Source organism: Serratia sp. NPDC078593, from assembly GCF_050268245.1.
Lineage (GTDB): Bacteria > Pseudomonadota > Gammaproteobacteria > Enterobacterales > Enterobacteriaceae > JBNNGK01.
Map to the genome: position 1 here is coordinate 1 of NZ_JBNNGK010000010.1, position 115343 is coordinate 115343.

Sequence of the window (115343 nt, forward strand, 5' to 3'; positions counted from 1 at the left end):
ACCCCATGCCGAACTCAGAAGTGAAACGCCGTAGCGCCGATGGTAGTGTGGGGTCTCCCCATGCGAGAGTAGGACACTGCCAGGCATCAAATAAACGTTATCAGGGTGACATCTGGTAATAGCATAGCCTAAGGGCTTTGCTGGCTTCGTAAGAAGCGACGTAACAGAATCGGTGGAGCGGTAGTTCAGTTGGTTAGAATACCTGCCTGTCACGCAGGGGGTCGCGGGTTCGAGCCCCGTCCGTTCCGCCACTTATTTAGATTATGCCTGCTAAAACTAGCAGGCATAATGTTAAGCGTGATATAGGGGCGTAGCTCAGTTGGTAGAGCACCGGTCTCCAAAACCGGGTGTCGCGAGTTCGAGTCTCTCCGCCCCTGCCATATATTGAAAAGCCCTTTGCGAAAGCGAAGGGCTTTTTGCTTTATCATTTCTTCTAATTTTATTACATTCTTGAATCCCCGCCTGAAATTTCTACTTTTTACAGAAATCGTTCCCAACTTAGCTATTTCTAGCTGTAATTGTGTACAAATTGATTGTTCTCTTGCGTTGTGACATCACTCATTATTCCTGCGTCGGTTTGGGCTAACCCTAATGGGTTCTGCATTTATTAGTGCGAAACATCATCAGGGTAAACACAATAACGTCATCATCACGACACGATAAAAATAGCGTGTTGTGATAGGAGAACACGATGCATAAGCATTTCATGTTAGCCACTACCGTGGGCTGTATCTTGATAGGATCTGTTCAGGTAGCTCCTCTGGTCGTGATTTTTCCTCAGATTGGTTCAGAGTCGGGCTGGCGTTCGGCAGAAAATAAAGTCTCGAAACAAGAAGCGGAAAAGCGCGGTATCTCACAAAAAATTTCTGATGCGCAGTAAAAACAGGAAAATCAAATCAAGGCGGTGAGATCGTTTTTTGCTCAGAATGTCGATGCCATTTTCATCGCGCCGGTGGTTTGCCACTGGCTGGATGCCCGTTTTACGGGAAGCGCAAGAGGCTAAAATCCCAGTATTTCTGCTAGCTAGATCGCCTGATAGACGTCAACGACTCATCCCTTTATACCGCTGCGGTAGCCTCAGATAGCGTACACGAAGGTATTGTCTTGAAGATCTAAAACCGATGGCGTCATAGGCGCAGCGACGGTGTGCGAAAATATTATTTTGACGCTACAAGCGCAGCGAGGCGGGCTACGGCCTCTTTTATTGCGCGAACAAACGCGTATTGCCGAAAGTTTTGTTCAGTTTTTAGGTATTCGCACCCCGGGGACGGAGCAGCAAATCCAATATCTTTCGGGCGGTAACCAACAGAAAGTGTTGCTTTCACGTTGGCTGGTAACAAAGCCGCGCTTTCTCATTCTTGATGAGCCCACTCGAGGCATTGACGTGGGCGCGCAGGCGGGAATTATTCGGTTAATCGAACGGCTATGTAGTGAAGACTTGGCGTTGGTTATTAGTGCTCTCCTCTGAGCTTAAAGAACTGGCGGGCTATGCGTTGGTGGCCAGCAGGGTGGGGCTGAATACTCTCGCCGCGGTAGTGATTGCTGGCACATTGCTTATGGGAGGCGCTGGCACCATTCTTGGTACGGTATTCGGTGTGTTGATTCAAGGGCTGATCCAACGCTATATCACTTTCGATGGTTCGCTGAGTTCGTGGTGGACCAAAATTGTCATTGGGATTTTTTTGTTTTGTTTTATCGGCCTTCAGAAGGCGTTGAACGCGTTTTGGCTAAAACCCCTTCGTCCATATTTGAAGCCGTTATAGCGCTTTATTCTATGGTATTTAACGGTATTTTTAGCAATTGTCGAATTAGCGGCTGTTGATCGCTGTTTTGTAGCCAGACGGCATACAAGGGGCGAATGAGGGTGGGAATGTCAGGTGTTGCCACCAAGTGCGGGTAATCTGTTTCCCATTGGCTAGGCAAGAAGGCGCAGCCGCCGGTGGTTTCTAACAGTTGTCGCGTCAGATGCGCCGACGTGGTGGTCAGTACCGGCATAGCCTCACCGTCTTGTAGGCGGTTTTCCTGCGGATGAAAGTCTGCCCCCATTCCAACTTGATGTATGGCATGGGGCTTTCGCTATTGCGCAGTGAGGACGAAAATAGCCGTAACGAAAAGTTGCCTAATAGCTGGCTTGCCAACTCGTCCATTTTCGGCGGTTCGGTGGTAATGAGTAAGTCGAGCTGCCGTTCATGTAACTGTTTCACCAGCGACTGACGCAGTGCCACTCGGGCTTCCAACTGTAAAGCCTCATGTTGTTGATAGAGTGATTGTAGCCACGGTGTGAGATACGCTTCCCACAGTGACGCAGTGGCGCCGATTGAAAGTTCGGTATGCTGCAGCGATCGTACCACCTCCTTCTTCGCTATCTGCCAAGTGTTCATCAGGTTTTCCGCATACGGTAACAAACGTTCGCCAGCAGGCGTCAGGCGAATATTATTGCGATGGCGGGTGAATAAATTTGCACCTAATTGATTTTCCAACTGACGGATGCGGAAACTGACCGCAGACTGCGTTAGGTACAGGGATTCTGCGGCTCGGCCAAAGTGACGCGTTCTACTGACCTCCAAAAAGGTTTTCAGTAATTCGGTATCCACACCTATCTCCAAAATTTTTTGTCGTTAAGATTTAAATGTTTTGTTTTACACGATGTCAAGCCTATCTAATACTCCGCGCCATAAACAGCACGGCCATGAGAGAATTAGGAGCGTGTCAGATGGCGGATAGCTTCATCACGACCAATCGTTTTTTTGATAATAAACACTACCCTCGCGGGTTTTCCCGTCACGGCGATTTCACCATTAAAGAAGCGCAATTGCTAGAGCGCTGCGGCCATGCATTCAACGAATTGGATGCAGGGAAGCGTCAGCCAGCCACCGAAGAAGAGCAACTGTTCGTCGCAGTGTGCCGAGGCGAGCGTGAGCCTGTCACTGAGCAGGAAAAAGTATGGTTCAAATATTTGGCGCGTACTCGTCGTCCGAAGAAGTTCCATACCTTATCCGGCGGCAAACCGCAGGCGGATGCAGTGGAAGATTACACCGATAGTGATGACTAAACATCATGGGGCCTTGGCCCCATTTTTACTCTAGGCTACGGTGCAATTGCGTTAATAGGCGATCCATACAGCGGTAGCCGAGTGCTTCGCTTAAATGGCATCGTGCAATGTTGTCTTCACCGGCCAGATCGGCCAGCGTACGTGCTACTTTTAAAATCCGATGCCAGGCGCGAACCGATAATCCTAGTTTAATCAACGTGGCTTCCAGATATTCGGCATCCTCTGCCTGCAGGTGGCAATGCCTATCCACTTGGCGGTTATCCAGCAATGCGTTAATTTTCCCTGCGCGCGTTAACTGACGCGTCCGTGCTAACATTACCCGTTCTCGCACCTGCTCGCTATTTTCTCCCTTGTTGCATTGTTGACTAAGCATTCCGGGCGGTAATAGTGGTACTTCGATCGACAAATCAAATCGATCGAGGAAGGGACCTGAAAGTCGCCCTAAATAGCGTAAAATTTGCTGAGGGGGTGTCCGGTTATGAATGCCTTGATAGTGGCCCGTTGGGCTGGGATTCATGGCAGCGATCAACTGTACCCTAGCTGGGAAACGGACTTTGGCATTAGCACGTGAAATGACAATTTCGCCCGACTCCAATGGCTCACGTAGCGCATCCAATACTCGCCGTTCAAATTCGGGTAATTCATCCAGAAACAGCACACCATTATGCGCCATAGAAATCTCCCCCGGGCGTGGCATTGATCCCCCGCCGACCAGCGCAGCCATCGAGGCACTATGGTGTGGCGCACGAAATGGCCGTTGACGCCACGGCAAGGTCGCGGTGGGGTGGTGTAAGAGGCTTGCGACAGCAACACTCTCCAGCGCTTCTTGATCGGTTAACGGTGGTAAGAGCCCGTTCAATCGACTGGCTAGCATGGTTTTTCCCGTACCTGGGGGGCCCAGTAACAACAGGTTGTGGCCACCGGCCGCAGCAATCTCAAGCGCGCGTTTCGCTTGTTCCTGTCCGATTATTTCCGCTAAATCGTCGTGCTCAGTGCGGGGAGCGGCGGCGGGTGAAATGGCAGTAACGAGATCGGCTTTCCCTTGTAAAAACGCACAAACTTCTTGCAGATGTTCTGCTACTTGGCTGCCGCCTGCGGGAATCAGCCCGACTTCTTTGCTGTTTTCCACCGACAGAATTAAACGGCGACCAGCCTGTTGTGCCGCTATTGCTGCAGGTATGGCGCCATAGACTGCGCGCAGCGCACCGGATAACGCCAGTTCGCCGATAAACTCGTATTTATCCAGCCGATCGAGAGGAACCTGTTCAGACGCCGCGAGAATGGCTAAAGCAATCGGTAAATCGTAGCGGCCGCCTTCTTTGGGCAAATCGGCCGGTGCAAGATTGACGGTGATGCGTTTGGCTGGAAAGGTGAACCCGTTATTCAGTAATGCGCTGCGTACGCGATCACGCGCCTCTTTGACCGTGGTTTCCGGTAGCCCAACCAGTGCCAAACCGGGCAGCCCGTTGCTGATGTGTACTTCAACCGTGACGGAAGGAGCCTGTACGCCGTAGATGGCGCGGGTATAGATAACTGCCAATGACATAGCGCTCTCCTTGCTGAGAGCCATAGCGTGCATGTTATGGCGATACGGCGCATGGTCTGATTGCTTAATTTGCGAAGTTATTTTTATTAAAAATTAATTATTTCAGTCAGATAATTTTCTTTTGCGAAGTGGCTCGCAAGCGATGGCAATACCCATTAACAATTCAATGAAAGGTGCAACAAATTAGCGTGCTAACCAAGTTGCAATCTAAGCACCAATCGGTGTATTTAACAATTAATTAAAACAAAGTTCACTTGGTTAACAATGGGCAGCTGTTGTGCAATCAGACGACGGCTACCGAGTCGCATTCACTTGGTACTCTACGGTAGGGATAACGCTATGCTTGGCTGGACTCCACAACAGCGCAATGCAGCTATTGCGAGCTTTTCCAGTTGGACACTGGATGCTTTTGATTTTTTTGTCTTGGTATTTTTACTCAGTGATATTGCGCAAGCATTTGATGTTGGGATGGAAGAGGTCACGCTGGCAATTTTATTGACGTTAGCGGTGCGGCCGATCGGCGCTTTGTTATTTGGCCGGGCTGCGGAAAAGTACGGGCGTAAGCCGATTTTAATGTTGAATATTGTGTTTTTTTCGCTGTTTGAGTTGCTTTCTGCGGCCGCACCGTCATTGACGGTGTTCTTGTTGTTACGCGTACTGTACGGCGTAGCGATGGGGGGAATTTGGGGGGTAGCCTCCTCGTTAGCGATGGAGAGCATTCCCGACCGTTCGCGCGGGTTGATGTCCGGTATTTTCCAGGCGGGTTATCCATTCGGTTATCTGCTGGCCGCAGTGGTATACGGCTTGTTGTTTGATGTGGTGGGCTGGCGGGGGATGTTCGTCATTGGTGCCATGCCGATTCTATTGCTGCCGTTTATTTACTTTTTTGTGCAGGAGTCGCCGGTGTGGCTGGCGGCTCGCGAACGGAAAGAGAGCACCGCGTTGTTGCCGGTGCTGAAGAGCCATTGGCGGCTGTGTATCTATCTGGTGCTGCTGATGGCCGCGTTTAATTTCTTCTCACATGGTACTCAGGATATGTATCCTGTTTTTTTGAAGGTTCAGCACGGTTTCGATGCTAAAACCATCAGTATCATCGCTATTAGCTACAATATCGCCTCAATTATCGGCGGGATCTTCTTCGGCGTGCTATCTGAAAAAATAGGTCGCAAGAGGGCGATTATTATCGCCGCTCTGTTGGCATTGCCGGTCATCCCGTTATGGGCATTTTCCAGCGGATCGTTGATGTTGGGCATCGGCGCTTTCCTGATGCAGTTCATGGTGCAGGGAGCCTGGGGAGTTGTGCCGACCTACCTGAATGAATTGGTGCCAGCTAATACGCGTGCGGTACTGCCGGGTTTTGTTTACCAATTGGGGAACTTGATTGCTTCGGTGAATGCAACGCTGCAAGCCACTTTAGCTGAAAGCCATGGTCATAATTACGGTATGGCAATGGCAGCGATCGCGGGGACGGTCGCGCTAGTGATTGTGTTGTTGGTGCTCTTCGGTAAAGACACGCGGGGGTAACGCGATCTCGGGTACGTCGGATGCGTCTGGAGTTCACGCTAATGTTTGAAAACGCAGCGGTTTGCGTGAGGTATGACCAGATTGCGTCGAAAAATAACGCAAAAAAAGTATTGTCATGCTACGCATGACTATGGTACCTCTGTAGGTATTAGTTCGAAACGAGAACAGTGAACAACCCTATTATGAAAGCCTTTGCCCAAGTGATTAGCCTAGTCGTGATTAGCGTGGTGGTGATTATTCTACCACCGTGCGGGGCTGCACTTGGACGAAGAAAGGCTTAGAAAACAAGCCGGAATCGCAAGGAAACCCCCGCACCGTCAGGTCCGGGGGTTTTTTATTGGCAAGAGAAAAGTGAAGCAAAGGGGCAGAGAATGAATAATAGAATAAAATCCTGCATTTCCCGCAGTTTGGCGGGGGAATAACTATGAATGGTGCTCAATGGGTGGTTCAAGCGTTGCGTGCGCAGGGGGTTGATACGGTATTCGGCTATCCGGGTGGGGCGATCATGCCGGTTTACGATGCGCTGTATGACGGTGGGGTGGAGCACTTGCTGTGCCGCCATGAGCAAGGTGCTGCCATGGCCGCCATTGGTTATGCGCGTGCGACCGGTAAAACCGGCGTTTGCATCGTCACTTCTGGCCCCGGTGCCACCAATCTGATTACCGGTCTGGCTGATGCGTTATTGGATTCAGTACCGATCGTTGCGATTACCGGCCAAGTAGGCTCCCCGCTGATTGGCACTGATGCGTTTCAAGAGATCGATGTTCTTGGTCTGTCACTGGCCTGCACCAAACACAGCTTCTTGGTGGAGTCCTTGGAGGCGTTGCCGGGGATCATGGCAGAAGCGTTTGCTATTGCCGCCAGCGGTCGCCCAGGCCCGGTATTGATTGATATTCCGAAAGATATCCAACTGGCGCAAGGCGATTTGCCGCCGCATCTGATGCCGGTTGACGATGAGTTAATACACCCGACTGAGGCGCTGGCGCAGGCGGCCACCCTGTTGGCTCAGGCACACAAACCGGTGCTGTACGTTGGCGGAGGGGTGGGCATGGCTCAGGCGGTGCCCGCACTGCGCGCATTTATCGCCGAGACCAATATCCCGGCGGTCGTGACGCTGAAAGGCTTGGGAGCTGCCGACGCCAATCATCCGTATTATCTTGGCATGTTGGGTATGCACGGCACTAAGGCTGCGAACTTGGCGGTGCAGTCCTGTGATTTGTTGGTGGCGGTCGGTGCACGTTTTGACGATCGCGTGACCGGTAAGCTGAATGCCTTTGCCCCACATGCCAAGGTGATCCATATGGATATCGACCCGGCAGAAATGAACAAGCTGCGCCAGGCGCACGTTGCGTTGCCTGGCGATCTGAAGACGTTGCTACCAGCATTGCAGCAACCGTTGAATATTGCTGCTTGGCAGCAACAGGTGACGGAACTGAAACAGGATCACGCCTGGCGTTACGATCATCCCGGGCAGCCAATCTATGCGCCGTTGTTGCTCAAACAATTGTCCGAACGTCTGCCCGCTAACACCGTTGTGACCACCGACGTTGGCCAACATCAAATGTGGACGGCGCAGCATATGACCTTCCATCGCCCAGAAAATTTCATCACCTCGAGCGGGTTGGGCACCATGGGCTTCGGTGTACCCGCCGCCGTTGGTGCGCAGATGGCCCGCCCTGACGACATGGTGATCTGCGTGTCGGGTGATGGCTCTTTCATGATGAACGTGCAGGAATTGGGCACCATAAAGCGAAAACAGCTGCCGCTTAAAATGGTGTTACTGGATAACCAACGCTTGGGTATGGTACGCCAGTGGCAGCAACTGTTTTTTGATGGGCGCTACAGTGAAACCAATCTGTCTGATAATCCCGACTTCCTGATGCTGGCCAGCGCCTTCGGTATTCCCGGCCAACGCATTACCCGCAAAGACCAGGTGGCAGACGCGCTTGACGCCTTGCTTAGCAGCGAAGGGCCTTATCTGTTGCAGGTTTCCATTGATGAACTCGAGAACGTCTGGCCGCTGGTTCCACCGGGTGCAGGCAACGAAACTATGTTGGAGAAAGTCTCATGATGCAGCATCAACTCTCGATCCAAGCGCGTTTTCGCCCAGAAATGTTGGAGCGTGTATTGCGCGTTGTGCGTCACCGCGGCTTTCAGGTTTGTGCTATGAATATGGCTGCCGCTTTGAATAGCGACAATATCAATATTGAATTGACCGTTGCCAGCCAGCGTCCAGTCGATTTACTGTCATCACAGTTACGCAAATTGATGGATGTCTTCTGCGTTGAGATCCAGCAACCCACATCACAACAAATACGCGCCTGAGGCGCAAAAAGGGAAAGAACAATGACGAGCAAAGCCGATTACATTTGGTTCAATGGTGAGATGGTTCCTTGGGCTGACGCCAAAGTGCATGTGATGTCGCACGCGCTGCACTACGGGACGTCGGTGTTTGAAGGGGTGCGTTGCTACGACTCTCACCAAGGCCCGGTCGTGTTTCGTCACCGTGAACACATGCAGCGTTTGCATGATTCGGCAAAAATTTACCGCATGCCGGTATCGCAGAGCGTCGATGAGTTGATGGAGGCCTGCCGCGCCACGCTTCGCAAAAATAAACTGGTTAGCGCGTATATTCGCCCGCTGGTGTTCGTTGGTGACGTGGGCATGGGCGTCAACCCGCCTGCCGGTTATAAAACAGACGTGATTATCGCGGCGTTTCCTTGGGGCGCCTATTTGGGTGAAGAAGCGCTGGATCAAGGCATCGATGCGATGGTTTCCTCTTGGCACCGCGTGGCACCGAATACCATTCCGACGGCGGCTAAAGCGGGGGGGAACTACCTTTCCTCTTTGCTGGTGGGCAGCGAAGCGCGTCGCCACGGTTATCAGGAAGGCATCGCGTTAGACGTGCATGGCTACATCTCTGAGGGGGCGGGCGAAAACCTGTTCGAAGTAAAAGATGGCGTGCTGTTCACTCCCCCTTTCACCTCGTCAGCGCTGCCGGGCATCACACGCGATGCGATCATCAAACTGGCGAAAGATATGGGCTTTGAGGTGCGGGAACAGGTATTGTCGCGTGAGTCGTTGTATTTGGCCGACGAAGTGTTTATGTCTGGTACCGCGGCAGAAATTACCCCAGTGCGCAGCGTTGATGGCATCCAGGTGGGTATCGGCAAGTGCGGCCCCGTTACTAAACAGATTCAACAAGCGTTCTTTGGCTTGTTTACTGGCAAAACCGACGATAAATACGGTTGGTTGGATCCGATCAACGCCTAAATCATCACGACAGACATTACAGAGACGGGTGGTTCGTTCGCTGCTCGTAAAAAAACAGAATACATTTGGAGTGAAAAGAGCATGCCTAAGTTACGTTCCGCCACCACCACCCACGGCCGCAATATGGCGGGTGCCCGCGCATTATGGCGCGCGACCGGGATGACCGATGCCGATTTCGGCAAACCGATCATTGCCGTGGTCAACTCCTTCACCCAGTTTGTACCGGGGCACGTGCATTTGCGCGATCTGGGTAAACTGGTTGCTGAACAAATCGAAGCCTCTGGCGGCGTGGCGAAAGAATTCAACACCATCGCGGTGGATGACGGCATCGCCATGGGGCACGGCGGTATGCTCTATTCGCTGCCCTCGCGTGAACTGATTGCTGACTCGGTGGAGTATATGGTGAATGCCCACTGCGCCGATGCGATGGTGTGTATTTCCAACTGCGACAAAATCACGCCGGGGATGCTGATGGCGTCGCTGCGTTTGAATATTCCGGTGATCTTTGTCTCCGGCGGCCCGATGGAAGCCGGTAAAACCAAACTGTCGGACAAGATCATCAAGCTGGATCTGATCGACGCGATGATTCAAGGCGCTAATCCTAATGTCAGCGATGCCGATAGCGAACAGATCGAACGCTCGGCGTGTCCAACGTGTGGTTCCTGCTCCGGGATGTTCACCGCTAACTCAATGAACTGTTTGACCGAAGCGCTGGGGCTGTCTCAGCCGGGTAACGGCTCGTTGCTGGCGACTCACGCCGATCGTAAAGAGCTGTTTCTTAACGCGGGCAAGCGGATTGTGGAACTGACCAAGCGCTATTACCAGCAAGACGACGAAACGGCGTTGCCGCGTAATATCGCCAACAAAGCCGCGTTTGAAAACGCCATGACGTTAGATATTGCGATGGGCGGTTCAACCAACACCGTGCTGCATCTGTTGGCGGCCGCACAGGAAGGGGAAATCGACTTTACGATGGCGGATATTGATCGCCTGTCACGTCAGGTGCCGCATTTGTGCAAAGTGGCGCCGAGTACCCAGAAATACCATATGGAAGACGTCCACCGTGCAGGCGGAGTGATTGGCATCTTGGGCGAGTTGGATCGTGCGGGCTTGCTGAATCGTGACGTCAATAATGTGTTGGGTCTTAATCTGCCGCAAACGCTGGATGCGTATGACGTTATGTTGACCAACGATGAAAGCGTGAAAAAAATGTACTCGGCTGGCCCGGCGGGTATCCGCACCACACAAGCTTTCTCACAAGATTGCCGTTGGGACTCGTTGGATACCGATCGCCAGGAAGGGTGTATTCGCACGCGTGAGCATGCCTACAGCCAAGACGGCGGATTAGCGGTGCTGTATGGCAACCTGGCGGAAGACGGCTGTATCGTCAAAACCGCGGGCGTGGATAAAGACAGCCTGACATTCCGTGGGCCAGCAAAAGTATATGAAAGCCAAGAAGACGCGGTGGACGCGATTCTCGGCGGTAAAGTGGTGGCGGGCGATGTGGTGGTTATCCGCTATGAAGGGCCGAAAGGCGGGCCAGGGATGCAGGAAATGCTGTACCCGACCACGTATCTGAAATCGATGGGATTGGGTAAATCTTGCGCATTGATCACCGATGGGCGTTTTTCTGGCGGGACGTCTGGTCTGTCGATCGGTCATGCTTCGCCGGAAGCAGCCAGCGGCGGCATAATTGGGTTGGTAGAGGATGGCGATATGATTGATATCGACATTCCGAACCGTGGCATTGTGCTGGATGTGGCAGAACGTGAACTGGCGCAGCGCCGGGAAACGGAGCTGGCGCGCGGTGATGCGGCCTGGACGCCAAAATCACGTGAACGTCAGGTGTCTTATGCGCTGCGTGCCTATGCCACGCTAGCGACCAGCGCCGATAAAGGCGCGGTGCGTGACAAGAGTAAGCTGGGAGGCTAAAACCATGGCGGTATCCCTTCCCCTACCCGACGCCCCTTGTGGCGCGGAATATTTGCGAGCGGTGCTCCGCTCACCGGTTTACGAGGTGGCGCAAGTCACCCCGTTACAGACCATGGATAAAATCTCTTCGCGACTGGGCAATACGGTGTTAGTGAAGCGCGAAGATCGTCAGCCGGTACATAGCTTTAAGCTACGTGGTGCCTACGCGATGATCGCTGGGCTAAGTGGCGAGCAAAAAGCGCGCGGTGTGGTGACGGCCTCTGCGGGTAACCATGCGCAGGGGGTTGCCCTGTCTGGCAGCCGTTTAGGCATCAAAACGCTGATCGTGATGCCCGTGTCGACGGCTGATATCAAAGTCGATGCCGTGCGTGGTTTCGGTGGCGAAGTGTTATTGCACGGTGCTAACTTTGACGAGGCTAAAGCCAAAGCGATCGAGCTGTCATTGCAACAGGGCATGACGTTTGTCCCGCCGTTCGACCATCCGGCGGTGATTGCCGGGCAAGGCACGCTGGCGATGGAACTGTTACAGCAAGATGCCCATCTTGATCGGGTTTTTGTCCCGGTTGGCGGTGGCGGTTTAGCCGCCGGTGTTGCGGTGTTGATCAAACAGCTTATGCCGCAAATTAAGGTGATTGGCGTGGAGGCAGAAGATTCAGCCTGTCTGCGCGCCGCACTGGATGCCGGGCAACCGGTTGATTTAGCGCGCGTCGGGCTGTTTGCCGAAGGGGTGGCGGTAAAACGCATTGGTGACGAAACCTTCCGTCTCTGCCGTGAATACCTTGATGATGTCATTACCGTTGATAGTGATGCCATCTGTGCGGCGGTGAAAGACCTGTTTGAGGACGTACGCGCCATTGCGGAGCCTTCCGGCGCGTTAGCGTTAGCCGGGCTGAAAAAGTACGTGCAGCGGCACAACATTCAGGGTGAACGTTTGGCGCACGTCCTGTCCGGCGCTAATCTTAATTTCCACGGGTTGCGCTACGTCTCTGAGCGCTGCGAATTGGGTGAACAGCGTGAAGCGCTGCTGGCCGTCACCATTCCAGAACAGAAAGGCAGCTTCCTCACTTTCTGCCAACTGCTGGGGGGGCGGGCGGTAACGGAGTTCAATTATCGTTATGCCGATGCGGCCGACGCCTGCATTTTTGTTGGCGTGCGTTTAACCCGTGGTCACGTTGAGCGGCAGGAGATCATCAGTGAACTGACGGTTGGTGGTTATCAAGTGGTCGATCTTTCCGATGACGAGATGGCCAAATTGCACGTGCGCTACATGGTTGGCGGGCGTCCTTCCAAACCATTACGTGAACGGTTGTACAGTTTTGAGTTCCCTGAGTCCCCGGGCGCGCTGCTGAAATTCCTCAACACGCTGGGCACGCACTGGAATATTTCGCTGTTTCATTACCGCAGCCACGGCACAGATTTTGGCCGTGTGTTGGCCGGCTTTGAGCTGTCGCACACGGAGCCTGAGTTTGAACAACACCTCACGGCGTTGGGTTACGATTGCCACGACGAAACCAATAATCCCGCGTTTCGCTTCTTTTTGCAGGGATGAAGAAAACGACGGTGCGGCAGCGGCTGAGTTTGCGGTTGTTGCACCGTTGGCTACCCCTACAACCTAATCTTTCAATAGCCTGTTTTTGCGTCATTCCAGCGGTTTCAGAGCAAGCGCCAGAATGCATCAATGAGCGGATCGCTAAGGCGTTTCTTTTGTACGCACACGCCTAATTCGAACGGTTCAACCATTGAAATGTTGTCTAATTGTGAGATGCGATTGCGCACCGGCTCGGGGCTATTGTCCACCACCACACCGGGGATAAGCGCAATGCCGCAACCCAGCGCGACCATTGACACAATAGCCTCATGGCCGCCGACGGTGGCATAAATCAGCGGATTGCTGAGGCGTTGGCGGCGGAACCACAACTCGATGCGTTTTCGTGATGGGCCATGTTCCGGCAGGATAAACGGAATATTGGCCCAATCTGGCTGTTCGGCTAAAGCCTGCGCCCGCACTGCACATGGCAAGGCCGGCGCAATTAATACCAGCGGAATTTCGCCAATCTGGGTGAACTCTACGCTACCGGGCAGACTTTCCGGCCGCCCCGCAATGCCGAGGTCGGCCTCGCCAGACTGAATTTTATCAACCGCATCGGCGGCATCGCCGGTTGTCAGTTTGATTTCAACTAGCGGATGTTGCGCGCGAAAGCGGTCAAGGATCGGTGGCAGGTGGCTATAGGCGGCGGTCACTGAGCAAAACAGCCGCAACTCGCCGCTGAGTGACGGGCCGTGCTGGCCGAGCGCATGTTTCAATTGTTGGTATTGCAACAGCGTTTGCTGGGCAAACAGTTTCAGTTGTTCACCGGCGTCGGTTAGTTGCACGGTGCGGTTATCGCGCAGGAACAGTGACGTCCCCAATATCTCTTCCAATCGCTGTATTTGGCGGGAGAGTGTCGAGGGGCTAACGTGCATGGCTTTGGCGGTGCGGCCGAAATGACGGCTTTCCGCTAAATGTAAGAACAGCTTTAAATCACGTAAATCCATATCCATAGGCTCGCGCTGAGTGTGTTGCATAAAATGAAATATAACATTGTTAATATATCAATTTAAGCAACACAAATACTGTTATACATTGAGTTTAACGAATCTCCGCACAGACAGGGCGGGGAATGAAAATAACAGCACACTGTCTATTTCGATGTGCAGCGGGTGCGGATAGCCAAGCGGCAGATTGAAAGCGATAGATTTGCAAGACATAACATCTAACTGGAGTACCACCATGGCTAACTATTTCAACACATTGAACCTGCGTCAGCAGTTGGCGCAATTGGGTAAGTGTCGCTTTATGGCGCGTGACGAATTTGCCGATGAAGCCGGTTATCTCAAAGGGAAAAAAGTGGTGATCGTCGGCTGTGGTGCACAGGGGCTCAATCAGGGCTTGAATATGCGCGACTCGGGTTTAGACGTTTCCTATGCCCTGCGCAAAGAAGCCATTGCCGAGAAACGTGCGTCATGGCGTAAAGCCACCGAAAACGGTTTTAACGTTGGCACCTATGAAGAGCTGATCCCGCAGGCGGATCTGGTAGTTAACCTGACGCCAGACAAACAGCACTCCGCCGTGGTACAGGCCGTTCAGCCACTGATGAAAGAGGGCGCGGCGTTGGGTTACTCACACGGCTTCAACATCGTTGAAGTGGGCGAGCAGGTTCGTAAAGACATCACCGTCGTGATGGTTGCGCCGAAGTGTCCGGGAACCGAAGTTCGTGAAGAATATAAGCGGGGCTTCGGCGTACCGACGCTGATCGCGGTTCACCCAGAGAACGATCCGAAAGGCGAAGGGATGGCGATTGCCAAGGCATGGGCAGCCGCAACCGGTGGTCACCGTGCTGGCGTGTTGGAGTCCTCCTTCGTTGCAGAGGTGAAATCTGACTTGATGGGTGAGCAAACCATTCTGTGTGGTATGTTGCAAGCGGGTTCACTGCTGTGCTTCGACAAGCTGGTGGCAGAAGGAACAGACCCTGCCTATGCGGAAAAACTGATTCAGTTCGGCTGGGAAACCATCACGGAAGCCCTGAAGCAGGGCGGTATCACCTTGATGATGGATCGTCTGTCCAACCCGGCTAAGCTGCGTGCTTATGCGTTGTCTGAACAACTGAAAGGCATCATGGCGCCGCTGTTCCAGAAGCACATGGATGACATCATTTCTGGTGCGTTCTCCAGCGGCATGATGGCTGACTGGGCAGAAGACGATGTGAAACTGCTGACTTGGCGTGAAGAAACCGGCAAGACGGCGTTCGAAAATGCGCCGCAATTTGAAGGTAAAATCAGCGAGCAAGAGTACTTTGATCACGGTGTATTGATGGTAGCGATGGTGAAAGCGGGCGTTGAGCTGGCGTTCGAAACCATGGTGGATTCCGGCATCATTGAAGAGTCTGCTTACTACGAATCTCTGCACGAACTGCCGTTGATCGCCAACACGATCGCGCGTAAGCGTTTGTATGAAATGAACGTGGTTATTTCTGATACTGCAGAATACGGTAACTACCTGTTCTCTTACGCAGCGGTACCGTTGTTGAAAGATTTCATGAATACCTTGCAGGCGGGCGATTTGGGTAAATCCGTTGTGGGTACGGCTGTCGACAATGCGCAACTGCGTGATGTGAATGAAGCGGTACGTCACCACCCAATCGAAACGGTTGGTCGCAAACTGCGTGGCTATATGACCGATATGAAGCGTATTGCCGTCGCAGGGTAATGCAGGGAAACAGCAAGGTGGGTTGCCCACCTGACAAAAGAAAAGCCGGTATACATTGCCGGCTGAGCTTGATGACGAAGTCGCCTGATGGCCCGAGATACCCGGGACTAGCGTAGCGAGGGGCGCTCCGGTGGCTTACGCCACTACGACCCCACCGCCACGCTTTCCCTAATAACGGGCTTTGTCACTAAGCCGGTATACATTGCCGGCTTTTTTATGCGTGTTATGCAGACAGTTTTATTGGCGTAGATGAGGTTCTACACGTAGGCGGATTGCCCGTTTTGCGTCTTAGATTACCCCGGCATTGCCGCGCGTGGAATAATTGCCCCGCGATACTGAATGACGGTGCTGGCGGTCAAGTGACCCCGTTGGGCGGCTTGTACGGCGCTGCCGCCGTTCAAACGTACGGCGAGATAACCGGCGCTGAAGGCATCTCCGGCGGCGGTAGTATCGATCACTTTCTCTTTGGGTAACGGCACTGCCGGCACGTCGAGCGGGTTGCCCTTGGCGTTGAACACCAGGCAGGAATCCGCGCCCCGCTTAATCACAATCTCTTCGACGCCAAGACCACGCGTGCGGTTCACCACCTCTTCCAGCGGCTGTTGACCCCACAATAAATCTTCGTCATCCAGCGTCAGGAAAGCCATATCGGTACAAGACAGCATATCGCGGTAAGCACGTTGGGTGTCTTGTTGGCTCTGCCACAGACGGGGACGATAGTTATTGTCGAATATCACCTTGCCACCGTTATTGCGGCACTGGCGCAGCAGGGTAAACAGCGTGTCTCTGCTGGCCGGATTGAGGATCGCCAAGCTGATACCGCTGAGATACAGATAATCAAATTGTGCCAGTTGGGAAATGATTTTTTCGGCTGGTGGGCATGCCAACCAGTAGCGTGCTGCCGCATTGTTGCGCCAATAATGGAAATTGCGCTCTCCGTGCTCATCGGTTTCGATGATGTACAATCCTGGCAGCTTGTTATCCAAACGCGATACCAGTTCTGTTTTGATGTGTTCCTGCCGCCACGCCTGTAGCATTTCGTCGCTAAAGCGGTCGGTGCCCAGCGCGGTAACATAATGCACCTGCAGTGCTGACTGCGGCACCTGGCGGGCAAGATAGACGGCCGTATTCAACGTATCGCCGCCGAAGCCACGATTAAGTTCGTCACCTTTCTGCGATAACTCGATCATGCATTCGCCGATCACGGCGATATTCTTGTGGTTCATGACACTCCCTGCGTTAATCCTGAACACTGATTACTGAACAACATGCTCAGTTTCATGGCAATAACGCAGTGAGTCAATTAAAATAAAACAGCGTTTCATTTAATTTTGATCGAGAAATGGCAATCGCCCGTCGATAATCACATTTTGCATGGCTACTTGGCGGTTGCGCGCAGCTCAGTGACCACCTTGCCGCCGATGCCCCAATTATCGGTGTCTACCTCATCAATGACCACAACCGTGGTGGCCGGGTTTTTGCCCAGCGTATCGACTAACAGCTGAGTGACGCCCGCAATTAACTGTTTCTTTTGCTCTGCGGTGGCACCTTCGCGAGTGATTTTGATATTAACGTAAGGCATAGGTTTTCCTTCAGGTTGGCGTATCGATGACAAAACTGTAGATGGCTTTTCACATGGATTAAAGTTTTTGCGATATTAAGAGGATAAACCGTGATGATGGCAGGGCAGACATCAGATGGAAGAATAAGCAGCCTGAATCAGGATGTTGGGCTTAATACTTGGCAGCGATGATGTTGGGTTTCTTCGATTAACACATCGGTATGTGCGGCCTCAATGAGGTGAGGCCGCAATCGATATTACAGCGCCTTGTGGCGAGTTTCTTTCATCAAGAGCAGGGCGATCAGCGTCAGCGTGGCCATTGCTGCCAGATACATCCCGACGTAAAACAGGCCGTAATTGGCATTCAGCCAGGTGGCGATATAAGGCGCAACTGAGGCTCCGAGAATCGAGGCGACGTTATACGAGAAAGATGCGCCGGTATAACGGACTTCGGTCGGAAACAGTTCGGGCAGCAGTGCGCCCATCGGGCCAAAGGTCAACCCCATAATGCTCAAGCCACACAGCAGGAACGCCATCACCAGTGCCTGATTGCCTGAACCGAGCATCACCGGGAACAGGAAGGAAAAACCGATCATCAGCAGGGTAATCACGATCATCGTCTTACGGCGACCAAACGCATCGGCCAGCAGCCCAGCGATCGGCACCATCACTCCGAAACCAATGACCGCGAGCATCAGCATCCACAGGAAACTTTCACGCGCGTAGCCTAACCCCAACGGTTGTGCTGTGGTGCCGTAGGTCATTGAGTACACGGTCATCAGGTAGAACAGGGTATAGGTCGCCAGCATGATGAACGTACCTAAAATGGTCACCTTCATATGCTTGCTTAACAGCGTACCGAGCGGAATTTTCACCTGCTTGCCCGCTTTGGCGGCTTTGGCGAACACCGGCGTTTCATGCAGCGAAACGCGCACGTATAAGCCTATCAGCACTAAAACGGCGGACAGGATAAACGGCACGCGCCAGCCCCACGTCATGAATTGCTGGTCGGTCAGTAACCAAGAGAGCAGCAGGAAAGTGCCGTTGGCGAAGAAGAAGCCGATGGGAGCGCCAAGCTGTGGGAATGAGCCATACAACGCCCGTTTGCGCGGCGGCGCGTTCTCGGTGGCTAAGAGCGCAGCCCCTCCCCATTCACCACCCAGCCCCAGCCCTTGGCCAAAACGCGCCAGAGCCAGCAGGATGGGGGCGAGAATGCCAATGGTTTCATAACTGGGCAGCAGGCCGATCATCACGGTGGAAATCCCCATCGTCAGCAGCGACGCGACCAGCGTTACCTTACGGCCAACGCGATCGCCGAAGTGGCCAAATAAGGCCGAACCGATTGGGCGTGCGACAAAGGCGACGGCGAAGGTGGCGAGCGATTGCAGCGTGGCCGTGGTCGGATCGCCTTGTGGGAAGAAAATGTGCGGGAAGACCAATACCGCCGCGGTGGCATAGATATAAAAATCAAAGAATTCGATAGCGGTGCCGACCAATGAAGCGACCAGCACTTTTCCCCGGGAATTAATTGGTGTGGACGCATCGTTAGCGTCGATAGATGGTGCGATGGTGGCTTGCATAGTTATTTCTTATAGTTTCATTATGTAAAAAGCCATCTTAGTCACAGCAAAATACCTTTTCAACGGTACAACTTTGTACTCTGCGGCAGGTAAGATGTTAATAAGACTAATGTTTTATTATGTCGCCCATCTGTAGTGTTAAACGTGGAAAATTAGCTATCTGGCAGTGATAATCGCTGGAAAAGCGTTAAATAAAAGTTACGAGGTGGTTTGTTATGCTGGTTTTGCGTGAGGGGACAATAGCTTCTGGTTGGTTATGCTGCTTTTGTGATTATATTTTGAAATAAAAAACCGGCCTTGAGTTTAAGGCCGGTATATTGCGTTGCGATTGGGGAGCGCTATTGCTGTGACGGCAGCGTTTTATCTTCTTTATACTGCGCCGTTGCGATCCATGCGGCGCAAAACAGCGTGAGACGCGCAAAGAAGTAGAAAAACGCCATCAGACCAATGACCGATCCAAATGCGGCGCCGGAAGGTGATTTCGCGACCTGCGGTAGCGTCATCGTCATCACAAACTTAATCACTTCAAAGCCGATGGCCGCCATTAAGGTACCGCGAAACAGCGCTTTTTTCTTCGGCTTATGGCGCGGCAACATCCAAAATATCCATAGGAAAAGAAGATAGTTGGCGAAGATTGAAATAGACAGCGCGATCAGCGTTAGCGCCGGTCGTAACCACTCAATGCCGTCTAAGCCTAACGCACGAACGATGGCGGCTTGCGCAGAGCCGGCAATGGACGTTAGTGAGAGGGTAATAATCAACGCCACCACCAGACCAATCAACGACACAAAGTCGCGCGTGTATTTGAAATATATTTTCTCTTGATCCTGCGGATTACGTTCCCAGACATCGCGTGATTGAGCGCGAATAGCTTCACGCAGGTTGCCCATCCAACAGATACCGGAATACAGCGCCAGTGCTAAACCGGTCAGTCCAACGGTGGTGCGCTGCTGGATGGCCGTATTGACGGTGTTTTTGAGCGTGTTGGCTAACGTGGGATCGCTGATGCTGCTGACCATGCGGTTGATGAGCTCGGCCAATAAATCAGGATTGGAGGCCAATACAAAACCAACGGCAGCGAAAGAGACCATCAGAATTGGGATCAGCGACAAAAATGAGAAATAGGTAATTGCCGCGCCAAACTGGCTGCCAAGACGATCGTTAAAGCGTTCGACGGCGCGCAAAAGATGGGCGATGGTTGGCCAGGCTTTGATGCGCTCAAGGAGACGGGAAAACCCGGAGATGCCCTTATCAATGTGCTGATTGCCGGTTTTGATGCCGTTCTGCGGCTGTGCAGACGTTTCACTGTCGGGCTGACGGGGTTCTTTATCTGATCCTATTGGCATTACGTCACGACTTCCTTAACGATAAAAAGAGTGTACGCCATTGATTATAACTAAATCGCCTGATGATTTGGTCATTGCTGTGGCGAATAGGGGGATTTCTTAGATTAAGCACCTAACTCACTCACACCCATACCCTTAATGTTGAGCATAGGGGTAATAATCCGATTCGATGTATTTATATGGTCGATTTTTTTTACTGGATCATCACCAAATTTTATCTATTTCAAGGCATAGAAAGCGTTTACTCATGGTGTGGCGTGGTGGTTTCTCACATCGACGCCGGACTACAGCCGTAGGGGCTGGTGCGTTTTCATTTGCTATTGATCGTAAAATTGGAAGGTCCTATGACACTACTTAATCACCCAACCTGTCGCCCGTTTACTGAAGCGGGAAACCTGTCGCAGATTTCGGCCTTTTATGAAGAAGGACGCAACATTATGTGGATGTTGCTGCGCGCAGAGCCGCGACCGTGTTTCAATCAGGCGTTAATCGAAGACATTATGGCGTTGGCTCAGGCGGCTAAAGAGTCGTCGTTAACATTTGATTTCTGGGTTACCGGCTCGCTGGTGCCCAACATGTTTAACGTGGGGGGCGATCTCCACTTCTTCGCTGAATCGATCAAAAATCGTAACCGCGCCGCGATGACGGCATATGCGCGCGCCTGCATCGATTGCGTACACGCTGCTGCGCGCGGGTTTGATACCGGAGCAGTGAGTATCGCGATGGTTGAAGGGAGCGCGCTAGGCGGCGGTTTTGAGGCGGCGCTGGCGCATCATTTTGTGTTGGCACAAAACAACGCGCGTATGGGTTTTCCAGAAATTGCCTTTAACCTGTTTCCGGGTATGGGCGGATATTCATTGGTTGCGCGTAAAGCCGGTATGCGGTTGGCGGAAGAGTTGATTTGGCGCGGTGAAGCGCATACGGCGGAATGGTTTGAAAGCCGTGGGCTGGTCGATAGACTGTTTCAACCGGGCGAAGGTTATAGGGCGACGCGTACGTTTATCGATACCATTCGGCCAAAACTGAATGGCATGCGCGCTATGCTGCGCGCGCGTCAGCGCGTATTACAACTGACGCGCTCGGAGCTGATGGATATCACCGAAGATTGGGTGCAGGCGGCATTTACTCTTGAACCAAAGGATCGCGAATATATTGAACGTTTGGTGATGCTACAAGATCGCCATACGCAAAACTTACGCCGCGTAGGTTAATCATCGTTTGCCCGCACTACAGCGATGCTGGGTGCGGGCGGTAATGCTGCAACCAGTGCTCCAGTTGAAGCGGTAGCATGGGATGGGCAAACAAAAATCCCTGTTTTTCGTCGACGCCTACACCATCAAGGAATTGATTTTCACTCTCTGTTTCAACGCCTTCGGCAATGACGCGAAATTGTAAGGCTTCGGCCGCCGCCACAATAGCGCGTACCAACGATTGTGATACCGGATCCCGATTCACGCCGCGCACGAAGCTTTTATCCAGTTTAATAGCATCCAACGGTATACGTGCCAGTTGTGCCAATGAAGAGTAACCGGTACCGAAATCATCAAGATGCACCTGAGCACCCAGTTGCCGCAGTTGCGTGATGAGTGCGCGAACGCGGTCTTCATCTTCGATCAGGCTACTTTCCGTCAGTTCAAAATCCAGCGGGCAGGCGGTAAACTGATGTTCTTGCAATACCTGCAGCAGCGCGTCCACCACCGAATCATCCACCAGTTGCCGGGCAGAAAGGTTGACGGCCACGCGCAGATTGATGCCTTGCCGTTGCCAATCGGCGGCCTGTTTCGCGGCAGTCTTCAATACCCATTGGCCCAGAGGAGCGATCAAACCGGATTCTTCAGCGTAAGAAATAAACTGTAACGGTGGAATCAGCCCACGTTCCGGTGAATCCCAACGAACCAGCGCCTCGACGCTATGCGCCTCACCACTGTGTGCATTGATTTTCGGTTGGTAATACACCACCAGTTGATTTTGCTCCAAGCCTTTGCGCAAATTAGTGTCGAGCCACATATATTCTGCGACGCGTTTGTTCATCTCTGGAGAAAACACGCTAAATGTGCGCTTGCCTAACTCTTTGGCAACGTACATGGCGGTATCGGCGTTGCGGATTAGGCTGTCAAGATCGCATCCGTGCTCGGGGCAGATCGCAATGCCAATCGAACACCCGGTATACACCTCGATCAAACCAATGCGGAACGGCGTTTGCAACCGTTCGATAATCCGCCGCGCTAATTCCTGCAACATAACGCGATCGGCATCGTAGACCAGCACCAAAAACTCGTCGCCGCCCAGCCGGGCCAGCACTTCGCCGTGGTTCAGACAACTGAGGATGGCCAGAGAGACATCGACCAGTAAGCGGTCACCAAACATATGACCATAGGCGTCATTCACTTTTTTGAAGTTATCGAGATCAAGATACACCAGCCCCACGTTATTTGAGCCTCGCTGGTCAATGGCTTGGGTGATCTTGTCTTGAATGGCATTGCGGTTAGGCAGGCCGGTAATGATGTCGGTATTGGCCAGCACCCGTAATCGTTCTTGTGCACGCCGCTCTTCGGTGATGTCGGTGCCCGAACAGATCAAAAAGACTTCGTTTTTACCACTGCCGCTGTGGACGAATTTATTGCGGAACAGAAACAGACGCTCACCTTTGACGGTTTTTATCCAGCGTTCAACTTCATACGATGAGCCATTTTTGAAGAACCCAGCAATATTCTGGCGCGAGGCGGCGGCTTCCTCCGGGCTCATAAATAGCTGAAACACATTTTTGCCGATCACATCCTGCTCACGCAGGCCGGTATACTCTTCACTGAGGCGATTGAAGCGCTGAATACGGCCATGCTGATCGACAATCACAATCACCGAATTGGCTTCTGACACCACCTGTTCGGCAAATGACAAGCCATGCACCAGATCGCGCGCGACGGCTTTGGTATCGGTATAGGCGGAAGCGGTGCCTGCCCATTCATGCTTATTAACCCGTCGCCCCACCAGATGCAAATGGATAGGTTCGCCAGATAGCGGGATAGCGAGATCCAAACTGCTGGTCACCCCGGTCAGACGACGGATCTTGGCTGCCTGCATCGCGTTCAGCTCAACCGCGAGATAGGTTTTGCCTTTGACTGCCGTCAGTTCCAAGGCATTGCTGTCGAAAGCCAGTCGCCAATAGGGGCTGCTGGTGCCAAATAGGGTATGAAGGCGCTGTGGGCCAGGATCTGCAAACATGGTGTATCCTCAAAAGGGCATCAGCAGTGTTGGGCATGCGGGTATCATCATATAACATGCTTTTTAACGTAGATTAACGGTTTATTAAAACCATTATAGATACGTTGCGTTTTTTTGGCCGACACGGTGGTTGCTCGCCATATGCCTATAAATGTCGGAAGACAATGCAATTATGGGGGAAGTTCATGTTTGGCTGAGTTTCCAGTATGGGATAATTTGCTAAGGTTGTGATAAATTATAATCACGGTATGAAAAGATAAAATACTCGGCATCAGGTAAAAAACAGCCCCTTCGTCACTAAAGTTTTCGTTATTTAAACGCATTCTTCATTATTTTCTCACAATTGGATAATTATCCTTGTTGGCGTTTTAAAAAGTTTACATTCCATCGCATTACTATAAATTTTTAAGCCTATTATTATCTCCGACGACAGGATACCTCTGCTAAATACGGCATTCCTGATGATGAATTAACTTTAAGGAAATACAATATGCGTAAATTGACCGCTTTATTTGTTGCTTCAACTTTGGCCTTGGGTTCTGCATCTATGGCTTTTGCCGCTGAGACGGCGACGCCAGCCGCCGATGGTGCACCGATGAAAATGATGCACCATAAAGGCCCCGGCAAAGGTGGCCCATTTGCCGGTCTGGAGCTAACCGAGCAGCAACGCCAGCAAATGCGTGACATTATGAAAGAAGCGCACCAAAAACGCGGCATGGGCATGAAAGAAGAGCGTCAGGCACTGCACAATCTGGTCGCCTCCGACAGCTTCGATGAAGCTAAAGTGAAGGCGCAGATCGATACCATCAGTAAAGCGCAATCTGAACGTATGTTGGAACGTGTAAAAGCTCAAAATAAAATGTATAACCTGCTCACTCCAGAGCAGAAAAAACAATACAATGAGAACTATCAGAAACGCGAACAAAAAATGATGAACCATATGGATAAAATGAAAGCGCAAAAAGCCATTGCCGAGTAATTAATTTCATCGAGCAGCAAATAAAAAGGCCAGATTACACTCTGGCCTTTTTTGTTATTTTCCGATCATGATCTCACGCACGCGAAGAATCCATTATTCTGGCAGGGTAATCGCATTGAAATGCGTGATGATGGTTTGTGCAAATTGCGGATCATTGATGTGATAAGGCGTTTTAATCAGCCGGCGTTTTTCGGTTTGGATCAGCGTACTTTCCAATGAGCGAACAAAAGCGCCCAGAGCGGCGGGATCCCAAAAGGGTTGTCCTGGCGCATCCAGCGCGGAAACGCCGCCCTCAGGGATCACGAAGCGCACTTCACCTGGGCAAGCATTCAGTTTTTCACCGATCCAACGGCCCATGTGCGCGTTTTCTTCGGCGGTGGTGCGCATCAGCGTCACCTGAGTATTGTGATTGTAGACTTGCCGATCGGCATAGCGCGCAGGCACGGTTTTCGGATGACCAAAATTGATCATGTCTAGCGCGCCACAAGACATCACGCATGGGATACCGGTACGGGCGATTGCACCAAACCGGTCTTCATTGCAGGCTAGCACGCCATCGAACAGATAATCGCAGACTTCGGTCGTGGTCAGATCCAAGACTGCGTTCAACAGCAGGCTGTCGATCAGTTTTTCCATGGCATGGCCGCCACTGCCGGTGGCATGAAAAACCAGACAATCCCACTGCGATTCGATGGCGGCGGTCACCGCCTGAATGCACGGTGTGGTGACGCCAAACATGGTCAAACCGGTGGCAGGTTTACTGGCAGACTCATCATCGATACGAAAACGCACGGCACCGGCTATTTGGTGTGCGGCATTGCCTAACACTTTACGTGAAATTCGATTTAACCCAGCGATATCGGTGACGGAATACAGCATGGTAATATCGCTGGCGCCGACATACCCGGAGACATCACCAGCGGCCATACTTGAAACCATCAGTTTGGGTAGGCCGATTGGCAATTGCTGCATTGCCGGGGTGATGATAGCTGTGCCACCGGAGCCGCCCATGCCAAGCAAGGCTGCGACGTTATGGCGGGATAACATAAAGCGCTCAAAGGCGATCGCCATCGCGGCAATCGCTTGACCACGATTGGTGCAGAATACGGCTTGCGCCCCATCGGGGTGAAAAGCGGCTACGTCGGCCGAAGAAATATCGGCCGGGTAGCGTGCTGGCATGGTGTGTGTGGAAAGATCGACCGTAATGGTGGGTAAACCGAGGTTGTCAATCAAACTACGCACATACGCCAACTCTTGTCCTTTGGTATCTGCTGTGGTAGCAATATAGACAAAAGCTGGGGCATTTCTCATCGTCTGTTCCTGGAAAAGGTTCGGAAGTTGACCGAACTGTTTGTTTCTAATAATAACTTATTATAAATGTTGGAACCCTGGTGTTGACACAATAAGATACAGCCGACGAATTTGTATACATAATGAGACTGTAGTATCATTTATGCAAGCTTAATTTAGTTAAAAGTGAGATTTCCGTCTCATTTTTAACCTTTTTAGTTCGCTTTTGCGCTGCTGGGGGAGCCAGGATCCCACCAGTTACGTTATTCATCATGTCTATCCCAGGTGGGATGGCATGAGAAGTGTGAGGTTGATGTGCCACTATCCGCTTTTCCCGCATCGCGGGACCAATCTTTAACACATACTCGGGCCAGAACTCGGAAATTGCTGCTTACCAGCGCCATGGAACTGTACGACGGCGGCGTTTTTCCGTCGATTACCGAGCTGGCGTTACACGCGCAGGTTTCCCGTGCGACCGCCTACCGTTATTTCCCCACGCAAAGCGCTTTGATTACCGCCGTGGTTGCGGAAAGTCTTGGCCCGATCTTGCAGTGGGAACCACGTGATGACGATGCTTTACTGCGTATCCAACAATTACTGGCATTCGCCTATCCGCAGATGGAACAGCATGAAGGAGCATTGCGTGCCGCATTACAACTGTCTTTGCAACAATGGGCAAATGCCACGCCGGGTGAGAAGTTTGTGCGTGGGAATCGTAAACGTCTGTTGAAAATTGCCGTGGAGCCGCTGGAAGATAAATTACCACCGGATTCGTTACAGCGCGTGATACATTCTTTCTCGCTGATTTATGGTTCCGAGGTATTCTTGGTGCTGAAAGATATTTGGGGATTGGATATCAAAGGTATTCAGGATGTCACGCAATGGATGGCAAAAGCGATTATTCGTCAAGCGGAAGAAGACGTGCGCAACTGCAAAAAATAGCCAGCAGGATAATCCATTTTTCACGCGTAGGTAGCCGGAAAAGCAGCATGTTTCACTAAATGAATGGCCTATGTTGTTATAACTTTTACTGATATTAATGCTGTTAACGACATCCATTGATTAGCCGCAGGGAATAGGTTCTTGCGGCTAGCTGCTGTTTTTTATGATTATAAATCATGTGGTTGAAATTTGTCTTGTTCGGTAATAAATAAGCCTGCCATCGATATTACGTCGCCTTTCTCATGATAGTGCTCTTCCCATTTTCCATTTTTTTTACTGCCTTATTCCCCTCCACTTTATTTCACGAAATCTTGACCTATTAGGCGGGATTTTCATTGTTGTGCTTTATTTATTTGGTGTTACACAACGGTGACATACAAAACCAATATAACATTTGCAAACCAACAATGGATGGTAACTGGGATGGACAGTAAACGTAGAGGAAATAAGCCCGAGCAGGAGAAGTGTGCGCGTTCTGTGCCGGCTAAACATCGGATAAAGTTGAGTGTTGTCGCCTGCTGCTTGGCCGCTATGAGCAGCGGTGTGCAGGCGTCGCGTTATGTGGAAAATGGTCAACCCGGCGATGCAGCCAGCTGGCGCAATACTGAATTTAATGCAGACTGGGGGCTGGGTGCGATCAATGCCGATCGGGCTTATGCCGCGGGTTATACCGGGAAAGGGCAAAAGGTCGGTATCCTGGATACGCCGGTTTACAATCAGCACCCCGAATTTGCGGGTGACGGTAAATTGATTAATGTGATTACTCAGGGGATTCGAGCCTATACTGATCCACATCGACCGGGTATTAACGCGGGCGACCCTTTCTATTTTGATGGCACCTTCCATTTTTATAATGGTGCCACCCTGAGCAATCACGGTGTTCACGTTGCCGGCATTACATCCGCAAACCGTGATGGCGTAGGTATGCACGGTGTCGCTTTTGATTCGCAAGTCATCAGTGTGGATAACGATAACGACGGCCCCGCTTATGGTGAGTTTCTCGGGCTGGATGGTGCGGTGACGAACGCCGGTTGGCAGGCAATGATCGACAATGGCGTGCGGATTATTAACAATAGTTGGGGCGTCAGCATTCCCGATATTCTTTCTGATGGAGGCAAAGATCCGAATGCTTTGCACTTTGAATTGAAGGATGCGCAAGAGCAATTCGATCAGGTCAAACCGTTGTTGGGCAGTTTGGCGGGCGCAGGGTATCAGGGGGCGATTGATGCAGCACGTCATAATATTCTGGTACTGTTTGCCGCCGGTAACGATGGTAATTACAATCAGCCCGATGTCATCAGTGGATTGGGCTACTTTGTGCCGGATATTGCGCCAAACTGGCTGACGGTGACCAGTGTGGCGCAGGATCCCGACTCGGCCAATAGTGAGCCTTACACCATCAGTTCTTTCTCTTCGCGTTGCGGCTATAGCGCCAGCTTCTGCGTCGCCTCTCCCGGTAGTAAAATTTATAGCGCGGTGGCTAACGGTTCTGATCCCAATCACTTGACGGCAGATTATGCCAACAAAAATGGTACTTCAATGGCGACACCGCATGTGGCCGGTGCTGCGGCCGTGTTGCTACAACGTTTCCCTTACCTGTCTAGCGCACAAATAGCGAGCGTGCTGAAAACCACCGCCACGGATATGGGCGAGCCGGGTATCGATGCCTTGTATGGCTGGGGGATGATCAACCTAGGTAAAGCTATCAATGGGCCAGGGATGTTCTATACCGTTGACGATATTCCGCAAGAATTCCGTGTGCCGGATGCTGAGGGGGTTGCCTACGGTCCGACGCAATTTGTCGCGAATATTCCGGGGATTGGCAGCAAAATGGACACCGAAACCTTGCATGAGCGAGTTTGCGAGGATATCCAATGCGGTTTAGATGTCTGGAGCAATGCGATTTCTGGTCACGGTGGGCTGACCAAAGAGGGGAGCGGTACGCTGGTGTTGACCGGCGATAACCGCTACCTCGGGCCGACGCAGGTCAATCAAGGGTTGCTGGCGATCAACGGCAGCATTGTGTCTGATGTGTCAGTACAAAGCGGCGGCGTGTTGGGGGGCTCAGGGCGCGTAGGTTCTCTGACCGTTAACGCGGGTGGTGGCGTGTCGCCGGGGAACTCCATCGGTACGCTGAACGTGACCGATGACGTAACCTTCGAGTCGGGTTCACATTACACGGTGGAAGTGGCAGCTAACGGCAGCAGCGATCGGATCGCCAGCGGCGGATCGGCCACGATCAACGGAGGGGATGTGGCGGTGTCGTTGGAAAATAGCGGCAATCTATTGAGTGAAAGCGAAGTGCGCAGCCTGCTCGGCCAGCAGTACAACATTCTGACTGCTGCGCAAGGGGTTAGCGGGCAGTTTAGCGCCATCGCCCCGAATTACCTGTTCCTCGGTACCGGCCTACGCAATCAGTCTCATCAAATCACTCTCGATGTCGGTCGTAACGATACCGCCTTCGCCAGCGTGGCGCTGACCCCGAACGAACGTGCGGTTGCGACGGCGGCGGATGTATTGGCCGCGGGCAACCCGGTGTACGAAAGTATTCTGACCGCCGGCACGCCGAACCAGGCACGGCAGGCATTCCGCCAACTGTCCGGGCAAATCCATGCCGACATGGCCTCGGCGCAGGTGAATGATAGCCGTTACCTGCGTGATGCGTTGAACGGCCGGTTACGTCAAGCCGAAGGGTTGGCGGCCTCACCGGAGATTAAAGCCGATGAGGGCGGAGCCTGGGCGCAACTGCTGGGGGCATGGGATCATGCTTCCGGCAATGACAACGCCACCGGTTATCAGGCCTCCACCTACGGCGTGCTGCTGGGGCTGGACTCGGTTTATGCTGCTGACTGGCGTTTGGGTGTCGCCACCGGTTATACCCGGACTTCGCTAGATGGCGGTCTGGGTGCGAACGCGGACAGCGACAATTACCATTTGGCGGCCTACGGCAGCAAACAGTGGGGGGCGTGGGCATTGCGTGCTGGCGGGGGCTACACGTGGCACCGTTTCGATACCCAGCGCTCGGTGAACTATGGTCAGCATACCGATCGCGCCACGGCAAAATACAATGCACGCACCGAACAACTGTTCGCTGAGGCGGGTTATCGCATGGCAAGCGGCTGGGTTAATCTGGAACCGTTCGCCAACCTGGCCTACGTCAACTTCCAGAACAAGAGCATCCGCGAACAGGGCGGGGCGGCAGCGTTGCACGGTAATAAGCAACACACCGATGCTACCGTCTCTACGCTCGGCCTGCGAGCCGATCGGCAATGGCAGGCGGGGCGAGAAACCACCGTTGCTCTACGTGGGGAGTTGGGCTGGCAGCATCAGTATGGCAGTCTGGATCGTGACACTGGGCTGATGTTTAACGGCAGCAACTCGCCGTTCGTGGTTAACAGTGTCTCGGCCTCGCGCGATGGCGCGGTGATCAAGGCCAGTGCGGAAGTGGCCGTCAGCGAGCGTGCATCGGTGTCGTTGGGTTATGGTGGGCTGTTATCGGAAAATCATCAGGACAACAGTGTTAATGCTGGGTTCACCTGGCGTTTCTAACTGTCTGATGCAATCAACGGAGCCGTTTATCGGCTCCGTTTTCTTTATGGCGAAATAGTTACGTCAACACGTTCACTTCTCTGTAAGATCCCCAAAAAAAACGGCCCCCTGACGGGGACCGGTTAAAATGGGGGGTACATCTTTATTATTAGTAGTAAAGCCTGTGGCCTCGTACGGTATGCTATTGTTCTAAAATATATTTTTTAGAACCAGTGACCTGTACGTATTCCCTGGTGTCATTGCGATTATTGTAACGTTCTGTCTTGTATTATTTTTATAGTGTATTGCTGTGTGTAGCTTCTGATACCATGTTTGACTATAGAAGGTGGTATGTCAAGCAATGTTTCAGGATAAATATTGTATCTAATGCTAATATAGTATGAAGTTTAAACACATGAATAGCTCAAAGCGACTGAAAAATTAGAAAAAATCGAAGGATAAAATGGATAACAATCACCAGAAATTCGATTCGCAGTCGATTGCAAACCGGGTCAGAGAACTTTTTCTTCATCATGGGATAGGTAAGCGTCAACAGGCGAAAGAACTGAGCCGCATTTTGGCGCTGAGTTTTTCGCATGCGCATCGTAAACTGAAAGGGCAAAGCCCTTGGACGCTGGCGCAAATCAACAGTGTAGCGGCGGCATTGGATGAAACGCCGGCGGCTATCGTTGATATGACTGTCGACAGTGAGGCACCCGTGCAAACTATTGCACGAGATGCCATCTTTTCTATCGCCGGTGTGATGCTTCCTTGTGTTGCCTACCTTGGTGATGAGTTGAGCGGTGGGCGAGTGTCAGAATATGTCGCCCTGCAGCAAGATGATCGATGGGTGATTTATCGTGCTGATGAAGCACCGCTTGGTAACCGCTATGGTGTTGAACTGATTGAAATTCGTCCTCATAGTGGTGATGACGAACGGCTCAGCATCGCTGTGCTGGATGACTCACATCAGGCTGCCGATGAGCTCACGAAATATCTCATTAGCCGTGGTTTTGATGCGGTCGCGTTTTATGAGGTAACCGCATTTTGTCAGGCGTTGACGAAAAGCCTGTTTGACGGCTACGTGGTTGATTGGCTGATCGGGCAAGAAACGGCGCAACAATGCATTGAAGCGATTCGGACCTCTGATAATCCTGATGCCCCGGTGCTGGTATTAACCGGCCAATTGGGCACTGGGCTGCGAGAATCAGAAATCGCGCGTGCGATGCGTGACTATGACGTATTGGGGCCCTATGAAAAACCGGTGCGGCTCCACGTGATTGAAGCCGCCCTGCAACGTTGTTTTAATCTTTAGCCGCGGCAAATAACCTATCCAGTGCGTGGGATAACGCGTCCATACGCACAGGCTTTGTCAGATAATCATCAAACATGGCGCGTTGTTCTGCGCTAAGCAATTCCGGGGTATAGGCGCTGATGCCAATAATCGGGATGTGTCGGTTTGGCCCGCGCTGATTACGCAGCTTTTTTGCCAGCGCGGCACCGTCAATACCGGGCATTTGTAAATCCAGTAACAACGCATCATAAGGGCGTCGCAGCAGTTTCTGCAGCGCCCGTTCCGGCGAATCACACTGTTCGTGGCGGTAGCCGAGTTTATCCAACAGCGCCGCAAAAGCATCGCCGATCGATTTATTATCATCCACCACTAGGATCTGCTGTTGCTTCAGGTGCGGCACCGGCAAAGCAACCGCGCCCTCTGTGGTTGCGTGCGGTTCATCACTGACATCAACCGGAATGCTCACAATGAAGGTACTGCCTTTTGTCTGCTCACTGTAAACGGTGATGGTACCTTGCAGCAGTGTGACCAAACCTTGCACAATCGCCAATCCCATCCCCACGCCAGCGTATTGTTTGGTGTGTGATTGATCCAACTGAGTAAAGGGTTGGAAGATTTGGCACAGTTTTGCTTCCTCGATACCGATGCCGGTATCGGTCACTTCAAGCATCAGTGCGTTGCCGCCAGCTTGACGACGCAGACAACCATGCACGGTAATTGTCCCGCTTTCGGTATACTTGTAGGCATTAGTCAGCAAATTGACCAGAATTTGGCGAATCCGCAGCGGATCGCAATACAGTTGTGTATGGCTGAAATCCACCTCACACAGCAGCGAAATGTGCGGCTTATCGGCCAAGATGCCGATTTCATCCGTCGTTTCTTGAATTAACCGTTCTACGTTGAACGGCACGATACGTAATTCCATCATGCCGCTCTCCAGATGCGCATAGTCAGAGAGATCTTTCATCTGGCTTTCAATTTGCTGCGCGGCGGTTTCTAACCGCTGGAAGGTATCAAGGTGTTCTGTCGAGACTTTGGTGTTCATCAGCACATCTATCGCCGACATAATACTTTGTAGTGATGTTCGCAACTCGTGACCGATTGCACCCAGAAACGCATTTTTCGTGCGCATCGCTTTCTCTGCCTCAATGGCCTTCGCCTGCTGCGAAATGGTGATGCGTTGCTGGCGCAAAACAATCAGCGTGATGGCGACCAGCGCAATCACCGAGAACATAATAATCACTAAGCCATAGAAGATGATATGCCGCTTTTCGATGTAATCATCGTAAGCCACCGTGCGCTGTTTCACTTCGGCATGGTCTGCCAGGTTCGCCATTTCCACCGCATAGGGTTTCATGTGCTGCATGACGTTAGAGATTTTGGTGAGATCCAGCGGTGATGTGCCGATGAGTCGATCGAGCGCGTCCATTTCTTTTAGCATATGCGCAATGACCTGCGGATAACCCGGCTCACGGTACAGCGGTTGGGTGGATTCAGAGACGGTTTCCAGCACGTAGAAACGGGAGTATAAAATCTCAAATCGTAGCCTGAGCGCATCGATATCCACTTGGTCGATATGCTTTTGCTGTTCGATATAGGTTTCGAATTCTGCCATTTTGATGGCGAATTTCGCGATCGACCACGAGTAATTTTCCTGCGTACCGGCGATGGCGTATAACCCTTTCCGCGAGAGCGTAGCGCTGTAGTAGTACAGCGTGATGGTCGAGGCAACAAGAAACAACGCCGCAAAAATAGCGGGAATCGCCAACCGACCGCTGCGATTAAACCGGGCTAGCTTCATTTGATCACAATCCTGTTGACCTGCCAGATAAATCGCGCGTTATACAACGGTGAATTCAATTCGGCACCGGCATCGTCACGCGGATAAACCAAGAATAATGGCCCGAAGTTCCTGATTTTCAGTCTCTCCCCGTTCATTTGATAGGCGAGGATAATCCCGTACTGCTGTACGTCGGAAAGTGGGATATCAATATAGTAATCATTGAGGGCATGCATCGAAATCGTCTGCCCTTTGGCGCCGACCTTGGTCAAAATATCGGCTACCGCCACGCCATCAAATTGGCGCTGAGGCGTCCATGAGGTGGAGGTGGTGATACTGCGCATCGGCATGGTGAGCAGATCGCGTTCGGTAAAAACATAACGCTGGTTTGCCGGATCGGTAAAGTGGCTGATATTGCCCGACACCTCCAGAGTAAAGCTGCGTGCAGGAACTTGGGTGATGATCAGGGCCAATATCGCCAGTGTGATATTTCTGATCATGAGTGACAACATCAGGGGATTCTCCGCAATACAAGGATGAGGAATATACCCTTCATACTTCACGTTGCTTGGGTGTTGGCTGCCTTTCTTCATCCTGGTCACAGAGTGGGCTATGCTCCCAAGGACGCATTCAGTTAGCGCCTACAAGCAACTCGAATTATTTTGGGTATAGATAAATTTCGCTGGCTAAAGGGTGGCAGAAAACGGCGAGTTGTGCAGGTGAAAATTGCACAATTACCCGATTGTGGCGACAAATAAATAGGAGCCAGAGCCGCCCCCGGCGGTTTCTTCGTCGGGGGCGCGAGTTTAGGGCTCAGCCAAGAAGCGGGCGAGGCGTTGCTGTAAACGGCTATTTTCTTGCCGTAACTCGGCAATTTCATCCAGTAATGTCAGCGTAATCGCAATACCTGGCCAATCTAACGCCAACTCATGCTGCAGCCGCTGGGCGCGATGAAAGGTTGCCAATGCCCGATCGTCAAACAGCCAAGCGTCTGACGCCGCATCGTGTGGTGCAATCACGCCTAATCCCACGACCTCGAGCAACTCGTCCTCAGACACGCCGGTATGCAGGCAAAACTCGGTCACCGTGAAGCTGATTTTTACGTTAGCCATGTTGTTTCCCCCATCCCTTACGCGGATCAAAGTTGGACTGAGCTTCAGCCAATTGACGCCATAATGCCGCGCTGTGTTCATCGGGTTTGGCTGGCATCACGACTTTAATCACCGCATACAGATCGCCATTCTGCTGTGTGCCTTTGCCCAACAGCCCTTTTCCTTTGATGCGTAGACGCTGCCCGGTTTGGGTGCCGGCAGGAATAGACAGCAGGATGCTTTCTGTGACGGTTGGTACCGGTACCTTAGCCCCTAGCGCGGCTTCCCACGGTGCGATGGGCAGCACGATTTCAAGATTATGGCCCACGATGTCGAACAGGGGATGCGGAGCAATGCGCACGATCAGGTACAGATCGCCATTCGCGCCGCCGCCGATACCGGGCGTTCCTTGGCCTTTTAAGCGAATGCGTTCGCCTTCGGCCACGCCCGCCGGTATTTTCACATTGAGCGTTTTCGGGATCTCACGCTCGATCATGCCAAGCATGTTATACACCGGCAGGTTATAACTGATGGTGCGGGTTTGTTCGGCGAAGGTGTCCTCAAGAAAAAGCGCCACTTCAATGTCGATGTTTTGGCCACGCTGAGCGTGCTGTTGGCGGCTGCGGGCACGATCGCCAAACATCGAGGAGAAGATGTCGGAAAAGTCTTCGTTATCGTGAGTGCTGCCACGCCGGGTTTGGCGGCCAAACTGGGGATCGTTGCGGTGTAAACGTAATTGGTCGTATTCAGCACGGCGCTCTGAATCTTTTAGCACCTCGTAGGCTTCGGCGACGTCTTTAAACTGTGCCTCTGCGTTGGGTTCCTGGCTGACATCAGGATGGTATTTGCGTGCCAAGCGGCGGTAGGCGGTTTTTATCGCCTTGAGATCGTCTGATGGCTTAACGCCGAGAATAGCGTAGTAATCCTTGAATTCCATAGTGTTATCATCTCATCGCAATCTTTCGTCAGAAGAATAACCGGGTCCGTTTTTACTGTATCCGTACTCATAGTAGGGCACTGAAGGTGAACATGACGAGACAATTTTGTTTTCAATGGGTGTAAAAAAGGCCAGGTGAGCGCCGCACCTGGCCTGATAGCGCGTTGATAACAAACCACACGTTGAGATCGTAGCCTGCATTAAAACGAAGATCTCTAAATGTGAATGGCATGATTATGCGGGATACTTACAGCACCACTCTATAATCCATTTTTCCGCAAATTTATAAGATTCAAATTCTTGGGACGTAAAATAGAATTCACCATCATCACAAAAATATCAGCTACATATTTTTTATTTTCGTTTTTCCTTATTTCACGAAATTTCAATGCTTCACCTTATAGTGCTAACGATTAAGCTAACGGGTAGCCAAAAGCGTAGCTTTTGACTGCCCGGCGAACAAAGTGAGCGATAGTTGAGCGTATTGTTATATGCTCAACTACGGGGCTGCAAATGACATGCAGCGTTGCAGAAGCTGTGATGCATGCTCAAAATTTTCTTGCTGCTCCTGCATTTGATAAGCCCATTTTATGCCATGGAAGAAATTATTTCTAAAGCGCAGCACTATGATAAGCATGACTGCCAGCTCATCTCCCGGTGACGACTCGTTTCCTGACAGGATTGAGCGAACTAAATCTGGCTCATCTTTATCCCGTAGGTGCAGGTGTTCAAATCTATGGGTAGGTTCACCGTTTTGGAAGTAGCGGTTCCTAGCGTACTCGAGGTGTGGGGCAAGCCAATTTTCATTGAGATGGCCTTGTGCCTCCCATTCTCGAGATTTAATTACTAGTTTCTTAGTTGATGCTGAAGTGCCCAATACTTGAGCTTCGAATAGCGTCCACATGATTGTGAATGTATTCATCGCCTCAAACTCTTCTGGGCGTAGTTGGCTAAAGCCTGGAGCGAAGCGCTCTATGAGTTCGTTTGCACTCACACTGCCTCCTTGACATTTAATGGTTAAGCTAACGGGCGGCCAAAAGCGCAGATTTTGGACGTCCAGCGAACGGAGTGAGCAACAGTTGAGCTCATTATTAGCCGTTCTCGATGCTAAGTAGAACAATGTCTTTGCCTTTCTTCGTGAGAAAAGCACGGAGATTGCTACCTATGCGCATTACATAAATTTCTTCGGTTGTGCCAGTTACTCGCCGAACTGACGGGTTGTTTTCGAGATTAGATACATTTAGAGATTCAAGTTTAGATACTAGCTGCTGTACCGAAACCTGCCTGCGTACTTCATTTTTCTGTAGTTTTTCTTGTGCTGGCTTAGAGAGGAGTACGCTCATTTTACCCCCAAATTCTTTAGGAACGTTTTGGCATCAACCAAAGATGCCTGTTCTGGATTTTTCTGTATAAGAGCAGCAAGCCCTTCAAGTTTTGCTTTCCGGATGAGGGCAATACAATGCTGGTCATCTGCATATCTCATGACGTTTTCATCGTAATTTAGAAATCTGACATGGGTGAAAATCCAGACCCCGGAAAATAGTGCTAACAACCAGAAAGAAGAGACTTTTGGCAGTAGCGACCAAGTTAATATGCCTTGCGGCATTATTTGACTTGCCATGATGCTTGATAAGACACCAATTACTACGGTCAGTATTAATGTCACCGATAACCGTAGTCGTGGTGATTTTGCTATGTATTCCACGTGGCCTCCATGCATAGCTCCTGCGTATAACGGCTTATTAGTACGAATGCGCGTTTATCATGTTTGATTAGTGAAAATGTTCATTGTTAACTAATTGTATTTCAATAGAATTATCGGATTTTCTTCAAATGCACCACCTAGACAAGCGCACATGTACCTTTTCCGAACCTATTATCTACTTAATAAAAAGTATAAGTAATTAATTTTAGGCTATTTATTTAAACATAAATGAGAAAACGCGCACGAATGCAGGATAAGAATTGTTCAAAACCCTTATAATTTGAATACGACTGTATACTTATCCCGTTTTTTGATGGGTAGTAGTGAGTTACCTCACACGGGGTGTATCGATGAGTCAATAAAGGCCAGAGAACGATGCTCTAGCCTTTCATTTTTCTACAGTAAGAACGTGTGTCGGTGGGTTTCTACATTAACGCATGGTCACAAACTCTTCCGCTGCGGTTGGGTGGATCGCGACGGTGTTGTCGAAATCTTGCTTGGTGGCGCCCATTTTCACTGCGACGGCAAAGCCTTGTAGCATTTCGTCCATACCAAAACCAATACCGTGGATGCCGACAATCTTCTCTTCTTCACCCACACAGACCAACTTCATACGGCATGGCTGGCGGTGCTGGGTGACGGCGCTGTACATGGCGGTGAAAGAAGATTTGTAGACCTTAACCTGCTCGGTGCCATATTTTTCTTGCGCTTGTGGTTCCGTCAGGCCAATAGTGCCGATGGGCGGATGGCTAAACACCACGGTTGGGATGTTGCTGTAATCCAAATGTTCATTGGGCTTATTGTTGAACAGGCGTTCAGACAGGCGACGGCCAGCCGCGACCGCGACCGGAGTGAGTTCCACCGCACCGGTATTGTCACCTACTGCGTAAATGCCTTTCACATTGGTGTTCTGGAATTTATCCACCGTGATGTAGCCTTGATCGTTGGTATTCACACCGGTGACCGCCAGATTCAGATTATCGGTCGCTGGTTCGCGGCCGATGGCCCAGACCAGACAGTCGACGGTGAAGGCTTGGCCGTTTTCCAACTGAAGCGTCAGGCTACCGTCCGCGTTTTTAACGATGGCTTTTGGCACCGATTCAGTGTGTAGGCTCGGCCCTTCGGTATTCATCACTTCCACCAGCGTCTCTACGATCAGCGGATCGAAGCTACGCAGCGGGGCGTGCTTACGCACGAACAGGTGAGTTTCTGCGCCGAGTGCGTTGAGTACGCCGGCGATTTCTACCGCGATATAACCGGCACCCACCACGGCAACGCGTTTTGGCAGCGCGTCTAACTCGAAGAAACCATCGGAATCAATGCCGTATTCCGCCCCTGGAATCGCCGGGTGGTTTGGACGACCACCGGTAGCAATCAGAATATGGTCAGCGGTGATCGTCTCGCCATTCACTTCGACGGTATGGGCATCAACGAATCGTGCGAAGCCTTTGATCACATCAACTTTATTTTTCCCCAACACGTTGTCATAGGAATTATGGATGCGATCGATATAGGCGGTGCGGTTGGCGACCAGCTTCTGCCAATCAAAAGCGTTAACGGTGGTGTCGAAGCCGTAATCTGGCCCGTATTGATGGATAGCCTCGGCGATTTGCGCCGCGTGCCACATGACTTTCTTCGGTACACAACCCACATTGACGCAGGTGCCGCCCAGTTCTTTGGCTTCAATCAGCGCACATTTTTGGCCATACATGGCTGCCCGGTTGATCGATGCGATACCGCCGCTGCCGCCGCCAATTGCTAGATAATCGTAATGTTTCGTCATCTGGGTTTTCCATGAGTTGTGTAATGTGAAGAGGGTAGAGTTTAACGCCTGATAAGGGTTTGTCGCAAAGATTGCGTCGATGGCTGCGATAGTTGGCATTGTGGCGCGCCGTGGACGCGCCGCAATGTGGGGTTACTCTGGCACCACCCAATTCACCAGGTGATGGCCAATGCCCGATGGCACCAGCACCTTGTGCAGCCACGGCAGCACGTTATTCATCTGCTGCTCTAATTTCCACGGTGGGTTAATCACGATCATGCCTGAAGCCGTCATGCCGCGTTGATCGCTGTCGGGTTTCACCGCCAGTTCGATCTGCAAAATGCGCCGGATGCCGGTGGCTTCCAGATCTTTCAACATGCGTTTGATTTGCTGGCGCAGCACCACCGGATACCACAGGGCATAAGTGCCGGTAGCAAAGCGCTTGTAGCCTTCCTGAATGCCTTTTATCACATCTTGATAATCGGTTTTCAACTCGTAAGGGGGATCCATCAGAATCAACCCACGGCGTGATGCCGGGGGCAACTGTGATTTCAACTGCTGATAACCGTCGGCACGTTGTACCTTGGCACGTTCGTCCTTCTGGAACTCGCCGCGCAGCAACGGATAATCGCTGGGGTGCAGTTCGGTCAGATGAATTTTATCCTGTGGCCGCAACAACTGGCGGGCGATCAACGGTGAACCCGGGTAGTAACGCAGCGTGCCGCTACGGTTAAAATTGTGTACTACGCTCATGTAGGCTGCCATTTCTGACGGAATATCGTCACGCTGCCACAACAGGCCGATGCCCTCCAGGTATTCCCCGGTGCGCTCGGCGTGCTCCCCGCTCAACTGATAACGCCCCGCACCGGAGTGAGTATCCAGGTACAGCAGCGGTTTCTCTTTTTCTTTCAGGGATTCGATGATCAGGCTTTGAACGGTGTGCTTGAGCACGTCGGCATGGTTGCCAGCGTGAAAACTGTGGCGGTAACTTAACATGGCGTCTGGTCATTCCTTGTGCTCCGCGCGGAGCAGGCTTGATAAGGGCGTATAATCTGCCCACAGTATAAACTGTCTGGCCGGGAAAAACTGAATTGCGTGATCTCAGGTGATGTAAAGGAGCGATAGAACATGCGTGACAACATATTGGATCGTTATCCCAACGCGGCACGTTGGGCATTCGGCGACAGCTCTGAACTGGCAGATGAATTGTTGCAATTGGTGCTGAGTGGGCAAAAAACGGCCACCTGCTGTTCTTATGTGAGTTATCAGCAAGAGAAGGTTCCCGCCGTCGGTGATTACAGTGTCATCCTGAATGGTCAAGATGAACCCACCTGCGTGATTAGAACGCTGTCGCTGCGATTGATACGTTATTGTGATGTCACCGCCGATCTGGCCGCCAAAGAGGGTGAAGGGGATAAAAGCCTGGCTTTTTGGCAGCAAGGGCATCGGGCGTTTTTTACGCGGGAAGGAACGTTTGCAAGTGATATGTGGCTGGTATTTGAAGAGTTTGAGCTCGTTGAAACGTGGTAAACGCTCAAGGGATAGTCAGGGACAATTTCAGTGTTCTCCGCGCTGGCAAAGACATCACGTTTACGCGTGGCCGGTTGTTTGCGCCGCCAGTACGCGCGTTACCGCACTCTCTGACAACGTTCGATCATTGATTTTCCTGCCGTTCGGCACCATGTTAACCATTACACCCGAATTTTAGGCCCGCCCTATGCGGTTGGCCCCAACGATAATTAGGACAGCCCTATGACAAACCCGTTGTTGACACCGTTCTCCCTGCCGCCGTTTTCGGCGATCCGTCCAGACGATATTGTGCCCGCGGTGAAATCCGCATTGGCCGACTGCCGCGCCGAAGTTGAACGTGTGGTGGCGCAGCCGGGGCCATTTACCTTGGATAATCTGGTGCAGCCGCTGGCGGAGTCTGACGATCGTCTGTCGCGCATTTGGTCACCGATCGGCCACCTCAATTCGGTAAAAAATAGCCCGGAACTGCGTGAAGCTTACGAACAGGCGCTGCCGCTGCTGTCTGAATACGGCACTTGGCTGGGACAACATGAAGGGCTGTATCAAGCCTATCGCAGCCTGAAAGAAGGTGACGGTTTTGCTCAACTGAGCGTTCCACAGCGTAAGGCCGTGGACAACGCCCTGCGTGATTTCGAACTGTCGGGCATCGGCCTGTCGCCAGAAAAGCAAAAACGGTACGGTGAAATCGTCGCACGTCTGTCAGAACTGGGGTCGACTTACAGCAATAATGTGCTTGATGCCACGATGGGGTGGAGCAAGCTGGTAACGGATGTCAATGAACTGAGCGGCCTGCCGGAAAGTGCCTTGGCGGCGGCACAGGCGATGGCGCAAGCCAAAGAACAACAAGGTTGGTTGCTGACGTTGGACATGCCGAGCTACCTGCCAGTAATGACCTACGCCGACAATCAGGCATTGCGCGAAGAAATGTATCGTGCGTTCACCACGCGTGCTTCTGACCAAGGGCCGAATGCGGGCAAATGGGATAACAGCGAGGTGATGGCGGAAACGCTCGCATTGCGTCACGAACTGGCGCAGTTGTTGGGCTTTGCCACCTATGCCGAAAAATCGCTGGCCACTAAAATGGCAGAGCATCCGCAGCAGGTGATTGGTTTCCTCACCGATTTGGCGAAGCGCGCACGTCCGCAGGCGGAACAAGAGTTGGCGCAACTGCGTGCCTTTGCTAAACAGCATTACGGTGTTGATGAACTGGCCGCGTGGGACATCACCTATTACGGTGAAAAACAAAAACAGCATCTGTTCTCGATCAGCGATGAACAGTTGCGCCCTTATTTTCCGGAACAGCGGGTGGTGGAAGGGCTGTTTGAGGTGGTGAAACGCATTTATGGTATCACCGCGAAAGAGCGCAAAGATGTCGATACCTGGCATCCCGAGGTGCGCTTCTTTGATCTGTTTGATGCCAGCGGTGCGCTGCGCGGCAGCTTCTACTTGGATCTATACGCGCGTGAAAACAAACGCGGTGGAGCCTGGATGGATGACTGCGTTGGCAGCCTGCGTACTGCCAACGGTGAGTTGCAAAAACCCGTTGCGTATTTAACCTGTAACTTCAGCCGTCCTCTCGGTGACAAACCGGCATTGTTCACCCATAACGAAGTCACCACGCTATTCCATGAGTTTGGCCACGGTTTGCACCACATGCTGACGCAAATCGACACCGCTGGCGTCTCTGGTATCAACGGTGTGCCGTGGGATGCGGTCGAGTTGCCGAGCCAATTTATGGAAAACTGGTGCTGGGAGCCAGAAGCCCTGGCGTTCATTTCAGGCCACTATCAAACCGGTGAGCCTTTGCCGAAAGCCTTGCTCGATAAGCTGCTGGAAGCTAAAAACTATCAGGCGGCGCTGTTTATCTTGCGTCAGTTGGAGTTCGGCTTGTTCGATTTCCGTATGCATGCCGAATACAGCCCGGAAAAGGGAGCGCAGATCCTGCCTACGCTGGCGGAAGTGAAGAGCATGGTGGCCGTGGTGCCGTCACCAAGTTGGGGGCGCTTCCCACATGCGTTTAGCCATATCTTCGCGGGCGGCTATGCTGCGGGTTACTACAGCTACCTGTGGGCAGAAGTATTGTCGGCAGATGCCTATTCGCGCTTTGAAGAAGAGGGTATTTTCAATGCCGAAACCGGCAAATCGTTCCTGGATAACATCCTGTCGCGCGGCGGATCGGAAGAACCGATGGAACTGTTTAAACGCTTCCGTGGCCGTGAGCCGCAGCTGGATGCTATGCTGCGCCATTACGGAATTAAAGGATAACTCGACACGTGAGCGTGTGTTTATTGTGTGAAGAAGGCGCCGATCCCGGCGCCTTATCTCTGTTGGCCGAACGCTGGCAACTGACGTCGGATGATGACGCGCTGATGGCCTTGGTACTGACGCCGCAACGGTTGGAGTTGCGTAAGCGCGACGAACCGAAACTCGGGGCGATTTACGTCGATTTTGTCACCGGGCCGATGGCGCATCGTCGCCGTTTTGGCGGCGGCCGTGGTGAAGCGGTGGCGAAAGCGGTCGGTATCAAAGGCAGCTATTTGCCCGATGTTGTCGACGCCACGGCGGGGCTGGGGCGCGATGCGTTTGTTCTGGCGGCGCTGGGGTGCCACGTGCGGATGCTCGAACGTAATCCGGTCGTCGCCGCGCTACTCGATGACGGCCTACAGCGCGGTTATCAGGATGCCGAAATTGGTGCATGGCTGCGTGAGCGGTTGACGCTGTTGCACGCGTCGAGCCTGACGGCGTTAGCGAACCTGGATCCTCGCCCGGAAGTGGTCTATCTCGATCCGATGTATCCGCATAAGCAGAAAAGCGCGTTGGTAAAGAAAGAGATGCGGGTGTTCCAGTCGCTGGTGGGCAGTGATGACGACGCCGATGGCCTGCTAGAGCCTGCGCGCCGTTTAGCCACCAAGCGTATCGTGGTAAAACGGCCAGACTACGCGCCACCGTTGGCCGACGTGCCGGCACATGCGGCGAGTGTGACCAAGAATCACCGTTTCGATATTTATATGCCCTATCCCCGTCAACCTTGACGCTGTGGCGGTGTTGGCTGCGTGTGCTCACCCCAGTCACGTAGTCAGCTACGCTCCTGGGGCTTCGCCCTGTTGCCGCCTAGCCACAACGCCAATTATTTAGGGGATATTGCCGTCAACCTTAACGCTGCGGCGGTGTTGGCTGCGTGCGCTCACCCCAGTCACGTAGTTAGCTACGCTTCTGGGGCTTCGCCCTGTTGTCTATCTCTTCGTCAGACTGGATGTCGATCCGCTGTCGGCGGCGTTGCTGGCGATATTCATTGAACTACCTCCCATTTTTCTGAATCCACCTGAAAACCCTCTGGCAAAAATGCAAACCGGATCGCATGATTCAGTCTCACCTCTCCGACTTATAATCAGAAAAAATAATGAAAAAAATGCTTCTGCTGGCTGCAGACCACGTCGCAAACCGCCTCTTGCGTAGGGGCGTAGCATGCTGCGCCCGCCAACTTCCCTGTTCGTTTCACATGGCGCGAACCGGCTCGCCTGCGGTAATTTCCACAAAATTATTATTTTGTCGCCAATCACTGCTTGCCGTATTGCTTGGCCTGAGCACCTCCGCGCTGGCCAGTGAACCAGTCAATATCACGATCCTTGGCACTTCAGACTTGCATGGCACCTTTGTGCCGTGGGACTACGCGACTGATACCGAAAACCTGGCGGGTAGTTTGAGTCAGATCGCTACGCAGGTGCAGCAAGTGCGAACCCAGCAGCCGAACGTCATTCTGGTGGATGCCGGTGACACCATTCAGGGGAATTTTGTCGAAACGTTTAAAAACGATAAAACCAGCCCGATGATCCTGGGTTTCAACGCGCTGAATTACGATGTTTGGGTGATAGGCAACCACGAATTTGATTTTGGCCTCAAGTCGTTGTCCACCTCACTGAACCAGTTCACCGGCACGGCGCTGGCCGGTAATATCCTGTGGGAGAGCGGTAAACCGTATCTGCCGGCGTACAAAATCATTGAGCGCCAAGGGGTGAAAATCGGCATCATCGGCATGGATACGCCAATGACGGCGGAGTTCGCCAAAGGCACCGATCGGGTGAAAGGGCTGAACTTCACAGATCCGGTGCAGGCGGTGAAACAGGTCATCCAGCAGATTCAGGGTGAGGTAGACGCCCTGGTACTAGTGGCGCACATGGGCATCGACAATGAGAACCAGCGGCCGGGCACCGGCGTGGGTGACATTGCGCGGGCGAATCCAGAGCTGGCCGCGATCGTCGCCGGCCATATGCATGTGAAAGTGGATAAAGACGTGATCAACGGGGTGATTATCACCGAGCCAGACAAATATGGCCGTGCGCTGTCACGTATCGATTTGCAGTTTGAGCAGCACAATGGCAACTATGTGCTGATCAACAAGGACAGTTACACCTACTCGATCAACGGCCTGGCGTCGGATAAAACGCTGGAACAGATCTACCAGCCGTACCATAAAATTTTGCGTGCAAACGCCAATCGCCCCGTCGCGCAGCTTTCTGGGCAGGATTTGGTGCCGCCGGATGCGGTAAAGGGCATTCCGCAGGTGCATGTGCAGGATACCGGCATCAGCCAACTGTATCAGGAAGCCAGCCGTTACTACGCGCCACAGGCGCAGGTGATTGCGTTGCAGATTGATAACGATCGGCCGAAGCTGAATGTTGGCACCATCACGGCCAAAGACATCGCCTTCAATTACCAATATGCCGGTGGTGAAATCACCGTATACCAGCTTAGCGGCAAAGAATTGAAGAAGTACATGGAGTGGTCAGCAGGCTATTTCAATCAGTTGCATGACGGCGACGTAACCTACAGTTTTAACCCACAGCGCCGTGCGTCAAAGTACTCCACCAATGATTTCTTCGATGGCGTAACCTATAAAATCGACCTGCGTCAACCCGTTGGGCAACGCATTATCGATCTGAAAATGGCCGATGGCACGCCGGTAACTGACAGTACGCCCATTCGTCTAGGGATGAACAGCTATCGCATGGGGCACCTGACGCAAAAAGGCGGTGTGCTGGAGGGGATGCAGTTCCCGGTGTTGTCCGACAGTAAGGCGGAGTACGGGGAGGAGGCCGGTACGATCCGTAATCTGACTCTCCGTTATCTGGAGGAGGTAAAAAAAGGGCAGTATCACGGGCAGCCGGTGCAGCGCTGGCAGTTGATTGGCTTAGATGGATTCGAACGTGAGCGTAAAATCGTCGAAAAGTTACTGAATGATGGCAAAATCAGCGTACCGTCAACGGCCGATGGACGTTACAGCAATGTGGCCTCAATCAATGTGAAAGCGTTGCTGTTTAATGACGCGCAGGCACGCAAGCAGCATGAGGCCGCACTACAGGCGCAGTTAGCTGCCGCTCACGATCCGCAGTTGAAAAAGCGGTTGAGCGATCGGCTAGTGATTATCGCGGCGATCAATAAAGTCTAATAACCTCGGCAACGGGCGCGTTTGTTGCGCCCGCTTGTCACCCTTTATCCGCTATTTTCCGCGCGTAAACGCTTGCCAACCTGACCACCAGGGTGCACGGCTAATAGCGTTTCTTTACTGTAACCGTTGCGTGCCATCAGGCAGGCGCAGGCCGCGTCAAAAATCGCTAATACCAGCACGATAGAGGTGGTTGCCAGCATATTCAGCGGATCTATTTCCTCTTTGACGCCGGTGGGGATCACCAACGTTGCGGCACGGGCGATAGCCGAATCGGGATTCTCGGTCACGCTAATCAGCGTTACGCCTTTGGCGGCCAGCGTAGGTAACAGGCGCGTGAGCTCATCAGAATTGCCGCCGCGTGAAATCATGATCGCTAAATCATCAGCGCGTAAAAAGCCTAAGTCGCCGTGTGCTGCATCGGTCGCATTCAGATAGATGGCCGGTTGCTCGACGCAGGCCAGCATATGGGCGACTTTCCGTGCCGCAATGCCAGAAGTGCCGACGCCGGTCACCGCAATCTTACCTTGGCAACCGCTTAATAACGTCATTAACCGCTGCCAACATGTTGGCTCAATGCGTTGGCTGAGCTGCGCCAACTCCTGGCTGTAAATCTGCCAAGCCGCGCAGGCGCGTTGCCATTCTTGCTGGCTCATGCTTCCTCCTGCATCAGTTGACGGTATGTCATATGATCGTGATACAGCTGGTGGAATACGCGGTATTTGCGATCGTAATAACGTTTGATTTTATTGGTCTGCGGGGTGACGGTTTTCCCGATGCGGCTCATGGCGTTCATCGCCTCCGGAAGCGTGTCAAATACGCCTGCCGCCACGGTGCCCATCATCGCCCCACCCAGCAGCATCGCTTCACTCTCTTCCGGCAACAGCATGGCGCACCCGGTGGCGTTGGCATGCTCTTGCACGAAAATCGGGTTTTTGGTGCCGCCGCCGCTGGCCATAATGGTGTCTATGCTGTAGCCGCTCTGATTCATGGTTTCGATGATATGGCGGGTGCCGAGCGCGATGGCCTGAATCGCCGCCAAGTAGTGCAGTGCCATATCCTCCGGCGTTCGTGACAGTTTTAGCCCGGTCAGCGTGCCGGTTAACGTTGGGTTCGCACGCGGTGAACGGTTACCGTGAAAGTACGGCAGCATATGAATGTCTTGGGTCAGAAACGCAATATTCTCTGGTTCTCCCGCCATGCGGCGCAGTAAGGCGTTGAGCAGTTCATAAATGGTCTGACCTTGCGATTTGGCCTGGGTTAAGAGTGTTGGATAACATGGGTGCGATTGAATGATGTGATCAATGAGGGCGCCGGTGGCCGATTGGCCGCCTTCGTTCAGCCAATACTTTGGTAAAATGGCGGAATAGTACGGCCCCCATACGCCGTTGATGAAGCGTGCGGTACGTGACATGGCCATGTGTCCGGTCGACGTGCCGCCGATCAAGGCGATACGCCGATCGAAATCGGCCACTTCGCCAGATGCCCCGGTTGCCCCGATGGTGCCTAGCGTACCGGCGTGAGCGTCGATGATGGAAACACTCACCGCAGTGCCCGCCATCAAGCCCATTTCGGCGGCGGCGCGCTGGGTCAGGCCGTGGCCCAGCGGTTCACCCATGATTTTGACATCACTGCCGATTTTTGCCGCGTCATGTTCCAGCACGTCTTCCAAGCCAATCTGTTTGAAATAGCTTTTATCCCAGCGCTGCTCATGGCCGAGATAGGTCCATTTGCACACCGTCGAGCACAAGGAGCGAGTCGTATCCTGTGTGGCACGCCAGGTCAAAAAATCGGGCAGATCGAACAGATAACCGGCGTTGGCCCAGGTGGTTGGCATATGCTGCTTCAGCCACAGCATTTTCGGCGTTTGCATCTCGGGGGAAATAATCCCCCCGACAAAGTCTAACACTCGGTGTTTGGTGGCGTTGATACGCTCAGCTTGGGTAATCGCACGGTGATCCATCCACACGATGATGTTTTGTTCGCTGCGGCCGGAGGGGCTGATGGTCAGGGGGTTGCCTTCTTTATCCAATACCACCAGTGAACAGGTGGCATCAAACCCCAACCCTTTGACTTGAATCGGGTTGATGTCAGCCTGACTGACGGCATCGCGCACGGCGTTACAGACCGCGAGCCAGATGTTGTCGGAAGATTGTTCGACAAAATCGGCTTGTGGCCGATAGATGTCTATTGCACGGCTGGCCTGGCTCACCATGCGTCCCGTTAGGTCAAAAACACCGGCGCGTGCGCTGCCAGTCCCTACGTCTACGCCAATAAAATAACTCGCCATTATTTTTCTCCGTATAAGGTTACTTCCCGCATTTAACATGCGCAGCGACCTAGGCTTTTCGATTTTGTAATGCGATGAACAGGATCAGCACCGTGCCCCATAGAGCCATCGTCAGATAACTGCTGATACCGAGCAAATTCAGGCCACTTTCGATCATTTGCAGCACAATCAACGCCAATACCAGCCCAAGAATACGGCCAAAACCGCCGTCGGGATTAATTCCGCCGAGTACCGAGGCCAAAATGGTCACCAACAAATATGATTCGCCATAGCCAGCCTTGGCTGAGTTGAATTTAGCCATCATCAATAGTGCCGCACCCCAGCCAAGCAGGGCTGAAAGGATATACACCGCAATGTGCACCTTGGCCGTGTTGACGCCGCTAAACAGCGTAGCCTGCTGATTGGAACCCAGCAGATACAGGCTGCGCCCCAGCGTCGTGTGCTCGAGCAAAATCCACAGCCCGACCGTAACCAGCAAGAACAACAACAGCGCTACAGGAATACCGAGCAGGGTACCGTTGCCAAGATATTGAATCGCCGTCGGGAAACCAGAAATCACCGCGCCGTTAGAGAGCAAGATATTGAGGCCGGTGATGAGCGTCATGGTGCCGAGCGTGGCGAGGATCGGAGAGACACCAATCCAAGCGACCAACACCCCGTTCAGGGTGCCGATGGCGACGGCAACCGCCAGCCCGGCGAGCAAGGCGAGGCCCACGAACAGCGGTTGATCGGGATGGCTGACAATGATCGCCGCCATCACCAGTGAACAGGCGTTAGCCCCCGCGATAATTGACAGATTGATGCCACCGGTGAGCATGGTGATGCCCATCCCGAGCGCTAACATCCCGAGGATCGGTAATTGTGAGGTGATCGATTGAAAATTACCGACGCTGAAGAAACGCGATCCGAGTAATCCAGCGAACAGTAGTGCAACGGCGATAATGATCACGCTTTGCAGGCGAATGATCCGATCGCGCGGGATCAAGCGGGTTAGCTGTGTCATGGTTATAGCTCCTTAGCCAGCTTGCGTTTTTCATTCCAGGCGGTGCTGCTGATGCTGATTAAAATAATCAAACCGCTGAAGACCGTGTGCCAATATGAGGAAACGCTGAGCAACGTGAGGCCGTTCTGTAAAAAGGCCAGCAATATCACCCCTAACAGGGTGCCGACCAGCGAACCGCGGCCACCGCTCATGCTGGTACCGCCGAGTACCACTGCGGCCAACACCGTGAGCTCAAAACCGAGCAGTGAGTTGGGCGCGACCGATTGGGTAATTTGCGCCTGAACCACGGCGGCGATCCCGGCGAGAATGCCCATGTAGCCGTAAACATAGAAATGGAGCCGCAGCAGGTTCAAGCCGAGGCGCGATGCCGCATCGCGGTTGCCGCCCATCGCGAAAATTTGTCGCCCAAGACGGGTGAAATTCATCAGAACACCGGTGACGACCGCGACTGCCAGTAGACACAGCAGGGGCAGCGTCACACCGTAGTCGTAACCGTCGGCGGCGGTGAAGGCGAACCAATTGATGCCGTCCATGAACCAATCCGGAAAACCGTACAGCCAGGTGCCGTTGGTGGCGTAAACCAGCAAACCGTAAAACACATTCAGCGTTGCAATGGTGATGATAATTGCCGGCACTTTCAGCCAATAAACCAGAAAACCGTTTACCAATCCGAGTAGCAAACCGACGGCGATCGCCAGGGCGAAAGCCAGTGGGAAGCTGCCGCCGTGCTGAATAATCCAACTGGCCATGACGTATTGGGCAATGGCGGTGATCGCCGGGAACGAAATATCAATACCGCCAGCGATCAACACCACAAACAGGCCGCAGGCCAGAATACCGAGAATCGCGTAGCTGGTGGCAACGTCGGTCAGGTTGCCGATGGTCAGAAATTCATCGGTGCTGATGCTGAGCCCCAAGGCTAAAATCAGCACCAGTAGGCCAAGATAAAATTCATGCCGTCCGGCCAGACGGGCGAGCAACGACTTATCCATTCACCACCTCGGCTATCTGTTGTTCGGTGCACTGATGTGGCATGAATTCGGCGACCAGCTCGCCTTTGCTCATCACCAGCACCCGATGGCTGTTGTAATAGGCTTCAGGGATCTCATCGCAGATCATCAACACTGCCATGCCCTGTTCGGCCAGATCTTTGGCGATCTGGTAGATCCCCTCTTTGTTGGCAATATCAACGCCGACGGTAGGGGAGTCGAGGATCAGGACTTTGGGGTGAGTTGCGACCCACTTAGCGATAGCAATGCGTTGGGCGTTGCCGCCGGACAGTGTTTTCACCGGTAAGGCGCTATCGGAGACTTTAATGTTCAGATTGTGAATGAGTGAGTTCACTAACTGCTGGGCTTTTTGATGATTTAACAGGCCGAGCGGGGTACGTAATTGGTCGAAAACCGTGACGATGGTGTTGTCGTAGATCGATTGTTCCATAATCAATCCCTGCGTCAGACGGTCTTCCGAGACGTAACCAATACCGTGGCGTATTGCCTCGCGGTTGTTGTGCAGCGTAACCGGCCGCCCTTCAATGCGTATTTCACCGCTGTCTGGGGAGGTCATACCGAACAAACTTAGGCATAATTCGCTACGACCTGCGCCTAACAGCCCGACAATGGAGACGATCTCGCCGCCGCGCAGCGCCAGATTGATATGGCGGTATTTATCACCTCGGCTAAGATTGCAGACTTCCAACAGGGGGGTACTGTCAACGACGGGGCGTGCGGGCAAGTGGCTGTAATGAAAGCGTTGGCCGGTCATGAGGAAAGCCAGCTCGTGGCTGTCTAACTCAATGGCTGGATAGGTCCCAACCAGTTTGCCATCACGTATCACGCTGATGCGATCGGCAACTTCCATCACTTCGTCCAGCCGATGGCTAACAAACACCACGCAGATCCCCGCCGCTTTTAATTCATTGACCACCCGCAGCAGGCCATCAACTTCTTGGCGGGTGAGCGATGCCGTCGGTTCATCCATGATCACCAGCCGTGCTTCGGCAGCGATGGCACGGCAAATCGCCACCAGTTGGCGGTCGGCAATCGACAGTTTCTCGACTTTTTTATCGGGATCGATGCGCACACCAACACGCGTCATGGCGTCCAGCGCGATCTGGCGCATCGTTTTACGTTTAACCCAGAAATTACCGCCGGGTAAATAGCGGTGAATAGCGATATTTTCCGCGACCGTCAGGTTTGGAAATAACGACAAATCTTGATAGATCACTTGAATGCCGTAATAACCGGAAAGCTGCGGCGTCAGTGCATGAAATAACTTTCCTTCCAACGAAATATTGGCCCCTTTTTCTGGCTGATAAACACCAGAGATAATTTTAATCAGGGTGCTTTTGCCACAGCCGTTTTGCCCAGCCAGACAATGTACTTCGCCTTTATTGAGCGTCAGGTTGATGTGGTCCAATGCCAAAACGCCGGGGAATTTTTTACTGATATTTTCCAGCGTGATAAATGCGGTCGAGGATGTCATAGCGTTAACCTATTATTCAGCGGTTTATACCCGTCATCTCGCGTGTGACCTCGTGCGTGGCAGCGCCCATCCTTGGGCTTACCTGCCGAATGCCATGCGAATGATTCAAGGTATAAATAAACTGTGGCGTAGTCACTGTGCTGCGCCTTTCTATGTTATGGATTCCCGGTGTGGCGAATATACTCTTCATACTTCACGTTGCTTGGGTGTGGGCTGCCTTCCTTCACCCTGGTCGCAGAGTTGGCTATGCTCCCAGGGACTCATTCAGTTGCCGCCTACAAACAACTCGAATTATCTTGGGTATAGGACGAACTAAAAACCGAGTGATTTAGCGTTATCCTTGGTCACTTCCAGAATTTTATTAAACCGAATCACTTTGTTATCCATATCGACCTCGGCTTTTCCCAGCCCGTCGATCGACAAATCTTGGGTGACTGCTTTTCCTTGCAGTAACCGATCGGCCACGGTGACGAGTGCAAAACCGGCGTCTTTTGGATCCCACAACAGCGCTTTTTTGATGTCGCCCCGCATCAGATAAGGGGCTGCCTGCGCAGGCATGGCAATACCCACCACGGCGATTTTATCTTTAGCGCGTTTCTTCGCGACGGCCTGACCGGCGCCAATAGGCCCCAGCGAACCGAAACCGATGATGCCTTTCATTTGCGGATAGGTTTTCATCAGATCCAGCGTGGTGGAATAGGATTTATCAATGCTTTCGGCTACCGGCAGGCGTTGAGTGACTTCGAACATCTCCGGGTATTTTTCTTTTTGGTATTTAATCGCTGAGTCGGCCCAGGCGTTATGCAACGGCACGGTCAGTGAGCCAACGTAAATTGCGTAGCCGCCTTTACCGTCCATGTTTTTAGCCAGTTCATCGACGTTGGCCTGCGCATATTTATCACTGTCGATGGTTTCGATATCCCATTGACCAATCTGCTGGTCTGGTGATTCATGGGTCAGTACCACAATGCCTTGATCACGGGCTTTTTTTAGCACCGGTTCAAGTACTTTGGCATCGTTCGGCACCACAATGATTGCGTTAACTTTCTTCGCGATCAGATCTTCAATTACTTTGACCTGTGCCGCGGGATCGGGCGTTGAAGGCCCTGTCTGGTAGGCATTGACGTCCAATGCCTTCGCCGCATCGTTGACACCCACTTCCATACGGTTGAACCACGGAATGCCAGTGATCTTTGCCACGACAGCGATTTCATATTTTTCAGCAGCGAAGCCCGGTGTTGTTGCGAACATGCACGCAGAAACCACACATGCATTGAATAATGCGAGGTTAAATTTCATAGCTGTACCTTTCTTATCTGTAGGGGTGGCGTTTTTTCCACCGATGCAGATTACAAAGGAATGGAAGAAGAAGGGTACTGCAAGAGAGCAAAATGTGATCGCCACACATTTTGGTAAAATTATGGCGACTTTTGTGTTAATTAAAAGTTAAAAAAATAAGAGGTGGTAATATTACTAGCAAAAAACAACCAATAATTAACAATAAAACTCATTTGTTTAAACAAACACAAAACAATTATGCGTATTGAAAACGGTGCAAAAATGCCGGTGTGAGCACCGGCATTGAGGGAGTTATGCAATGTGTGAGGATGATCACTTAAACGGGGATTACAGCACCCCTTGTGCCAGCATTGCCTCCGCAACTTTTACGAAACCGGCAATATTGGCACCGTGAACGTAGTGGGTCTGCTTACCGTCGCCGCCGTATTCTACGCAGGCGTGATGGATATCCGCCATGATATGTTGTAAACGAACATCAACTTTCTCTGCCCGCCAACTGATACGCGCGGCGTTTTGCGCCATCTCCAAACCAGAGGTTGCAACGCCGCCCGCATTCGCCGCCTTGCCCGGTGCGAACAGCACGCCAGCCTCTAGGAAAGCATCGGTGGCGTGAATGGTCGTCGGCATGTTGGCACCTTCCGCGACGGCTTTTACCCCGTTATGAATCAGCGTGCTGGCAGCAGCCAGATCTAACTCGTTTTGCGTGGCGCAGGGCAGTGCGATATCGACCGGGACTTGCCACGGTTTTTGGCCTTTTAAGAAGGTCAGGCCGCGCTCGCGGGCGTAGTCTTCGATACGGCCGTAACGCTGATTCTTAATTTCGGCCAGATGTGCCAGCTTCTCGGTGGTGAAACCGGCTTCATCGACCACGGTGCCGCCGGAATCGGAGGCGGTAATGACCAGGGCATCCAGCTCTAGTGCCTTTTCGATGGTATATTGCGCCACGTTGCCTGAGCCAGAAACCGCTACACGCATCCCTTCAAACCCTAAGCCATGCTGCTGCAGCATGGCGTCGGTGAAGTACACTAGGCCATAGCCGGTCGCCTCAGGGCGGATCAAACTGCCGCCAAATGCTAACCCTTTGCCGGTAAATACGCAGGCGGTATTGTTAGACAGCTTTTTCATCATGCCGGTCATGAAACCGACCTCGCGGCCACCGACGCCGATATCACCCGCCGGAACGTCGGTATCGGGCCCTAAATGACGGTAGAGTTCTGTCATCAGCGCCTGACAAAAACGCATGATTTCGCCCTGACTTTTACCTTTGGGATCGAAATCTGATCCGCCTTTTCCTCCGCCCATTGGCAGCGTGGTCAAGGCGTTCTTGAACGTCTGTTCGAAGCCAAGGAATTTAAGAATCGACAGATTAACCGACGGGTGAAAACGCATCCCGCCTTTATACGGCCCAATTGCAGAGTTGAATTGCACGCGCCAGGCTCGGTTAACCTGTACGCGACCGGCGTCATCAACCCAACTGACGCGAAATTGAATCACGCGCTCTGGCTCCACTAAGCGTTCGAGCAGAGCATATTCACGATAGCGCGGATTACGCTCGATAAATGGCCACAGTGAGGTAAATACCTCGCGGACTGCCTGCAGATATTCCGCTTGATAGGGATTGTGCTGCTGCAAGGTAATAAGGAATGATTCGAGTGATACGGCCTGTTCCATGGGTAACTCCCTTTGGCATAATATTGCCCCCTTTATCGCTATACCCGTTATACCTGAAACAGTATCTGTACCTACACACGATACGGACGTCACTCAGCCGTTCGGAATACGCACCTTTGACGCCTTGATGCAGTTTCAACTATTCGGCTATAGGGCTTTGAAATGGCGGGGGAAGATGTTGTGTCTGTCTTGACTATAACATCGAGGCACACTGAGTTATCAAGCGATTATCTACGGAAGAGTAAAAAAAAATGCCCGCTGTTGCGGGCATAGGGTTTCAAGGTTAGGGAGCGCTTACTTATCGGTTTCTTGGTCTTCTTCGTCGCGCAACGGTACAATCAGCATATCGATGTGTACGGTGTTAATCAGCTGACGGGCGGAAGACATTAATTTGCTCCAGAAATCCTGGTGATGCCCACATAACACCAGATCCATATCGTATTTCTTAATCGCATCAACCAATACCTGAGCTAAATCACCGCTGCCGCTCAGGGTTTCGGTAATCGGATAGCCGGCATTTTGTGAAAGTTCAGTCAGGGCATTGTGGGTTTCTTCGGAGATACGTTTTTGCATATCGCCTAGGTTAACGTCGATCAGGCCGGTATACAGGTCGGAGTAATTGACATCAACGTGAATTAAGGAAACTTTGGCATTGTACGGCCGCGCCATCGATACGGCTTTTTCCACCAGAATTTTGCTTTCCGGGGAGAGGTCAACCGCAATTAAAATATGTTTGTAAGCCATGTAAATACTCCTTCCATATAATGCCGATTAAAGGGTTAGCAGGCATTCTTTATTTACCCGCATATTATCATTCCGTTATCACAATGATATGTTGAGCCGATCACACCGCAACGCATCAACCTGTTTTGCCCTGTTTACCCTGTCAGTTTTACACCGATAGCGTAAGAAATCCTATTGCTAATGCGGTTATCATCAGATTGAGCGATTGAAATATAAGCCTTCTTATCTAGAGTATAGTTGACAGACGGCATGATTGGGCAAGGCGGAGGAAGGACTATTTTGCCCATGGCGGTAAATTTTCTTGATTGCTGCGATCCGTTTACGTTTCATTATTCTACAATAAAGATGAGGCCTCACCTTTTTCCTTAGAGCCGGACAGCGTTAACTCGGCGTACTGCTTTCTAATATCGGTATGTATGGGTTTGCGTAACCAGTAGGGTGCGAGCAAGGGAACCGTAACTGCAGGCTCCGGCTGATTATTAGAGACGAAGTAGGGCAGTTGGCCCTGGCGGATTGCCGTGGATCACAACGCCTTGAGGAGGAATCATGATCAGTACCGTCGCGCTGTTTTGGGCTTTGTGTGTGGTATGTGTGGTAAACATGGTGCGGTATTACTCTTCTCTGCGTGCGCTGCTGGTGGTATTACGCGGTTGCGATCCTTTGCTGTATCAATATGTTGATGGTGGCGGGTTCTTCACTTCTCACGGTCAACCAAGCAAGCAGATCCGATTGGTGCGTTATATCTATGCTCAACGCTACGCTGACCATCATGATCCTGAATTTATTCGCCGTTGTGAACGGGTGCGTGGCCATTTTATGCTGACTTCTGCCCTGTGTGGGTTGGTGGTTATCAGCCTGATTGCGATGGCAATTTGGTACTGATGGCGCGCATAAAAAATGCCGCTCAGTTTTACTGAACGGCATTAAGCCATGCATTCCTTAGCTTGCTGACCCAGTCTTAACCCGCTATGTAGGGGCATAACAGGCTGCCCCTACGCATTTAGCAACGTTTACCCTAGGTGCGCACCGCGTTAGATCAGCTTCAGCGCTATCCAGTACAGTAAACCGGAGAGAACAATTGATACCGGCAGGGTTAACACCCAAGCCATCATAATATTCTTCACCGTTTTGCTCTGCACACCACCACCATCGACGATCATCGTCCCGGCAACGGCCGAAGAGAGAACGTGGGTAGTGGAGACGGGCATACCGGTATAGCTGGCAACGCCAATCGACAGTGCGGCGGTCATCTGGGCAGATACGCCTTGGGCGTAGGTCATGCCTTTCTTACCGATTTTCTCGCCGATAGTGGTTGCAACGCGTTTCCAGCCGACCATAGTGCCAAGAGACAGCGCCAAGGCCACGGCAACGATAATCCAGACCGGTGCGTACTCAACGGTTTGTAGCATATCTTGACGCAGGTTGCTCAGGAAGCGTTTGTCTTGTGCGGAGGTTTCCGGCAGTTTGGCCACTTTATCTGCGGTATCTGTCACGCACATCAGCAGGCGACGCAGATGGCTGCGTTGGTCTACTGTCAGTTGGTCATAGCTTTGCAGATTGTTCAACAGCCCTGAAGCGTATTGAATGGCTGGCATCGCACGGGCACTGTCGCAATGGAACTCTTGCGGCTCAGTTTGCGCCGTAGACTCTTCAGGCGTTGGCACCAGTGGTGTCATGACGACCACGTGCGACAAGGCGTCGCCGTGTTGCTGATAATATTGTTGCAGGTGATTAACGGCATCACGCGTACGGGTGATGTCATAACCGGTTGCATTCATATTGAGCACAAAGCCAGCGGGTGCGACGCCGATCAATACCAGCATGATCAGACCAATACCTTTCTGACCATCGTTAGCGCCGTGTGAGAAGCTAACGCCGACGGCGGACAGAATCAACGCGATACGTGTCCAGAACGGTGGCTTACGTTTGCCATCGACCTTTTCGCGTTCGGCTGGCGTCATATGGATACGTTGACGTTTTTTAGTACCACTCCAGTAACGGCGCAGCACAAATACCATCAATCCGGCGACCATCATCCCGACCAGTGGAGAGAAAATCAATGAGAGGAAAATCGTGATCATTTTCGGAACATTGAGTGCATCTACCACTGAGTTGTGGGTTACCAAAGCATTAGTCAGACCCACACCAATAATAGCGCCAATCAAGGTATGGGAGCTGGAGGCGGGTAGGCCGAAATACCAAGTGCCGAGGTTCCAGATGATAGCTGCCAGCAGCATGGAAAAGACCATGGCTAACCCATGAGCGGAACTGACGTTCAGCAACAGGTCGGTTGGCAATAGGTGGACAATGGCGTAGGCAACACTCAAACCGCCGAGTATTACGCCAAGGAAGTTAAAGATACCCGCCATAACGACCGCAAGTTGCGAGCGCATAGCACGAGTATAGATTACAGTAGCAACCGCATTGGCCGTATCATGGAAGCCGTTAATGGCTTCATAAATCAACACGAACAACAATGCGAGTATTAACATTAGGCCGGTATGAAAATCCAGGCCAGCGAACAAATGCAGCATAAGCGTTACGCCAGGGTTGTGGACATGAACGCCGCGCATTATCGGTGACAACCGGTGTCGGGGAAAAGGAAAATATGACGTTTTTTTGATTTCAATGTGACAGTTCGTCAGTATGGCATTACAAATCAAAGTAATATCAACGTGTTACATGATTTTACCGATAATAACATTTTCTTACTGTGGTGCCGTTAGCCACATACCTTTACAATCGCCCATCGCAAATTTTGCAGAGAGTGGCAGCGAAATCGCGTAAGATGGCGCGCTTTTGTGGTGATTGTGGTTTTACTCCAGAGAGGCTCAGGTGGAACAGTTTGATGTCGTAGTGATTGGCGCGGGCGCGGCAGGAATGTTTTGCGCGGCACAGGCAGGGCAATTCGGCTGCCGGGTGCTGCTGATAGACAACGGCAAAAAACCGGGGCGCAAGATCCTGATGTCTGGCGGTGGCCGCTGTAATTTCACCAATCTCTATACTGAACCCGCGGCTTACTTATCGAACAATCCTCATTTTTGCAAATCGGCGCTGGCGCGTTACACCCAGTGGGATTTTATCGATTTGGTTAACCGTTATGGTATTGCCTATCATGAGAAAACGCTCGGTCAGCTATTCTGCGACGATTCGGCACAACAGATAGTCGAGATGTTGGTTAAAGAGTGCGAGCTTGGCCAAGTCACCCTCCGCTTGCGCAGTGAGGTGTTGAGCGTAGAAAAGTGCGAGCACGGTTTCGAAATCGCGCTGAATGGCGAGAAAGTAAGCACTAACTCACTTGTCGTGGCGAGCGGTGGATTGTCGATGCCGGGGTTAGGCGCTTCGCCTTTCGGCTACAAGCTGGCAGAACAATTTGGTTTGCATGTCTTGCCAACTCGGGCGGCATTAGTGCCATTCACTTTGCATAAACCTCTTCTCGAGCATTCCCAGTTGCTTTCCGGCGTATCCGTACCTGCGACGATAACTGCTGATGACGGCACGTTATTCCGTGAAGCGATTCTGTTTACTCACCGCGGCTTATCTGGGCCAGCGGTACTGCAAATTTCAAGCTACTGGCAACCCGGTGAGTTTGTGAGCATTAACTTACTTCCTGATCTCGATCTGGCGGGTTTCCTCGATCAACAGCGGCAGGCGCATCCTAATCAGAGCCTGAAGAATACTCTGGTGCTACATTTACCGAAGCGATTGGTCGAATGCTTGCAAACATTGGGGCAATTACCAGAGGCCACGCTGAAGCAATTGACACCGCAGCAGCAGGTAGCACTGGTGGAAAACTTACAAAGCTGGCGCGTGCAGCCGAACGGTACAGAAGGATACCGCACGGCAGAAGTGACACTCGGCGGCGTTGATACCCGCGAGCTCTCCTCTAAAACGATGGAGGCCAGCAAAGTGCCCGGTCTTTATTTCATTGGTGAAGTGGTGGACGTAACGGGGTGGTTAGGTGGCTATAACTTCCAATGGGCCTGGAGTTCTGCCTGGGCTTGTGCGCAGGCGCTGACTACCACGGAGAAATAATCAAGCGCATAGAAAAAGGCGATAACACCATGAAAATATCAACACTCTATTTTGATGGTTTAGGCGTGGCATGGCGAGCCATGCCACTTTGGCGGTGTTGCATACTACGCGTTTGCGATGTTGTAATTGAGCTTGCGTTAGAGAATAAAGAAGGGGTATCGATAGCGATCTGATTTTGGATGAGGGGCAACCCACTAATAATTATCGTTTATTTAATTTAATCATAAAAAAGGGTTGCTAATAACTCTTGGTTATGTGTAAATAGCGTCATCGGTTTGTGGTACAGACCTTATGAAAGCAGTTTTAGTAAATTAGTTCTCAGTATTAGCGATATCCTCCCAGATACTTCTTTTCCCGTGAATTCTCTTATTTAGTGCCCCCATAAGATAACACCAAAAACAAGCCTCTATCGCCTTATGGCGGCCAATAAATAAAGAAGGAAGTATCTATGTCTAATAAAATGACTGGTTTAGTAAAATGGTTTGACGCGGGTAAAGGTTTTGGTTTCATTTCTCCTGCTGATGGCAGCAAAGATGTATTCGTACATTTCTCTGCAATCCAGAGCAATGATTTCAAAACATTGGATGAAGGCCAAAACGTCGAATTCACCATCGAAAATGGCCAGAAAGGCCCATCTGCAGGCAACGTGGTTGTTCTGTAAGATTTAAAGTTGGGTAGTGAGGTCCTTGCAATAGCGAAGATGGCGTAAGCCTGAGCAGCCAAGATACCAACCACCCCGCTTTATTAATCCCGGTATTATGTCGGGATTATCATTCCTTTTTTACCTCGCTTCATCTTTCGTACCCATCCGTTTTGATGACCCACAGCAAAGCATATTATTGCCATTTTTATTCATAGTATTCTTTTCTGTTGTGCCATGGTCGTGCTTAGGCCGCGTAACGTTGGAGTGTTCGATGAACGCTTACGCCACAATTATGACGGCCGGGAAAGTAACCGGCGACAATCAGACCCTAGCTTAACGGCTGGGGTTTTTTTGTGCCTGTGATTAGCCGATTGCCAGCAGGTTTTATCAGGCCATATACTGCTAAGCCGAATACAAGTCATCTCTGGAGCCAGAATGAAGGACAGCACCAACATACTTATATTGGATGATATTCATTATCAAATAGATGATTCGGTTATTCTGGATGCTGTTTCGTTTAGCCTCAATGCCGGTGAGTTCAAATTAATCACGGGCCCTTCGGGCTGCGGGAAAAGTACGTTGCTGAAAATTGTTTCTTCGTTAATCAGCCCTACACGTGGCGATATAACGTTTGACGGTAACAATATCAACAAAATTCAGCCAGAAGAATATCGTAAACAGGTTTCCTATTGCTTCCAAACGCCGTCACTATTCGGCAATACGGTCTATGATAATTTAGCTCTGCCTTATCAAATTCGTCGCCAGAAACCGGATGAACACAGAATGAAGCAGGATCTGGCACGGTTAATGTTGCCGGAAAACCTGTTGCTGAAAAATATTAATGAGCTGTCTGGCGGCGAGAAGCAGCGTGTGTCATTGATTCGTAATATACAGTTTATACCGAAGGTGCTGCTGTTAGATGAAATTACCAGTGCTTTGGATGAGGATAATAAGCGCATCGTGAACGAAATGATCCATCAGTTAGTCGCGCAGCAAAACGTGGCGGTGCTGTGGGTAACGCACGATAAAGATGAGATCGCGCATGCTGACGACATCATTGAGCTTCAGGCGCATAACGCATTACCGCAGGAGAAATGACATGAGCGAGCATAACATCACCAATGAATCACTGGGATTGTCGATGATATTGGTGCTGGTGGCGATCCTCATTAGCCATAAAGAAAAACTGGCGTTGGAAAAAGATATTATTTGGAGCATCTGCCGGGCTGTCGTGCAGTTAATCATTGTTGGCTATGTATTGAAGTATATTTTCGCACTCAATAACGCCATCTTGACGGTAATCATGGTGTTGTTTATTTGCTTCAACGCGGCCTATAACGCGAAAAAACGCAGTAAATATATTGATCATGCTTTTATTATCTCATTTATCGCCATCACCACTGGTGCCGTGTTAACGCTGGTCGTGTTGGTATTGACCGGTTCGATTGAATTTACACCGATGCAGGTGATACCGATCTCTGGCATGATTGCCGGTAACGCCATGGTGGCGGTGGGCTTGTGTTATAACAACCTTGGCCAGCGTTTTAAGGATGAACAGCAGAAAATTCAAGAAATGCTGAGCTTGGGCGCTACGCCGAAGTTTGCTTCCGCGGCTTTAATCCGCGATAGCATCCGTGCGTCACTGATTCCCACCGTAGACTCTGCCAAAACGGTAGGGTTAGTTAGCCTACCGGGTATGATGTCGGGTTTGATCTTTGCGGGCATCGATCCGGTGAAAGCAATTAAGTATCAGATTATGGTGACGTTTATGCTGTTGTCGACCGCCAGTTTATCGACCATTATTGCCTGTTACCTGGCTTACCGAAAGTTCTATAATCAACGCCATCAACTGGCGGTGAACAGCTTGCAATAAGCAAAAAATGGCCTCGAAAGAGGCCATTTTTCATACTGCTGACAAAGCCCGTTATTAGGGAAAGCGTGGCTGTGGGGTCGTCGTGGCGTAAGCCACCGGAGCGCCCCTCGCGACGCTAGGCCCGGGTATCTCGGGTTATCAGGCGACTTCGTCATCAAGCTCAGGGCGATTGTTATCGACCTGAATTTGCGCATTGATGGTGAGGATCTCAATGCGATATTCCACAGCCAATGTGTTTAACTGCGCATGACTTAAATTATCGGTCACTTTGCCATTGGGCATATCGTTACGTAGTTTAACTTTGTTAAGCCCACATTTTCTTACCGCGCGAAAAAAACTTTCTAAATCATGGTTAGGTGCAATCTTGCGGTTGATGCAGAAACGCTCTAGTGCAATGTTCACGAAACATGACTCCTAAGCGGTAATAGTAATATGGGTTAATCACGACTACGGTTTTTCGTTAGACAAGGGCACCGTTTCGTTCTCGGATAGTTGGCGATAGCGTTTCGCCATTACCACCTGTTCCATTTTTTCCAGTGAAACGCCTTTGGTTTCCGGGATGAAGCGCCAGATAAACCAATAGCTGAATACGCAGCAGGCAGCGAATACCCACATTGGGAAGGCACCATGGAAAGTAGAGAATAGATACGGATTATCATTAATCATTGGAAAGGTTTGCGAAACGGCAAAGTTGGCGACCCACATACAGCCGACGGCGATACTCATTCCTTCTGAACGCATACGATTTGGGAAGATCTCGGAAATTAGCACCCAGCAGCCAACCCCCCAAGAAAGCGCATAAAACAGCATGAAGAACAGCATTCCGAACAGGGCTAAGTAACCGGTTGTTTCCGTGTAGAGTGCGTATGAGGTGATAAGCAAACCGGCAATGGTGCCCAAGGTGCCATAACGCATCAGCGGCAGACGGCCTATACGATCCATTAGCATGGCTCCGATTACAGAGCCCACCAATTGCAGCACGCCAATCCAGATTGTTTGGAACAGGGCTTCTTGTGAACTACTGGTGACGGTTTTCAGTACGACTGGCGCGTAATACATCATCACGTTGACGCCGGTTACCTGCTGTAGCATTGCTATCATACAGCCGACAAAAAGGATGAAACGAACCCGTTTATCTTGGTAGCTAAGCTTTCGTTTGGCATTTTTTAAATCTTCTTGCAGCGAGTCTTTGATCTCTTGTAAAACGTTGCGAGCGTGGCCTTCATTAGAAATACGCGTCAACATTGCCAGAGCTTGATCTTCGCGGCCAACCATCACGCTCCAGCGTGGCGATTCAGGAATAATAAAAACTAACAGGCAAAACAATACGCAGGGAATCACTTCTGAGCCAATCATCCAGCGCCAACCCATGTTCACTAACCAAGCTTCCGAAGCATAACTGGCAATTTTAAAGTTAACGTAAAAGATCAGTATCTGCCCGAATACGATTGCGAACTGTTGCATGCTGAGCGCGCGGCCGCGCATATCTTTCGGTGAAACTTCAGACATATACATAGGTGAAACGGTCGCGGCGATACCGACGGCCAGCCCACCGATCATGCGGTATATGACAAAACTGGTAAACGTGTTCGCCAGCGCGGCCCCGACGGCCGAAATGGTAAACAGTAGCGCCGCCAAGATCAGTGCTTTTTTGCGCCCGTAACGTCCGGCCAGTGGCCCGGCACCAAAAGCACCCAGTACACAGCCAAGAACGACGTTAGATACGGCCCAGCCGGTTTGTGCCGGGCTGAGATCAAAATAGCTTTTCAAGGCTTCGATGGCGCCAGAAATAACGGCGGTATCATAGCCAAACAAAATACCGCCAAGCGCAGCGATGCCGCAAATCCGCAGTACGTACCCTGTATTATGTTTTCGCTGATGTGACATAAGTTGCTCCGATTATTATGCATGTTCTGCCCGAGTCTGAGGCGTAGGGGAAAGGGGCAGAAGGGTGAACCGTGTCTGTCATCAAGACGGTGTTTACTTGGGTAATCCTGCCACGAAGAAAAACATTTATTTCATATTTAGTGAATAATGAAATATTGATTTTTAGATCCAGTTCAAAAAATTCCACGAAAACTAAAAGAGTGACATCTCTATCTTGCGATATGGCATGGAGCATTACTCTTTTGATATCGATAACTAATCTGCATAAAACACAGGGTTAATCGGTGTATTTTCTGCCATTGACAGATTTCAACGGCGATGACCACAAAGCGATAATATGCGCGGATTATTCGATAGAAGTGCGACCATCAACACTAAAAATAAAATTTCTAAAACAATTTATTTGAAACTTTTTTTTCAATGGAATAGAGTTTGCTTCATCTGAACAGAATTTAGCCTGTATTTCCTGGTGACAACGGCAGTTGAAAAAGAGGGTGAGAGATGAAGACTGTGGGTAACTTTATTGGTGGGCAGGTTTGTCTGAGCAGCAGTAACCAGACCGTTGATGTGCATAACCCGGCAACGGGGCAGGTTGAACGTCAGGTCACGCAAAGCACCGCTGCTGAAGTGAAGCAGGCTATTGACGTTGCCCACCAGGCATTCGCTAGTTGGGCTGGTACTACGCCGCTACGTCGAGCCCGTATCATGTTTAACTTCAAAGCGTTATTGGAAAAGCACCGCGAAGAGCTGGCCGCACTGATCGTGAGTGAACACGGTAAGGTCTACTCTGACGCATTAGGTGAACTGACGCGTGGGATGGAGGTTGTGGAATTTGCTTGCGGTATACCGCAGTTGATTAAGGGGGAATATTCTGCCGACGTCGGAACCGGTGTTGACAGTTTTTCTTTGATGCAGCCGTTGGGCGTGGTGGCAGGGATTACCCCCTTTAATTTTCCCGCTATGGTGCCGATGTGGATGTTCCCCATCGCTATCGCTTGCGGTAACACATTTGTATTGAAGCCGCCGGCATTGGTGCCTTCAGCATCGGTGCGCTTGGCTGAATTGTTGAAAGAAGCTGGCCTGCCGGACGGGGTATTCAACGTAGTACATTGCGCGAATGAAACTGCTGCGCAGTTGTGTACCGACCCGCGAATCCAAGCGGTAAGTTTCGTCGGATCTTCCACCGTCGCGGAACATATTTACACCACGGCCAGTGCTCATGGCAAGCGGGTTCAGGCGTTCGGTGCCGCCAAAAATCAGGCGATTATTATGCCGGATGCCGATCTGGATGCGACGGTTAACGCCTTGATGGGCGGTGCTTTTGGTTCAGCAGGCGAACGCTGCATGGCATTACCGATAGCTGTAGTGGTTGGTGATGAAACTGCTGATAAACTGATTGCCAAACTTAAGCCACTGATCGCTCAGCTTCGCATCGGGCCCGGGAGACAACACGGTGGTGAAGAAAATGAAATGGGGCCGCTAGTGTCCTCGGCCCACCAGAAGAAAGTATTAGGTTATATCGATCTCGGTGTTGAAGAAGGTGCCACCCTGCTGGCTGACGGGCGCCACTATCAGGTTGCTGGGCATCCGCAAGGTTATTATGTTGGCGGTACCCTGTTCGATCATGTGAAGCCGAACATGCGTATTTATCGTGAAGAAATCTTTGGCCCGGTGCTCGGTATCGTTCGCGTTGCGGATTATCAGAGCGCAATCGACACGGTAAACAGCCATGAATTTGGTAACGGTAGTGCTATCTTTACCCGCAATGGCCATTACGCGCGCCAGTTCGTGCATGAGGTTGAGGCAGGTATGGTCGGTGTTAACGTACCGGTACCTGTGCCAATGGCATTTCACAGTTTTGGCGGTTGGAAGCGTTCGGTATTCGGCGCGCTCAATGTACATGGCAGTGACGGTGTGCGTTTCTATACGCGGATGAAGACCGTTACCGCACGTTGGCCTTCTGGGCAGCAGACGGTTTCGGAATACAGCATGCCAACGCTGGGTTAAACGCATCACACAGTCACTTGCGGCCGTACCTTCTCAGGGGGCGGCTACTAAATATCACTGCTCCCAATCACCTCAAGTTGCGGCAAGACGGTAACTAAGTGGAATCCTCGGCAGCATAAAAACCGTATCGTCGGGGAACGAAGCAACGTGAATGGGGGCGGTGAGCACGGGAGGAATGCATGTCTTCATTATTAAGCAAGTGCCAGCAGCCTAATGCACAGGGGCGCATTCAGCATGTCACGCCTGAAAATGCCGATTGGCACTTTGTCGGTTTTGATGTTTATCGGCTTGAAACTGGGCAATCGTTGACGTTGGAAAGCGACGATAAAGAACTGTGTTTGGTGTTGGTGGCTGGCATTGCCTCGGTGGCAACGCAGCGCGCGGAATATCCGCATATCGGTAAACGCATGAGCCCATTTGAGCGTATACCGCCCTATGCCGTTTATGTACCACATCATGACCGTGTGCATGTCCGTGCCGAAAGCGCACTCGAACTGGCTGTATGCAGCGCGCCAAGCCATGGGCAAATGCCTCCACGGTTGATTACACCAGCAGATATTGGTGTGGAACGCCGGGGTAAAGGCCGCAACCAGCGGTTGGTGCATAATATTCTACCGGATAATGAACCTGCCGATAGTCTGCTGGTGGTTGAAGTCTATACCGACGAGGGTAATACCAGTTCCTATCCTAGCCATAAGCACGATCAGGAAGATTCACCTGATGAAACCTATCTGGAAGAAACCTATTATCATCGGATCCAGCCGGAACAGGGCTTTTGTATGCAGCGGGTGTATACCGACGATCGCTCACTTGATGAGTGTATGCCCGTTTATAACCGTGATGTGGTCAAAGTGCCGCGTGGATATCATCCGGTAGCTACGTTAGCCGGATATGATAACTATTACCTCAATGTAATGGCTGGGCCGGTGCGCTTGTGGAAGTTTACATGGGAAGGCGATCACGCCTGGATCAATAGCGACGATTACCCTAAAGCGTGATGATGTGCCATTTTTTATTAAGGGCGAAGGTGTTTTTCGCCCACGATATTTATGCTTCTTTGGCGTTATTCAATGCCATTGATACAGCCAAGGTTTGAGCCAGACACATTGAAGCGACCTGCGAGCGGAATCCATCCACTTGCGCCTCTCGCACCACAAAACACACATCACTGAATGCGGCCAAGGGGCTGACCTGGCTGTCTGTGATCGCAATTTGTTGCGCGCCTTGCTTAGCTCCTAGTTCAACCAGTTCCAATGCTTCTTTGGCATAAGGTGAATAGCTAATGGCAATAACCACATCTTTTGGTTTCACCATGCTTAGTTGTTCGGTGAACATACCGCCTAAGCCATCGATTAGAAAGGCGCGGCGTTCCAAATGACGAAGGGCATAGGTTAGGTAGGACGCGACGCTAAACGAACGGCGCAACCCAATCACATAAATGTTATCGGCGTTATTCAAGAGTTCTACCGCTTTATCTAGCTGTTCAGAGCTAATCTGAACAGCCAGTTGCTGCAATGCTTGTGCGTTCACCATGGTGAACACATTCAAAATCTCGGCCGGTTTTTCGGGTGCGACGTTACCGTCGGTGGCGGTTTGGCGAAAAAGGCGCGCGCGCTCGGTGTAGTTGACGGTTTCTTCCATCAGATGCTGACGGAAGACTTGTTTCATTTCGTTGAACCCACTAAAACCAAAAGCATTGGCGAAACGAATCAGGGTTGAGGGCGGCACGCTAGCCTGTGCGGCAATGGAAGCAACGGTGTCGAAGGCAATGCTGTTACTGTTATCTAAAATATAACGGGCTACCTGCTTTAAACGTTTGCTGAGCGTCTCATAGCGGTGACGAATTTCGTCTTGTAACAGCGAAAGTTGAGTTGGGTTATTCATCCATTCGGCTCGCAGTATTGGCTAAAGGCGCAGCGATCCTGACGCCTGAATTGTTGACTTGTCATTCTAACAGATGGAGCGGAAATTTCATTTCCTCAAAAAGCGATTTGCTTCATCACTCATTGCGTTAGTTCACAGAAAATAGGTAAAAAGCCCCCTTAACGCCGCGAAAATCACGTTAAGGGGGCTGTTATTACCTATCAGTTGTGACCATTAGCGTCGTCTGGCCGTGGGCGATATAACCGCCAGTAATCAATCAACGTGAGATATTTCTGTTTAACCTGTGCTATTAAGGCAGAATCGTCTAGTTCACCTTGTAACCAGCGACGAGAAGGTTGACCAAAAATGGTACGGCCGACAGCGAAACCTTTAACCCAATGAGCATCGGCTGCGGCGGCAAAGCCGGCTTTTAATCTTTCTTCTGATGAATCTAACCCCAAGATAACGACGCCACGGCAGAATGGATCGTGAGAATCAATCAGCGCGCCGACCTTCTGCCAGTTTGCTGCGCTGAGTGGTGGCAACTTCCACCAGTCTGGCTTAACCCCAATTTGATAAAAATGAGTGATAATGTCGAGGTAATACTGCTCGTTTTTATCGGTATTCTCTTCGGGCAGGATCACTTCTAGCAGCAATTCATGGCCAGACTTACAACAACCGTGATAGATATCGCGAATCAACTCATCTTGTTCACGTTGTAGCTCAACCGCATCATGGGGATGATAAAAGACCAGGCATTTCACTACGTGCTCTAGTGGCCAATCGACTAGCTGCGACCCAATATTGCCATGCTCTAATCGCAATGGGCGCGAACCCGGTTGCTCAATCGGGCGGCCAATCCACCAGCCTTGGCCGGTAATGTCATTCAATGCAGCCTGTCCATAAGTGGTATCAGCCAGAATGCCGCTGTTGCCGTGCAGGCCAGCCTCCTCAGCCGCCTGTTTGGCTGCCGTGAGCAGTAAAGATTTCAACTGAGGGATGCGTTGTTCACTCGCGCCTGCTTCGTGAGCCATATCTGCTAACTGTTTACGGTGATCGAAGGCGAACACGCACAACTCTGACCACTGTTTTTTACGGGTAGTGACGCGGTGCAGGTGATTAAGCTGCGCGTCTTGATCTGGGCGTTTCACGTTATGTTCACGAGCCAGGTAATTGTCCAATTCAAGCTTGGTCGGCATCGCGGGCGCACAGCCATGACGGGAAACGACTAAGGCACCACAGGCATTAGCATAGCGACAGGCTTGATCCCATCCCTCATCATTCAGATAGCCACGTAATAGCCCGGACATAAATGCATCACCCGCGCCTAACACATTGAGTACCTCAACGCGTACGCCTGAGTGTAACTTGACCTGTTGCCAATCGGCAGGGATGCGGTCTTCAAATACTGAACAACCCTGTGCCCCCCGCTTACACACCAACGTTGCCTTGCTGACTTTACGCACATTGGCTAATGCCGTCAGGGTATCCGTGCTGCCGCCTGCAATGTGGAATTCTTCCTCTGTACCGACTATCAAATCAAAATGATGTAACACCTCCTGCAGTTCGCGGGTGACTTTGGTTGACTCGACAAAACGTGTTTCACCATCACCCAGCGAGGTTAACCCCCACAGAACCGGGCGGTAATCGATATCTAGCGCGGTACGCAATTGGTGTTTGTGCGCGTATTCCAAGGCCTTAAGTACAGCGGCGCGGGTGTTTGGGTGTGATAAATGTGTACCGGTAATGGCAAGTGCGCGTGATGAGGCGATATAGGTTTCATCAATGTCATCGGGGGTAAGCGCCATATCAGCACAGTTATCACGGTAGAAAATAAGCGGAAAAGTTTCTTGATCCTTGATACCCAAAATCACTAAGCCGGTCAGCCGCTGCTTATCGGTAATCAGGCAACGAGTGTCTGTACCAACGCGCTGTAATTCTTCACGCAGGAAGCGCCCCATATGCTCATCGCCCACCCGCGCCAACATGCCGGATTTTAGTCCCTGAATTGCGGTGCCGTAGGCGACGTTTCCGGACGAACCGCCAAGATATTTTGCGAATGAGCTGGCATCTTCGAGGCGTGCGCCGATTTGTTGAGCATAGAAATCGACAGCGATGCGCCCGAGGCAGATGACATCAAGCTGTTTTTGTTGTGAAGTCATACCCGTATCCCTCTTTGTAAGCAAAGCTCAATTGCAACCCGATAAACGGTGGTTTGTTATTGACCTGTTTTGAATTATGAGGAATAAAAATTTCAATTTCAAGGTTAAATGAAATTAACACCCCGTTAGCGGCATGCCCATAATCGTGCAACAGTTTCCCGCTGTTTATGCGGCTGCAACCTATGATGATGACGCCTATTGGTCTTGATGATAGCGGGTGATCAGTGATGTTGTCTGAGTGGGGGAAGTGTGGATTTTCTCGAGAATGCGATCTTTATCGCAAAATGAAATGTTTTTTCTGAAATGTTATTTTATGGAAAATTTATTTGTTTATACTCGTTTCACGTTTTAGGTGGTCGGCAGAGTGATTGGCGCAGGAGACTGACCGCTATAAAGGGGGAAGAAAATGAGTAAGACTAAATTGACGATGGCGCAGGCGCTTGTCAAATTCCTCGACAACCAGTATTTGCTGGTGGACGGCGTCGAAACCAAGTTTGTGAAAGGCATTTTTGCTATTTTCGGCCATGGCAACGTGCTCGGTTTAGGTCAGGCGTTGGAGCAAGACTGCGGCGAACTGATGGTCCACCAGGGTCGTAATGAGCAAGGCATGGCGCATGCTGCTACTGGTTTCGCCAAACAAAAACTGCGTCAGCAAATTTATGCATGTACCTCCTCCGTCGGCCCTGGGGCTGCGAATATGCTCACGGCGGCAGCAACCGCGACGGCCAATCGTATTCCCTTATTATTATTACCTGGGGATGTTTACGCCTCACGCCAGCCAGATCCCGTATTACAGCAAATTGAACAATCTTACGACCTCAGCATCAGCACCAATGACGCATTTCGTCCGGTGAGTAAATATTGGGATCGTATCGTACGCCCTGAGCAACTGATGAGCGCCTGTATTAATGCCATGCGCGTGTTAACCGATCCGGCGGAAACGGGGGCGGTGACGCTGTGCTTGCCACAGGATGTACAAGGTGAGGCATACGACTATCCTGATTACTTCTTCCAGAAGCGAATCCACCGTCTTGAGCGCCGCCCTGCGACGCAGGGTATGTTGGCGGATGCGTTGGCGTTGTTGTCGGGTAAACGTAAACCACTGCTGATATGTGGTGGTGGGGTGAAATATTCGCAAGCAGGCCGGGCGCTACAACAGTTTGCCGAACGTTTCCAGATCCCCTTTGCAGAAACGCAAGCGGGCAAAGGGGCGATTAAGTCCAACCATGTGTTCAACGTAGGCGGTATCGGTGAAACCGGCTGTTTGGCCGCCAATACGTTGGCGAAACAGGCCGATCTGGTCATTGGTGTCGGCACGCGCTATACCGACTTCACCACGTCTTCCAAGTGGTTGTTCCAAAACCCACAAGTGGCGTTTCTCAACATTAACGTCAGTGCGTTTGATGCGGGTAAATTGGATGGTTTACAGCTACTGGCGGATGCTCGTGACGCACTGAACGCGTTGGCGTCGCTGATGGCGGAGTCAGGTTACCTCGCTGATTGGGGCGACGCCATAACAGCGGTGCAGGCTGCTCAAAAAGAAGAAACGGCACGGGTCTATTCCGTTGCCTATACCGGCGCGGATTTTATCCCGGAAATCGATGATCATTTGGATCGTGAACGGGTCTTTGGTGAATACATTGAGCAGACCGGTTCATCCTTGACACAAAGCCGCGTATTGGGTTTGTTAAACCAGAACTTACCGAATGATAGCGTGATTGTCGCCGCCGCGGGAAGCCTGCCCGGTGACTTACAACGCGTTTGGCAGAACCACGACGAACACGGTTATCACGTGGAGTACGGCTACTCCTGCATGGGGTACGAAGTGAATGCCGCACTGGGCGTCAAGTTAGCTGAGCCGAAGCGTGAGGTCTACGCCATGGTGGGCGACGGCGCATTTATGATGCTGCATTCAGAACTGGTCACCTCAGTTCAGGAAGGCTGCAAAATCAACGTCGTGCTGTTCGATAACATGACCAATGGGTGTATTAATAATCTACAAATGGAACACGGTATGGACAGCTACACCACCGAGTTCCGCTTTCGTCAGGAAGGCAAACTGCAGGGCAGCTTAGTGCCGGTAAATTTTGCCATGCTCGCGGCCGCTTACGGCTGCAAGACCTACAGTATCACCACCGAACAGCAGTTAATCGACGCATTAGCGGATGCTCGTCAGCAAACGGTTTCAACTTTGCTGGATATTAAAGTGTTGCCAAAAACTATGGTGCACAAGTATCTCAGCTGGTGGCGTGTGGGCGGCGCGCAGGTAGCCAAAAGTGAAAAGATTGTCGCGGTGGCTCACAAGCTACAGGAAAACATCGACAAGGCCCGTGATTACTAAACATCACGAATTCTGTCTCTACCCTACAACGAATACCCAACATAATTCGAGTTCATCAATGTGGTTACCGATCGGATTCCGAGGAACAAGATGATAAGCGCAGATAAATCTGCCAAGGCAGAAGTAAACCTTGTTCACAGCGGTAGCGAGCAGGCCAAGACCCAAGACGTTGCTCGAAGTATATAGGGTATATTTGAGGATAACGGAAATGACATTAAACATTGGGGTTATTGGTACCGGCGCGATTGGCCGCGATCACATTCGTCGTTGTAGCAACGTGTTACAAGGCGCGCGCGTGGTTGCCGTTAGCGATATTCATCGCGACAGTGCGGCGGGCATTGTTAAAGAACTGCAGTTAGCTGCACAAGTCTATGAAAATGGTCACGATCTGATTAATGCCACTGACGTACAGGCAGTTTTAGTGACGTCATGGGGGCCGAGCCATGAAGAGTTCGTGTTGTCGGCGATTGACGCGGGCAAGCCGGTATTTTGTGAAAAACCCTTGGCGGTGACGGCGCAGGGGTGCAAAAACATCGTTGAAGCAGAAGCGAAGCACGGTAAACGACTGGTGCAGGTCGGTTTTATGCGCCCTTACGATCAGGGCTATCGTGCATTAAAGCAGGTACTGACCAGCGGTCAGATCGGTGAGCCGCTGATGCTACATTGCGCCCACCGTAATCCAACGGTCGGTGAGGCCTACACCACCGATATGGCGATAACAGATACCTTGATCCATGAAATAGATGTGTTGCGTTGGTTACTGGACGACGACTACGTTTCAGTGCAGGTGATATTCCCACGTAAAACCGCTAAAGCGTTTGCTCACCTGAAAGATCCGCAGATTGTTTTGTTTGAAACCGCCAAGGGGACACGCATTGACGTCGAGATCTTTGTGAACTGCCAATATGGTTATGACATTCAGTGCGAAGTAGTGGGTGAAACCGGGATTGCTAAATTGCCGGAGCCTTCGTCCGTACAGATGCGCAGCAGTGCCAAATTGACAAACGAGATCCTAATGGACTGGAAAACGCGTTTCATTGATGCCTATGACGTGGAGCTGCAGGGCTTTATCAATGATGTGTTGGCCGGCCAACTGCAGGGGCCGTCTGCTTGGGACGGCTATGCTGCCGCTGTCACCGCCGATGCTTGCGTTGCCGCGCAGCTTAGCGGTGAGATTGTACCGGTAACGCTACCATCGCGTCCGTCGTTTTATCATTGCTAAATTTCATTCCCGCACTCGATGAATGAGGGCAACCATGAAGATCGCTTTTGACGTTGATGTCACAAAGGATTTAGGCCTTACCCGAATGGTGCAGCAGGCGGCTGACTGCGGTTATCAATATGTTGAGCCGTCCCCGCATCCGCAGAACAACCCTTTCTATAAGCATCCGAAAGCAGGCCACGACATCATGGCAGAGTATAAGAACGTGTTGAAAGCGACCGGGGTAGAAATGGGCGTTCGGGTGATCAATACCAAATTGGCGGGTAATCCTAACGAACCGGAGGTTTGTGAAGAGCAGTGGTACAAGTCGATGGAGGAATTGCTGCCAATAATCGAACGGGAGAGGATACGTGTAGAAATACAATCCCACCCGTAGGACTTTTGCGAATTAAGTAATGAAGCCGCCGACATGGTGAAATTATTACGTAGCGATCACGGTAAGTACTTGTACAGCGTACCGCACTCTTTTTATTACGACAAAGGTCAGGGGGATGTCACGCGCATGCTGAAATACGCCGGGGAAGACCTGTCTCATGTGTTGATCGCCGACACCATGAACCACATACCCAGCATTGTTACATCGTCAATCTGCCGGGGGGCGATGGCGGCGGTACACCAACACGTTGGTATTGGTGAAGTTGAAGCGGATTTTGATGCACTGTTCCAGACATTGCGCGAGTTGGCGTTTGCTAAGCGCAATTTTAACGTTAGGGGCGAATCCATTATTTGTACGTCCTTATTCGGTTATCCAGAATAAATGCAAACCCAGGCGATTGCCACCCGGGAACGCATCGAAAAAGAGCTGCTGTTACCTTAAACAATGTTATCGGCGACATCGGCAGAGGAACTCTGCCGCAGAATCGAAAATAAAACCGAGGCTCAATATGAACAAAGATTACGTGAAGCTGGCTATTGCCCCTATTGGCTGGACTAATGATGATATGCCGGAGTTAGGTCAGGAAAACACCTTTCAACAATGCGTCAGCGAAATGGCTCTGGCCGGATTTACCGGCAGTGAGGTCGGCAGTAAGTATCCCCGAGATCCCAACGTGCTCAAACCGATGCTGGATATTCGCGGTATCCAGATCTGTAACGCTTGGTTCAGCACTTTCTTTGCCGATGGTCAGAAAGAAAAAACCATCGATGAGTTTATTAACCACATGAATTTTCTGCATGATATGGGGGCTAAGGTTATTGGTTGCTCAGAACAGAGCAAGAGTATTCAGGGCACGAGCAAAGCGGTACTGGAAGAGAAACCGCACTTTAGCGATGAAGAGTGGCAGCGCGTCGCTGAGGGCTATAATCAATTGGCGAAAATTGCCGCAGAGAAAGGCATGCAGGTTTGTCTGCATCACCATATGGGTACAGGTATTCAGACGGCTCAAGAAATCGATCGGTACATGAGCATGGTAAACGATGATGTCTATCTGCTGTTTGATACTGGACATGCCTATTATTCCGAAGGCAGCCAACAGGCAATGCTCGCTATTTTGGAAAAATACCTGTCGCGTATTAATCATGTTCATTTGAAAGATGTGCGTGACGAGGTGGTGGCGGAAGTCAAAGCGAAGCGGTTGAGTTTTCTTGATGGCGTGAAGAAAGGGAGCTTCACTGTGCCTGGCGATGGTGTCATTGATTTCCGGCCGGTGTTTAAGCTGCTAGATGAGCGAGGCTATAAAGGCTGGATGGTAGTAGAGGCCGAGCAGGACCCGGCTATTGCTAACCCGTTTGAGTATGCAGTGAAAGCCCGTCGTTATATCAGAGACACAGCAGGTATCTAAGCTGCGGTCACCGATGGCCAAGAGATAAACTGAGGGCATATGAAAATGCCCTCATGCAACTGACAAAACAGCGCATCCGTGCAGGGCGCTGTATGATACCGCACTAGACAAAATGAACATGCTGCTCGCGTGTGTGAACAGCCGCCAAATTCTCACTCTTTGCATATTTAGCAAAACTTTTCTTAATCGTGGTGAAAACGCGCCATATGGTAGGCATCGACCAACTTGCCATCGCGTACCGCAAAATGTCGGCTGGTTCCTTCAATTACAAAGCCGAATTTGCGATATAAGGCGATCGCGTGCTGATTGTCAGTGAAAACCGTCAGTTCAATGCGTTGGATAGCTGCCCAATTATCACAAATATTAATCATAGCCTGCATGAGCGCGCTGCCGACGCCCTTACCGTGATGAGACGGATCGACACCAAGGCCAAAAGTAGCGACGTGGCGACGACGCACGCGTTGATTGAGTTCCAAGGCGAGCTGGCCGACGACGTTATCACCAATACAGGCGACTAGCTCGGTGACGCCCGGTTTTGATTCCAGCAAACGTTGTTGCCACATCGATTGGGACTGTAGCGGAAGGTGTAACGTATCGCGATAGACATCCGGATGCGCGTATAATTGTTGTAGTGCCGTAGCATCAGTCGCTTCGACGTGGCGAATGCTTATTCCCTCCATACCCTCTACCTTTAACATTTAAATAACCTCTAAAATTATCGGTTTAGCGTAACGAGTCAATAATATTTCAAATTGGTCAAAAAAACGCTTTACAGATGCGAATGATAATGATTATTATTGCCATGCGTTCTCGGGAGGGTAGCAGCTCTGCCACTCTTACTTGAAGGCACGACATTGCTCACATTGCTTCCAGTGTTACTTAGCCAGCTCGGGTGCTGGCTTTTTTTTTGCCTCAATCTCATCCACCTTTACGCTCAACAATTCTTCTGCGGATCCTCTGTTAATTTCATCGAATTTTTTGAACAGAGGGGTGAGTTTTTTACGCTTTCTTATTTTTTCCCTAGGACTAGACTGTAAAAAACATTGAGGAGAGTTGAATATGATTTATGTACGCAAAGCAACAGACCGGGGTCATGCGAATCATGGCTGGTTAGATAGCTGGCACACCTTCTCATTCGCTAATTATTACGATCCCGATTTTATGGGGTTCTCCGCACTGCGGGTGATCAATGAAGATGTGATCGATGCGGGGCAGGGTTTTGGCACCCATCCACATAAAGACATGGAAATACTGACCTACGTGCTGAGTGGTACCGTAGAGCATCAGGACAGTATGGGAAATAAAGAGCAGATTCAGGCCGGTGAATTCCAGATCATGAGTGCGGGTACTGGGGTACGTCACTCCGAATATAACGCCAATCACGATCGGCCGTTGCACCTGTATCAAATCTGGATTATCCCCGATAAGAATGGTTTGCCACCGCGTTATGAGCAGCGCATGTTTGCGGCCCCGCAGGGGCGCCAATTAGTGCTGTCGCCCGATGCTCGGGAAGGTTCGTTGAAAGTATTCCAAGACATGACGCTGTCGCGTTGGGCATTGGCAAAAGACGAAAAGGCAGAGTGCCCGATCGAGGCTGGACGCCGTGTTTGGATACAGGTAGTACGCGGTAGCGTGACCATCAACGGCCACCCAGCCAGCACCAGTGATGCGTTCGCCGTGTGGGATGAAGTTGCGCTGTCAATTCGTGCCGACGAAGACAGTGAAATCTTGCTGTTCGATCTGCCTCCGGTTTGATAAAGACAGTGGTCGCATTGAGGGCTCAACGTGCGTTGGGCCCTTTTACTGTTTGCAGCCACGCAACCAGCAATATCAGCCCGCCTTTTTATTTGCTAAAATGCCCCCCCATTCACGGTTAGTCAGTTCATTGATAATGAAGAAAAAACGGCCGGTACTTCAAGATGTAGCAGATAAAGTAGGCGTCACCAAGATGACGGTGAGCCGCTATTTGCGTAATCCGGATCAGGTTTCCGCCGCTTTGCAGCAAAAAATAGCTGTCGCGCTGGATGAGTTGGGGTATATCCCTAACCGAGCACCGGATATCCTTTCCAACGCGACCAGTCGCGCCATCGGTGTGTTGCTGCCCTCCCTGACTAACCAGGTGTTTGCCGAGGTATTACGCGGCATTGAAAGCGTGACCGATGCCCATAATTATCAAACGATGTTGGCGCACTACGGCTATTTGCCGGAGCGTGAAGAAGAGCGGCTAACATTTTTGCTGTCTTTCAATATTGACGGTTTGATCCTTTCTGAGCGTAACCACACGCCACGCACCCTGAAGATGATCGAGGTTGCGGGGATCCCGGTGGTGGAACTGATGGACTGCGTGACACCCTGTTTGGACTTGGCCGTGGGATTCGATAACTTTGAAGCTGCTCGTCAAATGACGCAGCAAATTATCGCCCACGGGCATCAACATGTCGTTTATCTCGGTGCACGTTTGGATGAGCGTACGCTGATCAAACAGCGAGGTTACGAACAAGCGATGCAGGAGGCAGGTTTGCCGCCTCGCTGCATCATGACCGACCGCGCCTCATCGTATTCGGCGGGGGGGGAGCTGTTGCGTTTAGCACAGGCCAAATACCCGCAGGTAGACAGTATCTTTTGTACCAATGATGACTTAGCGATAGGGGCGATGTTTGAATGCCAGCGCCAAGGATTATCGATTCCGCAAGATATGGGTATTGCCGGTTTTCACGGCCACGATATTGGCCAGGTGATGGTGCCAAAGCTCGCCAGCGTGCTGACGTTGCGCGACCGTATGGGGCAGGTGGCAGCTGAAAGTCTGTTGGCTAAATTACGCGGGGAAAACGTCAGCCCGCGAATGATTGATACCGGCTTTTCGCTCTTGCTTGGCGGCAGTCTATAACGTGATCTAAGCCCGAAAATATCGCCCCCGGGCATTCTCCTCTAAGAAGGGCCATAGCGTTTTTTGATGGCCTTCACACTTATTTAATGCCTTTTTCTCTGTTTGTTGCTTAATAGTTCGTCTACAAAGACAATGTTACCGATAACTTGTTACCAGTAACATTTATGCTGGTGACGCCAACAGGGCAATAAATTATGAGTAATTCACAACACCACGTTTTTATTTTGATGGGTGTCTCTGGGAGCGGCAAATCGGCGGTAGCCAATGCTGTGGCCCATGAAATCAACGCCGCGATGCTTGACGGAGACTATCTCCACCCCCGCACAAATATTAATAAAATGGCAGGCGGCCACGCACTGAATGACGACGATCGCGCACCGTGGTTAGCGGCATTAAACGATGCGATCTTTGCCATGCAGCGCACGAATGAGGTTGCACTGCTGGTCTGTTCCGCACTGAAGAAGCGCTATCGCGACCGCTTACGTGACGGTAACGGCAATCTGCATTTCATCTATTTGCAAGGTTCAAAGGACGTTATCGAAGAACGCCTGAAACAACGTAAAGGGCATTTCTTTAAGCCACAAATGTTGGTTTCTCAGTTTGAAGCGTTGGAAGAGCCGGGCGTGGAAGAAGCTGATGTCCACGCGATTGATATCAACCAACCGCTAGATGATGTGGTCGCTGACACCATTAAACTTATAACCACAATAACCGCTCAGGAATAATTATGGATACTTTAACGCTGGTGTTAACCGCCGTTGGCTCGGTGTTGTTATTGCTGTTCCTGGTAATGAAGGCGCGTATGCACGCTTTTATTGCTTTGATGTTGGTGTCGATGGGGGCCGGTTTATTCTCAGGCATGTCGCTGGAGCAAATCACTGAAACCATGCAGAAAGGCATGGGTGGCACGCTGGGTTTTCTGGCGATTGTGGTCGCGCTGGGAGCCATGTTCGGCAAGATCCTGCATGAAACCGGTGCGCTGGATCAGATAGCCGTCAAGTTATTGAAAGGTTTTGGTGAGAAGCGTGCGCATTATGCGTTAGGTATCGCCGGATTGGTGTGTGCGCTACCGCTGTTTTTCGATGTGGCGATCGTGTTGCTGATTGGTGTCGCCTTTGCCGTTGCGCGCCGTACCGGCGGCAACTTGGTTAAGCAAGTTATTCCGCTGTTCGCAGGGGTTGCGGCCGCGGCAGCCTTCTTGGTTCCGGGGCCAACGCCGATGTTGTTGGCTTCACAAATGAACGCAGATTTCGGTTGGATGATACTGATCGGTCTGGTGGCCGCGATCCCTGGCATGCTGTTGGCTGGCCCGCTGTACGGTTCCTTCATCAGCAAGCATGTCACGCTGGAATTGCCGAAAGATATCGAAGAGCCAAGCATTGATAAGAGCAAACTGCCTTCGTTTGGTTTCAGTCTGGCATTGGTGTTGTTCCCGCTGGTATTGGTGGGGATGAAAACGATTGGCGCGCGTTTCACACTTGAAGGTAGCTCGCTGTATCAATGGCTACAATTCATCGGTCACCCTTTTACCGCCATTTTGATTGCTTGCCTGGTCGCGATTTATGGTCTGGCTATTCGCCGTGGTATGAGCAAAGAGAAGGTGATGGAGGTGTGTTCCGCTGCCATTCAACCGGCTGGCATCATCCTGCTGGTGACCGGTGCCGGGGGCGTATTCAAACAGGTATTAGTGGATTCTGGCGTAGGCCCGGCCCTGGGTAACTCATTGATTGGTGCTGGTTTGCCGATTGCTGTCGCGTGTTTCGTGCTATCGGCAGCAGTCCGGGTGATTCAGGGGTCGGCTACCGTTGCCTGCCTGACCACGGTTGGCTTGGTGATGCCAGTGATTGGCGAGCTGGGTTATTCCGGTGCGCAAATGGCAGCGTTGTCGATTTGTATCGCGGGCGGCTCTATCGTGTTGAGCCACGTGAATGATTCCGGCTTCTGGCTGTTTGGTAAGTTTACCGGTGCGACAGAAGCACAAACCTTAAAAACCTGGTCAGTCATGGAAACCATCCTCGGCACGACCGGTGCCGTGATCGGTATGATTGCCTTCGCATTGATGTAAGTCACCCATCACTCTGAAAGGCGCAGTTGCGCTTTTCAGAGTGTTACCCCTTTGCTGTGTGCTTGCACCCACCCACATTGTCATTTCCCCCTCACCGATAGATAACACGCCCGCAAACTTTCCCGACTTGGGCTGCGTGATCTCATCATGCCTTTGTCACTTGGCGTTTGGCCGAGATATAAGCAGGGCTGCTAAAAAACACTCAGCCATCGATTAAATTCACTTTGCGCCTGCGCCGACATTTTGTAAGGTGGGCAGAGTGCTCATCATTTACGAATTTGTCGTCATCTTCCAAGGCAGGGACAGTTAATATGAAAAACGTTGGTTTAGTCGGTTGGCGCGGTATGGTCGGCTCGGTGCTCATGCAACGCATGGCAGAAGAGCGCGATTTTGACGCCATCCGCCCGGTATTCTTCTCGACATCGCAGCACGGTTCTGCCGCGCCCGCTATCGGCGGTCAGCAACAGGGTACGCTGCAAGATGCCTATGATATTGATGCGTTGAGTGCGCTTGATATCATCATTACCTGCCAGGGCGGTGATTATACCAACGACGTTTATCCTAAACTGCGGGCCAGTGGCTGGCAGGGGTACTGGATTGATGCGGCATCCTCGCTGCGTATGCAAGATGATGCGGTCATCATTCTGGATCCCGTTAACAGTGCCGTCATCAAGCAGGGGCTGGACAACGGCATCAAAACCTTTGTCGGCGGTAACTGTACCGTCAGCCTGATGCTGATGTCGTTAGGCGGCCTGTTTGCCAACGATCTGGTGGAGTGGGCTTCCGTGGCCACCTATCAGGCGGCCTCTGGCGGTGGTGCACGCCATATGCGTGAATTACTGACCCAGATGGGCATGCTGCATGCCGATGTGGCGAAAGAACTGCAAGATCCGGCCTCCGCCATTCTGGATATTGAGCGCAAAGTGACGGAAGCCACACGCTCAGGCAAATTGCCAACCGATAACTTTGGCGTGCCGTTAGCGGGCAGCCTGATTCCGTGGATCGACAAACAGCTCGATAACGGCCAGAGCCGCGAAGAGTGGAAAGGCCAGGCGGAAACCAACAAAATTCTGGCAACGTCAAGCGTGATCCCGGTTGATGGTCTGTGCGTGCGCGTGGGTGCACTGCGCTGCCACAGCCAGGCGTTCACCTTAAAGCTGAAAAAAGACGTCTCGCTACCAGAAATTGAACACATGCTGGCCACGCACAATGATTGGGTGCGGGTGATTCCGAACGATCGCGAATTATCCATGCGTGAACTGACGCCAGCCGCCGTCACCGGTACACTGAATACCCCGGTCGGCCGCTTGCGTAAGCTCAATATGGGGCCAGAATACATGTCGGCCTTTACGGTGGGTGACCAACTGTTATGGGGCGCGGCAGAACCGCTGCGCCGCATGTTGCGTATTCTGCTGTAGGATATTTACTTACGGCGCAAGAGGCATCACTAAAGTGTAAAAACCCTTAAAGCTCGCATGATTGCGGGCTTTTTTGTTTTTATCAGGTTGCGAGAAGCCTCAAAGAAGCATCACTAAAGCGCACCGTTATGTTGTATCCAAGATCGTACATTTGAGGGTTGGATACAGCATATTGGGAGGCTTTGTGGCGAAATTGACAGACATGCAGATTAGGGCATGGGTGAGGGCGAAGGAGTTCTTTCAGGGACGCTCAGATGGTAATGACTGTATTTGCGATAGGTGTTGTCTTGGGGTACGACGTGGCCGCAGAGAGGCAGGAACGGGAGGCCGCAATACGAAAAAACGCTGAGGAGGAACGAAAGGCGGTTAGGCATATTGATGGGGAACCTGAATATTTCCCTGTGTGCCCCGCGCCTCTATCTGTATCACGCTTACCTTGCCTAGATGGACGCTCACGGATTTGACAAGCTCCTTACCCTGATGTGGTTTGGCTCAGATTTCCCCAAGGAGTACGGGGCGGAGTACAAGAAGGCAAAGATCAAGGCGACAAAGTCATAACATTTATGTGGATAATCACCGCTCATGTTTTATGTTGGTGATTCGTATCGCGTTTAAATTAAGAATAATCAGTATGCTAAATACCATTCAGATCCCCAACCACAATAATCATCACGCCTCAAGGCTCTGGGAATAGGGTATTTCGTCGAGAACTCCTTATTAACGATTTCGAAATAGAAAACGTACTGGAAACAGAATTAGCTAACTGAGGGATCACAAATGGTAAAACAAAGGACGCTTGCAAAGCGCGAGAGGCTACTCGGTGGAATACATTGACACTATACCGCTGAATTTCGACCGAATGCAGGCGGAGCAGTCGTGGGAAGCGCCTACGCGGGTGCACAAGATGGTACGGGATAAGGTACGTTAACGAATCACAGGGATGGATAATGGATTTTTTTGAACGGCTGGAGCGGACAGATGCGCTAATCATCCGGTTTTATGCCCGGCGAAAAGTGTGGGTCAGGGGCGTGCTGTCGCTGCCGGTGGTGTTTCTGTTTGGCTGGGTCGTGTGGGTGATGTTCTGGGCACCACCGGCGGGTGGGGTGACTCTTGTCGCTCATAGCAAAATTGACCGGCCCATTCTGGGGTTCAGTGTGAATGGTATGGCCGGGCCAAATACGGGGGTGTATAACCCCAACAATCCATCTTCTGGTATTGGTAGTAATACAACCTGCTGCGGCAGTATCAGCGGAAAGACCGCCGAGGTGATCTGGACGCTCAGCGTCACCGGGCCACAGTATGAGGCGGGAATGCGGCCGGAGCAGCGGCGGGTGGTGATGCCGCTGCCGGAGCGCAAGCGGGGTGAAAACGACCTGCACGTTCATTTTTTACCGGGAGACCGGGTGCTGCTGGGGTGGAGCGATAACGCGTTCTCCCCCTATGATCCGCGCAGCCCGAAGTATACCCCCTCAGAGCTTCTTAAAGGAGAATAACTATGGAAATGGATTTGGAAGCGATTATCGCGGCCGCGCAGTAGGCTTGCGATTGAGATTAACAGATAACAGGGAAGAGTGATGGGATTGTTTAAAAAGTTAGAGCAGATAGATCAGGGGATCAACCTATTTTATGCCCGGCGAAAAGCGTGGATCTGGGGCGTGCTGTCGCTGCCGGTGGTGTTTCTGTTTGGCTGGGTCGTGTGGGTGATGTTCTGGGCACCACCGGCGGGCGGCGTGACGCTGATTATTCACAGCAAAATAGAACGGCCTATTTTGGGGTTCAGCGTGAACGGCGTCGCTGGGGGAAATGCTAGCGCTCATAATCCGAATAATAAATATACAAATGAAAGTGGTGGTGCGACAACCTGCTGCGGCAGTATCAGGGGGAAGACCGCTGAGGTGATCTGGACGCTGGATGTCACCGGGCCGCAGTACGACGCAGGAATGCGGCTGGAACAGCGACGGATCATGATGCCGCTGCCGGAGCGCAAGCTGGGTGAAAACGACCTGCACGTTTACTTTTTACCGGGAGACCGGGTGCTGCTGGGGTGGAGCGATAACGCGTTCTCCCCCTATGATCCGCGCAGCCCGAACTATACCCCGTCCGCGCTTCTTAAAGGAGAATAACTATGGAAATGGATTTGGATGCGATTATCGCGGCCGCGCAGCAGGCTTGCGATTGAGATTAACGGATAACAGGGAAGAGTGATGGGATTGTTTAAAAAGTTAGAGCAGATAGATCAGGGGATCAACCTATTTTATGCCCGGCGAAAAGTGTGGGTCTGGGGCGTGCTGTCGCTGCCGGTGGTGTTTCTGTTTGGCTGGGTCGTGTGGGTGATGTTCTGGGTACCACCAGCGGGCGGTGTGACGCTGATTATTCATACTCGAATTGATAGGCCTATTCTGGGGTTCAGTGTGAACGGCGTGGCGGGGGGCAATGCAGGGGCTTTTGACCCGAATAATAAGTATTCGGGTGAGAATGGAAAAACCACCTGCTGTGGCAGCATCAAGGGAAAGACCGCCGAGGTGATCTGGACGCTCAGCGTCACCGGGCCACAGTATGAGGCGGGAATGCGGCCGGAGCGGCGGCGGGTGGTGATGCCGCTGCCGGAGCGCAAGCGGGGCGAAAACGACCTGCACGTTCATTTTTTACCGGGAGACCGGGTGCTGCTGGGGTGGAGCGATAACGCGTTCTCCCCCTATGATCCGCGCAGCCCGAAGTATACTCCGCCACCAGTACACACAGAGGATAAGTGACCATGGAAATGGATTTGGAAGCGATTATCGCGGCAGCAAACCGGGCGCAGCAGGCCTGTGACTACCGGCTGGGAAACTGTTCCCGGATACTGCATATCGGGTTTTTCTTTGACGGCGTGGGGCGCAATATCGAGCAGGACGCCCCGGCGAATCGGCTGAGCAATGTAGCCCGGCTGTACCGGGCATATCCAGTGCCTGAAAAAAACACATCTACAGAATCATATCAGGCGCACTACATATCCGGGCTGGGCACGCCGTTTGATGAAACGGAGGATGAACGGATTCAGGAAATGATGGATAAATCCCTGGGCTCGCTGCTGGATGATCTGAAGGACAAGCCCGCAGATATGGCGAAAGAGGCCTTTCAGTCGACGCTGGGCGGCGCCAGCGGCAAGGATGTCCTGACGGAGATGAAGGACACGCTGCTGACCCCGAAGGGGCGACTGGGGATGCTGAAGGACTCGGCAGTGAACGCCCTGAAGCGGGTGAGCATTGAGGCGACGCCGTGGCTGCGTGACTCGGAGTTTATGGCCTACAACTTTGTGACCGGCGCTGATACGCGCCTTAACAGCGTAAAAACACGTTTTGAGCGGTCATTTGAGGAGGCAGTAAAAGGCGGAGATGTGCCCGTGCGGTTGATTTCGGTGTCGGTATTCGGTTTTGACATGGGGGGCACGCTGGCCCGGCAGTTTATTGATGTGCTGCTAGGTGAGGTATGCGACAGGAACACGGGGGATAAACCCACCTTTCGCGGCGTCCCGGTCGATATCGTGTTTGCCGGGCTGTTTGACTGCTCGCGGGATACGCCGGGGAGCAGCGATGACGGTCTGGACTATGCGGCCTCGGCGGTTAGTTGGCTGCCCGGTCCGGTCGCGAAAACGGCGGGAACGGTCGGTTCACTGTTCGGGCGTAAATACCTTGAGCATATGTCGCCGCTGCCGGAGGCGGTCAAGAAATCGCTGCATCTGGTGGCAGCCCATGAGCGGCGGCGCTGGCGGTGCGTGTACCGCACCGGGCGGGACGGTTTTGAGCATCAGGAGATGCTGATGCCGGGGTGCAGTGAGGATATCGGGGGCGGGCTGAGGCCGGATGTACAGAAACCGAGCGCGGAGCTGTGCCGGGTGTCGCTGCGCAAGATGTACGTTGAAGCCATGATGGCAAGCGTTCCCTTCCCTGATTTCAGCACGTTGTATAAGACTGACCGGCTGGTATGGTCTTATTTCGACCTGAGTAACGGGGTGGAAAACCAGTCTGCCGGACAATGGGTGAACCGCTATCAGAAAACGGTTCCTTATAAATCGCTCAGCTATGGGGCGATGAACCGGCATCTTGACAGCTATTTTGAATGGCTAGGTAAACAGCACTATGAGTACAAGAGTGAGCTACGGCGGTTGGAGAGTATTCAGTCTGGCATTCTGACCTCGCCCGGTGCGTCGACGGGGCTGGTGGGCTTTACCTCACAGGCCAGACAGGCGGCGGGTGAGGTGGCTGATGAGATCCGTATCCTGAAAAAACACTGGGGCTGGCTGTCGGATGTCGCGAATGCCGCAAATCTTCTGCTGACCCGGAAGCTGTATAATCCGCCACGGATGTTTGTGGAGAATATTCACGCCCCGGCCTGTGCCCGGGCGAACCACTTTATCGAATGTGGAACGGCAGGCTTTGATGGCAGACCTCTGCCGATGATGTGGTACAACGCTCCGGAAGCGCTTTATGCGTGGTTTGTGCATGATGTGCAACGTGCTGAAGGTATCAATGACGGGTATTTTTCCGTGCGCTGGACGGAGCCGCAGGGATAATCACAAGTATGCGGATCACCTACGACATGGAGAACCGAGTGAAAGCGGTAACGTTTGTTGAACTGTTCACTGTATAAACTGAAGTGGGTAGTCGATTACATAATCAGGAATCACTCTACTTTGGTATGTACCCCATAACGATCGCGTTTGTTACCCTGCCATCGTAACGGCTCACAGGGTCTTTTCTGTGTAGTCGTGTCTTGGCATATCGGATGAATCAATGGAACGAAATTCAAGCAGGTACGGTCAGGGCGCATCAAGCCGGTGACATTGTAAGACTGAAAAAACCGATGTGCTGGTCTTGAGGTTGCGACTGAACGTTCACGGAATAATTAAGCCGGGGCAGCGCGTTTTCCCGAGGCAATCAATAACGTTGTGATGATCTGAAAAGGGCCGGTATATCCGGCCCTGAAAGGATGCGGAAATGAAAACGTTATGATGCTATCGACAGCGTTTTCGGTTTCGCATGCTTCTCCAGCCAGGCGGTTACGCGTGCTTGCTGTGCATCGTCCAGCCACATGCCGAGTTTGGTACGTCGCCAGATAGCATCGGCCAGCTCGACGACCCACTCTTTTTCGACCAGATAGCGCAGTTCGGCTTCATACAAACCGTGGCCGAAATCTTCACCCAACTCTGCTAGGCTGTTTGCATCACCCAGAATCAGTTCGCTGTGGCTGCCGTAGGTGCGTGCGTAGCGGCGCGCCAGTGATTCTGGCAACCAGTTACGTTCGCGGCGCAGTTTAGCGGCGTAGCTGTCGCGATCGCCACCGATGTCACCCCCCGGCAATGAACCGTTTTTGGTCCAGGCTGGGCCTACCCCCGGATAGTAATACGCCAGTTTCTCCATCGCATGTTCGGCCAGTTTACGATAGGTCGTCAACTTACCGCCGAATACCGACAGCAGCGGTGCCTGGCCTTGTTCGTCATGCACATCCAAGGTGTAATCACGCGTGACCGCCTGCGGCGAATCTGACTCATCGTCACACAGCGGACGCACGCCGGAGTATGTCCAAACGATGTCATCGCGGCCTAACTGCTTCTTGAAGTGGTCGTTATACACTTTCAGCAGATAGTCGATTTCATTATCGTCAATCTTCACGTCTTTCGGATCGCCGTGATATTCCACATCGGTGGTGCCAATGATCGAGAAGTCATCCAGCCAAGGAATGACAAACACGATACGGTGGTCTTCATTTTGTAAAATGTACGATTGCGGCTGATTATGCGCTTTTGGCACCACAATATGGCTGCCTTTGATCAGGCGGATACCATACGGTGATTTCAGCTTCAGGCCATCGTCGAAGAAGTTTTTCACCCACGGGCCGGTGGCGTTCACCAACCCTTTGGCGCGCCAGGTGAAGGTTTTACCGCTGTCGACATCGGTCGCTTCCACCATCCACAGGCCATTTTCACGCCATGCACGGGTTACTTTGGTGCGGGTACGCACTTCACCGCCGCGTTTTACCACTTCCTGCGCGTTCAATACCACCAGACGCGCATCGTCGACCCAGCAGTCAGAATATTCGAAACCGCGCTTTAGCTCCGGCTTCAGCACTGATTCTGGTCCAAAGCGCAAACCTTTACTGCCCGGCAGGCTGGTGCGTTTACCCAAGTGATCGTACAGGAACAGGCCAGTACGAATCATCCAGGCCGGGCGCAGATGCGGCTGATGTGGCAGACGGAAACGCATAGGGAAAGCAATATGCGGTGCCAGTTTTAGCAATACTTCGCGTTCGGCCAGCGCTTCGCTCACCAAGCGGAATTCATAGTGCTCCAGGTAGCGCAAGCCACCGTGGATCAGTTTGGAACTGGCGGAAGACGTAGCACAGGCCAAGTCTTGCGCTTCCAGTAGCAGTACGGACAACCCGCGCCCGGCAGCATCTGCCGCGATGCCGGCACCGTTGATGCCGCCACCGATAACGATCAAGTCTTTGGTTTCCACGTCATCTTCCTCCAGATGTTCGAAATAGCTCTTTCATGTTCGTTTTCGCTCATGATTGTAATCAAAAACCAACAAACAAGCCAAGGCTTAACCAAACAAAAACATTCTGGCGTGATAGAGATAACAGTTTATTGATAGTAGTTATACAAATAGAAAGGGTATTGTTGATGCCCTCTCCTGAGCGGAGAGGGGCTGAGTTAGGGTTGGGGAATCAGCACAGCTCGAGTTGGACGTCGTATTGTTCGATGATTTTCATCACGCTTGGCGGCGGCAGTTGGTCGGTGAACAGGTAATCAATCAAATTCATCTTGCCCAGGTTCACCATCGCATTACGGCCAAATTTAGAGTGGTCCGTCACCAACATCACGCAGCGTGAGTTTTCGATAATTGCGCGTTTGGTACGCACTTCGTGATAGTCGAATTCGAGCAGCGAACCATCCATATCAATGCCGCTGATGCCGAGAATGCCGTAATCCAGGCGGAATTGAGAAATGAAATCCAGCGTCGCTTCGCCCATGATGCCGCCATCGCGGGTGCGAACTTCACCACCGGCTAAAATCACGCGAAAATCCTCTTTGGCGGTCAGCAAGGTCGCCACGTTGAGGTTATTGGTCACCACACGCAGATTTTTATGGTTCATCAGCGCGTGGGCGACCGCTTCAGGCGTGGTGCCGATATCAATAAACAGCGTTGCGCCGTCTGGGATCTGGCTGGCGACGCGTTGAGCAATACGCGCCTTCTCTTCTGACCACATCACCTTACGATCGTGATAGGCGGCGTTGACTGAGCTGGAAGGCAGCGCCGCGCCGCCGTGATGGCGCTGAATTTTATTCTGATCGGCCAGGTCATTCAGATCGCGGCGAATCGTTTGCGGGCTGACGTCAAAATGTTCGACCAGTTCTTCCGTGCTGACATATCCCTGTAGTCGCACCAGTTCGATAATTGCGTCATGACGCTGTGTTTGCTTCACGATAATCCCCTATATGATGTCTACCTGGCTGTTACGGTTGGTTATTTGTGCGGTGCCGCGTATCCCAAAATGCCATCAACAACCCTAACACTAAACCGGCTACGTGTGCCGCGTTGGCGATCGACATTCCTAACACATCGAAGTAGCCAGCCACCAACCACAGGACGGAAAAGGCCATCAGGCCGCGCGGCAGCATCAGGCCGCGTTCCGGTGCCCGTTCGCCGCTTAACCAACAGTAGCCCATCAAGGCGTATACCACGCCGGACAAGCCACCGAAGAATGCGCCGCTGAACAGTGATTGTGCCCAGCCGCTGAAAAAGGCGGAAACCACCGCCAGCACGAACAGTTTACCGGCGCCGAGGCGTTTTTCCATCGGGCCACCCAAATACCACCACCACAGCAGGTTAAACGTAATGTGCAGCAGTGAAAAATGCAGGAAGGCATGGCTGATCCAACGCCACAGTTGGGCGTATTGATCGCTATTTTGCGGCCAGGAAAGCCAGTACATCACGGTGTTGTCGCCCAGCACCTGCATCAGAATGTAGATCAGAATGCACAGCGCCATGACCGATAACGTTAATGGGCCGGCCTTGCTGCGGATGATGTGCAGATAGGAAACCTGTTCATAAGGCATCTCGGTTCCGGTGTGACCGGTTTGCCAACTGGCCGCCTGATAGCGGCGGTTAAGCGGATCGAGCATGAACTGCTGTAACTCATGCTGAACCTGCTCCAGATGACTGTCGTCGGCCAGCCAGATTTCCGCTGCGTCTTGGGTGTGTTGTACCTCAAGCGTAATGCCCTGCGTCGCCATGTAATCGACAAAAGCCTGCGCCAGACGGGGATTGGATACGGCGATCACTCGAACCATAAATTGGGATATTCCGTCATAAGTAGATGATTTCTGCCACGGTTTACGCGACCGATGACATTCGACGGCTGATTATACCGTCGAAATCTTGAACCAAGGCAAGCGATCGATGAAAAATGAGTGAATGGGCGATAAAAACGACGGGCGCGGCTGCGCCCGGGCGGTTAGGCGGAGGTGGCGACGTCCTGTGGGTAGTGGCGCGCCCAAGCGTCGAAACCGCCATCGATGCTGTAGACGGCATCAAAACCCTGATTCAACAGGTACTGCGCTGCGCCACGGCTGCTGTTGCCGTGATAACACATCACCATCACCGGCCGTTCAAAATCATTTTGTTGCATGAAGGCCTGTAGGGTGTCGTTGGTGAGGTGATATGCGCCTGGCGTATGAGCAGCGGCAAAACTCTGTGGGTCGCGGATGTCAACCAGCGCGGCGCTGCCGTCTTTCCAACGTGTGTATGCCTGCTCAACATTGATCGCTTCAAACTGTTCCATACTGCTTATTGCCTTGTCATGGGGAGAGGCGTTTATTGTAACCAATTCTGCGGCAATTAAGACCAGAGCAAGACTGGGGTTTCTGCTACTGGCCTATCGACAATGGGTATTCGGAGCCTTTGTTCCCTGTTATGCGCCGTAACCCATCATTTTGAGCAATTGCTGTGCTTGCTGCACGGCCTCCTGACGATGGGCAACCCCCAGTTTTTGGTACAAATTGCGGATATGCGTTTTGATCGTGGTGGCTGCGACCGCTAATTCACTGGCTATCTGATCGTTGCTGTAACCAGAATAAATCAGCCCCAGGACTTGCCATTCCCGTTGGGTGAGTGGGCTGGTGCGGATCAGTTCCGGGACTTGCGGGTGCGTGAGCAACTTATCGACGAAGTTCTCGTCAAAATGGGCGAATTTGTGCCGATGATGTTGGTTAATATCGCGCAGAATACGTTGCGCGCGGTGCTGTTCCAGTTCCGGCAGCGTATTCAGTTGAATCAACTGGCGCAACTGTTGTGCCATCGCCTCGCCTTCAATCACGAAGTGGCTGATAAAACCGGTGCGATTGGCCAGCGATAACGCCTCCATCAAGACGCGTTGTGCATCACTTTTACGCTCCATCTGCCAGTAGAGTTGGTTGCTGAGCAGGAGGTTGCGGTTCAGATCGCTCACCAAGCGCAGGCGACGAGCGTTGTCATTGAGTTCGTCCAGCACCACTTCGGCTTCTTCATATTGGCCCAGCATAATGTGTACGCGGGCGATGTTGCGCCATTGGCCTTGTAAAAAGTGGTTATCCGCCATGCCGGGTTTTTCCGCGTGACGCAGCCAATTGGCCGCAGCAGCGGTGTCGCCGGTCATTTGCCACAGGATCACGCGCGGCTTATCGGCGTTGGTCAGCCAGTCGCGATGATATTGCGTCCCCTGTAACAGCGTTTCACAGCGCTGAAGATGGGCGTGCGCATTATCCAGATCGCCCCGCGCCAGCGAGCATTTCGCCAACATGGCGATGCATTGCAACTGCTGTTGTGGCTGATAGTTTGCCAAGATGGTCAGGCCTTGGCGTGCGGCCTCTTCGGCTTCATCCAGCCGCGACCATGACCACAAAATCTGTGCCCGGATGCGTAACAGGAACTCGTGCATCGGCAACTGTTCCAAATGTTGTTCACGCACCAGTTCGAAGGCTTTATCTTGTGTCTCAAAGGCCGCCTGCAAATAGCCTTGCGCGATCAGGATTTCGCTCTGCTGTAACAGCGCCCATAGCGCGTAATGGTAAGCCTGATGGCGACGCGCCATCTGTTCGGTTTGCTGTATCATCGGTAGCGCACGCGCCAGTTCACCCTTACAGTGATGAACCTCACCGGTGACTGAGGTGGCGACAATGCGGCTGTAATAACTCGATAGCGGCAGGAACTTCAACGCTTCGGCCGCCAACCGCTCAGCCTCTTCTGGTTTGCCGGCATTGATTGCCACCTGAGCGCGCAGCGCGTCGAATTCGGCATGCAGTGTTGGGTCGATGGTGATCTGTTGCTCACGCATCGCCTGTTCCGCCCGTTCAAGCTGGGTATTCACTTCTATGTAACGATGCTGGCTTTGTGCCAGCCAGGCTTGCAGCAACGCCAGTTTCGGGTTTTGCACCAACCGTTCGTAAGGCAGGGCGTTCAGGCACTCTTCCAATAGCGCCAGTTCGCTATGGTGAAACAGCGCCCAGGCGTGTTGGAGCAAAATGTCCCGTAGCATACTGACATCGCTGGCCGCCAGCGCATGGTGAATGGCTTCAGCCGGATAGCCTAGCGCCAACCAGCCTTCGGCAGCGGCGCGGTGTAGCCCGGGTAACTCCAGCGCCAGCTCCCACTGGCAGCGTTGCCGTAAAAAGCTGGCAAATAGCGGGTGGAAGCAGAACCATTCGCCGGTATCGTCCATGCGATGGATAAATAAGCCCTGACGCTCCAACTCCTCAAGCCGCTGCTGGCCGTTATCTTCGCCGGTCAGGCGCACAATTAGCGCATCGTTCATTGAGCGCAATACCGAGCAGCGTAACAGGAAGGCGCGTGCATCTGCGTCAACACGATCGAGCACCTCATCGACCAGATAATCGGATAGGTGGCTGGCATTTAGCCCGGCCAGCCGTTTGGCGGATAACTGTGCAGAAACACTCGACTGACGAGCGGAAAGGGCAATGAGCTGTAAAGCGGTGGCCCAGCCTTCAACCTCATCGCACAAACGGCGGCTGTCTTGTTGAGCCAGCGGTGCGGCCAAGCGACAGTCAAAGAACTGCTTAGCTTCCAGATGAGTAAAGGCCAGTTGCTGAGTGCCCAATTCCAGCAGTTGATCGCGTACCCGTAGATTTGCGATGCCTAGCGGCGGCAGCGTGCGTGACATCAGAATCAGCGTCAGGTTTTCGGGTTGATGACGCAGGAAGAAGCGCATGGCTTCATGAATCACGTCGTTGGTAATCAGGTGATAATCGTCAATGACCAAGTACAGCGGTTGGTGCCATTCGGCCAATTCGATAAACAGTTGGCCGAATAACGCAGACAGGCTGGCGTATTGATGTTTTTGGCTTAGCGCTTCGCTTTTGACGCAGTGTCCGCCGGTTGCCTGTTGCAGTGCGGCGATCAGATAGCTGGCAAAGCGTTCTGGCTGGTTGTCACTTTCATCAAGAGAATACCAGCCGAGCACTGATTTACCGGCTGCCCATTGGGCAACCAGCGTGGTTTTTCCGTATCCCGCCGGGCAATTAACCAATGTCAGGCGATAGTTGGCCGCGCCACTGAGCTTAGCCAGCAGACGGTCGCGTACCACGGTATTGTGCAGCCGTACCGGGCGGCTCAGTTTTGATGGGATCAGCATAGTATTCCAGAGTTAAAGCGCGGTTCCCGCCGCCAAAACCAGCCCGCAGGCGAACAGATTTTTTACCTGCCAGGAACGGGGATAGCATTAATTATTTTAGTGCTCGTAATTAATCGCCTTGTTTAACTTCTGACAACGCTAACCGTAATGCAACAAGCTTCCGTTTTCGTTTGGCGGTAAGTTGCAGTTGATCACACTTTTTTACGCTTGGACGCGTTTGCCCCGTTTGGGCATGGTGAGCAACGGGGCTGGCGCGTGGTAAAACGTGTGTCTATGCCTCGTAAAGTGCCGCTTACGGCGCTATTTATCCGGTTATTACGGTGTGCTAAAGCCGTGGCGAGGGGGATAAAAAATGCCTGAGATCACACTTCCGACTACGCCCCAATCCTCCTCCCCAGCTAATCCTCAGGCGGGATGATGCTCAGTGGCATTTCGCAGGTCAGGATAGCGAAAAATTGGCACACTTATAGAGCAGAGAATCCCTATGTCACAGCCTACGCTTAAAAAGGACGTTTTCCTGGCGGCATTGACCCGTCAGTGGCAGCAATTCGGCTTACGTTCCGCCCAACAGATGACCCAGCAGCAGTGGTGGCAAGCGGTCAGCCGCGCGCTGGCGGAGCAGTTGGCGGCGCAGCCAGCACCGGCGAAGCAGATGACTGCGTTGCGCCATGTGAACTATATCTCGATGGAGTTCCTGATTGGCCGCCTGACGGCAAACAACCTGATTAATTTAGGGTGGTATGACACGCTGGAAGGCGCGCTGGCGGAGCAGGGCGTGCAATTGGCCGATCTGCTGGAGCAGGAAATCGATCCGGCGTTAGGCAATGGCGGGTTGGGGCGTTTGGCCGCCTGCTTCCTCGATTCGATGGCGACGGTAGAACAACCGGCCACCGGTTATGGGTTGAACTATCAATATGGCCTGTTCCGTCAATCTTTCAAGGACGGTCAACAACAAGAGGCGCCGGACAACTGGCTGCGCGAGCATTATCCGTGGTTCCAACACAATGCCGCGTTGGCGGTGGACGTAGGGATCGGCGGCACACTAGAGACGCAGGCTGATGGCCGTGAAGTGTGGCTGCCAGAAATGACCTTGCGCGGCGAAGCTTGGGATCTGCCGGTGCTGGGCTACCGTAATGGTGTTACGCAACCGTTGCGCCTGTGGCAAGCCACGCATCAACATCCGTTTAATCTTGAGGATTTTAACGACGGTAAATTCTTGCAGGCGGAAGAGCAGGGCGTTGAGGCGGCGAAACTGACCAAGGTGTTGTATCCGAACGATAATCATCAGGCCGGTAAACGTCTGCGTCTGATGCAGCAATATTTCCAATGTGCCTGTTCGGTGGCGGATATTTTGCGTAAGCACCATCAGGCCGGGCGTAAAATCGAAGACTTACCTCAGTATGAAGTCATCCAGCTGAATGACACTCACCCGACTATCGCCATCCCAGAAATGCTGCGCATTTTGCTGGATGAGCACCAGATGGAATGGGATGCCGCTTGGGCCATTACCAGCAACACCTTTGCCTATACCAACCATACCTTGATGCCGGAAGCCCTCGAATGTTGGGATGAACAGCTGGTGAGCAGCCTGCTGCCACGCCACTTCTCAATCATTAAGCAGATCAATGCCCAATTCAAAAAATTGGTGGATAAGCAGTGGCCGGGCGATAAAGCGGTGTGGGCCAAGCTGGCGGTGCATCATGATGAGCAGGTGCGGATGGCTAACCTGTGCGTGGTCAGCGGTTTTGCGGTGAACGGTGTGGCGCAACTGCATTCTGATTTAGTGGTGAAGGATCTCTTCCCTGAATACTATCAACTGTGGCCGCATAAATTCCATAACGTGACCAATGGCATCACCCCGCGCCGTTGGTTGAAACAGTGCAACCCGGCGTTGTCGAGTCTGATTGACGACACCTTGAAGGTGGAGTGGGCGAATGATCTGGACGCGTTGAAAGGCCTGGAAAAATACGCTGACGATGCGGCATTCCGGCAGAAATACCAGCAAATTAAGCGCGACAATAAAGTGGTATTGGCGAACTACGTGCATGACGTAATGGGTTTAACGCTTAACCCGGACGCGATTTTTGATGTGCAAATTAAGCGTCTGCATGAATACAAACGCCAGCATCTTAATCTGTTACACATTCTGTCGCTGTATCGCCAATTGCGGGATAACCCGAATTTGGACATCGTGCCGCGGGTGTTCCTGTTCGGTGCCAAGGCGGCTCCGGGCTACTATCTGGCGAAAAATATTATTTATGCGATCAACCAAGCTGCGGAGAAGATCAATAACGATCCGCTGGTAAACGATCGGCTGAAAGTGGTGTTTATTCCTGACTATCGTGTCTCGGTCGCGGAGCTTATGATTCCAGCGGCGGATATCTCCGAACAGATTTCTACTGCCGGCAAAGAGGCTTCCGGCACCGGCAACATGAAGCTGGCGCTGAACGGCGCGCTGACCGTGGGTACGTTGGATGGCGCTAACGTGGAAATTGCCGAGCAGGTTGGTGAAGACAACATCTTTATCTTTGGCAATACCGTCGAACAAGTGAAGGCGCTGCTGGCGCAAGGCTATGATCCGCTCAGTTATAGCCACAAAGACCCGCATCTGAAGACCATCCTCGATGAGCTGGCGAGCGGTCTGTTCAGCCACGGTGACAAACAGGCGTTTGACATGATGCTGCACAGTTTGCAGGTCGGCGGCGATCCGTATTTGGTGCTGGCTGATTTTGCCTCTTATTGCCAGGCGCAGCGACAGGTTGATGCACTTTACCGTGACCGTGATGAATGGACGCGTCGCACCATTCTCAATACCGCACGCGTTGGCATGTTCAGCTCGGATCGCTCGATCCGTGATTACCAGCAGCGTATCTGGCAAGCCAAGCGTTAAGGAGACTGAATGGTGCGTAAATGTATCGATCAGGCTGCGGCACAGGCGGGGATTGCCGCCGATTACATCAACGCTCACGGCAAACAGCAGGCTATCGGGCAGGATACCAAGCGTAAATTGCTGGATGCCATGAACCGCCCGCTGACGCCAGGGGCGGAGGCACCGCTGCCCACGGTGAAAGTGTTTTGTCACGGCAACCCCATTGTGTTGCCGCTGGGTGGCAGCGGCGATTATCACTGGGAATTGGTACGCGAAGATGGCAGCCAGTTGCAAGGGCGCGCCAGCGGGCGAAAAACCTTTACGCTACCGGGCGGAGCCTTGCCGCTGGGTTATCACCAACTGACCCTGCGCCAAGATGAACAAACCTGGCCTTGTCGGCTGATTGTCGCGCCACAACGTTGTTATGAACCCGATGTGTTATTGACCGGTCAGAAGCTGTGGGGCACATGTGTCCAACTTTACACACTGCGCTCAGATCGAAACTGGGGCATCGGTGATTTTGGTGATTTGCGGCAGATGGTGGCCGAAGTGGGCGAACGCGGTGGGGCATTTGTCGGCCTTAACCCGATTCATGCGCTGTATCCGGCAACCCCGGACAGTGCTAGCCCGTATAGCCCGTCATCGCGCCGCTGGTTAAACATCATCTACATCGATGTGAATGCCGTTGAGGATTTCCAGCGCAGCCACGCGGCACAGCAATGGTGGCTTAAACCGGCGATCCAACAGCAACTGGCGAGCGCGCGTCACAGCGATTGGGTGGATTACGCCACCGTCACCCGCTTGAAACTGACGGCGCTGAAGTTGGCTTTTGCCCAATTTCAGACACGTAAGGTAAACGATGCGCAAAAGCAGGCGTTTGAATCCTTCGTTAACCACGGGGGCGACAGCCTGAACCAGCAGGCGACGTTTGATGCGCTGCATGCACATCTCTGTGAGCAAGATAACCGTTTGCTGGGCTGGCAATCGTGGCCGGAGGCGTATCAGCAGGCGCAGAGTGATGCCGTGGCAGCGTTCTGCCAACAGCATCAGGATGACGTGCGTTTTTATCTGTGGCTGCAATGGTTGGCAGCCAGCCAGCTTGCCGACTGCTTTGCACAAAGCCAGCAACAGCAGATGCCGATTGGTTTATACCGCGATCTGGCGGTGGGTGTCGCCGAAGGCGGGGCGGAAACCTGGTGTGTGCGCGATCTGTATTGCCTGCAAGCCTCGGTCGGCGCGCCACCGGATATTTTGGGGCCGCTGGGGCAAAACTGGGGATTACCACCGATAGACCCCCATGTGATGACGGCGAGGGGTTATCAACCCTTCATCGACTTGCTGCGTGCCAACATGACCCACTGCGGCGCGTTGCGTATTGACCACGTGATGGCGTTGCTGCGTCTGTGGTGGATACCACAGGGGGAAACGGCCGATCAGGGTGCCTATGTGATGTACCCGGTGGATGATTTGCTGGCGGTGTTAGCGCTGGAAAGCCAGCGGCATCACTGCATGGTGATTGGTGAAGATTTGGGTACTGTGCCGATAGAGATCGTCGGTAAGCTGCGCGACAGCGGTGTGTATTCTTACAACGTGTTGTATTTCGAGCACGATGGCGAAAACCACTTCCGCGCGCCTCAGACCTATCCGGTGCAGGCGATGGCGACCGTTACCACCCATGATTTGCCAACGCTGCGCGGCTATTGGCAGAGTGGCGACTTACGTTTGGGGGCGTCGCTGGGGTTGTACCCTGACGCTGACATTCTGGCGGAACTGTACGCGGAGCGAGAACGCGCTAAACAGGGATTGCTGGACGGTTTGCATCACTACGATTGCGTTCCGCAAAAGGTGGGCAAAAAAGCGGCGTTGCTTAACATGGGGCCGATGCTTAATCGCGGCTTACAGCGTTACGTGGCAGACAGTGCCAGTGCGCTGCTGGGCTTACAGCCGGAAGATTGGATAGACATGGCTGAGCCGGTGAACGTGCCCGGGACGAACACGGAATATCCGAACTGGCGGCGTAAATTGAGTCATTCGCTGGAGGTGATGTTTGCCGATCGGCAGGTTAATTGTTTATTGAAAGATTTGGATAAGCGACGTAGGAAAGTATCGGTAGGCTGAGTCATCAAGCACCCTCTGGCCTGGCAGAGGGTGCCTGTTAGAGCATCAATAGTAGGAATGCTCGCCGCGTTGGTGTTCAGTCAGATCGCGTACGCCTTTCAGCTCTGGGAATTTCTGCAGCAGTTCTTTTTCGATGCCTTCTTTCAGCGTGACATCAACCATGGAACAACCGTTACAGCCGCCGCCAAACTGCAAAATAGCCAGGCCATCTGCGGTGATCTCCATCAACGTGACGCGGCCGCCGTGGCTAGCCAGCTGTGGGTTGATCTGGGATTGCAGCACATATTCCACGCGCTCCATCAGTGGGGCGTTTTCATCGACTTTGCGCATTTTGGCATTGGGTGCCTTCAGCGTCAGTTGGGAACCCATCTGGTCGGTGACGAAGTCGATTTCGGCCTCTTCCAGATACGGTGCGCTCAGCTCATCAACGTAGGCTGACAGTTTATCGAACTTCAGTTCGGTGTCTGTTGCTTCGACGGCGTCTGGCGGGCAATAAGAGACACCGCATTCGGCAGTCGGTGTACCCGGATTGATCACGAATACGCGGATTTGGGTGCCTTCCTCTTGGTTTGCCAGCAGTTTGGCAAAATGTTCCTGTGCAGTATCTGTTATACGAATCATAGCATTAGCTCAGTAGTTGACTTCTATAGTAGGTTATAATACGCCCATTGCTTTAGCACTACAATGTGCGGCAAATGCACCATATCTGGAGTGAGGCAATGCCTTGCGCTTGTAACAGCGTGGCGATTTCTCTCACTGTGCTGCCGGTGGTGACCACATCGTCCAGCAAGGCGATATGCTTACCGGCGACATTCTCATCGCAGCGAAATGCCGCCCGCAGATTGCGCCGACGTTGACGTGCGGTCAGTTGCCGTTGCGGGGCCGTAGCCCGCACCCGACGCAGCGCCGCAGGCCGGTAGTCACAGCGCAGCCAATGCGCCAGCGGTCGCGCCAGCAGGTCACTTTGATTATAGCCACGGCGCCAGCAACGTTGATTCTGTAAGGGTACCGCTAAAATCACGTCTGGTTTGTTCAGATGTTGCTCCCGATGCGCCTGTAACCAGCGTAGCAGTAATAATCTGGCCAGCGCCGGTGCGAGCTCGGGCACCTGTTGATATTTGAAGCGGGTAATTAATTGGCGGTATGGGCTGATGTAATCGCCGGCGAAGATCAGCGCTTGCCACGGCGGGGGTTTTTGCACACAACGACCGCAGGCCCAGCGATTATCGCCGCTCGGTAAACCACAACAAGGGCAGCAAGGCGGGAGGCGCGGCAGTTGGCGCAGGCAATAACTGCAAATTCCCTGTTGGGCAACACGTAATGGTTGTCGGCATAGCCAACAACGGCTGTGGATTGCTAGCATAGTCATCCTCCGTGATAAGTAAACAAGGACAATAACTGATGACTGCGCTCTACTGGCAAACAATGGGTGAAGGCGATCGCGATCTTGTGCTGTTGCACGGCTGGGGATTAAACGCCGAGGTGTGGGGTTGCACGCTGGCTGGACTTACACCGCATTTCCGCGTGCACGTGGTTGACCTACCAGGCTATGGCCGCAGCCAAGGGTACGGTGCGCTGACGCTAGAGCAAATGGCCGACATGGTATTGGCACACGCGCCGGAACAGGCTTGGTGGCTGGGATGGTCGCTCGGTGGGTTGGTTGCCAGCCAAATTGCATTAACGCAGCCGCAGCGGGTTCATGGGCTGATTAGCGTGGCATCATCACCTTGTTTTACTGAGCAGGAAGCGTGGCCGGGGATTCGCCCGGCTGTGTTGAGCGGTTTCCAGCATCAGCTTAGTCAGGATTTTCAACGTACGGTGGAGCGTTTTCTGTCGTTGCAGACGTTGGGGACGGCCAGTGCGCGGCAGGATGCCAGAACGTTGAAAGCGGTGGTACTCGAACAACCCATGCCAAGCGTCGCGGTGCTCAATGGGGGGTTGGAGATACTCCGCACCGCCGATTTACGCCAGTCGTTGAGTGCGTTGACTGTGCCGATGTTGCGTATTTATGGTTATCTTGACGGTCTGGTTCCGCGCGCGGTCGCCGGGCTGGTGGATAGGTTGTTACCGGCGAGTGAATCGGTGATTATCGCTAAGGCAGCTCATGCGCCGTTTATATCTCATCCAGATGAATTCGCGAAAATTATTAATCAATTTATTACTCAGACAAAAACTGACCAAAGCTAAACTACGCACGAAAGAGCGCTAAAAAGCGTGCGAATAGGTGGATAAAAAACAAAGCTGTTCGATACTTAATGAGTAAATGTAGTGGCTGCAAACGAAAATGACGGTCTTTTTTCACGTTGGTGTTTTATCTCTGGGTATGCGTTTCGTCAAGGAAAGCAGCGAAGCGTGAGGGCGCCATGGCAGCCGGTAATTACTGTACGTTTACTCTGACGGCTTTCATAACAACGACATTATCCATTGAGAGGTTGAGTCATGAAATCATTGAAGATGATCATTACCGCGTTAGTCGTAGGTTCGGTTTCTTTTGGCACTTTGGCGGCGACGGAATTGACCAAAGAAGATTTGGCGAAAGATCCGGGAAAATACGAAAAAATAGGTTCGGTGAGCACCACTGCAGAAACCACCTCGCCGATGGATGCCAAAGCGGAATTGTCCAAACTGGCTGATGAGAAAGGGGGGCAGTATTACGTGATCATTGCCGGGCGTGAACACGGTAAATTCAGTGCGATAGCCGAAGTGTATAAAGACAAAATGTAATGTCGAAAAAATGGGGCGATAATCAGCGCCCCAGTTTATTTCACGGTTTCAATCGATAAATCAACGTGTTGCATCCCTGACTGTCCGGGCAACTTTTACAACCGCCGCTCAAACAGGCGCTGTGATCCTGCTCAATCCGTTCTACTTTGCCCATTGCGTGTAAACGTTCCAACATGGCCTGCATCAGCGGCAGCGGCGTTGCGAGCAGGCGGCTGAGTTGCTCCGCCTGTAAATCACCGTTTAAGGCTAACGCATCGCGAACTTGCAACAGACTGGCCATCAGTGACAGTCACCTTGTGTACCGTGACAGCAGTTGGCTGGCGTTGCGCTACGCAAACGAACCGTCACGCGGCTGCGGGCTTTACGCAGGCCGAACAAGACCAGCAGGTTGAAGCACAGCACCGCCAGAATGCACATCAGGCTGTATTGCGGGTGTTGGTTAAAGGTGACGGCCTGATAGAACAGCGTTGCCAGTGAGTAGGCGATGTTCAGCCCCCACAAAATCGAGAAGGTCATCCATCCCCGGCTAGATTCACGGGCGATAGCACCCATCACCGATACGCACGGCACATAGAGCAGCACAAAGATCAGATAGCTGTAGGCGGAAATCGGTGAGCCAAATTTACTGCTCATGGTGCCCATTGAACTGGCACCCATTTCGCCATCGCCTTTGCTGGCCTCGATGGGGTTCGACAGCACGCTGAAGCTGAAGGTGTCTTTTAGCCCCTGCCAGGTTTCCTGTACTGCACCACTGAGTTCATCCAGCAGATTGAAATGCGCAGCATCGAACGTTTCGTTGTTGATCTGTTCGGCGGTATACAGCGTGTTAAGCGTACCGACCACCACTTCTTTCGCCATCGCGCCGGTGACCAGGCCAACGGTCGCCTGCCAGTTGTCGCTGTGGACGCCCATCGGCTGCAACAGCGGCGTCAGTACTTTACTCACCGAGGCCAGTGCTGAATCATTGATATTATCCACCGGTTTGCCGCTAAAGGAAAAACTGTTCAATCCGCCAATAAAAATACTGGCGATAATAATGACTTTACCGGCTCGCAGCACGAAGCCTTTCAGGCGCTGCCATGTTTGCAGCAGCAGACTTTTTAAGTGCGGCACATGGTAAACCGGTAGCTCCATCACGAACGGTGATGCTTCACCGCGCATAATGGTGTATTTCAGTACCAGACCCGTCAGGATGGCAACCACGATGCCGAGCATATACAGTGAAAACACCACGCTTGCTCCGTCTTGGCCGAAGAACGCCGCCGCAAAGACCGCAAAGATCGCCAGCCGCGCCCCGCATGACATGAAGGGTGCCATCATGATGGTGAGTAACCGTTCGCGTTGGGCGTCTAAAGTACGGGTGCCCATAATCGATGGCACGTTACAGCCGAAGCCGACGATCAGCGGTACAAAAGATTTGCCGGGCAGGCCAAGCGCTTGCATCAGGCGATCCATGACGAATGCGGCTCGCGCCATGTAGCCGGAGTCTTCAAGAAACGATAGGAACAGATACATCATGCCGATTTGTGGCACCAGCGGCAGCACTGTATTGATCCCGCCGCCAACGCCTTGCGCCAGAAATACCGTCAGCCAGTCGGGGAAATGCAAAGTATAGCCGACCCACTGAATGCCTTGGATGAAGATTGCCGCAGAGCCGAGGTCAAAAATGGGCTGTAACGCGCCGCCGATGTTAATCGCCAACACGAACATGACATACATCACCAGCAGGAAAATCGGAACGCCTAACCAGCGGTTGAGGATAACTTTATCCAGTATTTCGGTCAGCGGATTCGGCAGTGCCTGCTGCGAATTACTGACTTCATTGCAGATCGCGGCGATTGACTGATAACGCGCGTCAGCAATCACTAGCGCGGGATCTTCCTGCTGTTGCTGCTCCAATGCAGCTTTAGCCGCTGGCAGCAGCGTGATGGCGTTACCTGCCAATTGGTGACTATAGATATCCCCTTCGAGCATTTGTAGCGCCAGCCAGCGGCGTTGTTCGGTTGGTAAGTTTTCGGGCATCGCGGCGCTCAACGTATCAACTTCTTTTAGCAGTAACGGCGGATAGGCAACTAAGGCTTTCAAATCATTATAGTGGTGATCATCAATCACCTGCTTCAGCAGGCCGATGCCGTCAGCCTTGGTGGAAACCATCGGCACCACCGGACAACCGAGCCTCTCTGCCAGTGCGGCTACATCAATGTGAATGTGCTGGCTGCGGGCGATATCCAGCATGTTCAGGGCCACGATGCATGGAATACCCAGCTCCAGCAGTTGCAGCGTCAGATAGAGATTACGCTCGAGATTTGACGCATCGACCACGTTGATCAGCAGATCAGCATCGCCGCTGAGGATTGCGTGGCAGGCGATTTGCTCATCCAGTGAGGTTTGTTCTGAGATGGTGGTTAACGAATAGGTACCGGGCAGATCTACCAGCGTAATGTGGGTTTGCGGAGTGGTAAAATGCCCCTCTTTACGTTCAACCGTCACGCCGGCCCAATTACCGACCCGTTGCCGGGAACCGGTAAGCTGGTTAAACAGTGTTGTTTTCCCTGAATTCGGATTACCTATCAAGCCAATAGTTAATTTTTTCATAATCCAACGCGAGTTCAATGAATTGCATACAAACCACGTTAAAGACGCGGCAATGACCTATTGTGGGCGGCGTGAGGTTACTGCTGGCCTTCCAGCACAATCAGGGCGATATCTTTTTTGCGTAGCACCAGGCTGACGCGGTGGGTCTTGATTTCGATCGGGTCGCCCAGCGGCGCAATACGTATCACTTCAAATGATGATCCCGGCAGCATACCGAGTGACAGCAATTTCTGGCGGTAGGCGGGGCTTATCTCGTTGGAAAAACCCGTAATCTTATAAGACTGTTTAGGCAGAAGATGCATATTACCTTCTTAAATTACGCTGGACGCATTGAGCGTCACTGTCTGAACGGCGGTAACCGGGAAAAAGGCACGTTTGTGACGGTATCCGCAGGCCGAATTGATCAATCTATAACGCGATGAACACGTAAAATAATAATAGTGAGAATGATTATCGTATTCAATACAAAAAAAAGGGGTACAGGCCACTATTTGACATTGTGTGAACAATTGTTGATGTAAATACTTGGCGCCGATATTTTTAGCACTAACGGTGATGGGCTGCAAATGGGGATTCTTGGTTAAAAGCGTTGGTTTTTTGTATCGAGTTTGTTTATTTGAAAAATAGATTCGGTTATTTGTGTCATCATTTTTCTAAATCATGTCAGCTGAGTGGTTTTTTTAACATTCATAATTGAGAACCTGCGTGATAACCGTTTGTGTTACTACCTAAAAAATAACGTTGAGCGTTGAATGTTAACGAGAGTGTTAATTAATAAATTTTTTGCATGTTTTTACGTTTCAAAATAGATTATTTATTTTAAACCAATGAGGGGATTAAAAAATGCCAACTTATTGCGTGAAATCAAAAAATAGGGCGGAGATGTGCTCCGCCCTGAAGAGGAGTTAGCGTTTCTTACCGAATGCTGCTGCCAGAGCATCACCCATCGCGCTGTTGCCTGCAGGCGAACTCGCACGTGGTTTCGGTTTGTTTGTTGCAGGGCGTGTGGCGTTATCACGTACTGGGGTATTCGCGCCACCGCGGCGTGGTGAGCCTTCACCCGGTTGTTCGTCGAGCCGCATGGTCAGTGCGATACGTTTCCGCTGCAAATCCACTTCCATCACTTTGACCTTAACGATATCGCCTGCTTTCACCACGGTGTGCGGATCTTCAACGAATTTATCCGCCAACGAAGAGATATGCACTAAACCATCCTGATGGACACCGATATCGACAAACGCGCCAAAATTGGTGACGTTGGTGACCGAACCTTCCAGGATCATGCCCGGCTGTAGATCGTTGAGCGTTTCCACGCCATCGGCAAAGGTGGCGGTTTTAAACTCAGGCCGCGGATCGCGCCCCGGTTTTTCTAACTCTTTGAGGATGTCCGTTACCGTCGGCATACCGAACTGTTCATCAGTGAAATCGCTGGCCCTGAGGTTACGCACGGCGCTCGGATTGCCCATCAACTCTTGCAATGCTTGCTGGGTCGCCGCCAGAATGCGCTCGACGACCGGGTAGGTTTCTGGGTGAACGGTTGAAGCGTCCAGTGGATTATCACCGTGGTTGATACGCAGGAAGCCCGCGCACTGTTCAAAGGCTTTTGGCCCCAAGCGGCTGACTTTCAGCAACTGCGCGCGATTGGCGAAGCGGCCGTTTTCATCACGCCAGTTGACGATATTTTGCGCCATGATGCGCGTCAGACCGGCGACACGAGTCAGTAACGGCACAGAGGCGGTATTCAGATCGACACCGACGGCGTTCACGCAGTCCTCAACCACCGAATCCAGTTTTTTCGCCAATTGGCTCTGGCTGACGTCGTGCTGATACTGACCAACGCCGATCGATTTCGGATCGATCTTCACCAGCTCGGCCAGCGGATCTTGCAAACGACGGGCGATGGACACCGCCCCACGCAGTGACACGTCAAGGTTCGGGAACTCCTGCGCCGCCAACTCTGAGGCTGAGTAGACCGATGCTCCCGCTTCGCTGACGATCACTTTTTGCGCATTGACTTCCGGGAACTGTTTTTGCAGTTCGAGGAAGAAGCGTTCGGTCTCACGGGAGGCGGTACCGTTACCGATCGCCACCAGTTCTACGTGATGTTTGATGCACAAGGCGGCGACGATGGCGGCGGCTTTGGCCGCTTGGCCGGTGTGCGGGTAGACGGTATCGGTCGCCACCAGTTTGCCGGTGGCGTCAACCACGGCCACTTTTACCCCAGTACGCAGCCCCGGATCGAGCCCCATGGTGGCGCGCATCCCCGCTGGCGCGGCCATCAGCAGATCGTGCAGGTTGCGTGCAAACACATTGATGGCTTCATCTTCAGCGCGTTCACGCACCGTGCCCATCAGTTCGGTTTCCAGGTGCAGGAGCACCTTGATGCGCCAGGTCCAGTTCACTACCGCTTTACGCCAGGCATCTGCCGGTGCGTTATTCAGCCGCAGATTCAGGTGATTGATAATGATTTGTTCGGCCTGGCTTTCGCGCGGCGCTTCTTCACAGTGTGGATCGGCATTTAATGCCAGTTGCAAAATGCCTTCGTTGCGGCCGCGGAACATTGCCAGTGCACGGTGTGAAGGGACGTGAGAAAGCGGCTCATGGTGATCGAAGTAGTCGCGGAATTTCGCGCCTTCCTGCTCTTTACCTTCGACCACTTTGGCGACCAGATGGGCGTTTTTCCACAGGTAATCACGCACTTTTGCCAGCAGCGCCGCGTCTTCCGCGAAGCGCTCCATCAAAATATAACGTGCGCCATCCAGCGCGGCTTTCACGTCTGCTACGCCTTTGTCTGCATTAACGTACCGTTCCGCCAGCTGTTCCGGTTGCTGCTGCGGATCTTGCCACAGGCTATCGGCCAACGGTTCCAAACCGGCTTCAATGGCAATCTGGCCACGGGTGCGGCGTTTGGGTTTGTATGGCAGATAAAGGTCTTCGAGCTCGGTTTTACTCAGCGTGCCGTTGATCGCGCTCGCGAGTTGTTCGGTGAGTTTGCCTTGTTCTTCGATCGACTTGAGGATCGTTTGACGACGATCTTCTAGTTCACGCAAATAACCCAGACGTGTTTCCAACAGACGCAGTTGGGTATCGTCCAGGCTGCCGGTCACTTCCTTACGGTAGCGTGCAATAAATGGCACGGTGTTCCCTTCATCCAGCAGACGGATGGCGGAGTCAACTTGCTCCGGCCGGGCTTGCAGTTCTGTTGCAATAATGCGGCTCAGTGGATCATTCATAAGTCTGGTATCTATTAAGAGCGATGAATAAGCAGGTGGACAGTTATACGTATTGCACGCGGAAAATGCCAGTCTAGCGGGCGTGCTGCCGTGGGTGCCCGGCGTCGAAAGCGCCGGCTTGCAAGGCCATGGTGGCCGTTCAGATTACGCTGAAACTGCAACGCCGCCGGATCAAGGCAAAAGCCGTCACCTATCCGGAATTCACAAACCCCGTATGCGCTGAGTGTGAGCCCGAACAAATTTGGCTCCGTCACCCACGTACTTTATGCGTTATTGGATGAAGCACGCAGGAGCGAGGCGAACCATTATTGCCTCGCGCCCGGCTAAACCGAGTGAATAACCGGGTTTTTATTGCACGTATTCAATCTGGTTAACATACCACTGGGCTTCACCCACTGGCGTATTCACGCTGGCGGTATCGCCGACCTCTTTCTTTAGCAAAGCGCGCGCCATCGGCGAGTCGATGGAAATGTAATCTTTGCGCCCAAAAATCTCATCGTAGCCGACGATGCGGAAGCGCTTGATCATGCCCTCGTCATTTTCCACCTCGACCCAGGCACCGAAAAATACTTTGCCTTCTTGCTGTGGTGAGTAATCAACGATCTTTAGCTGTTCCAAACACTTGGTGAGATACCGCACCCGGCGGTCGATCTCGCGTAGCCGTTTTTTATTGTATTGGTAATCGGCGTTTTCACTGCGATCGCCAAGGCTGACGGCCCAGGTCACCTTTTTGGTGACTTCCGGGCGTTCTTCGCGCCACAGATAATCCAACTCTTGTTTGAGTTTGTTATAACCTTCACGGGTTATCAGTTGAGTTCTCATCGTTATCCACCTTAATGGATCGGTCATGGGAGTGTGCGCGCTGATTTTCGCATAAAGTTGGGTGAGGCTGGCATTTTATCGCAATGTGTTATGCTGCGCTAAAGCGTGCGAAGGGGGTAGGCGTTCAGGGTGCCACTCATCGCTCTGATAACGAAAATTGTTGATAAATGGGCAGAACAATAAGCTTTGTAACAATTTCGTCTAGAATATATACCAATAATCGCTGTCCGAAATGACAAGGTTTTTTAACAATATTCGTGTCAGGCAATACAGCCTTTGGGAGTAATACAATGCAAGAGAATCATAAGATTCTGGTCGTCGACGATGATATGCGTTTGCGTGCGCTGCTAGAGCGTTATTTAACCGAACAGGGCTTTCAGGTGCGTAGCGTGGCTAACGCTGAGCAAATGGATCGCTTACTGACCCGTGAGTCTTTTCATCTGATGGTGTTGGACTTGATGTTACCCGGTGAAGATGGCCTGTCTATCTGCCGTCGTTTGCGCAGCCAAAGTAACCCGATGCCGATCATTATGGTCACGGCGAAGGGGGAAGAAGTTGACCGCATTGTCGGGTTGGAAATCGGTGCCGATGATTACATTCCCAAGCCGTTTAACCCGCGTGAATTACTGGCGCGTATCCGCGCGGTACTGCGCCGCCAGGCTAACGAACTGCCGGGAGCACCTTCGCAAGAAGAGGCGGTGATTGCATTCGGCAAATTTAAGCTGAACCTGGGCACGCGGGAAATGTTCCGCGAAGACGAGCCTATGCCACTGACCAGCGGAGAGTTCGCGGTGTTAAAAGCGCTGGTCAGTCACCCGCGTGAGCCGCTATCGCGTGATAAGCTGATGAACTTGGCGCGTGGGCGTGAATACAGCGCGATGGAACGTTCTATTGACGTGCAAATTTCCCGCTTGCGCCGCATGGTTGAAGAAGATCCTGCACATCCTCGCTATATCCAGACCGTTTGGGGTCTTGGCTACGTGTTCGTACCGGACGGCAGTAAGGCATGAGGCGATTACGCTTTTCACCGCGTAGCTCGTTTGCCCGAACGTTGTTGTTGATCGTCACCTTGCTGTTTGTCAGTTTGGTGACGACCTATCTGGTGGTGCTGAACTTCGCCATTTTGCCCAGTCTTCAACAGTTCAATAAGGTGTTAGCGTACGAAGTGCGTATGCTCATGACCGATCGGCTGCAGTTGGAAGATGGTACGTTGCTGGAGGTGCCACCGGCATTTCGCCGGGAAATCTACCGTGAATTGGGGATTTCGTTGTACACCAATGCTGCAGCAGAAGAGAGTGGACTGCGTTGGGCACAACATTACGAATTTCTCAGTCAACAGATGGCGCAACAGTTAGGTGGGCCGACCGAGGTTCGGGTGGAGGTTAACAAAGACTCCCCGGTCGTTTGGTTAAAAACCTGGCTGTCCCCCGATATCTGGGTGCGAGTACCATTGACTGAGATTCACCAAGGGGATTTCTCGCCGCTGTTTCGTTATACCTTGGCGATTATGCTATTGGCGATCGGCGGAGCCTGGCTGTTTATTCGCATTCAAAACCGGCCGTTAGTAGAGCTGGAACATGCGGCGTTGCAGGTAGGAAAGGGCATTATTCCGCCGCCGCTGCGTGAGTATGGTGCATCTGAGGTGCGTTCGGTCACGCGGGCGTTCAACCAAATGGCCTCCGGCGTTAAGCAACTGGCGGATGATCGTACCTTACTGATGGCTGGCGTCAGCCATGATTTGCGCACGCCATTGACGCGCATTCGTCTGGCGACGGAAATGATGAGTGCCGAAGACGGATATCTGTCGGAATCGATTAATAAAGATATCGAAGAATGTAACGTTATCATCGAGCAATTTATTGATTATCTGCGCACCGGGCAGGAAATACAGACCGAACTGTGCGATCTGAACGCCATTTTGAGTGAGGTTGTCGCGACTGAAAGTGGCTATGAACGGGTCATCCACTCGGCGTTATTACCCGGTGAATTGATGATGAATGTGCATCCGTTGTCGATAAAGCGTGCGGCCGTCAACATGGTGGTCAACGCAGCGCGCTATGGCAATGGTTGGATTAACGTGAGCAGCGGGCGTGAGCTTCAGCGCGGTTGGTTCCAAGTAGAGGATGATGGTCCGGGTATCAAACCCGAAGATCTCAAGCATTTACTGCAACCGTTCGTGCGTGGCGACAGTGCGCGTAGTACCAGCGGCACTGGCTTGGGGTTGGCGATTGTACAGCGTATTATTGATGGGCATGCTGGCGAGTTAGAATTCGGTCGCAGTGAGCGGGGTGGGTTACGCATTCGTGCTTACATTCCGATGCCGATTGAAAAGCGTGAAACCGCTAACGGCAATGCCGTGTTGAAAGAGAAAGCCTGATAACACCTCATGTCATGCCGTTTTCCTGTCGGTATAACAGTTAAGGCGTGGGATCCACGCCTTAACTGAACAACTAATCAATGAGTATTACAGCTTGGGGCCGGCACTGAGCAGCGCAGCGCCTGCCGGAGTATCGGTATATTTATCGAAGTTGGTGATAAAGCGTTGAGCCAGATCTTGCGCTTTTTCGCGCCATTGTGCTTCATTTTGGTAGGTTGCACGCGGATCGAGAATCGCCGGGTTAACGCCCGGTAGCGCGGTGGGCATCGCTAGATCGAAGATCGGCAGAGTGATCGTTTCGGCGTTATCGATTTCGCCATTGAGTATGGCGTCAATAATGCCGCGCGTATCTTTAATTGAAATTCGCTTACCGCTACCGTTCCAGCCGGTGTTGACCAGATAAGCCTGCGCGCCTGCCGCTTGCATACGCTTCACCAGCACTTCGGCGTATTGCGTTGGGTGCAATGACAGGAAAGCTGCGCCGAAGCAGGCAGAGAAGGTTGGTGTTGGCTCTGTGACGCCCCGTTCAGTTCCCGCCAGTTTCGCGGTAAAGCCGGACAGAAAGTGATACTGCGTTTGGTCTGCAGTGAGGCGTGACACCGGCGGCAGCACACCAAACGCATCCGCCGTCAGGAAGATCACTTTGGTGGCATGCCCGGCTTTAGAAACTGGTTTAACGATGTTATGGATGTGGTAGATCGGATAGGAAACGCGAGTGTTCTCGGTTTTCGAGCCGTCATTGAAATCCACTGAGCCATCGGCTAACACGGTGACGTTTTCCAACAGCGCATCGCGTTTGATGGCGTGGTAAATGTCTGGCTCAGCCTCGGCAGAAAGTTTGATCGTTTTGGCGTAGCAGCCGCCTTCGAAGTTGAACACGCCATCATCGTCCCAGCCGTGTTCATCATCACCAATCAGTTGGCGTTTTGGATCGGTAGACAGTGTGGTTTTGCCGGTGCCAGACAGGCCGAAGAACACGGCGACGTCGCCTTTTTCACCCACGTTAGCCGAACAGTGCATCGAGGCAATGCCTTTCAGCGGCAGCAGGTAGTTCATCATAGAGAACATCCCTTTCTTCATTTCACCGCCGTACCAGGTTCCGCCGATCAACTGCATGCGTTCGGTCAGATTGAATGCCACGAAATTTTCCGAATTCAGCCCTTGCTGCTGCCAGTGCGGATTGGTGCATTTTGCGCCGTTCATCACCACGAAGTCGGGCTCAAAATCTGTCAGCTCTTCATCGCTTGGGCGGATGAACATGTTTTTTACAAAGTGTGCCTGCCAAGCGACTTCGGTGATAAAACGAACCTTCAGGCGGGAATCGGCGTTTGCACCGCAGAACGTATCCACCACAAACAGGCGTTTCCCCGAGAGTTGTTCGGTGACGAGGGTTTTCAGATCGGCCCAGACTTCCTGGCTCAGGGGTTTGTTATCGTTTTTGCCTTTGCCCTGATCGGCCCACCACACGCTATCGCGGGTGATGTCGTCACGGACAATGTATTTATCTTTTGGGGAACGCCCGGTAAAAATCCCGGTGTCGACGGCTACCGCACCCAGATTGGTCACAACCCCGCGCTCAAACCCCTCTAAAGACGGGTCAGTTTCTTCCTTGAATAGCAATTCATAACTGGGATTGTGAACGATTTCGCCGATGTCATGAATTCCATAAGCGGCAAGATCTTGGTGGGTTATACCTTTAGCACACATGTCACTACTCCTTGGTCACAGAATTTCTGGGCGCCAATTGTAGGGATTCGTAGGCTGTTAACCGCGATAGCTATCAAATATTTAACGTCTTACACTATTTTTTGTTACGAACTGGGAGGTAGGCCACGGAAAAAAGCAAGCGTGCAAACGGCGTGGGCTGGCGGGCATCGGGTGTGCCCGCCAGTTTGGGGTACAACTCAGTGCAACCGATCGCTTTCTTCGGTGTTACCGGTGTAGAGCGCGGCGACGTCCAGTGGTTCAAACACATAGTGATTGCCGCAGTAGTCACAATGCATATCGATGTTGCCATCCTGTTCCAGCATCTCGGCGACTTCTTCCGCCGGCAGCGTCAGTAACGCATCAGCACAGCGTTGACGCGAACAGGTACAGCGGAATATCACCGGTTGCGGCTCATACAGCGTGACCTCTTCCTGGTGATACAGGCGATAGAGCACCTCGTTAGCAGGCAGATTGAACAGCTCTTCGCTTTTGATGGTGTGAGTTAACTGCACCAAATGGTCGAAGTCATCCGCATTCTTGTCGTCCTGCGCGGGGAGAACCTGCAGCAACATACCACCGGCCGCCGGTTTGCCTTCGGCTTCGCCGGTGCGAATGAACAGACGCGTAGGCAACTGCTCAGATTGATGGAAATAGTTTTCAAGGCAGGCGGCCAAGGTGTCACCTTCCAGCGCCACGACGCCCTGATAACGCTCACCTTCAGCCGGGCTGATGGTGATGACCATCACGCCGTTGCCAATCATCTGATGCAGTGTGCTGTCGCTGGCGATCTCGCCTTGCAGACGGGCTACGCCGCGCATTTCCTGCTGGTTATTGCCGTTGATTACCGCCAGTTTTAGCGGGCCATCGCCTTGTAATTGCACAGTAATGTCGCCGTCGAATTTCAGCGTCGCGGTCAACAGGCTGGTCGCCACCAACATTTCACCCAGCAGCTTTTGCACGGGGGCAGGGTAGTCATGGTTGCTCAGGATGTGCTGATAGGTTTCGCTGATAGTAACCAGCTCACCGCGCACCGCGTAGTTTTCAAACAGGTAACGGTGTAATTGGTCATGGTTAGACATAATTTTCTCTCATTGAGGCGAGGGATTATTCCGACTCGCCAAATTTAAATTTAATCAGGTCACGCCGCTCTTTCTTGTCCGGACGTCGATCCGGGTGCGGCATGGTCAGGGCATTCATTTTGCGCGCCTGCGCCATTTTTTCGCGGTTAGCGATGCTGGTTTCCGTTTCTTGATACATCAGCTGCGCCTCGCTCGCCCCGCGCCGTTGGCTGGTGGTGGCCAGCACGATCACCGTTCGTTCTTCATTACCCTGACGCAGTTTGATCTCAGCGTTCCGTTCGACGATCTTACTCGGTTTGCTACGTTGGCCGTTGTAGTGGACTTTGCCGCCGTCCACCATCTCACGCGCCAGTGCGCGGGTTTTATAAAAACGCGCTGCCCACAGCCATTTATCTAACCGCACGGCATCATCGGGGTTTTCTTTTGTTTTCATCAAAGCCTCCGTTCTAACGCCGGTATCAATTGGCGATAATCGCGCATTGACGGATGGCGCTGAAAGGTTTTCTCCGCCGTACTGGAGTCTGGGTTTTGTACACCCAGGCAGTAGCGAATGCCAAACTGGCTCGCGGCATCCAGAATGGGTTCTCCGTCATCAACGAACAGTGTACGTTGCGGATTGAATCCGGTCTGTTGCTGAACGGCCTGCCACAGACGCTGATCTTCTTTGGGATACCCAAATGTGTGGGTGGAAAGTAATAAATCAAGGTGCTGATCCAACCCCGTATGCTCAATTTTTACCGCCAGGCTGTGTGGATGCGCGTTGGTCAGCAAAATAGTCTGGCGGCCTGCCTGACGTAACGCCTGTAAAAAGGGGGTTGTATCATCACGCAGACGCGCACGATAACCGACTGCGCTGGTCATGGCGTAAATATCCAAATCCAGCCGCTCGCTCCAGTAATCGAAGCAGTACCAGTTCATGGTGTGCTGCACCGCGCGATATTCTTCATCAATCAGTTGGCGAGCCTGCTCAAAAGGAATTGCGCGTTGCGCACTCAACGCCTGTGGTACCAGGTTGAGCCAGAAATGACTGTCGAACTCGAGATCGAGCAAGGTGCCGTCCATATCTAACAAGACAGTATCGATATCGCACCAATTGAATTGAGGAACCATGAACTCTCCAAAGGCAAGCCAGCATCGACCCGCTGCGGTTACACAGCGGGAAGGTTATCTGGTTCAGGGTAGCATAATTGGAGAGTGGCGGTGAGAGCGTGCCGTGCTCAGCACACCGCGCTACGTTATACCATTGGGCGCAACGACATGGGCATCAATTGCGGATTGAAACAGCTTTCGTAATAACGCTGGATGTCAGCGATGCGGCGACGGTTCATGCGATGGCGTTGCATTACCCGCCAAGCGTTATAGCCGATGCCGAATATCACGCCAAGCAGTAATAAACTGGTGCCCAAGAAACGCCAAAGGGTAATGATATCGGGTTCACTATGCAGGGCGATATGCTGGGTGCCGTTAGCATCGACGCTGATATTAGTAATCACCCCCTGCGCCCGGAATGGCGTATGCAACAAGATGCTGGCCAGACGTTGTAACTCGTTCCACTGTTCAAGCGTATCATATTCGTTCAATGGTACCGACGGCTGCGGATGATTAACCAGTTGCTTGCCTTCATCGCTGGAAATCAGGAAACCGCCCGGTGGCGGACTGTTTAGCGCGGCGGCGGCCTGGCGTATTTCTTGGGCCACGAATGATGAGGTGGCCGATTTGGTCAAGTTTTCCAGCGATTCAGCACTCACCGGCCGCAACAACACGTTGACGCCGTTTAGCGCCCCAGAGCGAGCGCGCTTGACCAGGCTGGCCCAATTCTTGGCGTTACCCAGATTGACCAAGGCATTTTTTAATCGAACGCATTCCTCTTCCTTGGCGCACAGATCCTGCGTTTTCAATACAATATCGGCGAAGTCATCCAGCAAAATCATGCCAGATTTTTCAATCGCGCTGGCTAACTGCGGATTGATTTTCTGGTCGGTGCCGCTGGGATGTAACTGACTGTTAACCGTTGCCAGCAACGCTGAGGATTTATCGATAATATCGGACTCAGGCTGTGGCAGTGGGGTGGCGGTATTCCAATAAATACCCGAACAATCGAATGGCATGAAACCGGTCGAGGGGGTCACGATCGGCGTCGGCGGGACATAACACATGCCATTACCTTGAATCTTTAACGTGTCGCCAATGTGTAAAGGAATGGCTTCCAGCGCCTGTACCGAATTGACTTCGGTTTTCTGCGCACCTTGCAGCCAGGCGACGCTGAGTTTCAGCGGCAGACTGAGAGGAACATAGGTTAACAGCAGCAGTAGCACCAGCAACGAACTGGCCATCAATACCGCATTTTTCCCCCATCGCTGCAACGGGAAGTGCTTTACCTCATCGTGCAAGGACAGATAACGCCCTTGGCGTACCACCTGCCGGTTAAGATAAATATCCACATCGGTGGTTCTGCCTAAGTCCGGCGTGATGAATTGTTGCCAATGCGGGGGATAAATCAGATCGATAATCCCCAACGAAATATTACTCATTTGGCCCTGATTCGATTCGCCAAATAGCCCCCAACGTTTCAGTGTGCCCCGCAGGCAGTGCACCTCTTTGAGTTCACGTTCGGTAGGGCGACGTATCAGGTTCCATCCACCCCAGGCCATTAACAGTGCAGCGATAGCTACCATCCAAGGGATGACTATCACAGGGCTGATCAGGCTAAAGAACAGCAGCAGTAGGGCTGCGGAAATCATACAGGCTTCTTTGATACCGTTTGGCTGGTTTAGGGCATGTTCTTCCAGCGTTTCTTTGCGAATATTGAGCAGTTCGACGTGCTCACTTTCTTCTTTTCGGATCGAGGCATTTTGTGCCGGCGCTGCGTTAACGATCGGCGGCGTCGGTTGATCGTGAATCGGGTCCGTCAGTG

Annotated in this window: 91 protein-coding genes, 2 tRNA genes, 1 rRNA gene and 7 pseudogenes (1 of these 101 running past the window's edge); 53 read left to right on the top strand and 48 right to left on the bottom strand. The window is 52.1% G+C overall.

What is annotated here, in order from left to right:
* The 6 genes and pseudogenes from rrf to ACQKDS_RS12440 all read left to right on the top strand — a co-directional run.
* A 5S ribosomal RNA gene (rrf, locus tag ACQKDS_RS12415) occupies positions 1 to 85 on the top strand; the annotation flags it as partial.
* A gap of 89 nt (positions 86 to 174) precedes the next feature.
* Positions 175 to 251: transfer RNA gene (locus tag ACQKDS_RS12420), tRNA-Asp, on the top strand.
* 53 nt (positions 252 to 304) lie between these two features.
* Positions 305 to 380, top strand: a tRNA-Trp gene (locus tag ACQKDS_RS12425).
* Between the two features lie 311 nt (positions 381 to 691).
* Positions 692 to 1098 (top strand): annotated as a pseudogene (locus ACQKDS_RS12430) (substrate-binding domain-containing protein); the annotation flags it as partial.
* A pseudogene (locus tag ACQKDS_RS12435) lies at positions 1098 to 1493 on the top strand (ATP-binding cassette domain-containing protein); the annotation flags it as partial. The pseudogenes ACQKDS_RS12430 and ACQKDS_RS12435, both read left to right, overlap by 1 nt.
* Positions 1482 to 1763, top strand: a pseudogene (locus tag ACQKDS_RS12440) (sugar ABC transporter permease YjfF); the annotation flags it as partial. The pseudogenes ACQKDS_RS12435 and ACQKDS_RS12440, both read left to right, overlap by 12 nt.
* A 4-nt stretch (positions 1764 to 1767) precedes the next feature.
* Here the strand turns inward: ACQKDS_RS12440 and hdfR are convergent.
* A pseudogene (gene hdfR / locus ACQKDS_RS12445) lies at positions 1768 to 2594 on the bottom strand (HTH-type transcriptional regulator HdfR).
* 119 nt (positions 2595 to 2713) lie between these two features.
* Here hdfR and ACQKDS_RS12450 point away from each other — a divergent pair.
* Positions 2714 to 3052 (top strand): DUF413 domain-containing protein, encoded by a 339-nt coding sequence (locus tag ACQKDS_RS12450; protein WP_399670787.1) that lies wholly within the window; start codon positions 2714 to 2716, stop codon positions 3050 to 3052.
* A 25-nt stretch (positions 3053 to 3077) separates the two neighbouring features.
* On the opposite strand, the gene ACQKDS_RS12455 is transcribed toward ACQKDS_RS12450, so the two are convergent.
* Positions 3078 to 4598 carry a YifB family Mg chelatase-like AAA ATPase gene (locus ACQKDS_RS12455; protein ID WP_399670790.1) on the bottom strand — a complete coding sequence of 507 codons (1521 nt, stop codon included), beginning with the start codon at positions 4596 to 4598 and terminating at the stop codon, positions 3078 to 3080.
* Between the two features lie 339 nt (positions 4599 to 4937).
* Here ACQKDS_RS12455 and ACQKDS_RS12460 point away from each other — a divergent pair, with 339 nt between their 5' ends.
* The 7 genes from ACQKDS_RS12460 (at position 4938) to ilvA (ending at position 12876) form a co-directional block, all read left to right on the top strand.
* Complete coding sequence (locus ACQKDS_RS12460; protein WP_399670793.1) at positions 4938 to 6122, top strand: MFS transporter; 1185 nt, start codon at positions 4938 to 4940, stop codon at positions 6120 to 6122.
* Positions 6123 to 6304: 182 nt separating this feature from the next.
* Positions 6305 to 6403 carry an ilv operon leader peptide gene (ilvL, locus tag ACQKDS_RS12465; protein ID WP_399671161.1) on the top strand — a complete coding sequence of 33 codons (99 nt, stop codon included), beginning with the start codon at positions 6305 to 6307 and terminating at the stop codon, positions 6401 to 6403.
* Between the two features lie 143 nt (positions 6404 to 6546).
* Positions 6547 to 8193: an acetolactate synthase 2 catalytic subunit gene (ilvG, locus tag ACQKDS_RS12470; RefSeq protein WP_399670796.1), complete on the top strand. Its 1647-nt coding sequence runs from the start codon at positions 6547 to 6549 to the stop codon at positions 8191 to 8193.
* A complete protein-coding gene (ilvM, locus tag ACQKDS_RS12475) occupies positions 8190 to 8447 on the top strand; it encodes an acetolactate synthase 2 small subunit (RefSeq protein WP_399670799.1) in 258 nt (85 codons plus the stop codon). The genes ilvG and ilvM overlap by 4 nt, the downstream gene beginning before the upstream one ends.
* Before the next feature lie 21 nt (positions 8448 to 8468).
* On the top strand, positions 8469 to 9395 hold the full coding sequence (locus ACQKDS_RS12480; protein ID WP_399670802.1) for a branched-chain amino acid transaminase: 927 nt from the start codon (positions 8469 to 8471) through the stop codon (positions 9393 to 9395).
* Positions 9396 to 9476: 81 nt separating this feature from the next.
* Positions 9477 to 11327: a dihydroxy-acid dehydratase gene (ilvD, locus tag ACQKDS_RS12485; protein WP_399670805.1), complete on the top strand. Its 1851-nt coding sequence runs from the start codon at positions 9477 to 9479 to the stop codon at positions 11325 to 11327.
* 4 nt (positions 11328 to 11331) lie between these two features.
* Positions 11332 to 12876, top strand: coding sequence for a threonine ammonia-lyase, biosynthetic (gene ilvA, locus ACQKDS_RS12490; protein WP_399671164.1), 1545 nt, complete (start codon positions 11332 to 11334; stop codon positions 12874 to 12876).
* Positions 12877 to 12980: 104 nt separating this feature from the next.
* Here the strand turns inward: ilvA and ilvY are convergent, their stop codons facing one another.
* Positions 12981 to 13862, bottom strand: a complete 882-nt coding sequence (ilvY, locus tag ACQKDS_RS12495) for an HTH-type transcriptional activator IlvY (protein WP_399671166.1) — start codon at positions 13860 to 13862, stop codon at positions 12981 to 12983.
* Between the two features lie 235 nt (positions 13863 to 14097).
* On the opposite strand from ilvY, the gene ilvC reads away from it, so the two are divergent.
* Positions 14098 to 15573, top strand: a complete 1476-nt coding sequence (ilvC, locus tag ACQKDS_RS12500) for a ketol-acid reductoisomerase (protein ID WP_399670808.1) — start codon at positions 14098 to 14100, stop codon at positions 15571 to 15573.
* Positions 15574 to 15866: 293 nt separating this feature from the next.
* On the opposite strand, the gene ACQKDS_RS12505 is transcribed toward ilvC, so the two are convergent.
* The 4 genes from ACQKDS_RS12505 to yhjD all read right to left on the bottom strand — a co-directional run bounded on the left by ACQKDS_RS12505 (position 15867) and on the right by yhjD (position 20060).
* Positions 15867 to 16799 carry a sugar kinase gene (locus ACQKDS_RS12505; RefSeq protein ID WP_399670811.1) on the bottom strand — a complete coding sequence of 311 codons (933 nt, stop codon included), beginning with the start codon at positions 16797 to 16799 and terminating at the stop codon, positions 15867 to 15869.
* A 152-nt stretch (positions 16800 to 16951) separates the two neighbouring features.
* On the bottom strand, positions 16952 to 17155 hold the full coding sequence (locus ACQKDS_RS12510; protein ID WP_399670814.1) for a 2-hydroxymuconate tautomerase family protein: 204 nt from the start codon (positions 17153 to 17155) through the stop codon (positions 16952 to 16954).
* Between the two features lie 236 nt (positions 17156 to 17391).
* Positions 17392 to 18714 (bottom strand): MFS transporter, encoded by a 1323-nt coding sequence (locus ACQKDS_RS12515; protein WP_399670817.1) that lies wholly within the window; start codon positions 18712 to 18714, stop codon positions 17392 to 17394.
* Positions 18715 to 19052: 338 nt separating this feature from the next.
* Positions 19053 to 20060 carry an inner membrane protein YhjD gene (yhjD, locus tag ACQKDS_RS12520; protein WP_399670820.1) on the bottom strand — a complete coding sequence of 336 codons (1008 nt, stop codon included), beginning with the start codon at positions 20058 to 20060 and terminating at the stop codon, positions 19053 to 19055.
* Between the two features lie 344 nt (positions 20061 to 20404).
* Between yhjD and ACQKDS_RS12525 the strand changes: the two genes are divergently transcribed.
* Entirely contained in the window at positions 20405 to 21271 is an 867-nt protein-coding gene (locus ACQKDS_RS12525) for a crotonase/enoyl-CoA hydratase family protein (protein ID WP_399670823.1), read from the top strand.
* Positions 21272 to 21287: 16 nt separating this feature from the next.
* On the opposite strand, the gene pdeR is transcribed toward ACQKDS_RS12525, so the two are convergent.
* Positions 21288 to 23282 (bottom strand): cyclic di-GMP phosphodiesterase, encoded by a 1995-nt coding sequence (pdeR, locus tag ACQKDS_RS12530; RefSeq protein WP_399670826.1) that lies wholly within the window; start codon positions 23280 to 23282, stop codon positions 21288 to 21290.
* A gap of 490 nt (positions 23283 to 23772) precedes the next feature.
* On the opposite strand from pdeR, the gene spy reads away from it, so the two are divergent.
* Positions 23773 to 24261 (top strand): ATP-independent periplasmic protein-refolding chaperone Spy, encoded by a 489-nt coding sequence (gene spy, locus ACQKDS_RS12535; protein WP_399670829.1) that lies wholly within the window; start codon positions 23773 to 23775, stop codon positions 24259 to 24261.
* 93 nt (positions 24262 to 24354) lie between these two features.
* On the opposite strand, the gene ACQKDS_RS12540 is transcribed toward spy, so the two are convergent.
* Positions 24355 to 25572, bottom strand: coding sequence for a Tm-1-like ATP-binding domain-containing protein (locus tag ACQKDS_RS12540; RefSeq protein ID WP_399670832.1), 1218 nt, complete (start codon positions 25570 to 25572; stop codon positions 24355 to 24357).
* Positions 25573 to 25953: 381 nt separating this feature from the next.
* Between ACQKDS_RS12540 and ACQKDS_RS12545 the strand changes: the two genes are divergently transcribed.
* From ACQKDS_RS12545 to ACQKDS_RS12555, 3 genes are all read left to right on the top strand, one after another.
* Entirely contained in the window at positions 25954 to 26493 is a 540-nt protein-coding gene (locus ACQKDS_RS12545) for a TetR/AcrR family transcriptional regulator (RefSeq protein WP_399671169.1), read from the top strand.
* Positions 26494 to 26916: 423 nt separating this feature from the next.
* A complete protein-coding gene (locus ACQKDS_RS12550) occupies positions 26917 to 30042 on the top strand; it encodes an autotransporter outer membrane beta-barrel domain-containing protein (RefSeq protein WP_399670835.1) in 3126 nt (1041 codons plus the stop codon).
* 442 nt (positions 30043 to 30484) lie between these two features.
* Entirely contained in the window at positions 30485 to 31336 is an 852-nt protein-coding gene (locus ACQKDS_RS12555; protein WP_399670838.1) for a helix-turn-helix domain-containing protein, read from the top strand.
* Here ACQKDS_RS12555 and ACQKDS_RS12560 read toward each other — a convergent pair.
* The 8 genes from ACQKDS_RS12560 to ACQKDS_RS12595 all read right to left on the bottom strand — a co-directional run bounded on the left by ACQKDS_RS12560 (position 31326) and on the right by ACQKDS_RS12595 (position 39586).
* Positions 31326 to 33116: a hybrid sensor histidine kinase/response regulator gene (locus tag ACQKDS_RS12560; RefSeq protein WP_399670841.1), complete on the bottom strand. Its 1791-nt coding sequence runs from the start codon at positions 33114 to 33116 to the stop codon at positions 31326 to 31328. The two genes, ACQKDS_RS12555 and ACQKDS_RS12560, sit on opposite strands and share 11 nt — an antisense overlap.
* Entirely contained in the window at positions 33113 to 33607 is a 495-nt protein-coding gene (locus tag ACQKDS_RS12565; protein ID WP_399671172.1) for a molybdopterin-dependent oxidoreductase, read from the bottom strand. Before ACQKDS_RS12565 ends, ACQKDS_RS12560 begins: the two co-directional genes overlap by 4 nt.
* A 294-nt stretch (positions 33608 to 33901) precedes the next feature.
* On the bottom strand, positions 33902 to 34207 hold the full coding sequence (cbpM, locus tag ACQKDS_RS12570; RefSeq protein WP_399670844.1) for a chaperone modulator CbpM: 306 nt from the start codon (positions 34205 to 34207) through the stop codon (positions 33902 to 33904).
* Positions 34200 to 35123, bottom strand: coding sequence for a curved DNA-binding protein (cbpA, locus tag ACQKDS_RS12575; protein WP_399670847.1), 924 nt, complete (start codon positions 35121 to 35123; stop codon positions 34200 to 34202). Before cbpA ends, cbpM begins: the two co-directional genes overlap by 8 nt.
* A gap of 499 nt (positions 35124 to 35622) precedes the next feature.
* Positions 35623 to 36117, bottom strand: coding sequence for a hypothetical protein (locus ACQKDS_RS12580; protein WP_399670850.1), 495 nt, complete (start codon positions 36115 to 36117; stop codon positions 35623 to 35625).
* A gap of 345 nt (positions 36118 to 36462) precedes the next feature.
* Complete coding sequence (locus ACQKDS_RS12585; RefSeq protein ID WP_399670853.1) at positions 36463 to 36828, bottom strand: hypothetical protein; 366 nt, start codon at positions 36826 to 36828, stop codon at positions 36463 to 36465.
* Between the two features lie 430 nt (positions 36829 to 37258).
* Entirely contained in the window at positions 37259 to 38611 is a 1353-nt protein-coding gene (gorA, locus tag ACQKDS_RS12590) for a glutathione-disulfide reductase (RefSeq protein ID WP_399670856.1), read from the bottom strand.
* 132 nt (positions 38612 to 38743) lie between these two features.
* A complete protein-coding gene (locus tag ACQKDS_RS12595; RefSeq protein ID WP_399670859.1) occupies positions 38744 to 39586 on the bottom strand; it encodes a 23S rRNA (adenine(2030)-N(6))-methyltransferase RlmJ in 843 nt (280 codons plus the stop codon).
* Positions 39587 to 39718: 132 nt separating this feature from the next.
* On the opposite strand from ACQKDS_RS12595, the gene ACQKDS_RS12600 reads away from it, so the two are divergent.
* The 4 genes from ACQKDS_RS12600 (at position 39719) to ACQKDS_RS12615 (ending at position 45566) form a co-directional block, all read left to right on the top strand.
* Positions 39719 to 40120 carry an ASCH domain-containing protein gene (locus ACQKDS_RS12600; protein WP_399670862.1) on the top strand — a complete coding sequence of 134 codons (402 nt, stop codon included), beginning with the start codon at positions 39719 to 39721 and terminating at the stop codon, positions 40118 to 40120.
* A gap of 222 nt (positions 40121 to 40342) precedes the next feature.
* On the top strand, positions 40343 to 42385 hold the full coding sequence (prlC, locus tag ACQKDS_RS12605) for an oligopeptidase A (protein ID WP_399670865.1): 2043 nt from the start codon (positions 40343 to 40345) through the stop codon (positions 42383 to 42385).
* Positions 42386 to 42393: 8 nt separating this feature from the next.
* Positions 42394 to 43152: a 16S rRNA (guanine(1516)-N(2))-methyltransferase RsmJ gene (rsmJ, locus tag ACQKDS_RS12610; protein ID WP_399670868.1), complete on the top strand. Its 759-nt coding sequence runs from the start codon at positions 42394 to 42396 to the stop codon at positions 43150 to 43152.
* A gap of 467 nt (positions 43153 to 43619) precedes the next feature.
* Positions 43620 to 45566: a bifunctional metallophosphatase/5'-nucleotidase gene (locus ACQKDS_RS12615; RefSeq protein ID WP_399671175.1), complete on the top strand. Its 1947-nt coding sequence runs from the start codon at positions 43620 to 43622 to the stop codon at positions 45564 to 45566.
* Between the two features lie 44 nt (positions 45567 to 45610).
* Here ACQKDS_RS12615 and ACQKDS_RS12620 read toward each other — a convergent pair whose 3' ends face one another.
* The 6 genes from ACQKDS_RS12620 to ACQKDS_RS12645 all read right to left on the bottom strand — a co-directional run bounded on the left by ACQKDS_RS12620 (position 45611) and on the right by ACQKDS_RS12645 (position 52639).
* On the bottom strand, positions 45611 to 46219 hold the full coding sequence (locus tag ACQKDS_RS12620) for an SIS domain-containing protein (protein ID WP_399670871.1): 609 nt from the start codon (positions 46217 to 46219) through the stop codon (positions 45611 to 45613).
* A complete protein-coding gene (locus ACQKDS_RS12625) occupies positions 46216 to 47853 on the bottom strand; it encodes an FGGY-family carbohydrate kinase (protein ID WP_399670874.1) in 1638 nt (545 codons plus the stop codon). The genes ACQKDS_RS12620 and ACQKDS_RS12625 overlap by 4 nt, the downstream gene beginning before the upstream one ends.
* Before the next feature lie 49 nt (positions 47854 to 47902).
* On the bottom strand, positions 47903 to 48856 hold the full coding sequence (locus ACQKDS_RS12630; protein ID WP_399670877.1) for an ABC transporter permease: 954 nt from the start codon (positions 48854 to 48856) through the stop codon (positions 47903 to 47905).
* A 2-nt stretch (positions 48857 to 48858) separates the two neighbouring features.
* On the bottom strand, positions 48859 to 49848 hold the full coding sequence (locus ACQKDS_RS12635; RefSeq protein WP_399670880.1) for an ABC transporter permease: 990 nt from the start codon (positions 49846 to 49848) through the stop codon (positions 48859 to 48861).
* Positions 49841 to 51340, bottom strand: coding sequence for a sugar ABC transporter ATP-binding protein (locus tag ACQKDS_RS12640; RefSeq protein WP_399670883.1), 1500 nt, complete (start codon positions 51338 to 51340; stop codon positions 49841 to 49843). Before ACQKDS_RS12640 ends, ACQKDS_RS12635 begins: the two co-directional genes overlap by 8 nt.
* A 312-nt stretch (positions 51341 to 51652) precedes the next feature.
* On the bottom strand, positions 51653 to 52639 hold the full coding sequence (locus ACQKDS_RS12645; protein ID WP_399670886.1) for an autoinducer 2 ABC transporter substrate-binding protein: 987 nt from the start codon (positions 52637 to 52639) through the stop codon (positions 51653 to 51655).
* Between ACQKDS_RS12645 and ACQKDS_RS12650 the strand changes: the two genes are divergently transcribed.
* A complete protein-coding gene (locus ACQKDS_RS12650) occupies positions 52527 to 52790 on the top strand; it encodes a hypothetical protein (RefSeq protein ID WP_399671194.1) in 264 nt (87 codons plus the stop codon). The two genes, ACQKDS_RS12645 and ACQKDS_RS12650, sit on opposite strands and share 113 nt — an antisense overlap.
* Before the next feature lie 176 nt (positions 52791 to 52966).
* Here the strand turns inward: ACQKDS_RS12650 and gdhA are convergent, their stop codons facing one another.
* Together gdhA and uspA are read right to left on the bottom strand one after the other, a co-directional pair.
* The gene (gdhA, locus tag ACQKDS_RS12655) at positions 52967 to 54310 is read right to left on the bottom strand and encodes an NADP-specific glutamate dehydrogenase (protein WP_399670889.1); all 1344 of its coding nucleotides are present in this window, start codon (positions 54308 to 54310) and stop codon (positions 52967 to 52969) included.
* A gap of 294 nt (positions 54311 to 54604) precedes the next feature.
* Complete coding sequence (gene uspA / locus ACQKDS_RS12660) at positions 54605 to 55054, bottom strand: universal stress protein UspA (RefSeq protein WP_399670892.1); 450 nt, start codon at positions 55052 to 55054, stop codon at positions 54605 to 54607.
* A gap of 546 nt (positions 55055 to 55600) precedes the next feature.
* On the opposite strand from uspA, the gene uspB reads away from it, so the two are divergent.
* The gene (uspB, locus tag ACQKDS_RS12665) at positions 55601 to 55936 is read left to right on the top strand and encodes a universal stress protein UspB (RefSeq protein ID WP_399670895.1); all 336 of its coding nucleotides are present in this window, start codon (positions 55601 to 55603) and stop codon (positions 55934 to 55936) included.
* A 149-nt stretch (positions 55937 to 56085) separates the two neighbouring features.
* Here uspB and pitA read toward each other — a convergent pair whose 3' ends face one another.
* The gene (gene pitA, locus ACQKDS_RS12670) at positions 56086 to 57588 is read right to left on the bottom strand and encodes an inorganic phosphate transporter PitA (RefSeq protein ID WP_399670898.1); all 1503 of its coding nucleotides are present in this window, start codon (positions 57586 to 57588) and stop codon (positions 56086 to 56088) included.
* 301 nt (positions 57589 to 57889) lie between these two features.
* On the opposite strand from pitA, the gene ACQKDS_RS12675 reads away from it, so the two are divergent.
* The 4 genes from ACQKDS_RS12675 (at position 57890) to fetB (ending at position 61605) form a co-directional block, all read left to right on the top strand.
* Positions 57890 to 59089 carry an NAD(P)/FAD-dependent oxidoreductase gene (locus ACQKDS_RS12675; RefSeq protein WP_399670901.1) on the top strand — a complete coding sequence of 400 codons (1200 nt, stop codon included), beginning with the start codon at positions 57890 to 57892 and terminating at the stop codon, positions 59087 to 59089.
* 448 nt (positions 59090 to 59537) lie between these two features.
* Positions 59538 to 59750 (top strand): transcription antiterminator/RNA stability regulator CspE, encoded by a 213-nt coding sequence (gene cspE / locus ACQKDS_RS12680; protein WP_013574336.1) that lies wholly within the window; start codon positions 59538 to 59540, stop codon positions 59748 to 59750.
* Positions 59751 to 60167: 417 nt separating this feature from the next.
* The gene (gene fetA / locus ACQKDS_RS12685) at positions 60168 to 60830 is read left to right on the top strand and encodes an iron efflux ABC transporter ATP-binding subunit FetA (protein WP_399670905.1); all 663 of its coding nucleotides are present in this window, start codon (positions 60168 to 60170) and stop codon (positions 60828 to 60830) included.
* A 1-nt stretch (position 60831) separates the two neighbouring features.
* The gene (fetB, locus tag ACQKDS_RS12690; RefSeq protein ID WP_399670908.1) at positions 60832 to 61605 is read left to right on the top strand and encodes an iron efflux ABC transporter permease subunit FetB; all 774 of its coding nucleotides are present in this window, start codon (positions 60832 to 60834) and stop codon (positions 61603 to 61605) included.
* A 156-nt stretch (positions 61606 to 61761) separates the two neighbouring features.
* Here fetB and ACQKDS_RS12695 read toward each other — a convergent pair.
* Positions 61762 to 62007 (bottom strand): annotated as a pseudogene (locus ACQKDS_RS12695) (inosose isomerase); the annotation flags it as partial.
* Positions 62008 to 62052: 45 nt separating this feature from the next.
* Complete coding sequence (locus ACQKDS_RS12700) at positions 62053 to 63492, bottom strand: sugar porter family MFS transporter (protein ID WP_399670911.1); 1440 nt, start codon at positions 63490 to 63492, stop codon at positions 62053 to 62055.
* Positions 63493 to 63993: 501 nt separating this feature from the next.
* Here ACQKDS_RS12700 and ACQKDS_RS12705 point away from each other — a divergent pair.
* Entirely contained in the window at positions 63994 to 65499 is a 1506-nt protein-coding gene (locus ACQKDS_RS12705; RefSeq protein WP_399670914.1) for a CoA-acylating methylmalonate-semialdehyde dehydrogenase, read from the top strand.
* Positions 65500 to 65678: 179 nt separating this feature from the next.
* Positions 65679 to 66497 carry a 5-deoxy-glucuronate isomerase gene (gene iolB, locus ACQKDS_RS12710; protein ID WP_399670917.1) on the top strand — a complete coding sequence of 273 codons (819 nt, stop codon included), beginning with the start codon at positions 65679 to 65681 and terminating at the stop codon, positions 66495 to 66497.
* A 49-nt stretch (positions 66498 to 66546) separates the two neighbouring features.
* On the opposite strand, the gene ACQKDS_RS12715 is transcribed toward iolB, so the two are convergent.
* Together ACQKDS_RS12715 and ACQKDS_RS12720 are read right to left on the bottom strand one after the other, a co-directional pair.
* On the bottom strand, positions 66547 to 67383 hold the full coding sequence (locus ACQKDS_RS12715; protein WP_399670919.1) for a MurR/RpiR family transcriptional regulator: 837 nt from the start codon (positions 67381 to 67383) through the stop codon (positions 66547 to 66549).
* 200 nt (positions 67384 to 67583) lie between these two features.
* Positions 67584 to 69524 (bottom strand): bifunctional 5-dehydro-2-deoxygluconokinase/5-dehydro-2-deoxyphosphogluconate aldolase, encoded by a 1941-nt coding sequence (locus tag ACQKDS_RS12720; protein ID WP_399670922.1) that lies wholly within the window; start codon positions 69522 to 69524, stop codon positions 67584 to 67586.
* A gap of 406 nt (positions 69525 to 69930) precedes the next feature.
* Here ACQKDS_RS12720 and iolD point away from each other — a divergent pair, with 406 nt between their 5' ends.
* The 5 genes and pseudogenes from iolD (at position 69931) to iolE (ending at position 74868) form a co-directional block, all read left to right on the top strand.
* Positions 69931 to 71865, top strand: coding sequence for a 3D-(3,5/4)-trihydroxycyclohexane-1,2-dione acylhydrolase (decyclizing) (gene iolD / locus ACQKDS_RS12725; protein ID WP_399670925.1), 1935 nt, complete (start codon positions 69931 to 69933; stop codon positions 71863 to 71865).
* A gap of 208 nt (positions 71866 to 72073) precedes the next feature.
* Entirely contained in the window at positions 72074 to 73087 is a 1014-nt protein-coding gene (locus ACQKDS_RS12730) for a Gfo/Idh/MocA family protein (RefSeq protein WP_399670928.1), read from the top strand.
* Positions 73088 to 73121: 34 nt separating this feature from the next.
* Positions 73122 to 73463, top strand: coding sequence for a hypothetical protein (locus ACQKDS_RS12735; RefSeq protein WP_399670931.1), 342 nt, complete (start codon positions 73122 to 73124; stop codon positions 73461 to 73463).
* Positions 73464 to 73493: 30 nt separating this feature from the next.
* Positions 73494 to 73844: pseudogene (locus ACQKDS_RS12740) on the top strand (sugar phosphate isomerase/epimerase); the annotation flags it as partial.
* A gap of 127 nt (positions 73845 to 73971) precedes the next feature.
* Positions 73972 to 74868, top strand: a complete 897-nt coding sequence (iolE, locus tag ACQKDS_RS12745; protein WP_399670934.1) for a myo-inosose-2 dehydratase — start codon at positions 73972 to 73974, stop codon at positions 74866 to 74868.
* A 182-nt stretch (positions 74869 to 75050) separates the two neighbouring features.
* On the opposite strand, the gene ACQKDS_RS12750 is transcribed toward iolE, so the two are convergent.
* A complete protein-coding gene (locus tag ACQKDS_RS12750) occupies positions 75051 to 75548 on the bottom strand; it encodes a GNAT family N-acetyltransferase (protein ID WP_399671178.1) in 498 nt (165 codons plus the stop codon).
* Positions 75549 to 75927: 379 nt separating this feature from the next.
* Between ACQKDS_RS12750 and ACQKDS_RS12755 the strand changes: the two genes are divergently transcribed.
* From ACQKDS_RS12755 to ACQKDS_RS12800, 10 genes and pseudogenes are all read left to right on the top strand, one after another.
* On the top strand, positions 75928 to 76623 hold the full coding sequence (locus ACQKDS_RS12755) for a pirin family protein (RefSeq protein ID WP_399670937.1): 696 nt from the start codon (positions 75928 to 75930) through the stop codon (positions 76621 to 76623).
* A gap of 136 nt (positions 76624 to 76759) precedes the next feature.
* Positions 76760 to 77755, top strand: a complete 996-nt coding sequence (gene gntR, locus ACQKDS_RS12760; RefSeq protein ID WP_399670939.1) for a gluconate operon transcriptional repressor GntR — start codon at positions 76760 to 76762, stop codon at positions 77753 to 77755.
* 194 nt (positions 77756 to 77949) lie between these two features.
* Positions 77950 to 78480 carry a gluconokinase gene (gene gntK / locus ACQKDS_RS12765; protein WP_399670941.1) on the top strand — a complete coding sequence of 177 codons (531 nt, stop codon included), beginning with the start codon at positions 77950 to 77952 and terminating at the stop codon, positions 78478 to 78480.
* Positions 78481 to 78482: 2 nt separating this feature from the next.
* Positions 78483 to 79820 (top strand): gluconate transporter, encoded by a 1338-nt coding sequence (gntU, locus tag ACQKDS_RS12770; RefSeq protein WP_399670943.1) that lies wholly within the window; start codon positions 78483 to 78485, stop codon positions 79818 to 79820.
* Positions 79821 to 80131: 311 nt separating this feature from the next.
* Positions 80132 to 81238 (top strand): aspartate-semialdehyde dehydrogenase, encoded by a 1107-nt coding sequence (asd, locus tag ACQKDS_RS12775; protein ID WP_399670946.1) that lies wholly within the window; start codon positions 80132 to 80134, stop codon positions 81236 to 81238.
* Between the two features lie 366 nt (positions 81239 to 81604).
* Positions 81605 to 81775: pseudogene (locus tag ACQKDS_RS12780) on the top strand (primase-like DNA-binding domain-containing protein); the annotation flags it as partial.
* 410 nt (positions 81776 to 82185) lie between these two features.
* Complete coding sequence (locus tag ACQKDS_RS12785; RefSeq protein WP_399670949.1) at positions 82186 to 82731, top strand: DUF3304 domain-containing protein; 546 nt, start codon at positions 82186 to 82188, stop codon at positions 82729 to 82731.
* A gap of 81 nt (positions 82732 to 82812) precedes the next feature.
* Positions 82813 to 83361, top strand: coding sequence for a hypothetical protein (locus ACQKDS_RS12790; RefSeq protein ID WP_399670952.1), 549 nt, complete (start codon positions 82813 to 82815; stop codon positions 83359 to 83361).
* A gap of 81 nt (positions 83362 to 83442) precedes the next feature.
* Positions 83443 to 83991 (top strand): DUF3304 domain-containing protein, encoded by a 549-nt coding sequence (locus ACQKDS_RS12795; RefSeq protein ID WP_399670955.1) that lies wholly within the window; start codon positions 83443 to 83445, stop codon positions 83989 to 83991.
* Positions 83992 to 83993: 2 nt separating this feature from the next.
* Positions 83994 to 85790, top strand: a complete 1797-nt coding sequence (locus ACQKDS_RS12800) for a hypothetical protein (protein WP_399670958.1) — start codon at positions 83994 to 83996, stop codon at positions 85788 to 85790.
* A 433-nt stretch (positions 85791 to 86223) separates the two neighbouring features.
* Here ACQKDS_RS12800 and glpD read toward each other — a convergent pair whose 3' ends face one another.
* The 5 genes from glpD to malT form a co-directional block, all read right to left on the bottom strand.
* A complete protein-coding gene (gene glpD, locus ACQKDS_RS12805; protein ID WP_399670961.1) occupies positions 86224 to 87732 on the bottom strand; it encodes a glycerol-3-phosphate dehydrogenase in 1509 nt (502 codons plus the stop codon).
* Between the two features lie 211 nt (positions 87733 to 87943).
* On the bottom strand, positions 87944 to 88702 hold the full coding sequence (locus ACQKDS_RS12810) for a DeoR/GlpR family transcriptional regulator (RefSeq protein ID WP_399670964.1): 759 nt from the start codon (positions 88700 to 88702) through the stop codon (positions 87944 to 87946).
* A 31-nt stretch (positions 88703 to 88733) separates the two neighbouring features.
* Complete coding sequence (glpG, locus tag ACQKDS_RS12815; protein WP_399670967.1) at positions 88734 to 89570, bottom strand: rhomboid family intramembrane serine protease GlpG; 837 nt, start codon at positions 89568 to 89570, stop codon at positions 88734 to 88736.
* A gap of 164 nt (positions 89571 to 89734) precedes the next feature.
* On the bottom strand, positions 89735 to 90061 hold the full coding sequence (gene glpE / locus ACQKDS_RS12820) for a thiosulfate sulfurtransferase GlpE (RefSeq protein WP_399670970.1): 327 nt from the start codon (positions 90059 to 90061) through the stop codon (positions 89735 to 89737).
* A 129-nt stretch (positions 90062 to 90190) separates the two neighbouring features.
* Positions 90191 to 92905, bottom strand: a complete 2715-nt coding sequence (gene malT, locus ACQKDS_RS12825; protein WP_399670973.1) for an HTH-type transcriptional regulator MalT — start codon at positions 92903 to 92905, stop codon at positions 90191 to 90193.
* A 484-nt stretch (positions 92906 to 93389) separates the two neighbouring features.
* On the opposite strand from malT, the gene malP reads away from it, so the two are divergent.
* Both malP and malQ read left to right on the top strand, forming a co-directional pair.
* Positions 93390 to 95795: a maltodextrin phosphorylase gene (gene malP, locus ACQKDS_RS12830; protein ID WP_399670976.1), complete on the top strand. Its 2406-nt coding sequence runs from the start codon at positions 93390 to 93392 to the stop codon at positions 95793 to 95795.
* Positions 95796 to 95804: 9 nt separating this feature from the next.
* Positions 95805 to 97892: a 4-alpha-glucanotransferase gene (gene malQ / locus ACQKDS_RS12835; protein ID WP_399670979.1), complete on the top strand. Its 2088-nt coding sequence runs from the start codon at positions 95805 to 95807 to the stop codon at positions 97890 to 97892.
* 45 nt (positions 97893 to 97937) lie between these two features.
* On the opposite strand, the gene nfuA is transcribed toward malQ, so the two are convergent.
* Together nfuA and gntX are read right to left on the bottom strand one after the other, a co-directional pair.
* Complete coding sequence (nfuA, locus tag ACQKDS_RS12840; RefSeq protein ID WP_399670982.1) at positions 97938 to 98513, bottom strand: Fe-S biogenesis protein NfuA; 576 nt, start codon at positions 98511 to 98513, stop codon at positions 97938 to 97940.
* A 58-nt stretch (positions 98514 to 98571) separates the two neighbouring features.
* Positions 98572 to 99255 (bottom strand): DNA utilization protein GntX, encoded by a 684-nt coding sequence (gene gntX, locus ACQKDS_RS12845; RefSeq protein ID WP_399670985.1) that lies wholly within the window; start codon positions 99253 to 99255, stop codon positions 98572 to 98574.
* 38 nt (positions 99256 to 99293) lie between these two features.
* On the opposite strand from gntX, the gene bioH reads away from it, so the two are divergent.
* Positions 99294 to 100079, top strand: a complete 786-nt coding sequence (gene bioH, locus ACQKDS_RS12850) for a pimeloyl-ACP methyl ester esterase BioH (protein WP_399670988.1) — start codon at positions 99294 to 99296, stop codon at positions 100077 to 100079.
* A 252-nt stretch (positions 100080 to 100331) separates the two neighbouring features.
* A complete protein-coding gene (locus ACQKDS_RS12855) occupies positions 100332 to 100616 on the top strand; it encodes a YdgH/BhsA/McbA-like domain containing protein (protein WP_399670991.1) in 285 nt (94 codons plus the stop codon).
* 40 nt (positions 100617 to 100656) lie between these two features.
* On the opposite strand, the gene ACQKDS_RS12860 is transcribed toward ACQKDS_RS12855, so the two are convergent.
* The 5 genes from ACQKDS_RS12860 to greB form a co-directional block, all read right to left on the bottom strand.
* Positions 100657 to 100896 carry a FeoC-like transcriptional regulator gene (locus ACQKDS_RS12860; RefSeq protein ID WP_399670994.1) on the bottom strand — a complete coding sequence of 80 codons (240 nt, stop codon included), beginning with the start codon at positions 100894 to 100896 and terminating at the stop codon, positions 100657 to 100659.
* On the bottom strand, positions 100896 to 103211 hold the full coding sequence (feoB, locus tag ACQKDS_RS12865; protein WP_399670997.1) for a Fe(2+) transporter permease subunit FeoB: 2316 nt from the start codon (positions 103209 to 103211) through the stop codon (positions 100896 to 100898). Before feoB ends, ACQKDS_RS12860 begins: the two co-directional genes overlap by 1 nt.
* Before the next feature lie 77 nt (positions 103212 to 103288).
* Complete coding sequence (feoA, locus tag ACQKDS_RS12870) at positions 103289 to 103513, bottom strand: ferrous iron transporter A (RefSeq protein ID WP_399670999.1); 225 nt, start codon at positions 103511 to 103513, stop codon at positions 103289 to 103291.
* Positions 103514 to 104116: 603 nt separating this feature from the next.
* A complete protein-coding gene (locus tag ACQKDS_RS12875; protein WP_399671002.1) occupies positions 104117 to 106444 on the bottom strand; it encodes a Tex family protein in 2328 nt (775 codons plus the stop codon).
* A gap of 348 nt (positions 106445 to 106792) precedes the next feature.
* Positions 106793 to 107266: a transcription elongation factor GreB gene (greB, locus tag ACQKDS_RS12880; RefSeq protein WP_399671005.1), complete on the bottom strand. Its 474-nt coding sequence runs from the start codon at positions 107264 to 107266 to the stop codon at positions 106793 to 106795.
* A gap of 290 nt (positions 107267 to 107556) precedes the next feature.
* Here greB and ompR point away from each other — a divergent pair, with 290 nt between their 5' ends.
* Positions 107557 to 108276: a two-component system response regulator OmpR gene (ompR, locus tag ACQKDS_RS12885; protein WP_004709363.1), complete on the top strand. Its 720-nt coding sequence runs from the start codon at positions 107557 to 107559 to the stop codon at positions 108274 to 108276.
* Positions 108273 to 109643: a two-component system sensor histidine kinase EnvZ gene (gene envZ, locus ACQKDS_RS12890; RefSeq protein WP_399671008.1), complete on the top strand. Its 1371-nt coding sequence runs from the start codon at positions 108273 to 108275 to the stop codon at positions 109641 to 109643. Before ompR ends, envZ begins: the two co-directional genes overlap by 4 nt.
* 87 nt (positions 109644 to 109730) lie before the next feature.
* Here the strand turns inward: envZ and pckA are convergent, their stop codons facing one another.
* The 5 genes from pckA to ACQKDS_RS12915 form a co-directional block, all read right to left on the bottom strand.
* Positions 109731 to 111350 carry a phosphoenolpyruvate carboxykinase (ATP) gene (pckA, locus tag ACQKDS_RS12895; protein ID WP_399671011.1) on the bottom strand — a complete coding sequence of 540 codons (1620 nt, stop codon included), beginning with the start codon at positions 111348 to 111350 and terminating at the stop codon, positions 109731 to 109733.
* 197 nt (positions 111351 to 111547) lie between these two features.
* On the bottom strand, positions 111548 to 112429 hold the full coding sequence (hslO, locus tag ACQKDS_RS12900; protein WP_399671014.1) for an Hsp33 family molecular chaperone HslO: 882 nt from the start codon (positions 112427 to 112429) through the stop codon (positions 111548 to 111550).
* Positions 112430 to 112454: 25 nt separating this feature from the next.
* Positions 112455 to 112862 carry a ribosome-associated heat shock protein Hsp15 gene (hslR, locus tag ACQKDS_RS12905; RefSeq protein WP_399671017.1) on the bottom strand — a complete coding sequence of 136 codons (408 nt, stop codon included), beginning with the start codon at positions 112860 to 112862 and terminating at the stop codon, positions 112455 to 112457.
* A complete protein-coding gene (yrfG, locus tag ACQKDS_RS12910; protein ID WP_399671020.1) occupies positions 112862 to 113539 on the bottom strand; it encodes a GMP/IMP nucleotidase in 678 nt (225 codons plus the stop codon). Before yrfG ends, hslR begins: the two co-directional genes overlap by 1 nt.
* A gap of 125 nt (positions 113540 to 113664) precedes the next feature.
* Positions 113665 to 115343, bottom strand: partial view of an intracellular growth attenuator family protein gene (locus ACQKDS_RS12915; protein WP_399671022.1) — the 3' portion only. It continues 454 nt past the right edge of the window; 1679 of the gene's 2133 nt are visible here — the last part of the coding sequence; the start codon falls outside the window, past its right edge — the gene reads right to left on this strand; the stop codon is at positions 113665 to 113667.

Excerpts from the sequence above, each read along its gene's own strand:
- ACQKDS_RS12600 (WP_399670862.1), top strand. The coding sequence starts at position 39,719 with ATGCGTGACAACATATTGGATCGTTATCCCAACGCGGCACGTTGGGCA.
- ACQKDS_RS12860 (WP_399670994.1), bottom strand. The coding sequence starts at position 100,896 with ATGGCCAGTCTGTTGCAAGTTCGCGATGCGTTAGCCTTAAACGGTGAT.
- ACQKDS_RS12460 (WP_399670793.1), top strand. The coding sequence starts at position 4,938 with ATGCTTGGCTGGACTCCACAACAGCGCAATGCAGCTATTGCGAGCTTT.
- ACQKDS_RS12720 (WP_399670922.1), bottom strand. The coding sequence starts at position 69,524 with ATGACTTCACAACAAAAACAGCTTGATGTCATCTGCCTCGGGCGCATC.
- ACQKDS_RS12540 (WP_399670832.1), bottom strand. The coding sequence starts at position 25,572 with ATGAGAAATGCCCCAGCTTTTGTCTATATTGCTACCACAGCAGATACC.
- ACQKDS_RS12705 (WP_399670914.1), top strand. The coding sequence starts at position 63,994 with ATGAAGACTGTGGGTAACTTTATTGGTGGGCAGGTTTGTCTGAGCAGC.
- yrfG (WP_399671020.1), bottom strand. The coding sequence starts at position 113,539 with ATGGTTCCTCAATTCAATTGGTGCGATATCGATACTGTCTTGTTAGAT.
- greB (WP_399671005.1), bottom strand. The coding sequence starts at position 107,266 with ATGAGAACTCAACTGATAACCCGTGAAGGTTATAACAAACTCAAACAA.
- iolB (WP_399670917.1), top strand. The coding sequence starts at position 65,679 with ATGTCTTCATTATTAAGCAAGTGCCAGCAGCCTAATGCACAGGGGCGC.
- ACQKDS_RS12630 (WP_399670877.1), bottom strand. The coding sequence starts at position 48,856 with ATGACACAGCTAACCCGCTTGATCCCGCGCGATCGGATCATTCGCCTG.
- ACQKDS_RS12645 (WP_399670886.1), bottom strand. The coding sequence starts at position 52,639 with ATGAAATTTAACCTCGCATTATTCAATGCATGTGTGGTTTCTGCGTGC.
- ilvG (WP_399670796.1), top strand. The coding sequence starts at position 6,547 with ATGAATGGTGCTCAATGGGTGGTTCAAGCGTTGCGTGCGCAGGGGGTT.
- ACQKDS_RS12565 (WP_399671172.1), bottom strand. The coding sequence starts at position 33,607 with ATGTTGTCACTCATGATCAGAAATATCACACTGGCGATATTGGCCCTG.
- ACQKDS_RS12750 (WP_399671178.1), bottom strand. The coding sequence starts at position 75,548 with ATGGAGGGAATAAGCATTCGCCACGTCGAAGCGACTGATGCTACGGCA.
- gntR (WP_399670939.1), top strand. The coding sequence starts at position 76,760 with ATGAAGAAAAAACGGCCGGTACTTCAAGATGTAGCAGATAAAGTAGGC.
- ACQKDS_RS12715 (WP_399670919.1), bottom strand. The coding sequence starts at position 67,383 with ATGAATAACCCAACTCAACTTTCGCTGTTACAAGACGAAATTCGTCAC.
- ACQKDS_RS12525 (WP_399670823.1), top strand. The coding sequence starts at position 20,405 with ATGACACTACTTAATCACCCAACCTGTCGCCCGTTTACTGAAGCGGGA.
- ilvC (WP_399670808.1), top strand. The coding sequence starts at position 14,098 with ATGGCTAACTATTTCAACACATTGAACCTGCGTCAGCAGTTGGCGCAA.
- glpG (WP_399670967.1), bottom strand. The coding sequence starts at position 89,570 with ATGGTTCGAGTGATCGCCGTATCCAATCCCCGTCTGGCGCAGGCTTTT.
- ACQKDS_RS12555 (WP_399670838.1), top strand. The coding sequence starts at position 30,485 with ATGGATAACAATCACCAGAAATTCGATTCGCAGTCGATTGCAAACCGG.
- ACQKDS_RS12700 (WP_399670911.1), bottom strand. The coding sequence starts at position 63,492 with ATGTCACATCAGCGAAAACATAATACAGGGTACGTACTGCGGATTTGC.
- ACQKDS_RS12735 (WP_399670931.1), top strand. The coding sequence starts at position 73,122 with ATGAAGATCGCTTTTGACGTTGATGTCACAAAGGATTTAGGCCTTACC.
- pitA (WP_399670898.1), bottom strand. The coding sequence starts at position 57,588 with ATGCTGCATTTGTTCGCTGGCCTGGATTTTCATACCGGCCTAATGTTA.
- ACQKDS_RS12635 (WP_399670880.1), bottom strand. The coding sequence starts at position 49,848 with ATGGATAAGTCGTTGCTCGCCCGTCTGGCCGGACGGCATGAATTTTAT.
- malQ (WP_399670979.1), top strand. The coding sequence starts at position 95,805 with ATGGTGCGTAAATGTATCGATCAGGCTGCGGCACAGGCGGGGATTGCC.
- ACQKDS_RS12800 (WP_399670958.1), top strand. The coding sequence starts at position 83,994 with ATGGAAATGGATTTGGAAGCGATTATCGCGGCAGCAAACCGGGCGCAG.
- hslR (WP_399671017.1), bottom strand. The coding sequence starts at position 112,862 with ATGAAAACAAAAGAAAACCCCGATGATGCCGTGCGGTTAGATAAATGG.
- gorA (WP_399670856.1), bottom strand. The coding sequence starts at position 38,611 with ATGACGAAACATTACGATTATCTAGCAATTGGCGGCGGCAGCGGCGGT.
- yhjD (WP_399670820.1), bottom strand. The coding sequence starts at position 20,060 with ATGCCAATAGGATCAGATAAAGAACCCCGTCAGCCCGACAGTGAAACG.
- feoB (WP_399670997.1), bottom strand. The coding sequence starts at position 103,211 with ATGAAAAAATTAACTATTGGCTTGATAGGTAATCCGAATTCAGGGAAA.
- ilvL (WP_399671161.1), top strand. The coding sequence starts at position 6,305 with ATGAAAGCCTTTGCCCAAGTGATTAGCCTAGTCGTGATTAGCGTGGTG.
- ACQKDS_RS12505 (WP_399670811.1), bottom strand. The coding sequence starts at position 16,799 with ATGAACCACAAGAATATCGCCGTGATCGGCGAATGCATGATCGAGTTA.
- glpE (WP_399670970.1), bottom strand. The coding sequence starts at position 90,061 with ATGGAACAGTTTGAAGCGATCAATGTTGAGCAGGCATACACACGTTGG.
- ACQKDS_RS12795 (WP_399670955.1), top strand. The coding sequence starts at position 83,443 with ATGGGATTGTTTAAAAAGTTAGAGCAGATAGATCAGGGGATCAACCTA.
- gdhA (WP_399670889.1), bottom strand. The coding sequence starts at position 54,310 with ATGGAACAGGCCGTATCACTCGAATCATTCCTTATTACCTTGCAGCAG.
- malT (WP_399670973.1), bottom strand. The coding sequence starts at position 92,905 with ATGCTGATCCCATCAAAACTGAGCCGCCCGGTACGGCTGCACAATACC.
- iolD (WP_399670925.1), top strand. The coding sequence starts at position 69,931 with ATGAGTAAGACTAAATTGACGATGGCGCAGGCGCTTGTCAAATTCCTC.
- ACQKDS_RS12510 (WP_399670814.1), bottom strand. The coding sequence starts at position 17,155 with ATGCCTTACGTTAATATCAAAATCACTCGCGAAGGTGCCACCGCAGAG.
- gntK (WP_399670941.1), top strand. The coding sequence starts at position 77,950 with ATGAGTAATTCACAACACCACGTTTTTATTTTGATGGGTGTCTCTGGG.
- asd (WP_399670946.1), top strand. The coding sequence starts at position 80,132 with ATGAAAAACGTTGGTTTAGTCGGTTGGCGCGGTATGGTCGGCTCGGTG.
- feoA (WP_399670999.1), bottom strand. The coding sequence starts at position 103,513 with ATGCATCTTCTGCCTAAACAGTCTTATAAGATTACGGGTTTTTCCAAC.
- ACQKDS_RS12545 (WP_399671169.1), top strand. The coding sequence starts at position 25,954 with ATGGAACTGTACGACGGCGGCGTTTTTCCGTCGATTACCGAGCTGGCG.
- ilvY (WP_399671166.1), bottom strand. The coding sequence starts at position 13,862 with ATGGATTTACGTGATTTAAAGCTGTTCTTACATTTAGCGGAAAGCCGT.
- ACQKDS_RS12595 (WP_399670859.1), bottom strand. The coding sequence starts at position 39,586 with ATGTTAAGTTACCGCCACAGTTTTCACGCTGGCAACCATGCCGACGTG.
- fetA (WP_399670905.1), top strand. The coding sequence starts at position 60,168 with ATGAAGGACAGCACCAACATACTTATATTGGATGATATTCATTATCAA.
- uspA (WP_399670892.1), bottom strand. The coding sequence starts at position 55,054 with ATGGCTTACAAACATATTTTAATTGCGGTTGACCTCTCCCCGGAAAGC.
- ACQKDS_RS12480 (WP_399670802.1), top strand. The coding sequence starts at position 8,469 with ATGACGAGCAAAGCCGATTACATTTGGTTCAATGGTGAGATGGTTCCT.
- ACQKDS_RS12640 (WP_399670883.1), bottom strand. The coding sequence starts at position 51,340 with ATGACATCCTCGACCGCATTTATCACGCTGGAAAATATCAGTAAAAAA.
- ACQKDS_RS12875 (WP_399671002.1), bottom strand. The coding sequence starts at position 106,444 with ATGAATGATCCACTGAGCCGCATTATTGCAACAGAACTGCAAGCCCGG.
- pdeR (WP_399670826.1), bottom strand. The coding sequence starts at position 23,282 with ATGTTTGCAGATCCTGGCCCACAGCGCCTTCATACCCTATTTGGCACC.
- ilvD (WP_399670805.1), top strand. The coding sequence starts at position 9,477 with ATGCCTAAGTTACGTTCCGCCACCACCACCCACGGCCGCAATATGGCG.
- cspE (WP_013574336.1), top strand. The coding sequence starts at position 59,538 with ATGTCTAATAAAATGACTGGTTTAGTAAAATGGTTTGACGCGGGTAAA.
- ACQKDS_RS12625 (WP_399670874.1), bottom strand. The coding sequence starts at position 47,853 with ATGGCGAGTTATTTTATTGGCGTAGACGTAGGGACTGGCAGCGCACGC.
- gntU (WP_399670943.1), top strand. The coding sequence starts at position 78,483 with ATGGATACTTTAACGCTGGTGTTAACCGCCGTTGGCTCGGTGTTGTTA.
- uspB (WP_399670895.1), top strand. The coding sequence starts at position 55,601 with ATGATCAGTACCGTCGCGCTGTTTTGGGCTTTGTGTGTGGTATGTGTG.
- prlC (WP_399670865.1), top strand. The coding sequence starts at position 40,343 with ATGACAAACCCGTTGTTGACACCGTTCTCCCTGCCGCCGTTTTCGGCG.
- ompR (WP_004709363.1), top strand. The coding sequence starts at position 107,557 with ATGCAAGAGAATCATAAGATTCTGGTCGTCGACGATGATATGCGTTTG.
- ilvM (WP_399670799.1), top strand. The coding sequence starts at position 8,190 with ATGATGCAGCATCAACTCTCGATCCAAGCGCGTTTTCGCCCAGAAATG.
- ACQKDS_RS12450 (WP_399670787.1), top strand. The coding sequence starts at position 2,714 with ATGGCGGATAGCTTCATCACGACCAATCGTTTTTTTGATAATAAACAC.
- ACQKDS_RS12550 (WP_399670835.1), top strand. The coding sequence starts at position 26,917 with ATGGACAGTAAACGTAGAGGAAATAAGCCCGAGCAGGAGAAGTGTGCG.
- ilvA (WP_399671164.1), top strand. The coding sequence starts at position 11,332 with ATGGCGGTATCCCTTCCCCTACCCGACGCCCCTTGTGGCGCGGAATAT.
- pckA (WP_399671011.1), bottom strand. The coding sequence starts at position 111,350 with ATGTGTGCTAAAGGTATAACCCACCAAGATCTTGCCGCTTATGGAATT.
- hslO (WP_399671014.1), bottom strand. The coding sequence starts at position 112,429 with ATGTCTAACCATGACCAATTACACCGTTACCTGTTTGAAAACTACGCG.
- bioH (WP_399670988.1), top strand. The coding sequence starts at position 99,294 with ATGACTGCGCTCTACTGGCAAACAATGGGTGAAGGCGATCGCGATCTT.
- iolE (WP_399670934.1), top strand. The coding sequence starts at position 73,972 with ATGAACAAAGATTACGTGAAGCTGGCTATTGCCCCTATTGGCTGGACT.
- cbpA (WP_399670847.1), bottom strand. The coding sequence starts at position 35,123 with ATGGAATTCAAGGATTACTACGCTATTCTCGGCGTTAAGCCATCAGAC.
- malP (WP_399670976.1), top strand. The coding sequence starts at position 93,390 with ATGTCACAGCCTACGCTTAAAAAGGACGTTTTCCTGGCGGCATTGACC.
- ACQKDS_RS12560 (WP_399670841.1), bottom strand. The coding sequence starts at position 33,116 with ATGAAGCTAGCCCGGTTTAATCGCAGCGGTCGGTTGGCGATTCCCGCT.
- ACQKDS_RS12790 (WP_399670952.1), top strand. The coding sequence starts at position 82,813 with ATGGGATTGTTTAAAAAGTTAGAGCAGATAGATCAGGGGATCAACCTA.
- ACQKDS_RS12785 (WP_399670949.1), top strand. The coding sequence starts at position 82,186 with ATGGATTTTTTTGAACGGCTGGAGCGGACAGATGCGCTAATCATCCGG.
- nfuA (WP_399670982.1), bottom strand. The coding sequence starts at position 98,513 with ATGATTCGTATAACAGATACTGCACAGGAACATTTTGCCAAACTGCTG.
- ACQKDS_RS12620 (WP_399670871.1), bottom strand. The coding sequence starts at position 46,219 with ATGAGCCAGCAAGAATGGCAACGCGCCTGCGCGGCTTGGCAGATTTAC.
- ACQKDS_RS12755 (WP_399670937.1), top strand. The coding sequence starts at position 75,928 with ATGATTTATGTACGCAAAGCAACAGACCGGGGTCATGCGAATCATGGC.
- envZ (WP_399671008.1), top strand. The coding sequence starts at position 108,273 with ATGAGGCGATTACGCTTTTCACCGCGTAGCTCGTTTGCCCGAACGTTG.
- cbpM (WP_399670844.1), bottom strand. The coding sequence starts at position 34,207 with ATGGCTAACGTAAAAATCAGCTTCACGGTGACCGAGTTTTGCCTGCAT.
- ACQKDS_RS12615 (WP_399671175.1), top strand. The coding sequence starts at position 43,620 with ATGGCGCGAACCGGCTCGCCTGCGGTAATTTCCACAAAATTATTATTT.
- spy (WP_399670829.1), top strand. The coding sequence starts at position 23,773 with ATGCGTAAATTGACCGCTTTATTTGTTGCTTCAACTTTGGCCTTGGGT.
- fetB (WP_399670908.1), top strand. The coding sequence starts at position 60,832 with ATGAGCGAGCATAACATCACCAATGAATCACTGGGATTGTCGATGATA.
- ACQKDS_RS12455 (WP_399670790.1), bottom strand. The coding sequence starts at position 4,598 with ATGTCATTGGCAGTTATCTATACCCGCGCCATCTACGGCGTACAGGCT.
- gntX (WP_399670985.1), bottom strand. The coding sequence starts at position 99,255 with ATGCTAGCAATCCACAGCCGTTGTTGGCTATGCCGACAACCATTACGT.
- ACQKDS_RS12730 (WP_399670928.1), top strand. The coding sequence starts at position 72,074 with ATGACATTAAACATTGGGGTTATTGGTACCGGCGCGATTGGCCGCGAT.
- ACQKDS_RS12515 (WP_399670817.1), bottom strand. The coding sequence starts at position 18,714 with ATGCAAGCCACCATCGCACCATCTATCGACGCTAACGATGCGTCCACA.
- ACQKDS_RS12855 (WP_399670991.1), top strand. The coding sequence starts at position 100,332 with ATGAAATCATTGAAGATGATCATTACCGCGTTAGTCGTAGGTTCGGTT.